Below are 113,662 nucleotides of genomic sequence, written 5' to 3'. Positions count from 1 at the left end.
ACAAGGCCGCGAAGCACTCAAGTTGGCGTGGGACCTGGATGGGCATGACAAACCGGATTCTGCGGCACTATTGAAACAATATCAGGCCCTGGCACAGCAGCCAGGTGTGCAGGCAGCCCAAGCGGGCGATATCGCCAGTGCCAGCAAACAGGCCAAGCAGACCATCAGTGCCGAGTATGTGTTGCCGTATTTGTCACATGCGCCGATGGAGCCACTCAATTGCGCGGTCAAAATTTCGGATCAAGGCTGCGACATCTGGACCGGTACGCAAATGCAAACCACCGACCAGGCTGCTGCTGCCAAAATTCTGGGGTTGAAACCTGAACAAGTAAAAATTCATACCCAATTCCTCGGTGGTGGTTTCGGCCGCCGTGCTAATCCGCGCGCCGATTTTGTGTCTGAGGCGGTAGAAGTGGCCAAAGCGGCTGGCTTGCCAGTGAAAACTGTCTGGAGCCGTGAGGATGATGTCAAAGGTGGTTTTTACCGGCCTATGTTTGTGCACCGCGCCACCGTGGCGCTGGATCAACAAGGTAAGCCACTGGCCTGGCAACAGACGCTGGTCGGGCAGTCCATCATTAAAGGCACGCCGTTCGAAGGCGTGATGATTAAGGATGGCATTGATGCGACTTCTGTAGAAGGCGTGGCCGATTCACCTTATGTCAAAGGCACCGCCAACCATCAGGTGCATCTGCATTCGGTGCAAAGTGATGTGCCGGTGTTGTGGTGGCGCTCGGTCGGCCATAGCCATTCCGGTTTTGTCATGGAAAGCCTGATCGACGAACTGGCACATGCCAGTAAGCAGGATCCGTTGGCATATAGACGCCAATTGCTGAAAGATCATCCGCGCCATTTGGCCGCCCTGAACCTGGCGGCCGATAAAGCGGGTTGGGGCAAACCATTACCGTCTGGCGTGTTCCGTGGCATTGCCGTACACGAATCGTTTGGCAGCTATGTGGCGCAAGTAGCCGAGGTTTCTGTGAAAGAGGGTGAAGTCAAAGTGCACCGCGTAGTGGTCGCCATTGATTGCGGCCTGGCAGTAAACCCGGATGGCGTCAAAGCGCAAATGGAGTCTTCAGTGGCTTATGCGCTGGGTGCAGCATTGAGTAGCGAAATCAGTTTTAAAGACGGGCAAGTGGTGCAGTCTAACTTCCATGACTACCAGGTATTGCGCATGAAAGACATGCCCAAGGTGGACGTGCATATCGTGGCGAGCAAAGAAAAAATGGGCGGCGTTGGTGAGCCTGGCGTGCCGCCATTAGCGCCTGCTGTCGCCAATGCAGTATTTGCGGCAACCGGTAAGCGCATCCGCCGTTTACCCATAGGCGACCAACTGGCTTAAGTCTATGCAATCGTCAGATTGGGAAGTACTGCAACGCGCCAGTGACTGGTTGCAACAAGGCTATCGCGCGCACCTGTTTACTGTGATCCAGACCTGGGGCTCGGCACCGCGTTTGCCGGGTGCCATTCTGGTAGTGCGTGAAGATGGTCATCTGGTCGGTTCAGTATCGGGCGGTTGTATTGAAGATGACCTGGCAGATAAAGCGAGGCAGCAGCGGTTGCCCATACGGCCAGCCATTCTCGAATACGGCATCCACCAGGACGAGGCGCAACGCTTTGGGATTCCCTGTGGCGGGCAACTGAAGATTTTTGCCGAGCCGCTCACACAGGCCGAGCAACTGGCACCCATGCTGGAAAGTTTGTCGCAACGGCGTTTGTTAAAGCGTTCAGTCAACCTGCATAGCGGCGAGGTGCGCCATCAGCGTGTGCTGCCAGAAGGCCTGCCGTATCTGGACAAAGACTGGTTCCACAGCTACTTTGGCCCGCAATGGCGCCTGCTGGTGATAGGCGCCAACCAGTTAGGCTCGGTATTGGCGGCCATGGCACAAGCGCTGGATTTTAATGTCATGATCTGCGACCCACGTGAAGACATGCGTGCAGAATGGCATGTGGAAGGCGCAGAGTGGCTAGCGGGCATGCCGGACGATGTGGTGCTCGACATCGCACCTGATCCACACACAGCCATTGTGGCAGTGACGCATGACCCCAAACTGGATGATATGGCCTTGCTGGAGGCGCTTAAATCAGATGCGTTTTATATCGGTGCGCTGGGCTCAGTGAAAAACCAGGAAAAACGCAAACAGCGCCTGCGCAGTTTTGACCTCAGCGAACAAGAGGTCAACCGCCTGCATGGCCCGGTCGGCTTGCGCATCGGTAGCCGTACTCCGGCCGAAATTGCGGTGTCTATTTTGGCTGAGTTGATTCAGGCACGGGCACAACTGCAACAGGCTGGATTGTCGAAAACAGGCAGCAATCTTGCCGCTGCCTGAATCAGGCCAGGTCTGCCGGCGTATCAATATCTCTTAAAATGCCAGCATCCTGGCATTCAAATCGTAAAATATCGGCCTGATGCGCGCGCAAGACATCACGCGCGCCTTGATCGCCTTCAATGGCAAGCAAGTCTGGTATCAAATCGCTGCGAAAGCCCACCGGGTGCCCGGGCTGGCCGTGGTACATAGGCTGCACAATACGCGCCTGTATTAACTGTTGCGCGACCTGCTGTATTGTTTCGGCTTGAATAAACGGCATATCCGCGAGCGCAATCACCAGCCCCGTCATGGCTGGGAAAGCGTTTTTTGTCGCCATCAGGCCCAATTTCAAACTGTCCGACATCTGTTGATGCTGGTCCTCGCACTCAATGACTTTAAATCCAAGCGATGTGAGTTGGTTGCCCAGCGTGGGTTGGTTGGCGCGTATGACGGCAACACTATGTGGCAGCGCGGCAATCAATGCTTGCGCCGCCCTCAGCGCGACCAGTTGTCCGTCTGCCAGCGGTTGCAACAGCTTGTTTTGCGTGCCAAACCGGCGTGAGAAGCCGCCTGCCAGCAGGATGCCTGCGATGAGTGGTGGGCGAGGATCAGGATGCGCCATATGTCTGCTATCGATAATGTTTCAGGGTTGGTCAACAACATGTTTAATTGGCACGTTCATGTATGCTTGCGATTCTTTCTTCTGGAGTACATATGACCTTGCCTAAACGTTTATATTACAGTGTGTTGCTAGGTTTGCTGATTTTTCCTGCGCTGGTGTGGGCCGGTCTTGTGGCTGGCGACTATGAATTTTCCGTCACGGTGAATGGTGACAAGCGCCCCTATCTGGTGCATGTGCCTGCGCAACCAGCTGGCCAGGCCTTGCCCATGGTGCTGGCGCTGCATGGCGGGCTGGGCAATATGCAGGTACAGGCCAATGAGCGGTTTTACCACCAGATTTCGGCCGCAGAGAAATATGGCTATATCGTGGTGTTCCCTAATGGATACAGCCACTTGCCGGGAGGCAAGTTCGCGACCTGGAATGCAGGTAATTGCTGTGGCCCGGCAGTGAAAAAACAAAGCGATGATGTCGCCATTATTCGTGCCATGATTCAAGACATGCAGCAACGCGCCAATGTCGATGCTAAACGTATTTTCGTTGATGGCATGTCGAATGGCGGCATGATGAGCTACCGTTTGGCTTGTGAGTTATCTGACACCGTGAGCGCCATCGCCTCGGTGGCGGGCACTGATAACACCCAGCGCTGCCAGCCTGCCAAGCCGGTGGCGGTGTTGCATATTCATGCCAAAGATGATGATCATGTGCCGTTTCATGGCGGCAAAGGCCAGCAATCTATGGTTGATGTGAATTTCAACTCAGTGCCTGCCACTATCCAGAAATGGGTGCAGCTTAACCAGGCCAACGCGCAGGCAGAACGCATTTTGGAGGTCCCCGGTGCTTATTGTGAGATTAACCGTGGCGGGCTGGCGCCAGTGCAATTGTGTGTGACCGAGACTGGCGGCCATTCATGGCCGGGGGGCAGCAAACCTCGCGGCGGGCAGGCCGGGTCTGATGCGATTTCTGCCAATGAGGTGATCTGGCGGTTTTTTAATGACTATGGCCGGCAGTGATGGCGCTAATTCTGTTGTAGTTGAGAAATCTGCTGACGAATCAGGTCGCCCTGGGCCTGGTCGATGGCACTAATGGCAGGTTGCAGTGATTTGAGTGTCACCAGGTCTTTTTGCGTGAAGGCCACGCGCGATAACGCCAGCATGGCGTCATAGTCGCGCTGGTTCAAGTCATAAGCATGTTTGAGATCTTGCTCAGCCTCGGCGTATTGTTGCAGGCCTTCTTCTGCCAGCCCTAGAAAATACCAGGCATCGGCCGAAGTTGGCTCTTGCTTCGCCCATTGGCTGGCAATCGACTTCAGGTTAGCCCAGTCGCCGTTCTGGTAAGGAATCACCACCTGCATAAAGTAGGGCCGTTGTTCGAGTGGCAATGCCCAGAACGGCACTTCATTGGTTTTCAGTGAAATAATTTCAGGCGCGTCCATCAGCTCTTTAATCCATTCTGCTGGCAGACTGTAGTAAAACGCCTGGTGTCCTGGGCTCTTGAAGGTGGTTAGCCCGATCAGGTTGAAATTTTGGTCAAACAGGGCGCCGCCACTGGAGCCCATCAAGAAAGAGGCATTCGTGCGCACAATCATGCTGCCATCGTAAGGATAAATGCCTTTGATATTGCCATAAGACAGTTGCGGTACAGGCGCCGCGGCCGGAAAGCTCAGGCTAAACACTTCCTCTTCGTATTGCAGCGTTTTGCTGTCGCGCATGGGGAGTGGTTTAAACGGCAAGGGATCAAATTTGAGTAAACACACATCGCGCTTCCAGTTGGCTTTGAGCGCAATAGGCCGATAGCCATCACGGAACTTGGCAATATTGGCGCCATTGCTGTTGGCGATGACATGACAGTTGGTGGCCACGTATTCCGGGCTGACTACCACGCCCGAGCCTCGGCCATTAGAGCCGCCCGGCATATCGGTGGTGACCATCACAATCGAGTGGCCTAATTCAAGTGTATCGACGATGCTAGGTTGTGCCTGCACGTGCACCTGCCCAAGCCCTGTCCACATTATCAGCAATAACAATAACCGTTTCATACAGGCTCCCATCGACAAAGGCCAATCGTTCTGATCATGCATCATGCACGAGTCTGAGCACTCTGACCAGAATATCGCGTAAATGTTTTCCGTGATAGTTATTTTGTAGGCGATTTCTGACAGGTAAATCGGCACCTGCCCACTTATTCAGCCAGCCAAGGCCCTCTACCATAGCGCATGAGATAGCCTGAGATGAAATTGAGTATTAAAAATGCAACGAACCAAGTCCTATATGTTACCCAAGCTGATTTTTTTAAACATGCTTGCCTTGATGATGATTACTTTCGAGCACGAAGCCCCGGCTGACAATAACCCTTTGCTGAGTAGCGTTCAGTCGACGCAGGTGGTGGCAAAGCCGGAGGCTGCTGAAGTCGTGGTTGCGTCGAACACCTTAGCGCCTGCGGTAAAAGTGGCGGCGGTAGATGAAAGTAAAGTCGATGAAGATAAGCAGACTGCCATGAAAAAACCGACTGTTTATAAAAAACGTGTGCAACAAAAGCATTCAGCAATCAAGCCGCATGCGATGGTGTTAAAGGCCGGTTACACTGCCAATACCCCGCTGGGGTGCTGCTTCCGCGGTAATCGCATCTAGTATCCACATGCGTTTGAACAGATAAAGCCTCCACACGGAGGCTTTTTTGTTGCAGGTCTTTTCAAGAGCCAATACACTGGCAGAAAATGACTCCTCAACACATCTAAACAAACACCGTCAAAGAAAGCGCTATGTTTAAATCCTTTTTCCCTGATTCTCGCTGGTTCTGGCCTTCTGTCATTGTGTGGGCGACTATTTGCTGTGGTGTCTGGTTTGAGTTTTCTGCCGCCATTGGCGCTGTGTTTGGATTGTCATTGGCCGAAGAGCAGCCTGTGATTGGTCTGGGTCATTTTGTGACCGATTCCTTCAAATTGTTTTATGGCTATTATGCCGTGAGTGTGGCCCTGTTTGCGCTGGCCTGGTTTAAGCTTAAACCCAGCCGTTGGCAATGGTGGTCTATCGTCGGCTCGGCATTTATCCTGTTTTCGACTTACTACTCGGTGCAAGTGTCAGTGGCGATTAATAACTGGCGCAGGCCGTTCTTTGATGGCGTGCAGGCCGCGTTGTCGCCCAACTCCAAGGTGACCACAGCCGAGCTTTATACCTTGATGCTACAGTTTGCCGAAATTGCGTTCGTGGCGATTTTTATCTATGTCATCACGCGTTTCTTTGTCAGCCATTATATTTTCCGCTGGCGTACGGCGATGAACGATTTTTATACCAGTCAGTGGTCACAGGTGCGTCGCATTGAAGGTGCTTCGCAACGGGTGCAGGAAGACACCATGCGTTTTGCCACCATTATGGAAGGCTTGGGTGTGTCCATGGTGGAGGCGATCATGACGCTATTCGCGTTCTTGCCTGTGCTGTGGAGCCTGTCTTCTTATGTCAGCGAATTGCCGGTGTTTGGTGCCGTGCCTGCGCCGTTGTTTACGTCGGCGATTGCCTGGTCGGTGTTTGGTACTTTATTACTGGCCGCCGTGGGGATTAAGTTGCCGGGGCTGGAATTCAGGAATCAACGTGTCGAAGCCGCCTACCGTAAAGAGCTGGTGTATGGTGAGGACAATATTGAGCGCGCACAACCGGCGACACTTACGTCATTGTTTATGGATGTGCGTAAAAACTACTTCCGCCTCTATTTTCACTATATGTATTTCAACGTGGCACGCAGCCTGTATTTGCAGGCAGATAATATTTTCGCCTACCTGATTCTGGTGCCGACAATTGCGGCTGGCCGCATCACCTTTGGTATTTTGCAGCAGATACTGACTGCGTTTTCACAAGTCAGCAACTCGTTCCAATATCTGGTGAATTCCTGGACCACCATTGTTGAACTTTTGTCGGTATACAAACGTTTGACCGCATTTGAAGCGGCCATCAAACACGAGGCGTTACCTGAGATTGAGGTAGAGCGCACCGCGGTCTAGCCAAAAGCACTGTGGCCAGGGTTACCTGGCCACCTGCTGAAAATGATCGAATTTTGGCTGCTGCTCGCGCATAAATTGCGCCAGCGCTTCATCCGACAACGGTCGGCTGTAATAGTAGCCTTGTCCCACATCACATCCACTATGCAGTAAAAACCGGTGCTGGTATTCGGTTTCTATACCTTCCGCCGTGACCGATTTATGCAAACTTTTGCCCAGGTTAATCAGTGCCAGCAAAATGTTGCCGTTAGTCACGCTTTGTTCCAGGTCTTGCACAAAGGCCTTGTCGATTTTGAGCTCATCAATCGGGTAGTTTTTGAGGTAGGCCATGTTCGAGTAGCCGATGCCAAAATCGTCAATGGCAATACACACGCCTAAGCGTTTCAGCTGCTCCAGTGTGCGTGTGAACATGGCTTCATCCTTGAAGCGGGCATTCTCGGTGACTTCCAGTGTAATCAGGTGCGGCGGCACGCGCTCCTGTCGTAATACGCGTTGTACGGTTTCGACCAGGTTGCCGCGCAGGAACTGGATCGGCGATACATTGACCGCAATTGGCACCATATACCCCCACTCGGTTTGCATGGACTTGATCTTCTGGCAGGCGGTCTGCAATACCCATTCACCAATGGCAAAAATATGGCCGGTTTCTTCGGCGACAGGAATAAACTGGTCGGGTGGAATCAGTCCGCGCTCCGGGTGCTGCCAGCGGATCAGCGCCTCCAGGGCGCTGATATTGCCGTGTTGCATATTGATTTGCGGCTGGTAATACAGCATGAGTTCCTGTCGCTGCATGGCGTGGCCCAGGCCGTATTCAATTTCGTTGCGTTCGCCCAGTTGTTGCGCCAGGATGCCGCTGAACATTTGTACCTTGTTCTTGCCTGCATTTTTGGCGCTGTAAAGGGCCGAGTCAGCGCAACTGAGCAGGGCGTCTATCTCTTTGGCATGGTCGGGATAAATGCTGACGCCGACGCTGCAGGTCATATTAAACACATAGTCGCCAATGGCAATCGGTTGCGAAATAGCCTCCATCACGCGTGCTAGCAATGGCTCGGCATCTTCAGCCACGCGCAGGCCGGGGTAAAGCATGACAAATTCATCACCGCCAAAGCGCACAATGGCATCTGTGGGCCGTGTGCTCTGGATCAGCCGTTGCGCGACATTTTCCAGCAGTTTGTCGCCAGCGCGGTGACCCAGGGTATCGTTAATCAGTTTGAAGTGATCGAGGTCGATAAAGGCAATGGCAATCTTGTTTTGCGTTTTATCGGCTTCAGCAATCAGGCTGGCCAGTTTGCCACTGAAGGCATGGCGATTGAGCAGGCCGGTCAGGTTGTCGGTGACGGCCAGTTGGCGGATTTGCAGCTCATGGTTTTTACGGTCGGTAATGTCTTCTACCGTGCCTTCGTAATAAAGGATCTGGCCTTGCGGGTCACACACAGCATGGGCATTCTCCGAGATCCAGATTGCTTCACCATTTAGCCGGTAAACCTCGGATTCAAAGTTATGGACCCGGCCTTGTGCGCGGATAGCTTCGGTAAATTCGCCCCGCCTGTTTTCGGCCACATAGAGCTGGGTGCTGATATTGTTGAGGTCGCTGATCAGGGCCGCCGGCGAAGCGTAGCCATACAGTCTGGCCAGTGCCGGGTTGGCATTGAGATAGGTACCAGACTCGGTGGTCTGGAACATGCCCAGCGTTGAGTTTTCAAACATGGAGCGATATTTTTGTTCGGTGCTGAACAATTCGTGCTCAATGCGTTTGCGGCAACTGATATCCTGAATAATGCCTTCCAGCGCAACGGGTTTACCCTCACTATCAAACACGGCACTGCCGCGCTCGGCCACCCAGGTGATGTCGCCATTGGCGCGTATGATGCGGTACTCCAGCTCGAAACGCTCGCCTTTTTGAATCGCCGCATCAATCGTGGTGCGTGCTTTTTCCCTGTCATCTGGATGGGTGATGATTTCGTAAGAAGTGGTTTTGTTGAGCAGCAAGTCTGGTGCCGGATAGCCGGTCAGGGTTTCGCAGCCCTTGCTCACGTAAATCATGGTCCAGTTGCTGTCGTACAGGCAGCGGTAAATCATGCCATCCAGATTATCCAGCAGCGTATCCAGCAATCGCTGTTGCTGCGCGGTGAGTAAGGATTCCATGATGTCGTTTTGCATGATTCCAAAAAGGGTCGTCTGACTATTCATCAGGCATACACCTGTTCAGCGGATTGTGAACGCACGGAAAGCACTTTGTCCCACAGGCTTTGTGCGGTGATCAGGGTCAGCATGCTGTTTTGGGCGATATTGGCAATGGCAATGCCAGGATTGTGGCTGGCACCCCGGAAAAAAGTATTCATCGGCTGAATCTGCGTTGGTGCCAGATAAGGAATTTCGCCCAGGGCGGAGACAAACAGGCCAAATCTGAGCGAGGCGGTTTTGTCTTCAATGACGATGATTTGCCGGTAATCCGTGAAATAGTGCGGATGTCCCAGCATGCGTGCCAGGTCAATCACCGGAATCACCTCTCCCCGGTAGGCGTGCATACCGGCGATAAACGGTGCAGATTCAGGCAAAGTGCGCAACTGGTCTTCATCAATCGCCTCGCGCACAAAGCGTGCTTCTATGCCCATCCATGAGTCACCCACATAGAAGGTGGCATATTCCTGGCAGTCCTGCCCGGATTGCGCAAACAGGTTGGGGTTGAACTTGTTGTGAATGACTTGCGCTTCGGCGTGGATACGCTGGTTAATTTCATCCACCTTGCCCAGTGGTGTAAAAATCAGGGCAACCACTTTATTGCGGTAGCTATCCTGTTCGCTCTTAAACTCACGGTAACCATAGGCTGCGCGCGCGCCAACCGCATAATAGGTATTCTGGTAAATCGCAATATCAAATAGCTGCTCGCCCTCTTTAAGCTTGCTAATGGCGGGCATCAGTTCAAATACTTCACCCATGGCAAAGTCTTTATGCGTGCTTGAAATGACATTGAGTTGTTCGTTCACAAACAAGGTGAAGCTGCCATTGACTGGCGTATCGGTCTTATCCCGCGGAATCACATCGCGCAGCATGGCCTGGAATTGCGGTGCGCTGTCGAATACGATGGCAATGCCGCCGACAATGCTATTACCGTCAAGGTGGCGAATGGGAGCGGCATAGATGTAAGTGTGTTTGTCGTTGTAGAGCGGCGTGGGTTCAAATGGCGAGACGACGTAATCTTGTGTCGAGGTGCAGCTACGCGTTCGGCCTACCCATTCATCTGCCAGCTGGGTGCCCAGCAGATGGTCGTACTGGCGATTAGACACCGCCATCACCTCACCTTTGCGGTCAAACACAATCAGGTTGTCATACACGGTGTATAGGCTATTGATATAGCGCAGTACCTGCGTCATGTTGTTTTTGTCTTCAGCCGGCAGGCTGGTCTTTGCCAGCAAGTCCCTGAATACATGGGTCAACGCCCACCAACGTACATCATTGGCACGTTCATACAGGTTGCGGTCCATGATTTCTACCGCCAGCTGCGCATAAAAACTGGAGTTTTCCAGCATCACCGACACCACGGTCTGATAGAGCTCAGAGACCATGTTTTCAATGATCTGCTGCGTTTTATGGCCGGTATGGCTGATCTCGGAAAGCAGGCTTTTAGAAAAGTTTTTCTGCTGGGTATTCACGTCATTGCTTTGCCGGATATTACCGTTCCAGACAGATTGATTCAGTTTGCTCTGGATATTGGCGGCTTGCTTGGGGATATTCAGCAGGCTTTCAGAAAAAATCAGCGGGCTACGCATGACTTTACGCAGGATATCCGCATCAATATTATTGACCATGTCGCGAATGCTCTGGTTGAACGCATGCTCTATCGGGATCATGGCCTGGCCCAGCCAGCCTGGCCCCAGATACCCCTGATAGCCTTCTGACTGTTTGGTCACGCACAGGTATTCGCGCCCGCTAAAGCGCGTAATAAACCAGTCAGTGTCGGTATCCACACATAGCGAAATGCCTAGCGGAATCTGGTACGGATCGCTGGAGGCAATCACGTTGCGCTCTTCATCCAGCAATACGCCTATGGTCCAGTCATTATGCGAAATCAGATTGTGAAAGATGGTGTCCAGCTCGTTGACGAATTTAAAGCACAGGCAAAGCACCCCCAACGTGCGGTGGCCGTCTTGGCTGCGTACGGCGTGTGCATAGACCAGAGACTTATGCAGCTTGCCGCCGATATCTGTCTCATAAAAACGTTCTACATACGGTGCTGTCGATTGCCGCGCCAAGGCCACAATCGGGTGGTAGTGAAACAAGGTGGTCTGTGTGTCATCCAGTTGATGCAGTAACTGGCCTTCTTCATCAAACAGCACAATATTGTCGTAGACGGTGTATTTCTTCTGGTATTCCTGAAAGCGAAACTCGATACTTGCCTGGTCGGCGTCTTCCAGAATATCCGCAGCCTGTTTCTCCAGGTAGTCACGCACCTCATTATCGGTAGCGAAGAAGCCGATGTCTGCCGTCCGTTCAAACAGGTTGCGTACCAGCAAGTTGATGATCTCGAACGCTTTTGAAGATAATTGTGCGGCGGTTTTATGCAAGGTTTCCTGTGATAAATGCCGTAACACATCGTTAGAAATGGTATTAAAGGCACTGCGGGTTTCTTCCATTTCGGAGCCGGTGCCGGACAGTTGTGCCATCAATGCCAGGCTGTCCCAGGCATGTTGTAATTGGTAAATGTTTGAGCGAAAGTCATTGACCTTCTTGAAGTGGTTAGCCAAGTCCTCGGTTAACGGTTGCGGGTGCATCTTGTTGCCTCTTTCCCTATACATATTTTATTGTTGCCAGGGCATATACAGCAAAAATGGTTCCCGTTTGGGTGGTTCAAATTGAAAAACAATGGCAAGAAAAATGCTTTTATTACAATATTAAGGCCATAAATGTCGTGAAGATGGCGTAAAAATCGCTTATCAAGTATTGAACTGGCCTTTAAAGCACCTCTTTTTCAAGAAATTAACTTCTCCATGCCTTTTTCTAGTGCGTCAATAACCAAAACAGTGCGGGTATTGGTGCCTGATTTTCTGATTTTAGTGGCATCTCTTCTATGATTAATACCATGATTGAAATTCACAGCGTCTCTGAGGCTATCCGTGATGCAGTGGCGCCAGTATTTTTATTGACCGGTATCGGCTCGATTTTAGGCGTGCTGATTGGGCGCTTGGGGCGTTCGATAGACCGTGCCCGTTATTTGACCGATACGCCGGAAGACAAACGTGAGCGCTTTAAAGATGAGTTGCGGATTATTGTGCGCCGTACCAAATGGTTGCGGCGGGCGATTGGCCTGGTCACTTTTGCTGCCTTGTGTATTTGTGTGTCGATTGCCAGTATGTTTATTTCAGTCGAGACGGGTTTGCGACTACCGCACCTGGTAATGGTGTCGTTTATTATTTCGATGGCCTCGCTGATTTTGGGCCTGTTGTGCTTTTTGCGCGAAATTGTGCTGGCATCCCGCGAAGTGATTGTGCCGTTTCAGCAACGCGAAAAACCCGCGAAGCCGCAGTCATCAAAGGCCTAGCGATAAAGGGCGCGAATCACATCGGTTTGCGTCAGGATGCCGACCAGCTTGTTAGACGCATCGACCACTGGCAGTAATTGCAAATGGTGGCTGGTCATCAGCGGGATGGTATGCATGAGGTGCATGTGTTCGGTGATGGTAATGGCCGGGGTGGTCATGATCTGGCCGACCACTTCTGGTTTGTCGCTGTGTGTGGTGGGCGACCAGCGGATCAGGCGTTTGAGCGCAGGCGCCACTTCGCGATAGCTTTCTGCCTTGGCGTGGCGCATAAAGTCGGATACGCTCAACAGGCCTATCACCAGCTGTGCTTTGTTGACCACCGGAATCGCGGGCTCAGCTTGTTTGAGTATCAATTGCCAGGCCGTTTCCAGCGCATCGCCAAACTCAAGGGTCGTCGAGACCGGGCGCATGATTTCCCGGCATTCAATGGCTTCCAGTTTGCGCTTGTAGGCGATCAGCTCGGTTTGTTCCAGCAGGCTTTGCAGTTGTTCCGGGTGAATGTCCAGCACTTCATGGAATTGTCCCAGCGCGGTCTGCAAATCTTCCTGCCTGAAGCCAAACTGGTAGTGCATATGCGTGGGTGAATTGGGCGCGTGCTCGTGATGTGCGGCGGGATAACGATAGCCCGTCAACGTATGGTAAAGCCAGGCGGTGAGTACCAGCAATATACTGTTCGCCAGTACCGGCCACCAGACAAAACTGTAGCCCAGGTTGTGAATGGCCTCACCACCTAACACGGCAGTCAGGGCGACCGCGCCACTGGGCGGGTGCAGGCAGCGCAGCGCAAACATGAGCGCGATCGCACTGAGCATTGCCAGTGCCGCGGCGAACACCAGTTGTTGCGGTAATAATTGCGTGAAAAATACCCCTGCCAACGCCGACACGGTATTGCCTGCCAGGATGGCCCATGGTTGTGCCAGCGGGCTGGATGGCAAGCAAAACAGGATGACGGCGGAGGCGCCCATGGGCGCAATTAAAAACACTGCGCTATGCCAGTCGCCTGGCAACACATTCAGGGCAATCAGCCCTGTACACAAAATCCCCAATCCGGCACCTATGGCCGCCCGCGCATAATCGCGTAGCGTGCCAGTCATGCGGCGTGGCCAGTAAGGCCTTAAGAAAGACGGTAAATCTGCCATTGCACGGTCAAAAAAGCAAAAAGTGCAGTGTATCACGATCAATACATTTTCCTGTTTCTACCCATGGTCGTCAGTGCCAGGGACTTTTGTCAGCCCGATACATGAGGATACAAAAACAGTGAAACTTCAAAGCGCTTTTAACGCTCATACTGCACAGAGGCACTTTCGGTGAAGCGCCAATATTAAAAAAGCAAGAAAGGACGTTGTGATGCAATCGTTTTTACAATCAAGACTCACGCATTGGGTGACCGTACCATTGGCGGTGGCCGCTTTGTTCGGTGCAGGCTACTTTATCAAAGGGAATACGCTGGTGAATCATGCGCAGGCCACGGCACCGGTATCGGCAAAAGCCATGACGGCGCCAAGCGCCTATATTACCTTGCCTAACTTTGCCAGCATCGCGTCTAGCCAGGGGGCGGCCGTAGTCAATATCAGCGTCACCGGTACGGTGAAAACGGCTGGTATTCCGGGTGTGGATCCTAACGACCCGATGTTTGAGCTGTTCCGTCGTTTTCAACCCAACCTGCCACAAACCGAAACACCTATGAACGGCCTGGGTTCAGGCTTTATCGTCAAGTCTGATGGTGTGATCCTGACCAATGCGCATGTGGTCGACAAGGCGGATGTGGTGACGGTAAAACTGTCTGACAAGCGTGAGTTTCAGGCCAAGGTGATTGGCGTGGATAAATTAACCGATGTTGCCGTACTGAAAATTGAGGCCAAGGACTTGCCAACCGTGCATATTGGCAGCACCAAAAACAGCAATGTCGGTGACTGGGTAGTGGCGATCGGTTCGCCATTCGGTTTTGATAACACAGTGACAGCAGGCATTATTTCAGCCAAGTCGCGCGCACTGCCAGACGAGGGCTATGTACCTTTCCTGCAAACCGATGTGGCGATTAACCCGGGCAACTCAGGTGGGCCACTGTTTAACCTCAATGGCGAAGTGATTGGGATCAACTCGCAAATTTACAGCCGCAGTGGCGGCTATCAGGGCTTGTCATTCGCGATCCCGATTGATGTCGCCATGGGGATTGAGCAGCAGCTGCTGGAGAAAGGTAAAGTCAGCCGTGGCCGCTTAGGCATTGGTGTGCAATCGATTAACCAGGATCTGGCCAGTTCGTTTGGTTTGCCGTCGCCGAGTGGCGCGCTGGTGAGCAATATTGAGAAAAATGGCCCTGCTGATAAGGCAGGCCTGGAACCTGGCGATGTGATCGTCAAATTCAATGGTCAAAGCATAGACCGCTCCAGCGATTTGCCACCTATGGTGGCGAATGTGAAGCCTGGCAGCACGGTCGGTATGGAGGTCTGGCGCAACAAGCAATTGAAGAAATTGTCTGTACGTATTGATGAAATGCAAGCGGCGCAGGCTGGGCAGGCGATAGTGCCAGATAGTCAGCAATCTAAACTGGGCGTCAGCGTGCGCCCGCTGACCTCGCAAGAGTTGGCACAAACGCAGCTCAAGCAAGGGTTGCTGGTTGAAGAGGTTGCTAAAGGCCCTGCGGCGTTGGCAGGCATACAGCCAGGCGATGTGATCCTGGCGGTGAATGGTGACCAGGTTAAAAACGTGAGCCAGTTGCATGACAAATTGTCGCAAAACGTAAAGAACGTGGCGTTGCTAGTGATGCGAGGTGACAGCAAGATTTATGTGCCGGTGAAGATTAGTTGATTTTTGCGTGTGATCCTTCGAGCCTTGCCCCGCAATTGCGGGGCTTTTTTTGCGCTGGGCAAATTCGGGCCAGGCATTGCATAATTCTGCTACGCTTTCGTTTTTGCTCGGTAAAATAATAAACTATGCAGACATTTCATATTGAGCCTACTCATAACGCACCCTTGCAAGCTGCACTGGTGAATCACATTAATCAAAAAACCAAACCACTGGGCGCATTGGGTCGTCTGGAAACCCTGGCCATGCAGTTGGGCCTAATACAGCAGACCGAACAACCGGTGTTGCAGCAGCCGACCATGCTGGTGTTTGCGGGTGATCACGGTATTGTGGAAGAAGGGGTAAGCCCTTATCCGCAGGCGGTCACTGCGCAAATGGTGCTCAATTTTCTCAATGGCGGTGCGGCGATTAATGTGTTCGCACGTCAGCACAGCTTTGATTTGCATGTGGTAGATAGTGGCGTTAATGCCGTGTTCCAGCCGCACCCGCTGCTGATCGATGCCAAATTGGGCATGGGCACAGAAAATTTCCGGCATCAGCCTGCCATGACGGCGGACCAATGTGCACAAGCGATTACGCGTGGTGCGCAAATTGCGCGTGATGCGATTGCGCAGGGCTGTAAGGTGCTGGCGTTGGGTGAGATGGGCATAGGGAATACCTCTAGTGCCAGTTGCCTGATGAGCGTGCTGTGCGGCTTGCCTATGCATCAGTGTGTCGGCCGCGGCACTGGCTTGAGCGACAAAGGTTTGCAGCACAAGCTCTCTGTCCTCACCTCTGCCTTGCAGATGCACCATGTTTCGGCCGATGAACCGTTGCAGGCATTGGCGGCGTTTGGTGGTTTTGAAATTGCCATGATGGTGGGTGCGCTGCTGGCTGCCGCAGAGGCCAGAACGACGTTGCTGATTGATGGCTTTATTGCCACCTCTGCCTTGTTGGTGGCTGCCAAGCTTTATCCGCAAGTGGTGGATTATTGCGTGTTTGCGCACTGCTCCGATGAAAGCGGGCACAGCATGATGCTGTCACATCTCAATGCACAGCCCTTGTTGCATCTGTCGCTGCGTTTAGGTGAGGGGACCGGTGCCGTACTGGCTTATCCCTTACTGCAGTCGGCAGTGGCTTTCCTCAATGAAATGGCCAGCTTTGAAAGTGCTGGTGTCAGTGGACAGATACAGTGAAGCTGCAATGGCGCTATTTTGTGCTGGCCGTCGGTTTTTTTACACGGCTGCCCGTGCCTGCCGTGGCAGATTTTCAGGCGTCTGACCTTAATCACGCCGCCAGGTATTTCCCGCTGGTTGGTGTATTGATTGGTTTGCTGGCCGCTATCACTTGGTGGCTGGCGAGCTGGGTGTTGCCGCCAGCCTTGGCGGTGTTATCTAGCATGGCGGTGACTATTTATCTGACTGGCGCTTTTCATGAGGATGGCCTGGCAGATAGTGCCGATGGCCTCGGTGGCGGTACGGATCGTGCGCGCAAGCTGGAGATCATGCAGGACTCTCGCCTCGGCAGTTATGGTGCCATTGCGCTGGTCGGCATGCTGCTGTTCAAGTTCCAGGCCTTGTCTGCGCTTACCCCGGCGATCTTACCGTTTGCCCTGATTGCTGCGCATGCGCTTAGCCGCCTGGCCGCCGTCGCCATCATGGCCACCGCCAGTTATGTGCGCTTTGCCGGTAAATCCAAACCCCTGGCGACGACGCTGACCCGACAGGATATCTGGTGTGCCAGTGTATTTGGCCTACTGTGCTGGCTGGGCTTTTGCCTGATGCTGGGCATGAATCATTCTGCGTTGAGTGCGATGCGGTTTTTGCTGATCACCGGATTACCTGTACTGACCGTCTGGTGGTGGTGGCGTCGCCTGATCCTGCGGCATTTGCAGGGCTATACTGGCGATACATTGGGTGCCATCCAACAATTGACTGAACTGGCCTTTTATTTGGGCTTGCTGGCCTGGGAGCATCTGGCATGAAACTGACTTTAGTGCGCCATACCAGTTTGCAAATCGCCGAGGGCATTTGCTATGGCCAGAGCGATATTGATGTCTCGGTTAACTTTGCCAGCGAGCTGTCTCAACTGAAACAAAAACTCATTCATGAGCAGATTGATGCCGTCTATGCCAGTCCGCTACAGCGCTGTAGCAAACTGGCGCATGCACTGGGTTTCGATGGCATCATGCACGATGAGCGCCTGAAAGAACTGCATTTCGGTGATTGGGAGATGCAGTCGTGGAACGATATTCCGCGCGAGTTGTTTGACGTGTGGGCGCAGAACTATGCCGAGCTGGCACCGCCCAATGGCGAAACCTTTGCCGGTTTGCAGCAGCGCGGCGTAGACTTTTTGCAGGAGGTGCATGCGCGCCATGCAGGTCAGCATGTGCTGGTGGTTACGCACGGCGGCATGATACGCGCCCTGATCGCGCATGTGCTCAATATGCAACTCAAAGGCCTGTTCCGCTTTCATGTGGATTATGCCAGCCTGACACGCTTGGATCTGTCGGGCGCGATTCCCAAAATTGAGTTTGTAAATCGCTAAGGCACTAGTATTTTTTCACCGGCGTTTTCTCAATAACGCTTTCTCAAGAGTTCAAACACCTTGTCATCCTCACAATGCGCCACGTTAAAACGTAACCACGACGAAGGCTCCTGGTAGGGCCTGAACAGGTTGCCGGGGGCCAGCATGATGTTCTGTTTCGATGCCTCGCTGGCAACCTCGGCGGCGTTCTTGTCGTTAGCCAGTTTGGCCCAGACAAACATGCCTCCGGCCGGTTCGGCATGAATGCTTAAGCCGCATTCTTCCAGTGCGCGTATCACTTGTGCTCTTTTTACTTCCAACTGGCTGCGTACTTTTTCCATATGTTTGCGGTACCTGCCTTCGACCAGGATCTGGTACATCACACGCTGGTTGATCTCTGAGCTGGTGAGGCCGGTCAGCAATTTGAGGTCGAGTAGCCGGTTGGCCAGGTCGGCCTGGCAGGCAATAAAGCCCACGCGCAAGCTGGCCGAAATGGTTTTGGAATAACTGCTGACATAGATGACGCGGTTGAGCTGGTCCAGCGCGGCCAGGCGCGTGGCATTTTGCGGATGGAAGTCGCCATAAATATCATCTTCCACAATATATAAACCGTATTTTTCAGACAGTTGCAGTATCTGGTGCGCAACGGCCAGGCTGGTACTGGTGCCGGTCGGGTTATGCAATACCGTATTGGTGAAAAATAACTTGGGGCGGTGTTCTTGCAATAGTTGTTGCAAGGCGCTGACATCAGGTCCATTCAGTAGCCGCGGCACGCCCATAATGCGCGCGCCCATGGATTTCAAAAAACCAAACAAGGTGTAATAGCCAGGATCGTCCACCAGTACCACATCGCCTGGTTTGATAAACAGCCGCGCAACTAAATCCAGGCCATGCGAAGCGCCGTTGGTCATGAGGATTTGCTGGGCGTCTGCATGGATACCAATATCTGCCAGGTTCTTTTTTGCCAGCTGTTGCCGCAGCGGTAAGTAGCCATTCACATCGCCATATCCGGTTAAAAAATACCCCGATTTTCGTGATAATTCATTCAGACTTTTTTGAATGACCTTTTCATCCAGCCAATCCTTAGGCAGCCAGCCGCAGCCAGGCCTGACCGCATCCGGTACGTCTCTAAACGTGTTGTGCAGCAGCCATAGCACATCGTCGGCCCTGTCCAGGTAAGAGGTGCTTGAAACGGTTTCTTCGGGTTTGTTGAGCGGAGCGACATAGAAGCCTGAACCACGCCGTGACAGCAGATAACCCAGTGCCACCAGGCGATCGTAAGCATCGACGACAGTAAAGCGACTGATGTGGTGTTGCACGGCAAAGTCGCGGATAGAAGGTAAGCGTGTACCTGTACGCAGTACGCGTTGCTCAATGAGTTGTTTCACACCGCTGACAATTTGCTCGACCAGTGGCACTGGGTCTTGCGGGTTAATCGTAATCAGTGGCTGGGTGACTGGCATGGTGTTTGGACCTATACAGTGTCTAATATTGATCGTTAAATTGTACATGTAGTGTACATGCGTGTGGCGATAAGATGTGATTAAACTTTCATCGGATAGGGTTTGGAGATGCGTTTCATTGTGATGGTGTTGCTGGCAGTGCCCGTGGTAGTACTGCCTTATATCTCTTATGGTCAAACTTCTCGTCAGGTGGATCATGACAACGCAGCGCCCAAGCCTGTCTGCGTGACCAACCTGCGCGTCGGGGCTGCGTGTGAATCAAGTACTGAGTCGCATCAGTCTATGGTCATGGTGCCTATGGTGATGATCCGGGGGCAGTTACTGCCCGTGCGCTAGAAAGAATATTATGCATATCGCTATCCTGACGTTTGACGGCTTTAATGAGTTGGACTCTATGATTGCTCTGGGGATATTAAACCGCGCGCAACAGCCAAGCTGGCGTGTTTCAATCGCCAGTCCCACAGCCAAGGTGACATCCATGAATGGTGTCACTTTGGAGTCGCATATTTCCTTGGCCGAGGCCTCTGCTGCCGATGCCGTGATTATTGGTAGTGGTATCCATACGCGGGACATTGCGGAGAGTACTGTGCTGGCGTCTTTGCATTTGGACCCTGACCGGCAATTGATAGGCGCGCAGTGTTCAGGTGCGTTGATATTGGCCAAGCTCGGTTTGCTCAATGGCCTGCCCGTGTGTACAGATCTGGTGACCAAACCCTGGGTGCAGGCATTAGGCGTCGATACGCTGGATCAACCCTTTTTTGCACAGGGCAATATTGCCACCGCAGGCGGTTGCCTGGCCTCACAATATCTGGCATTCTGGCTGATTGCCCGTCAGGCCGGGCTGGAAGCAGCACAAAAAGCTTTGCATTATGTCGCGCCCGTGGGCGAAAAGGAACACTATTTAGCACGCGCGGCCAGTCATGTCAGGCCATATTTGCCCGAAGCGCTTTTAATTTAATAAGTATGTATACCCCAAAACACTTTTCTGCCCCTGGTGAACAGGCGCTGCTAGATTTGATCCGGACGTATCCGTTTGCCACGCTGGTGACGACTGCGGCCAGTGGTTTAGAGGTGAATCATCTGCCGCTGTATTTAGAGGATAAGGGCATCTTGAGTGGTCATGTGGCCCGCGCGAACCCGCTCTGGCAAGGAACGCATGGCCTCAACGAGGTCATGGCGATTTTTCATGGTCCGCATGCCTATGTGACCCCTGCGTGGTACCCCACCAAAGCCCAAACCGGCATGGTGGTGCCGACCTGGAATTATGTGGTGGTGCATGCGCGTGGCAAGCTGCGGGTAATAGAAGATGCCAACTGCTTACGCGCCCATTTGACTGCGCTGACGGCACAACAGGAAGCGGCGTTTGAACAACCGTGGCAACTTGAGGATGCCCCGGCCGGATTTATCGACAAGCTCATGCAGGCGGTAGTTGGTATTGAGATCGAGATTACCGAACTCACTGGTAAATGGAAGCTGAGCCAGAACCAGTCGCCGGAGAATCAAGTCGGGGTGTTGCAGGGGTTAAGTGCGGGTGAGGATGTGCATGGCCGCGAGATCGCTGAATTGGTCAAGGTTGTGAATTGCTTAACTGTTGAGTGACATGGCGTAGGGCTTGTGCCAGCCGAGACCACTCGTTAGCTGGCGGCAAGCCAAAACGCAAGGCTGACGGCGATTCAAAATAACGCGTCCAGATGCCTTCTTTCGCCAATGCTTGCTGCAACTCGCGGCTGGCAGGATGCAGTACATACTGAAATAAATCGGTACCGCCTGCAGGCTTGAGTCCATGCTGGCTTAGTACTTGTGCTAATTGCCTGGACTGTGCAGGCAGATGCCCGCGCATCAGCTGTTGCCAGTCATGGTCGGCCAGCGCCTGGCTGGCAATCATTTGGCTGGGACCTGTGATGGTCCAAGGGCCGAGTAATGATTCCACTTGTGCCAGGGCTGTGGGTTCGCCCAGTAAAAAGCCCACCCTCAGGCCCGCCAGACCAAAAAACTTGCCCAGTGAACGCAATACCCACAAACCTGCCTGCCCGGTATGGCTGGCGAGGCTGTGCTGCGGTGTGCTATCCATAAATGCCTCGTCTACCACCAACCATCCGCCACGGGCTGCCAGTTGCGCATGCCAGTCTAATAATGTGTCAGGGTGATATACATGTCCGGTCGGGTTGTTAGGGTTGCACACCAGCAATACGTCGGACTGGTTTAGCGTGTCGCTATCAGGTGTTTGCTCAAAAAACTGTACCTGGTGCTCCGCGCGTTGCCAGGCATGTGCATGCTCCTGATACATGGTGCGCGGCATGGTGACGCGGCAAGGGGCGCGCAAGGTCGGCAATAGTTGCAAGGCAGCCTGTGAGCCTGCGCAGGCCAGCACATGCTGGCAACCATAATACGTGCGCGCGGCCGCATGCAGTGTGTCGGTGGCTGGCGGCAAGCGTTGAAACAGCGCGGGGGCCAATGCCGGAATCGGGTAGTGTTGCGGATTGATGCCGGTCGATACATCCAGCCAGTCTGTGAGTGGCCGGCCGTATTGCTGCACGGCTTGCTGTAAATTACCGCCGTGCTCAAGCATAGGCCAACGCTCCAATCAATACAGCCACGATCAGCCAGCTTAGCATACCGTTACTTACCAACTGCAAAGCTCTGGGAATATCTTCAGCAATCGGTGTTGTGAGCGTGCCCAGTCGTGGGCGGTTATGCCACTCGCCGTGATAGCGGGCGCGCCCGCCCAATTGCACATTAAGTGCGCCCGCGCCTGCGGACATGACGGGGCCCGCGTTCGGGCTATCCCAGAACGGCGCCTGCGCTCTCCAGGACTGCCATGCGAGTGTGGTATGGCCAAGCAAGGCGTAAGTCATTGCCGTCAGGCGGGCCGGAATATAGTTGAGCACATCATCCAGCCGTGCGGCGGCCCAGCCAAAATAGAAATAACGAGGTGTGCGGTAGCCCCACATGGCATCCAGCGTGTTCACCAGGCGGTAAGCCAGTGCGCCGGGGCCACCTGCGACAAAAAACCAGAACAGCGCGCCAAACACACTGTCGTTGCCGTTTTCCAGCACGGATTCAATGGTGGCGCTGACGGGTTCTATTGCTTCCACATCGCGGCTGACCATATATGAGGTGGCGCGCTGTGCCTGTTGAAACTGGCCGGTCTGTAAGGCTTGATAAACGGCCAGGCCATGCTGGCGCAGGCTGCGGTGGCCGATGGCGAAATACAGTAGGTAAAGGTGTAGTGATAATGCCAGCCAGAATGAAAGTTGCATGAGCAGAACGCTGCTCAGGACAATTGGCAATACGGCCAGGCAGAGGCCCAACACGCCGCTGAGATATTGGCTGCCTTGTGCTTGTCTTGCTAAAGGGTTCAATCGTTTTTCAACTTGGGTGGCGAGCCAGCCAAACCCGACTAACGGGTGCCAGCGCCGGGGTTCGCCCAGCCAGAAATCAAGCAGCACCGCGCCACAGGCAAGCAGGGCGAGTGTGAGATAATCGGGACATGGATAAACAGGCAGTGAAAACATTGATGGTTCAGGGCACCACATCGGATGCCGGTAAAAGTACGCTGGTGGCTGGATTGTGCCGTGTATTGTACCGCAGCGGGGTGGCGGTGGTGCCATTCAAACCGCAAAACATGGCGCTCAACGCCGCGGTGACTGAAGATGGCGGCGAGATCGGACGTGCGCAGGCGGTACAGGCGATGGCCTGCGGACTGCCGCCACATACCGATATGAATCCAGTGTTGCTCAAGCCTAACTCGGATACCGGTTGCCAGGTGATTATTCACGGCCAGGTGGTGGGCAATCAGGAAGCGAGCACTTACCACGACTACAAGAAAACCGCGATGCAAGCGGTATTGCAATCTTACCAGCGCTTGCAGCAGCAGTATGGCTGCATCGTGGTGGAGGGGGCGGGTAGCCCGGCCGAGATTAACCTGCGCGCCAACGATATTGCCAATATGGGCTTTGCCGAAGCGGTCGATTGCCCGGTGATCCTGGTAGCAGATATTGATAAAGGTGGTGTATTTGCACACCTGGTCGGCACACTGGCGCTATTGTCCGAGAGTGAGCAGGCCAGGGTGATTGGGTTTGTCATTAATAAATTCCGCGGTGATATCGCCTTGCTGCAACCGGGGCTGGATTGGCTGGAGGAACGCACCGGGAAGCCGGTGATAGGCGTGTTGCCTTATATGCATGACTTGCATCTGGAAGCTGAAGATGCGGTTGCAAAAAGCAATATTAAAAAAGCAGATGTTCAGTTGACGATTGTTGTGCCCATATTGCCGCATATCGCGAATCATACCGACTTTGATGCCTTGCGCCTGCACCCGCAAGTTGCCCTCAAGTTTGTGCGTTTGAATGAGTCTGTGCCCGCGGCTGATTTAATTATCCTGCCTGGTAGCAAGAATGTACGTGGTGATTTAGTGGCGTTACGTGAGCATGGCTGGGAAGCCGTCATTGCGCGGCATTTACGTTATGGCGGCAAAGTGCTGGGCATTTGCGGTGGCTTCCAGATGCTGGGCCAGCAATTACATGATCCATTGGCGATTGAAGGCGAGGCGGGCAGTAGCGCTGGCCTGGGCTGGCTGGCCATGGAAACAACGTTGGAAACCCACAAGCAACTCAAGCAAGTTTCTGGCAAATTAGCTTTTGCCGACGCGATGGTACAAGGCTATGAGATTCATATGGGGGTGAGCCGCGGCCCGGCCTTGCAGTACCCTGTACACCTGATAGACGGCATGGCGGAAGGCGCACGGTCAACAGATGGCCAGGTCGCTGGCAGTTATATTCATGGCTTGTTTGATCACCCACAAGCCTGTGCCGCCTGGTTGCAATGGGCCGGGGTGGCTGAACAAGTGGCTTACGATTACACGCAATTGCGCGAGCAGAGCCTGGAAAAACTGGCAGGCAGTGTACAGCAGCACTTCAACTGGTCAGCCCTTGCGCCTTACCTGCCCAAAGACTTTACGCCAGGTTAACCCGCAACCACCTTGATGGTTTGCTCAAACGCCTGCACCACTTGCCCGGCGCGGATTTTGGCGGTTTTTCTGCGCTCAATGGCACCATCTACCTTGATCAATCCTTCGGCGACCATAGACTTGCCCTGGCCGCCACTGTCGGCCACGCCTTCCAGTTTAAGCAAATCACATAGTGCGATATATTCGCCTTTGAGTTCAAATGTCGAGCTTGCCATACAGAATTCCTTTCTAAGTCAGCGAGTGCCTAAGGCTTGCCTTGAGTGTCTGGCGGTAAATTCACTTCCAGCGTCAAAGAGGCATTCTGGCTTTCCCATAATTGTTCATTGAGCTGGTGATGCACAGTGACAAACAGGAAATTCAGCCCCGCTTTTTGTGGGTGGAAGCTAAACTCACCTTGTTCGTTGGCGTGAATGTTAGAGGCTCTCACATTGTCGAGATCGTATAGATCTTCAATCCTGTGCTTGATAAAGTGTTCGTTATCCGTCACCACAATAATACGCGCATTAGGCACTGGCTTACCATTTTCCAGCACACGGAAATTCAACTCTCCACCAAGTAACAAACCATTGGGTGACGCCAGCGGGATGATTTCCAGGCCTGTATTAAACGGCTTGGCTACATATTTTTGCTGACCTTTGAAAATATAGGTGTCGGCATAACTGTAATAATTCATGGTGGTAGGTTTGCCCGTCACACGCTTCATATCGGCAGCAAAATAAAGCTTTTTATCGGCAGTTTCCACCGCCTTGTATATTGGGCCGACCCTTTGCCCCGTGCTGATACGATAGGTGCCTTCGTCTTTTAATTCCGGTTCCAGATACACGGCCGCCTTGGTTTTGGCGATGGGTTTGATCGCCGTCGTCACGCCTTGTGGTGAGGTGATGGTAAAGTTCGGCGAGTCCATAGCAAAGTCAGCCTGGAACGGAAACTCGGTAAACGCAGATTCAATCGTCAGGCGATGATGTGTGACGTTGAACTGGTTGGGTTTTAAAAACGGCACATGTGCCTCGGCCGCCAAAGTGGTCACTAAAACGATCAGGGCTAGGGAAAACTTTTTCATACGGGTGCTTTCTTGTTATTTAAGCTTTAACGGCAAGCCTGCGGCAATAAAACTGACTTGATCCGCGATAGCCGCCACATGCTGGTTCAGGCGGCCTTGTTCATCCTGGAACTGGCGGTTGATTTCACCCAAAGGCACAATACCCATGCCGACCTCGTTGCTCACTAAAAATACGTGGGCTTGCAATTGCGGCAAGGCGTTCAGCAAGGCCTGCTTTTCTGCCTGCCAGTCCAGCCGCTCCGGTTTATCGCAATCCGGGCAAATGCACTGTGCCAGCCATAAAGTCAGGCAATCGACAATCAGGCAAGTCTCTGGTGCATCGTTATCCAGTAGTGTCTGCCCCAGGTTGAATGGCGCTTCGACTAAACCCCAATAAGGTGGACGGCGGGTTTTATGATGTTCCACACGTTTTGCAAATTCGTCGTCATAGACTTGCGCGGTGGCAATGTAGGTCACCGGACATTCAAGTGCCGAGGCCAGGCGCTCGGCATACGCACTTTTACCGCTGCGTGCCCCGCCTAAAATCAGGTGTGTACTCATGCGTGACTCCCTTGCTGTTGCCAGCGTTGAATGATGGTTTGCAGTTGCGCCAGGCCCTCGGTAAACAGCGCAGGCCCGGGCTGCAAGATATCGACCGACTTGATTTCGTACAGATGACCATTCTGGATGGCCGGGATGGCTTGCCAGCCTGGTCGGGCTTTTATTTTTTCCGGCTGGAATTTTTTGCCGCACCAGGAGCCGATAATGATATCCGGCTGTCTGGCCAGCACTTGTTCTGCGCTGACCTGCCGGTCTTTGGCACTATGAAACTGGCTGAGTTCGGGAAAGCAATCCTCGCCGCCCGCCGCCTCAATCAGCTCAGCCGCCCAGCGGATGCTGCACATCATGGGCTCATCCCATTCTTCAAAATAGACCCTGGGTTTGCGCGGCCAACTGGACGCTTGCAGGCGTGCCGCGTCCAGTTGCGCCTGATAACGTTCTACCAGTTGCTTCGCTTTGTCACTGGCGCCGACTAAATCGCCGACGGTGAGTATCATTTGCAACGTCTCATCCAGGCTGCGCTGGTTAAACACATGCACCTGGCAACCGGCTTTAATCAGCGAAGCAGCAATGTCAGCCTGCAAGTTGGAGAAGCACAGTACCAGGTCAGGTTGCAGGGCCAGAATTTTCTCGATATTGGCGCTGGTGAAAGCGCTGATTTTTGGCTTCTCTTTGCGGGCAATGGCCGGGCGCGTGGTAAAGCCGGAAATACCGACAATACGGTCTTGTTCTCCCAGCAAATAAAGGACTTCCACCGTTTCCGTGGTCAGGCAGACAATACGTTGCGGCCAGCGCTTCATGGTTGAGTGTTGCCTTGTGGTTGCCAGCCATTTTCCATCAGCATATCGCTGAGAGGTTTTTCTGTGGCCCAGCCTTCTTCCACCAGCATGGGGGATTTGTAAAAGGCGTTCACATAACCCAGGCACAAAATCGCTACCGGTTTGGCGTCCGCAGGCATGGCCAGCAATTGTGCCAGTTTTTGCGGGTCAAACAGGCTGACCCAGCCCATGCCTATGCCTTCGGCACGCGCGGCCAGCCACAGGTTCTGAATGGCGCAACTGACTGAGGCCAGGTCCATCTCCGGCAGCGTACGGCGACCAAAAATATATTTTTCACGCTGGTCGCATAAAGTGGCTACCAGTAGTTCGCCACAGTCCAGAATGCCTTCGACTTTCAGCCGCATAAACTCGGCCATGCGCGCCGTGTTTTCAACCTCGCCGATGACTTGCGCTGTTTGCTTGCGCTCTTCATCGACCAGTGCGTGGATCGCTTTTCGTAATGTGGCATCACTGATGCGGATAAAGCGCCACGGCTGCATCAGGCCCACACTGGGCGCGTGATGGGCGGCTTGCAACAATTTTTGCAATAACTCGGGAGCGATAGGTGTCGGCAAAAAATGCCGCATATCGCGCCGCTCGGCAATCACTTTATAAATGGCCGCTTTGTCGGCATCCGGATAGGCGAAACTCATGACAGGAAAAACTGTGCCGCCAGGGACGGATTGGATGGGAAGTAAAAATGCAAAAAGCTGGCTGTGATGCTTTGGTGGCGGTAGACCGCTTCACCCGCACCGTATTTGCCTTTGCCTTGTGCAATCACCGGCAAGTCAGTCTCAAAACGGCCATAGTGGAAAGTGTGCGCGCCTATGGTTGCTTTGCCATCGTTCGTCACCGGAAACGTTGCGTGTTGTGTGCCGAGGCCTTGCAGTTTGGGTTGAATTTCGCTGTGACCCGGCAGTAAACCAAACACGGGTTGACCATTCAAGCGTTCGCCCAGTGCGAGCATGCCACCACATTCTGCCAGGATGGGTTTGTTAGCTTCGACAGCTGCGTGCAAACTTTCGCGCATGTTATGGTTGCGTTGTAGTTGCGCCAGATGCAATTCCGGGTAACCGCCAGGTAGCCAGTAGGCATCTGCCGCAGGTAATTGTGCATCATGCAACGGCGAGAAAAAAGTAATGTTTGCCCCCAGTGTTGTGAGCAAATCAAGGTTGGCCTGGTAGGTGAAACAGAAGGCCGCATCTTGGGCCACGGCAATGGTTTTGCCTTGTAGCAATGGCGTGATAGCTTGCTGTTCTGGTGCCGCAAAATGCACTGCCGGAGGCAATGGCATATCTTGTCCCAGTAGTTGCGCAGCGGCTTCTATGCGCTGGTCAATATCCGTGATTTCCTGTGCCAGGTGCAAGCCCAGATGACGCTCTGGCAAACTCAGTTGCGCGTCGTATTTCATGGCGCCCAGCCAGGGGATATCCGCTGGCAATGCTTCTTTAATCATCTTGGCATGGCCGTCGCTGCCGACCTGGTTGGCAATGACGCCCGCGCGCTGCAGCGCAGGCCGGAAGCTGTATAGTCCATAGGCGATCGCGGCAGCGGTTTGTGCCATAGCTTTGGCATTGAGCACCAGTGCGACCGGGATGCCAAAGCGCTCGGCAATATCGGCGCATGAGGGTTTACCATCATACAAGCCCATCACGCCTTCGAGCAAAATCACGTCATTGTCTTGTGCCGCCTGATGCAGCAAACGCTGCGCATCCGCTTCACCACACATGCCGAGATCGAGGTTGTACACTGGTTTGCCGGTGGCGGCTTCGAGTATCATGCCATCGATAAAATCCGGGCCACATTTAAATGCTTGCACGCGCAGGCCACGATTGCGGTAAATGCGCGCCAGTGCGGCCGTGGTCAGTGTCTTGCCTTGTCCCGACGCCGGGGCCGCCATCAACATGGCATGGCAGCTTGCTGCTGGGGATTGCATTACAGGTCTATCCCGGCCTGGGCTTTGATACCTGCGCGCCAGGCATGCTTGACATCCATGAGTTCAGATACCGTGTCGGCAGCGTTTCTCAAGGCTTCAGATGCACCGCGGCCAGTGATCACCACATGCTGCATGGGTGGGCGTTTGGCGATGGCATCCAGTACCATTTGTTCGTCCAGGTAACTGTATTTGAAGGTGTAAGTGAGTTCATCCAGCACAACGAGATTGATCGCTGGGTCTTGCAGCATCTGCGCCACAATCTGCCAGCCGCGCATCGCGGTTTCAGTGTCGCGCTGGCGGTCTTGGGTGTTCCAGGTGAATCCTTCGCCCAGTACATGCCAGGTGACAGCAGGATGCTGGCGGAAAAAGGCTTCTTCGCCCGTATCTGAGCGGCCTTTGATAAATTGGGCGACGCCGACACGCATGCCGTGGCCCAGTGACCTGGCAACCATGCCAAAGGCGGAAGAGCTTTTGCCTTTGCCGTTGCCGGTGAGGATGAGAAGCAGGCCTTTTTCCTGATCGGCCTGCTCGATTTTTTCATCAATGACCGCTTTTTTGCGGATCATGCGCGCCTTGTGGCGGCTGTCGCGGTCGCTGGTTTCCATGATGGTGCGTAAACTTAAGCGTTTTCGCGGACAGAGCGCTTGGCCAGGCCAAACACCACATGCGCGATCAGTGCCACTACCACCCAGAACGCAATCGCTTCCAGCTGTTTAGGGAAGTATTTGACCAGGCGTGGCACAAACTCAACCAGGGTTGGGTCTGGGTAACGGCCACCAAAGAAGTAGAAACCACCGCTGGAGAACAATTCAGCAAGGGCTGAAGCCACTACCACCACGCCTGTCAGCTTGAACAAGCTGCTCAGTGCCCAGGTGGTATTGCTGGCTGTCCAGCGGCCTGCCAGCCACATGGTACCGTAAGCCGGTAATAAGAAACCGTAAGCAGGCGTCACACAGAAATTGCTGACGCCGCCCCAGGTAACTGCCGCCATATCCAGGCCAGCACACAGTGCCAGCAGCGCCACAAATACGATAGTTGAACGCAGGTAATAACCAGCAATAAAAAATGCAGCGTAAGAAGCGCTAGGCAAAAAATCGATCGAAGCGAAATGATGACCGCGTGTCACGATGACCATCAGTGCAATGACAAATGCAATTGCCAGCGATTGAGTTGAAATTTTACTTGGCATGCCAACGACTCCAAAAAATAAGATTAATCACAAGGGGTGAATTTTAGCCCAATTCCTTTAGGCTTGGGCAAAATCCACCGTTCAGCTTACTGCATGTCGTAATTCAGGCTCACGAATACATTTGTGCCCATAGTGTTGTAATCCACCGTAGAGGATGCAGCGGCTAACACGTAGTTTTTATCTAGAATGTTATTGGCGCGCGCTTGTAGCTTCCATTGTGGATTGATGCGGTATGCCAAGGTGCTATTTAGTAATGCGTAACCGCTCAGATTAAGCCTGATGCTTTTATCATAATCGTCACGATTTGAGGATGCAGTTAGCTCTGTTGACCAGTCCCAAGGGCCGTCTGAATATTGTAAAACCAGATTGCCGTAACGTTGCGCACGACGCGCCAATAGTCTGTCGGTGGCGTCTACGCGAGGCGACTGTATCGTTAAGTTCCCACTTAACTGCCAGTATTCATCGATCGAAAACTTGCTCTCTAGTGTCGCCCCCTGAATTTCCACTTTGCCAGCGTTTGCTGCACAGGTAGCGGTTCCGTTCGGGCAACCGGCTCTGAAGGTTTGAATAAAGTTACGAATATGGTTATCAAATACCGTCAGTTTCGCCTGGAATGTTTGACTTTGGTAACGGGCGCTGGCCTCAATATTGTCAGCTTTTTCTGAAGGTAAGTCGGCATTACCAAAGCTAGCAGCATACAGCTGATTAAACGTTGGTGCTCTGAATGATGAGCCGTATTGTGCTGTCAATCGCCATGCTGAAGAGAGGTCATAACCGTAACCGATCCCTCCCGTTGTGAAATTGCCAAACTGGCTGTTATGGTCCTCACGCAATGAAAGCTGAGCACTATGTGCCTCATAATTGGCTGTATACCCTAATACGAACGCATCATTATTGCGGCTTCTATCTAAGGTCTGCTTGCCATTAGATTTTGTCACCACATCTTGCTCCAGCCTGTCATACGCAAAGGTCAGTGTGCCATGGGATAAGCTGTAATCATGCTGCCAAGAGAGTTGACGTTGTTCCGTATCAATATTGCTATTAGAGGTTGGGTTGCTAACGTTAAATAAGCTGTCACGGCCAACGCTGTACTCTAATTTACTGTTCCAATGTTCGGTGAGCGCATTTTTGAGTGCAATCCCATATCCTTGTTGGTGGCGCTCAGATTTGCTGAATGCACTGCCGCCATCGTATTGGTTTTGACCACTGCTTTCTAAATAGTGTATGCCCAATGAATGGCCTGGTGAAAACTCAAGGTCTGCATAAGACGAGCTACTAAAGTTGTTATAGCCATCCCTATCTTGATCGGCCAATTTTGGCGGGTGTTTGAGTGCAGAAATACCACGCGTGTCGTAGTTGCTGATCTGTGCGCCAAACTTTAGAGCTTGGTAGCTCGTGTCAAAGCCAGCATTACCACTGTATGAATCATAGCTGCCTGCACCGGCACTACCGTAAATATGGGTTTTATTGCCTTTGCCTCGCTTGGTGAAAATTTGAATAACGCCACCGATAGCATCTGAGCCATAGAGACTAGACGCAGGGCTGCGTAAAATCTCGATGCGCTCAATGAGTGCAAGCGGGATGTTTTCAAAAGCAGTGGTGCCTGTGGTGGCGGAATTAATCCGCACGCCATCCACTAAGACAATCAGCTGATTATCATTGGTGCCGCGCAGGGCGATGTTACTACTCGTGCCCATGCCGCCATTGGTCAGGGTTTGCACACCAGGTTGAAGCCTCAATAAATCTGCAAGAGAGCCGCCCTGCAGCCTCTTGATTTCTTCGCTATCGATCACGGTGATGTCGCCAGTGACTGTTTTGGTAGATTGTGGTGTTCTACTTGAGGTGACCACCACCTCATCTAATGAGGGGGTGTTATCTGCGGCAAGTACATAGCCAGGCAGGCTTAGGAGGATGCCTGCAAAATAGAGTTGTTTTTTGATTGTTCTTTTCATTTGTGATTCTCGCATGCGTATCCAATTCACACGGAGCAGACTCAGTGTGAATTGGTAGTCGTATTCATTGGTTTTAGTGATGCAGAGTGCGCATTACTGAGGTTCGTAACGGATGTTGACGAACAAGTTTGCCCCTGGGGTATTGTAGGCAAAGCCGTTTCCGTCTATTGCTAGATAATAGTGTTTATCAAAAATATTATTTGCTCGTGCTTGCACAGTCCAGTCACGATTGACTTTGTATTGAGCCGTCATGTTGAAGAGTGTGTAACCGCTCATGCGTAAGGTATTGGCCGCATCCTCGTAGCGAGCTGAAGACGCTACCATTTCAGCACCAAATCGCCAGTCCTGCAAAGAGTAGCCAAGGTGCATTTGGCCATGACGATTGGCGCGACGGCGTAGCAGTTTATCGGTTTCATCATCACGCGGAGATTGAATGTCTACACTACCGCCCACGTCCAAATTATCCCAGCGGTTGCTGGCAGCCAGCGTGATACCTTGAATGGTGGCTTTGTTGATATTCTCAGGAAGAGACCCGAGGACAATTAAATTGCGGATCTTATTTTCGTAGGCTGTCAGGGATGCATTGAATGTGTCGTCGCGGTACCGTAGGCTGGCCTCTAAATTGTCTGATTTTTCAGGTTTCAGATTGGGGTTGGAGTAGCCTGGATAGTACAAGTCATTAAACGTTGGTGCCTTGAATGCAGAACCATAGCTCCCGGTGACACGCCATTGATCGTTAATATTGTACCCATAGCCTAAGCCACCAGTGACATTGTTACCAAAACTGGAATTATGGTCTTCGCGAGCACTGGCTTGAAAGCTGTGTGCTCCGATATTCGCTACATAGCTGGCTACATAGCCTTCATTTGTGCGCCTGGTTTTGTCAAAATCCGTTGTTGAGTTGACTCTGTCGATCAATTTATCGTACATCAATGTCAATGTCCCAAGAGGAAGGGTAATGTCATTTTGCCAGTTGAATTGATCCTGTTTGGTTCTGAACAAGCTCCTGCTTTCGCTAGTAAAGGGGCCTAATGCTGCGTAGTTCACAGTCTCATCAATGCCTTGGCTGATGCGCACTGTTGAGTGCCAATTATTCAGGATTTGATTTTTACTGAATAGAGAGTAGACATCTTGTTGCAAGTTGGCGTAATCAGAAAAGGCAGGATTGAATGCTGATGATGGATCGAGGTTGTAGCTATTGTCGAAGCGGGTTCTCCCCTTGCTATGCATCAAGGTTAAGCCGACTTCATGGCCTTCTGCAATTTTATGAGACAGATTACCAGTTACGGCAAGATTGCGATAACCGTCTTTGTCATTCAGGTTCGGGTTGCTGGTGTCCAGTGAAGAAAAACCGTTGGTTTTGTTCGCCGATACATTGAGTGCATAAGCCGTATCGTTTTGTTTACCGCGCAATCCAGCTTCTGCCAGAGTGGTATCGTAAGTACCAAAACCCAGGTTTGCATAAGGTTTGAAGCCATCTACGCCTTTTTTAGTGAAAATCTGGATGACGCCGCCGATTGCATCTTGACCATATAGGCTAGTTGCTGGTCCACGGACAATTTCAATGCGGTCGATCTGTTGAATCGGTATGTTTTCAAGGGTTGTTGTGCCTGCTGTGGCAGACTGCACACGTACGCCGTCGATTAATACCAGCGTATGGCCCGTGTTGGTGCCTCGCATGAAGACGCCTGAGGTTTTGCCTGCGCCACCATTGTTGGTGATTTCAATGCCAGGTTGGCGTTGCAATAATTCAATCAGCGTACTTTGGCCGCCACGTTTGATTTCTTCTGCATTAATGACAGACACATCGGCAATGACTGATTCCTGTTGTTGAGGCGTGCGTGTCGCGGTCACGATGACTTCGTCTAGCGTTGCAGTGTCTGCGGCGCAGGCGATTTCGCTTAAAGAAAGACCAATAAGGCCTTTAAGAATGACTTTTTTCATTATCTTATCCCTGTATCACATGCGTCCCCGCATGTGGTTTGTCTATCAATACTTGGGGGTAGGGATAATGAATGAAGGCTTTGCGTGTTGAACAGCAAAGCCAATACATCATCAGACACCGTCACCCCGCGGTATTGCAAATGGTTGGTTGCGAGGCCGGTCTCCGGGCTTGCAAGTTTTGATCTATCGCCTTCCCAAGTTTGAACTCAGTGGCATATGGATAGACCCGCACTTGCTTACCGTTGCGGGGGCAGCACAGGAGTTGTGAATGTAGGTTCACGCACCTGTTTCCCAGTTTCACCTTAGCCTGTAGAAATACAGCAAAGGCACCTGACAACTGGGCGCCATTCTAGTCTAAAGCGTGCTTTTTTGCCAGTCGGCCTGTATTCGGCAGGTATGCTCAAATTGTTAATTTACTTTGAAAAAATGCGCTTAGCTATTGACCACACTCATTTTTTTAAAAGATAATGGGCTGATGGATGCCGATTTAAAAAGTCTTGAAGAGCGTGTGACGAAGCTGATTGCTTTTTGCGGACAGCTGCGTGACGAAAATGTGGAGTTGCGTCAGGAGGTCACACGGCTGCATCAGGAGTCTCAATCGTTGAAGCTGAATATGACGCAAGCCAGCGTTCAGTTAGAGCGATTATTGTCGGCATTGCCTGAGGAAGGTCGTTAATCATGGCAAGTAATCCGATTGATATCGAAATCATGGGCCGCGCGATGAGCGTGACCTGTACTGATGAAGAGCGCGACAGTTTGCTGCAGGCCGTGGGTTACCTGGATGGTAAAATGCGCGAAATTCGTGATGTTGGCAAAATGGTCAGCGTTGAGCGGATTGCTATTATGGCGGCACTCAATATTACGCATGAGTTGTTGAATACGCGTAGCGGCGGTGTGGATGTGGGAGACGTAAAAAAACGTATTTCTACCATGCAGCAGCAAATAGATGATGTATTATCCGGCCAGCATAAATTGTTGTAATCCGCTTCATTTCACAAAATTTTCATCGTCATTTTTTTGAAATGGCGTATCATAAAAAAGGTGTGCTAAGGCGTTGCCTGAGTCTAAAATTCCTTGAACTAGTCTTTGTTATAGGTTTCGGCTCATCAGGTGCTGTGAGATCGCACTAAGTTGGGTGGTTTTTTAAAACCCCCTTGGCGTGCGAACCTAATGTACCTTAGGCTGTTACCACCTGAACTTTCTTGGTTCAGGATGCACGGCTCAGGTAACCCCTTAGCACATCATTCCCCACCCCTTTCACATTGCTTATCCAACGCTCTCCCAATGGTGATGCTTGCAGATAGTTGCTGCATGAAATATTTCTATTGCAATCTTTATTTGATTGGTCAAGAATCTAGTTGTTTCATATAAATTAACAATTAGATTCAGGGAGGAAGTCATGCGCAAGCTATTTTTCTGGTTTTTTGCATTGGTATTGTTTTCCCCGCAGGTGTTTGCTTATACCGGCATCACTGCGATTGGCGATAGTCTTTTTGATGGTGGCAATGAAGATACGGCAGTGGTCAGCTATTACAAGCTGTTTGGGGCGGGCCTGACGGATGCGCCGTATAGCAATTACCGTTTTACCAATGGCCCAACGGCGGTTGAGTATCTGGCCACCGGGCTCGGATTGAATGCACCAGCCAGTTTCCAGAATTTTGCGGTTGGCGGTGCAACCACAGCGGATATGCTCACGTTTATGACGAGCTACCTGGGTAGCTTGCCATCGGTTGATGCAGGACATTTGTACGTGCTGGATGGCGGCGGTAATGGCATTGAAACCTTCTCGGCGCACGATTCTGCGCAAAATATGATTGATATGGTGGCATTGTTGCATAGCAAAGGCGCGACCGATTTTCTCGTGCTGGGCTTGCCTGCTGTGGTGGATGCACCGCGTTTTAATGGGGCCTCTGCCGGGGTGGTTCAGTTTTTGGAGGATTACACCCTGGACTATAACGATTATCTGGTTGCGGGACTTTCAGGATTAGGTCTGCCGAGCTCTGCCCGTGTGACTTATTTTGATACCAAAACTGAGTTGGAAAACGGCATGGCCTTGGCTGTGAGCAACGGGATTACCAATTTAACGGATGCTTGTTATGACGGCGCCGCTGTTTGCGCTGATCCTGATAAGTATCTTTTTTGGGATGATTTGCATATGACGACCGTCGTGCATGAGTATCTGGGGCAGCGCATGTTATCTGTGATTACGCCTGTACCAGAGCCTGCGCAAGCTGGATTGTTTTTTGCTGGCTTGATGTTGGTGTTTGCGCGTCGCAGCCAGCGCCCAGCTATTTAACCGCCTGGCGGCAAACACATGTTTGGCTGATCTGCTTATCGCAACGCGTGATACATCAGGTCGGCCAAACTGACCACTTCCAGGCAACTTTCATCGCAGGACTCCAGAATCACCGGTGGCGCATAGCCAGCTTCACTGGCGTCTAACCAGCGCCTGGCGCATAAGCACCAGCGATCACCTGCTTTCAGGCCCGGAAACCCATACTCTGGCATGGGCGTCGATAAATAATTGCCTTGTGCCTGTGAGAATGCCAGAAATTCATCGGTCATTTCTGCACATACGGTATGCCTGCCGAGGTCTTCGGGGTGGAATCCACAACAACCATCACGCACAAAGCCGGTGATTGGGCGCATGCTGCAGGGAATGAGTAGGGTGCCAAGAACGTTTTTTGCCATGATTGTCAGCTGTACTGTAACTTGGTTTATGATACTGACATTTGTTGGACTTAAGAAGGTTTTCAGGCATGGCGCGTTACTGGTTGATGAAATCCGAGCCCTCGGACGTTTCTATTGATGATTTGGCAGGGTTCCCGAACCAGACGGTGGATTGGTATGGGGTACGCAATTACCAGGCACGTAATTTTATGCGTGACCAGATGAAGTTGGGGGATGGCGTGCTGTTTTACCATTCCAATTGCGAGACGCCCGGCATTGTCGGCCTCTGTGAAGTCAGCCAGTTGGCTTACCCGGATAAGTTCCAGTTTGTTGAAGGCCATAAATACTTTGATCCAAAATCCACGCCGGAAAATCCGCGCTGGGTGAATGTGGATGTCAAACTGGTACGTAAAACGCGGTTGCTGAGTTTGAAGGAAATGCGCGAAGCGCCAGAACTGGCCAATATGCGTACTTTGCAAAAAGGGAACCGCTTGTCGATTACACCTGTCGATCCCAAAGAGTGGGCGTATATTTCGGCATTGCTGGCAAAGTAATGGCTGGCTTGATCAGGGCAACCACCTAATTCCAGGCGCATTATTCACATAGAGCAGCTTAATGAACAGACAGCGTAAAAATGCCGTGTTGTATATTCTGGTCGCCGGGTTCCTGATTGCTTTTGTCGGCGTATTGCTGTTTGTGTGGATTTATTTTTCCAGCATGCGTGAGATGCACCAAACTACACGCAAGCTCTATGAGCAGCCGTTTGCTGTGGCCAACGCGGCACTCGCCTTAGAAGCCGATCTCTACCAGATTCGCGGCAGTTTGCTGTATGCCACTTTGATTGAGGCTGATCGTAAGCAACTGGCAACCACAGTGGATTTTATTGCGGCGCGCGAGCAGCTGGCGCAGCAAAAAATTGCAATCATTGCCCGCAGTTATTCTGGCGACCAGCAGCAAGTGACACAACTCAAACAGAAACTGGCATTGCTGAATCAGGTGCGTGACCAGATTTTGCACGCACTGGAGGCCACACGCTATGCGGATGCCAATCGCCTGATAGAAACGCAGTGGACCGAACGCTTTAACGAGGTGGCAAGCCTGAATGAGGCGGTGCTTAAAAATGCCAATCAACGTGCCACCCAATATGTGAATGAAAGCCAGCAGCGGCTGGAAAAACACACGACGCATGGTTTAACGTATGCCGCACTACTGCTCAGTTTGTTTCTGGTCGTTGGTGTTTTCGTTGCCTGGCGTATCTACCAGCTGCATATTGAAGCAGACAAGTTTGCTTTTACCGACTTTTTAACTGGTATTGCCAATCGTCGGCATTTTATTCACGAGCTCGAATCCGAAGTACGGCGCAGCCAGCGTTATGGCTCGGCGTTTGCGTTTGCCATGGTTGATATTGATCACTTTAAGAAAATCAACGATCAATATGGGCATCACGCCGGTGACCTGATCTTGCAGAATTTTTGCCTGCGTTGCGTCAGTGCCTTGCGCACCAGTGATATGGTCGGGCGATTGGGTGGTGAGGAGTTCGGTATCTTAATGCCCATGACGGATCTGCACGAGGCCGCGCGCGTGATTGAGCGTTTGCGCTCCGAAATAGACCACAGCGTCATGAGTGATCATGGCGAGCAAATTCACTACACGGCGTCATTTGGATTGGTGTCTACCTCGCAACTCAGCGAGCAGCAGGGCTTGGCACATTTGATGAAAATGGCGGATGCTGCTCTGTATGCGGCCAAGCAGCAAGGCCGCAACCGCATTTTTATCGCCAACCACTAATTTTTGGCTCTATCCGTAGCCGTAGTCAGTGCCAAGTACGACTTCTCTTTAGCTGTTTTCTTCCGATTTTTATTCAAAATGCCAGTTTATTGTGCGTGCATTCTTATGGCGCACTTCTTTGGTGCAATGGCATATTGTCGTCTGCTCATCGCCGTGCTTATTGAAGCTTGTTTTTGGGGTGCGAGTAAAAGTAATTTTTATTATAAATATTTGATTGTTAATGTAATTTTTTAGTTATGTGCTTTGTCTGAGTGCAGTCTCTGTGTGCTAAAACCAGCGTGTATGTGGGTTGGAATACGTCTTGCTAAAACAAGCTTAACAGGCTTTCCAACGTATCACCGGCAACCGGGTAACACCACCCACCTGCTGTCACAGATTGGAGCACGACATGACGAAGTTACTGATCGGATTATTGTTAGGATGCATGAGCGCATCACTCATGGCAGAGCCAGCAGAAGCGCTGGTGCACGATTTAAATAGTCGCGTGTTGCGTGTGCAAGTCGGCTTGAAAAACGGTCAATATGGCTTGGGTTCTGGTGTGGTCGTGGCTGAAAACCAGGTGGTGACTAACTGCCATGTGGTCGCCAATGCCAGCAGTATCAGCGTGGTCAGCGGCGGAGCAGCCTATCACGCGGTCGGCGTGAAACCTGATTGGGAACATGATGTGTGCATGTTGCAAATGGAAGATTTGCCATTGTCACCAGTGACCATGAAATCCAGCCGTGAACTCAAATATGAACAACCGGTATTCACCATCGGTTATCCCAGTTTTGTCGCTGCGCCAGTCAGCACCAGCGGTGTGGTCAAAGGCTTGTTTACCATGGATGACTCGGTCATTGTGCGGGCCACCAGCAGCTTTAGGCAAGGTGCGAGCGGTGGCGGCCTGTTTGATGACAGCGGTGCATTGGTCGGCTTGATTACCCTGAAGAGCCCTGGTAAAGACGCTTATTACTACTACATGTCGGTGGACTGGGTGAAAGCCCTGATCAGCAAACCGGCAGGCCCGATTGTGGTGAAAAGTGAATTGCCTTTCTGGGGTAAACCCGCTGCTGAATGGCCATATTTTATGAAGGTGGTGTTTCCATACCTGCATAAAGACTGGGCAGGTTTGAAAGTGATTGCCGAACAATGGACGACAAAGGAGCCAAGCAATACCGAAGCCTGGTTTTACCTGGCTGCGGCAGAGTATGAAACCAAAGACTTGACGCTGGCGGAACAGCATCTGCATCGTGTGGTGAGCATGAACGACCAACATAGCCAGGCTTTTTATTACCTGGGCATGATTGCTGAAGCGAGTGGCAAACATGGTGAAGCGATGGCCAGTGTTGATACATTAAAACAACTGGATGCAGAAGCGGCTGAAGCATTGACGGTGGCAATGAAAAGTTTGCCGTAAGACAGGCAACATCAGACTCAAACGAGAAAGCGCCCAATCGGGCGCTTTTTTTATTTAAATCGGGTTTGCAATCGCTTATGCTACTGCCATGTCCAGCTCTTCCACATGGTAGTAATGTTCATCATCCCACAGGGTGAAATCTTGTGCGGTATAAATCGCTTCCTGAAAATGATGAAAGGTTGCGATGCAATGGTTCTCTTCGTCCATCACTTGATACATTGTCATACGAGCCACCTTTCCTAGTCTGGTTGTCTGCTTATTGCCGTGATGACATCATGGCACAGGTGTATGACAGTGATTTTGCAGAGCAGCAAGGTGTAATCGGGTCAGTTTGAGAGATGACGTTTTGATGCCTGCAGACGGTTTATTTGCGTGTGATTTAGCCCGCTGTTTCGCGCTTGGCCGCCGCCGCTTTTTTGTAAAATGCCCGGGTTGGCGTATAATTCGCAACTTCTGAGGAACGCTGCGAGAGTCATCTGACTCCCAGGCTCAGAGCATTTGCTGCAAAGCATCTCAACGGCGTTCACTTTTCACTGTGCGAGCACGGAAAAAAGGTGAACAAACGTTTCCACCGGTTCTTAGAACTTTCCCTGCTCAGTTTTCATCTTTTTAAGGATTTGAAACATGAATACTGTAGCTGACATCAAAGATTACATCGTTGCTGATATGTCGCTGGCTGCTTGGGGTCGCAAGGAAATTGCGATTGCCGAAACTGAAATGCCGGGCTTGATGGCGATTCGCGAAGAATACGCGGCTCAACAACCACTGAAGGGCGCACGTATTACCGGCTCTTTGCATATGACCATCCAGACCGCAGTGTTGATTGAAACACTGAAAGACCTGGGCGCTGATGTGCGCTGGGCGTCCTGTAATATTTTCTCTACACAAGACCACGCCGCTGCGGCGATTGCTGCGACTGGCACTGCCGTATTTGCCGTGAAAGGCGAAACACTGGAAGAGTATTGGGATTACACCCACCGTATTTTTGAGTGGGCGGATGGTGGCTACTCCAATATGATTCTGGATGATGGCGGCGATGCAACCTTATTGCTACATTTGGGTAGCCGTGCCGAGAAAGATTTGTCTGTGGTGGCCAATCCAACGTCTGAAGAAGAAATTTGCCTGTTTAATGCGATTAAAGCCAAGTTGAAAACAGACCCAAGCTGGTACTCAGTGCGTTTGGCCGCCGTCAAAGGCGTGACCGAAGAAACCACCACCGGCGTGCATAGACTGTATCAAATGCATAAAGAGGGCAAACTGGCGTTCCCGGCGATTAACGTTAACGATTCTGTGACCAAGTCCAAGTTTGACAACCTGTATGGCTGCCGTGAATCATTGGTTGACGGTATCAAGCGCGCGACTGATGTCATGATCGCCGGCAAAATTGCCGTAGTAGCTGGTTACGGTGATGTGGGTAAAGGTTCGGCACAAGCTATGCGTGCGTTGTCTGCACAAGTATGGGTGACTGAAATTGACCCGATTTGCGCGCTGCAAGCGGCGATGGAAGGCTACCGCGTAGTGACCATGGATTACGCCGCAGAACATGCGGATATTTTCGTCACTGCGACCGGTAACTACCATGTGATTACCCACGACCATATGGCCAAAATGAAAGACCAGGCCATCGTCTGTAACATTGGCCACTTCGACAACGAAATCGACGTTGCCGGTATTGAAAAATACCAGTGGGAAGAGATCAAACCGCAAGTGGATCACGTGATTTTCCCGGATGGTAAACGCATCATCCTGTTGGCCAAAGGCCGCCTGGTGAACCTGGGTTGTGGTACTGGCCATCCGAGCTATGTGATGAGTTCCAGCTTTGCTAACCAGACCATTGCGCAAATTGAGTTGTTTACGCAAACAGGGAAGTATCCGGTTGGCGTGTACACCTTGCCCAAGCACCTGGATGAAAAAGTGGCTATCTTGCAGTTGAAAAAACTCAACGCGCAATTGACCACACTGACAGACGCGCAAGCGGCCTATATCGGTGTGAGCAAAAGTGGCCCATACAAGCCAGACCATTATCGTTACTAAGTTGCACTAGAGTAGCTGCCGATCCACCCGAGTCTGCGTCAGATGTACTGGCGCGGGTTTGGGTGTACACTCTCCCCATGTTAATCAGGGGGAGTCAGCATGTTTAAACTGTTGGTCGTGTGGGTATTAAATGCGTTGGCACTGATGGCTGTCGCGTATCTGGTGCCGGGCATTCATATCGCGAATTTTATGGCTGCTTTGCTGGCGGCGGTGGTGATTGGTTTTGCCAATGTGCTGGTGAAACCGATATTGGTCATATTAACGTTGCCGATCACCTTGTTGACGCTGGGGCTGTTTTTATTCGTGATTAATGGCTTGCTGTTCTGGTTTGTCGGCCATTTATTGCAAGGCTTCTCGGTCAATAGTGTGCTGACAGGCGTGATTGGTGCGCTGGTGTATAGCGTGATTGCATGGATATTGAGCGCGATTGTGCTGAATGAAAAAGACTAAGCTGATCGTGCATCATAAATAAAAGATTAAACAAGTGAATCATAAAACCTCTTACAGTTTTGAGTTCTTTCCGCCTAAAACAGCGGAAGGTATGGCGAATCTGCGCAATGTGCGCGATGAGTTGGCCGCATTTTCACCAGAGTTTTTCTCAGTGACCTTTGGTGCAGGCGGTTCGACGCGTGACCGTACCATGGATAGCGTGCTAGAAATCCAGGCCGCAGGCCATGGTGCAGCACCGCATATTTCCTGTATTTCTTCGAGTAAAGAAGAAATCCGCGAGTTGCTGCAAGCTTATCAAGCCAAAGGCATCAAGCGTTTGGTCACCTTGCGCGGTGATATTCCTTCAGGTGAGGTGAGCGCAGGTGACTTTAAGTACGCCAACGAGTTGGTGAGCTTTATCCGCGCCGAAACCGGTGACTGGTTTCACCTCGAGGTGGCGGCGTATCCTGAATTTCACCCTGAAGCAGGGTCTGCGCAAAAAGACCTGGAAAACTTCAAACGTAAAATGGATGCGGGTGCTGACTCAGCCATCACGCAGTATTTTTATAATGTGGATGCGTATTTCCGCTTTGTCGAGGCCGCGCAAAAAATGGGTGTGACGGCGCCGATTATTCCCGGCATCATGCCTATCTATAATTACACGCAGCTGGCGCGATTCTCTAATGTGTGCGGTGCCGAGATCCCGCGCTGGTTGCGCCTGCGTTTAGAGGCTTATGGTGACGACCTGGCGTCGTTGCGGGCATTTGGCGCGGATGTGGTGACGGATATTTGTGCCAGGCTGATTGCATCTGGCGTGGATAAAATGCATTTTTATACGCTGAACCAGGCCGGTATTATTGGCCAGATTATTCGCCAACTGTAGCTGGCAGAAAACAAAAAAGCGCGGCCTGTTCGGTCGCGCTTTTTTACGTCCTCAGGTTTACTGTAGTGAAAGACCTTGTGGGTTAAACAAGGCGTCTTCTACAAACAGGTAGTCCTGCTTACGTGTTTCATCCCACAACACCATCATGGTGATCCAGCGGATATCTTCCATGCTCAGTGTTTCCTGCGGTAACACCATGGCACGGTCCACAATCAAGTCGCGTTCGTAGGCCGTGATGATGTCACTGCGTTGTAGCAGCGTCAGAAAGTTTAAGCTTTCGTCATTGATTTTGCTGCGCTCCATCTCGCAAAAAATACGAATGGCCGCCGGGTCGTGCAGATACAGTGGTTGCTGTACCGAGCGGCGCAGGTCTTTGACCCAGTCTACCGCGTGTAAAATGTCCTGATGGTTAAATCCTGCCTGGGATAACTCGTAAGCCATGATGGTTTCGTCGGTTTCTTTCAACTCGAGCGCATCATGTTTATCCCAGTAATTTTGATAAATAAATATCAATACTTCCAACATGTATATAGTCTCCTCAAACACGCTGTTGCATAGACAGCGCTGTTGGGGTGAGTCTGAGTCCGTCTTTAGGCGAGTCGCTGGAACTGACCGCTGGCGAGATGGCTGACCACACCTTCTAATTCAAGTAGTGTTAGCATGGTGGAAACTTGTTCTGGCGTCAAGCCTGAGCGGGCTGAGATCTGCTCTGCAAACAGGGGGTCGAATCCCATGCAAACCAATACTGGGCTTGCTTCGGCAGGTAAATTAGTCCACTCGGGCGATGGCCCATTCGGGCTAATCGCTAAGGCCTGGTTTGGCAGGCGGATATGTCTTAATTCGCTCAATATGTCTTCGGTCGATTCGACCAGTTTGGCGCCTTGCTTGATCAGGGCGTGGCACCCTTTGGCCACCGGTGAGTGAATTGAGCCTGGAATGGCGAATACTTCACGCCCTTGCTCGATGGCTTGTTTGGCCGTAATCAACGAACCACTGTCAATATTGGCCTCTACCACCAGGCAACCTTCAGATAAGCCGCTGATAATGCGGTTGCGCCGCGGAAAGTTGTGCGTGAGCGATGGCGTGCCCAGCGGATATTCAGAGAGGATCAGCCCATATTGCACGATCTGATGCGCCAGCGCCTTGTGCCTGGCCGGGTAAACAATGTCTAGCCCGGTGCCGACCACGGCAATGGTAGCACCATCTGCTTTCAGTGCGCCGCGATGGGCGGCACCATCAATCCCCAGCGCCAGGCCGCTGACTACGGCGAATCCGGCGCGGCATAAGCTTTCGGCAAAATTTTCGGCAGTCGCTTCACCTTGCGGTGTGGCATGGCGGCTACCAACAATGGCGAGGCCCGGTCTTTTAAGGGTTTGCAGGTTGCCTTTGGCATATAAAACCGGCGGTGGCTGGTCTGTGTCCAGCAATCGTTGCGGATAATAAGGATCGCCCAGGGTGATCAGGTGGTTATCGGTTTGATCCAGCCAGGCCAGCGTATGCGCAATGTGCGGATCCTCCATGGCTCGCTGGATGCCATCAGCGACCTCTTTGCTGACCAGGTCGCGCAACGCTGAATAAGGCGCTGCCAGAATGGCTTCAGGCGTTTTGAAACTAAGCAGTAACTGGCAGTAAGTGACGCTGCCCAGCCCGTTTACCAGGCTGAGCGCAATCCAGGGGGCGGTGTGTTCAGTTGTGATCGTCACTGTAGCGCTGGTGTATCATGGGGTGCTGACCACATCTTCGGCATGAATCGGTTGTGAGGCCTGCATCACCAAGGCATAAGACAGTTTTGGGAAGGTTTTGAACACCATGACCAGGCCGACCGGCTCATCAGGCAGCTGGATGGTCACAGGTTTTTTCGGATCTGATTCCGGGTCCACCATGCTGGCGCCTTTACGCAGCACGGATAGCACATGACCGCGCTCTACGCCTTGCTCTTCACCGCGGTTAAGCACGACGACGCGGCCATAACCGGTTTCGTTAATGCCTTCACTCACACGTGCAATCTGGCCTTGAATCGGCATGTCTGGCGCATGGGGAATATAGGCCGGATTGAGTTCATCTTCCATCGCAATCAGTTTGTCTTTGACGGCAATTTCCTCTTTGGCCTGAGTCACCGTTAACGTGGCTGGCTGGCCTGGGCGCAGTAATTTTGCTTCGCCCAGGTAGTGTGCCTCGTTGCCGAGTATCTCACCATTTTCAGGATTCTTGACCGGTTCTCCCTCGCGGTAAATCGCCCACACCGACCTGGCAGATTCCGGTAAGCCTTGCACATAAATATGGGTGCCAGGACTCAGGATTTCACGCTCTTCCTGCGCAGCAATAATTCGCGGTGCAGCTTTCAGCTCCTCTGGCGAGATCAGCATGGGTTTGGTCAGGAATGGCAGGATGGTGTTCGGCTGGATCGCTGGAATCGCATCGCCTTTAATGGGGGTGACGATGACACCGGGTTCCAGTGTCACTGATTCACGTACCAGTTTTAACACCGGTTTGCCGCTGCTGGTGTCGAGTACAATCACGTCGCCGGGGTAAATCCAGTGCGGGTTTTTGATGTGTTCACGGTTAAGTTGCCAGATTTGTGGCCATTGCCAGGGGTTCTTGAGGAACTTGGCTGAAATGTCCCACAGGGTGTCGCCTTTGGCCACGACATGGCGATCGGGATGTTGCGGGCGCAAAGGAATTTCTTCAGCACGCACCAACAAGCTGCTACAAGCCAGCGCAAGCAAGGTTATAATTTGAACAATTTTGGTCATGTGGCGTCTCTGTAATATGCAGCACAAAGGGATGGGCAGCACCAACGGTGCGCAGCATCTGCGCAATGTCGACCAATCTAGCATGGGTTTAAAGTTCTTATCAAGGTGAAAAAGCGGGCGTTTTACCCCGTTTTCCCACAAACTATTGAATGGAAAGATTTGTAGAGCATGGCACTACTTCCAATTTTGCAATATCCTGACCCGCGCTTGCACACCGTGGCCAAGCCGGTGCAAGTGTTTGATGCCGCGTTGCAGCAGCTGGTAAGCGATATGGCCGAGACGATGTATGATGCGCCCGGCATAGGTTTGGCTGCGACACAGGTTGATCAACACATTCAATTGATTGTGATTGATTTAAGCAAAGACAAAGATGATTTGCTGGTGCTGATTAATCCGAAAATCATTGCCCAGTCTGGCAGCCAGGATTATGAAGAAGGCTGCTTGTCTGTGCCCGGCGTGTATGAGAATGTCACACGCGCCGAGTTCATCACGGTAGAAGCGCAAGATGCGCAAGGCAAGACATACCGCTTGGATGCCGATGGCCTGCTCAGTGTCTGTATCCAGCATGAGATGGATCACCTCAAGGGCAAGGTATTTGTCGAGTACCTGTCAACGCTCAAACGTAACCGCATCCGCAGCAAAATGGTCAAGCACGCGCGCGAAATCGAACGTAATAGTTATTAATTAGGGATTTGCATGCGAATTATTTATGCCGGAACCCCGGAGTTTGCCGTGCCTGCTTTGCAGGGGTTAATGGATGCCGGTCATGATATCGTCATGGTGCTCACACAACCAGACCGTCCAGCCGGGCGGGGCATGCAATTGAAAGCTAGCCCGGTCAAACAGCTGGCCTTGCAACATGGCTTGCGCGTGTTTCAACCAGAAAGCCTCAAACCTGCTGACGTGCAGGCGGAGGTTGCGGCGGTCAATGCCGATGTCATGATTGTGGCTGCTTATGGTCTGATTATCCCCACTGCGGTACTGAATATCCCTCAACGTGGCTGTTACAACATCCATGGCTCACTGCTGCCACGCTGGCGCGGCGCGGCGCCTATCCATAGAGCCATTCTGGCTGGCGATGCCGAGACTGGCGTGACGATTATGGAGGTAGTGCCCAAGCTGGATGCTGGCAATATGATTAGCAAGTGGGCGGTCGCTATTACCGAGGCGGATACGACCCAAAGCCTGCATGATGCCATCAGCCGGGAAGGTGCACGTTTGATGGTTGAAGCCATGCATACACTGCAAAGCACGGGTCAATTAGCCGCTGAAGTGCAGGATGAATCCCTGGTGACCTATGCCCACAAGCTGGAGAAATCCGAATCTGCCATCGACTGGAATCAGCCTGCCCAACAGCTCTCACGACAGGTACGGGCGTTTAACCCGTTCCCGGTCGCCACGGCCAAGTTTAACGAACAAGTCTGCAAACTGTGGTTTGCTCAAGTGGCAGTCGGCAACGGCCAGCCAGGCGTAGTGCTGGAAACACAGCCATTGCGCGTGGCTTGTGGTGATGGCGCATTAGAGATCCATGAGTTGCAAATGCCGGGTGGCAAGCGGCAAACGGCACAGCAGTTTGTGCAGGGGCAGCATGTGCAGGTCGGTGACCGGTTTTTCTAAGCGGTGTTTTAACACCGGGCATTGAAAAACGCTTGCCATCCCCGCATATTAGGGGAGTGGTATTAAATGTATTCAAGGAGTAAGTATGTTAGGTAACTGGACCAAAACCTTTGTGCTAATGGCCGCCATTACGGCTCTGTTTGTAGCCGTGGGCGGGGCTTTGGGTGGTCAGGGCGGGATGTTGCTGGCCTTATTGCTGGCCGGCGGCATGAACTTTTATGCCTATTGGTTCAGTGACCAGGCCGTACTGAAAATGTACGGTGCGGTAGAGATCAATGCTGACAATAATTTTGGCAATGGCCAATTCCGCAATTATTTCAATATGGTGAAAGAACTGGCGGAACGTGCTGAGTTGCCAATGCCGCGCGTGTTTGTGATTAATGAAAGCCAGCCTAACGCCTTTGCCACCGGTCGTAATCCGGAAAATGCAGCGGTGGCAGCGACCACTGGCATTATGCAGATTTTAAGTGAGCGCGAGTTGCGCGGTGTGATGGCGCATGAGCTGGCGCACGTGAAAAACCGCGATACCTTGATTTCGACCATTTCAGCGACAGTAGCCGGGGCAATTTCATCGATTGCGCAATTTGGCCTGATGTTTGGTGGCGGCCATCGTGAGGGCGAAGACCGGCCTAATCCGCTGATCGGTATTTTGATCATGGTATTGGCACCATTGGCAGCCTCGCTGATTCAAATGGCGATTTCACGCTCACGTGAATACGAAGCGGATCGTATGGGGGCGGATATCAGCCGTGACCCGAAAGCCCTGGCAGCTGCGCTGGAAAAAATCCATAACTACGCGCACCAGATTCCGAACATGACGGCGGAGCAACATCCTGAAACCGGGCAGATGATGATTATCAACCCCTTGTCTGGTGCTGACCTGGCTGGCCTATTCAGTACCCACCCACAAACGGAAGAGCGTATCCGCCGTTTGATGGCATTGGCGAACCAGTATTAGCCGCTGATGTTTTTACTTGAAAAAGGCTTTCTGATGAAAGCCTTTTTTATTGCGCGTGTTTTTCACTGTGCAATCGAGGCGCATCAAGTAGAATAGCTTTTTTTGCCCAGAGATTATCGTTGCAAGTTGCTCAGCTCATTGCCGCATATGCGGTGGCCGAAGTGTTGGCCGGACATAACCTGACTGTTTCCATGCCCAAGGCATTGCGCAAGGTCAAATTGGCGACGCCGCAACAACAGGCCGCTGCGCAGGATTACAGTTATCTGACGTTACGTTTTTATGCCGAAGCTGCAGCGTATCTCAACGCACTGACGCCCAAACCAGTGACGGATGAGCGTGTTAACGCGTTGTTGCTGGTGGCGTTGTCGCAGCTATTACATAGTACAGATGATGACTTTACCGTGGTCAACCAGGCGGTAGAGGCGGCCGGTAAAACCGGGCAGCGTTGGGCCAAAGGTCTGGTCAACGCCGTGTTGCGCAACTTTTTGCGCCAGCGTGCGGATTTGCAAGCTCACATCGTCAAGCGTGAAGAAGTGCAATTTAACTATCCGCAATGGTGGATAGATACCCTGAAACAGCAATATCCGCAGGATTGGCAAACGATACTCGAAGTGGGTAATAGCCATCCACCCATGACTTTGCGCGTGAATGTGCGCAAGACCGACCCTGCGACTTATATGCAGTTGTTGCAAACAGCGGGGATAGCCGCTCATCATTTGGGTGGTACCGCTATTCAGCTACAGCAGCCCTTGCCGGTGAGCAAACTGCCGTTTTTTGAAGAGGGCTGGGTCAGTGTGCAGGATGCAGGTGCGCAATGGGCTGCGCCTTTGCTGGATTTGCAACCTGGCATGCGTGTGCTGGATGCCTGTAGTGCGCCCGGTGGCAAGACTTGCCACGTGCTGGAAACCAGTGACGTTGAGTTATTGTCACTGGATGTCGAAGCTGAACGTTTACGTCGCGTGCACGAGAACTTGCAGCGATTGGGCTTGCAGGCCAAAGTGGTGACAGGCGATGCTGCCCAGTCAGGCTGGTTTGATGGCCAGTTGTTTGACCGTATTCTGGCGGATGTGCCTTGTAGTGCTTCTGGCATTGTGCGCCGCCATGTGGATATGAAGTGGTTGCGCCGGCCTCAGGATCTGGCAACATTTGCCCGTACGCAACAGGAAATTTTATCGAATTTGTGGCAAATGCTGGCAAAAGGCGGTAAATTGCTCTACGTGACGTGCTCGATATTCCAACAAGAAAACGAAATGCAAATTCAGCAATTTTTAACCACACACACCGATGCGACAAGGTTGCCGGTCGCCTTTGATGTGTCGACATTACCTTGTCAGCATCAGGTTGGTGGTCAGTTATTGCCCACCGCTGAGCATGACGGATTGTTTTATGCACTCCTGCAAAAACATTAGTCGCTGGTTATGGATCGCGCTATTGCTGAGCCTGACCGCCTGGGTGGCGGTCGCTGGTGGTAATCACGCGCATATCCGTAGTGCAGAGCTGGTGTTGCGGGATGAAGTGTGGACACTGGATGCGGACATTGATATCCAGTTTGGCCGTGCGCTAGAAGAGGCGCTGAGTAAAGGCGTCGCACTGACTTTTTTATATGAGTTCCAGATTATCAAACCCCTCAAATACTGGTTTGACGACGAGGTGGTCACTGAGCGCCGCTCCGTGACGCTGAATTATCATGCGCTCACCAAACAATACCTGCTCAACTATCCGCAACAGCAAAAAGTGTTTGATAGCCTGGGTGAGGCCAGACGTGAGCTGGGCCTGATCCATGACTGGCGCCTCGTGCCGCATGCCACGCTTGAAAAGAATCAGCCCTACCAGGCCGCGCTCAAGATGCACCTGGATACCAGCAAACTGCCTAAAGCATTGCAACTGGATGCCCTGGGCGAAAGTGACTGGGAGCTGGTAACCCCCACGTTTAGCTGGTGGGTGAAGGAAACACTGCGCTAACGTTATGCGTTATGTCCTGATTTTGTCGATTGCGCTGGCAGCAGCCCTGCTTTATCTGCTGTCGCTGGCCAGTGCCAATACCGCTATCAGCGGTGATTACTACCTGGTGTTACTCTATATCAATGCTGGTCTGGCTTTGTTATTGCTGGGTGTGATTGCTTACCAGCTACGCCATCTTTACCGCACTACCAAAACCAAACAGGTCGGCAGCAAACTCAACTTCAGGTTGTTAGTGACCTTTGCGCTGATGGCGCTCATCCCCGGCATGATCGTCTACCTGGTATCGGTAAACTTTCTTTCACGTTCGATTGAGTCCTGGTTTAACGTTAAGGTGGAGTCTGCACTGGATGGCGGCCTGAATTTGGGCCAGCGGGCACTGGATATCATGTTGGGGGATGTGAAAGAAAAAGCGCAAAGCATGGCGGTGTCTCTATCGCTGCAGCCTGCGCGCTCCCATTACAGCCAGATCAATGATTTGCGGGAGAAAGCAGGCATCCAGGATGCCGCTTTACTCAGTGCACAAGGCGCCATTCTGGCCGTGAGCAGTTCTGATCCCAGCAGCTTCTTACCTGAGCTGCCTTCGGTGCCGCAGTTACGCCAGGCTCGGAGTGGCGTCTACGGAAAAATTGAGCCCATCCCAGGCAAAGGCCTGTATATGCGGGTGCTGACGCCAGTGGAGCCTTTGGGAATTACTGGCGAACTGCGTATTTTGCAATTGATGCAACCTGTACCAAAAGCACTCTCGAACACTGCAGAATCGGTACAGGACGTCTATCGCGAGTACCAAACCCTGTCTTATAGCCGTCAGTCTTTGAAAGATATTTTCATGCTGACGCTGACCATGATTCTGTTGCTATCCATGCTGGGCGCCTTGACCATCGCGTTTGCCCTCAGCCGTCGCATGGCGCAACCGCTCACCGTACTGGCGGAGGGGACGCGCCTGATTGCCAGCGGTGATTACTCACAACAACTGCCTTCGTTTGGTAAAGACGAGCTCAGTGTGCTGGTGAAGTCGTTTAATAGCATGACGCGGCAGTTGCAGGAAGCGAAAAATGCCTCCGAGCAAAGCCGCCAGCACGTAGAGTCGGCACGTGCCTATCTGGAGGCGATTCTGTCGCATTTGAGCTCAGGCGTGATGACCATTAATGAGCGTGCAGAACTACGCGTGTATAACCTGGCGGCCACCAATATCCTGGGTATTTCGCTGGTCGGGTTTAAAAACAAGATTTTTACCGAAGTGGCTGCTGAAAACAGCTATCTCAGCCCGTTCACCGAGCTGGTGATGCAGCACTACGAAGATACCTTGCAGTTTGACCATCATGAGCGGCACCTGACCAGCCAAATTGACATTGAAGGCGTGCATGGTACGCAGATACTGATGTTACGGGTGACGCGCTTGCCGGAAGGTGCAGGGCACGGTCTGGTGGTGGTGTTTGATGATGTGACCGCCATGGCGCAGGCGCAGCGTGATGCAGCCTGGGCGGAAGTGGCCAGGCGCTTGGCGCACGAGATTAAAAACCCGCTGACACCGATACAACTCTCGGCCGAGCGTTTGCAGCTGAAATTGCAAGACAAGCTGGATAGCAAAGATGCAGAAATGCTGTTTAAGTCGACCGATACCATCGTCAACCAGGTGCAGGCCATGAAGAACATGGTCAACGAGTTTAGTGAATACGCCAGAACGCCGGCAGTGCAGTTGGTTAAACTGGATTTAAATGCTTTAATTCGTGATGTCAGCCGCCTGTATAACGCTTCGGCAGTCAAGTTGGTATTGACGTTGCATGAGCAACTGCCAGAGATACATGCCGATGCGACTATGATGCGGCAAATTTTGCATAACCTGCTGCAAAATGCACAGGATGCCCTGACACAAGTGAGTGAACCGCACATTGTTATCTTGACCGATTATGATGGCGAGCGTATAAAATTAACCGTGACCGATAACGGCAGTGGTTTTCCGACCGATGTGATGGCCAGGGTGTTCGAGCCCTATGTCACCACCAAGTCCCACGGGACAGGATTAGGATTAGCCATTGTGAAAAAAATGATAGAAGAGCAGCGTGGACAGATTCGCATAGACAATCTGCCACAAGGGGGCGCCAGCGTCACCATCAGCTTGCCGGTAGATAAACAACAACAGCGTCGGCGCGTTGAGCGCATCGTGTAAGGAAGTACCATGGCTTCACGTAATATTTTGGTGGTCGATGACGAAATAGGCATCAGGGAGTTATTGAGCGACATCTTGCGAGATGAAGGGCATGTCGTGCGCTTGGCAGAGAACGCACAGATTGCGAGGGACGAACGTCTCAAGCTACGCCCGGATCTGGTCTTGCTGGACATCTGGATGCCAGATTGCGACGGTATTAGCCTGCTTAAGGAATGGGCCAATGCCGGATTGCTGACCATGCCGGTCATTATGATGTCCGGCCATGGCACCATTGATACCGCAGTTGAGGCGACGCGCCTCGGGGCATTTGATTTTCTTGAAAAACCCATCGCGTTGCAAAAGCTGCTCAAAACCGTGGGCGCAGCCATTAAACACACCGAGCATCTCGCGCACACTGAAATCAACCTGTCCAGCTTTGGCAAAAGCGCGGTGATTCAGGAGCTCAAGCAGCGTCTTGAGCAACTGGCACGGCATAAAAATACCTTGTTCCTGATTGGTAAAAAAGGCGGTAGTGTGCCTTTATGTGCCAAGTTCCTGCGCCCGCACAACACGCCGTGGGTGGCGCTCACCGAGTATGAGAAGTTAGTCACTGCGCCGATGGAAATCCTGGAGCAGGCACGCGAAGGTGTGGTGTTTGTCGATGAAGTCACCAGGCTGGGCAAAACTGAACAAAAAGGCCTGAGCTTACTGATTAATAAGTCTGAGAAATATGGCGTACGCGTGATTTGTGCCAGTGAGCATGGTTTGCCGCAACTGATTGAAAAAGCCATGCTGGAGCAGTCTTTATTGCAAACCCTGGCCGGTGCTGCGGTGAAAGTGCCATGTCTGGATGAACACAAGGAAGATATTCCTGACCTGGTGAGTGCCATGGCGACCTTGATGGTGGAAGCCAGCAAGATTGACTATAAATCGTTTGATGTCGCGGCCCTGAATGCCTTGCGCAATGCTGACTGGCCGGGTGACCTGGATGAGCTGGAGTCTGTGGTGCAGAACCTGTTGATGACCAGCCTGGCCGATACCATCACACAAACCGATGTGCAGCGTGTGCTGGCCAATTTTCAGGGTCAGGCTAGTGAGTCCGCCGAGCAGCATATGCCGCTCAATCTTGATCAGCCCTTGCGTGAAGCACGTGATGAGTTCGAGCGTTTTTACTTTCAGTACCACATGCGTCTGGTGAAAAATAATATGAGCCGTTTGTCTGAAATATCCGGCCTGGAGCGTACACATTTATATCGTAAACTCAAGCAGCTGGGGATTAAAATCAAAGGCTAGCCTGATTTGCAAGCAAACAAAAAGCCGGTGCAATTGCCCGGCTTTTTTGCTATCTATGTGGCAGATTATTTGTTACGGTTATCCAGGCTGCAAGCCGTTTCAGGGTAAATGCTCAGCAGCCACATGCCACCGGCAATGCCCATATAGGCGAAGAAGGCGTCCAGTGAAGCCTGGGCCAGAATCACGGCCATGAACGCGGCCAGCACGCCCAGTACACGCGCTGACAAACGGGTCTTAAAGCCGATGATCAATAACAGGCCAAACACAAATTGAATTAGGATCAGCAAGGGGGCGAACACCGCTGGCAACCCAAACTGGCCCAGGGTCATCTGATATTGCAGGTAGCCATCAGGTGTATTCAGAATAGCCATCAACTTTAAAATCACCACCCCAAAAAATACCAGCCCCAGCAAAATTCTGGCCGCTGCGGTTTGAAAACGACACATAGCTTTTCCTCAAATCCTGTTTTTAATAAAGGACGTATGATGCCTGCGGCTAACTACAATTGCAATACAGGTACAATTGCGATATTTGATCCGGAGTGGCGATGGCCGTGCAACGTATTCAGCTCAGTATCCATCGACTGGATATACATCATCCCTTGTGGGCGCAATGCCGACATATCCGGCAGATGGTATTCATAGATGAGCAACACGTGCCGGTGGACTTGGAATGGGATGCCGCTGATGCAACTGCGATTCATTTGCTGGCATGCCAGGGTGATCAATCCTTGGCATGTGCCCGAGTCTTGCCTGACGGGCATATTGGCCGCATGGCCGTGCTCGCAGCGTGGCGTGGAAAAGGTGTAGGGGAGGCCTTGTTGCTGCAGGCCATACAGGTTTGCCAGCAGTTGGAAGTCAGTCATGCTCGACTGTCGGCACAAATGCATGCAGTCGGTTTTTATCAGCAAGTGGGCTTTGAGGTGTGCAGTGAGCCTTACAGTGATGCCGATATATTGCATATAGATATGCAACTTGAACTGGTATAATTACGGCTTAAGTTTTTCTCCAACTTGCAGACATAAAAGGAATTCTCATGTCAAAAATCGTATTTAAAGCCGGTGAAGCGACCGTGTTTTCTGAAGGTAAAGACGTTACTGCCGCCATGCCGGAAATCTTGATCGGTTCTGTCGATGGCCCAGTGGGCGCTGCATTTGCCAACATGATGGCGCAGACCAAAGGTCACACGGCCATGTTCGCTGTGCGTGATATTAACCAGATGGTACGCCCAGCGACCATGATGGTGCCAAAAGTAACTTTGAAAGACTCACTGAACATTGAATTGTTCGGCGGCGTGGTGCAAGCAGGTGTAGCTGATGGCATTACGGATGCCGTGATCGAGGGTATTATCCCTAAAGAGCTGGTGAACGATCTGTGCATCGTGGCATTGCTGTGGGTGGATCCGGGCTGTGCCAAAGAAGCGAACCTGGACAAGGCTGATCTGTACAAAAACAACTACGAAGCGATCAAGCTGGCATTGAAGCGTGCTTTGAACGACGAGCCTAGTATTGATGAACTGATTGCTAACCGTCACAAAATCAGACACTGTATGTGGGAAGACAGCTGGGATCAAAAGTAATCCTGCTTTTTTCTGCCTAACCCCGCAATTGCGGGGTTTTTGTTATGTGGACTTAAAACAATGAAGTATTTAATTAAACGGTATCTGGCGGTGGTATATGAAGCGCTATTGCTGTTGGCGTTAGCGCTGGCACTGACAGCCGCCTATGTCATGTTGCTGGGGGACGCCAGTCATGGCTGGAAAAGGCTGGGCTTACAGGCCTTGCTGTGGTTGGTGATGGGGGCTTATTTTGTGCGTTGCTGGGTGGTAACCGGACAAACCCTGGCTAGTCAGACCTGGAAGTTGAAGGTGGTTGATCAGCACGGGCAGTTGCTCGATGTGCAGCAAGCGGTGATGCGTTATGTGTTGGCCGGCGTGTTGCTATTACCTGCCGGGTTGACCTTGTGGTGGGCATTGCTGGACCGCGAACAACAGTTTTTGCATGACCGCCTGTTAGGCTCACGTATTATTGTATTGCCGCCGGTTTAGGCCTTGGTATTATCGTCGCTCAACGTAGTAAAGCATGCCGAGCCCAGCCGCTAAAAAGAGCAGCGTGGGACTGATGGCGCTGACCAGTGGTGACCAGTCGTTGAGCACGCCAAGATGCACAAACACGCGGTTCATGATCTGATAGACCACACCCAGGAATATGCCAGCAAAGATTTTGGCACTGATGCCACCAGCCCGCTGCTGCAAAAAGCCAAATGGCAGTGCCAGCACGACCATGACCAGGCAGGCCAATGGATACACCAGTTTGGACCAGAGTGCGACCTGGTAGCGGGTGCTACGTTGCCCGTTTTGATGCAGGTATTGGATAAAGCTGTACAGGTTCCAGGCCGACATTTTCTCTGGCAGCACGAGCAGTACATTGAGTAACTCTGGCCGGATCAGCGACTCCCATTTCGTCTGCTTGAAAAACTGCGAGGTGACGGAATTGTTTTGTGCCGATTTGCTGGTGTGCATTTTGGTTTGTGTCACATTCGACAGCACCCAGTGATCATCTTCAAAGTAGCCTTTGTCGGCGTGGCTGATATTACGCAAGCGGAATTGTGCGTCAAAATCATAAATACGAATATCCACCAGGCTGGTGTCAGGCATGACAGTGGCAACATTGACAAAACTGCTGCCATCCTTGATCCATAAACCGGACTGGAAATCCTGCGCCACCACCGAGTCGGTGGCCTGGATACGGATGCGTTGCGCCATTTTTTCGCTGATTGGCGCAATGATTTCACCAATCAAAAAAGTGATGAGTGCAAATACCAGCCCAATGCTTAAGAGCATTTTGGCAATCATTTGCAAAGAAATGCCACTGGTACGCATCACGATCAGTTCTGAACTCGAGGCCATGGCACCCAGGGTATAGACTATCCCTAAGAGCACAGCCACGGGCGCGACTTCATAAATGTGCCCGGGGATGCTCAGGCCGACATAAATCAGCATGCTGTTAATGCCGTAGTGCCCACGGCCAAGGCTATCAAGCTCTTGCAGCAGGTCAAAGAAAGAGAACATGGCGAGCAAACCCAGCAACACCAGCATGATGTTGAAGCTGATTTCTTTCCAGAAGTAACGATTGAGGATAGTCAGCGTCATGTTGTTGCGCGTTTGGCCCGGCGTTTAAACCAGTCAGGAATTAATGGCTTGAGGTGCTTGCGGCGATAGTAGAGATACCAGCCAAGCAGGGCGAAGCTGAAGTGCACAGGCCACAAACCGATGAGAACGGAGATTTTCCCCTGGGTGATCCAGGCCTGGAAGATACTCAGCATATTGTTGTAGATAATGAATATCAGGATGGCAAACATGATATTCAGCGAGCGCCCGGCGCGTGGGTCGACAAAGCTGAGCGGGATAGCCAGCAATACCATGACAATGGTTGAAATGGGCATCGCCAGCCGCCAGTGCAGTTCTGCATGGTCAGCTGCAGTCGCACCGCTAATCAGCGATTGGGTGGACCTGGTTTGCGCTGTGCTGGATGACGGTGCGGTTTCCTTGGTTTCTACACGGATGTCGTAGCGCTCAAACTCGGTAGTCATTACCTCTAGCGTATTGGGCGTAATTTCGTAACGCCTGCCGTGCTCCATGCGTAAGAAATTATCACCATTGGGCGCCTTATAGCGACTGCCACTATTGGCCGTGATAATGCCGGTTTTGCCATTTTGCTTGGATTGTACAAAGATGTTTTTGACCTCGTAGCCCAGCTTATCGAAGCTCTCGATAAAATAGATGCGTTCGCCATTGTTGGACTCTTTGAAGCTGCCTGGACTGATCGAAGATAACTCGTCCCGTTTTTTTAGCTGTGCACGATAGCTGTCTGCTTTATCGTTGGCCCAGGGGACAATCACCAGGCTAAACGCGCTGATGATCAGCACCAGGGGGGCAATGAAACGCAAAATTGGCAGTACCCATTGACGCAAACTCAGCCCGGCGTTCATCCAGATCACCATTTCAGAGTCACGGTGCCAACGTGTCAGGGTCAGCAGTGCGGCCAAGAAAATGGCGAGCGACAGCATCATGGGCATAAATTGCACCAGGCTAAAGGTCAGGATAGTGCCGATGGCATCATTGGGTAAAATGCCCCTGGAAACCTGGCGCACGATGTTACCGGCGCGTTGCGCCACGACAATACCCAGGATAATCAGGAAAATGGCAGACGCTGAGGACATCAGCTCTGCGGACAATGCACGTTTGAATATTTTCAATTTAAATGCACCGCTTTGAAATCAGCATAAAACACTAGATAATACAACCATTACTCAGGCAAATTGCATGGAATCACAAAGGATAAAGATGGAATTTAGCATAAAAAGCGCTGCCCCGGAAAAATTGCGTACGGATTGTTTGCTGGTCGGCATTTATGAAGGTCGAAAACTGACGGATTTGGCTAAAGCGCTGGATACGGTGAGCGAAAAGGCCATTGCAACCGCACTGAAATCCGGCGATATGGAAGGTAAAACCGGTAGCACCCTGTTATTGCGTCAGCTTTCTGGCGTGGAGGCACCGAGAGTCATGCTGGTCGGCTTGGGTAAGGCGGACGATGCGAGTCTGAAAGGCTTGCGTAACAGCTTCCGTGCAGCAGTGAAAGCATTGCCTGCTGGCGTCGAGAGTGTGGCGACAGATTTTGCCAGCCTGAGTATCAAAAAAATAACCGTGCAGCAAAAAGCGGCTGCTTTGGCAGAAGTTGTGTTGGATGCCACTTATAAAGTAAATGCGGTGAAAGAGAAGTCTGTTGAGCCGCATCCACTTAAACACGTGATCTTACTGGCGGAAAAAGCTGATCAGGCGTCCGTCGAAGCGGGTGTCAGCCAGGGGCATAGTTTGGGACAAGGCGTGGCATTGGCCAAAGACCTGGGCAATTTGCCGCCGAATATCTGCACGCCGAGCTATCTGGGCAAGCAGGCTGAGAAACTGGCCAAAGAATATGGCTTTAAAGTAGAGGTGCTGGATCAGGCCGCGATTGAAAAGCTCAATATGGGTTCTTTCCTGGGCGTGACCCGAGGCAGTGAAGAGCCGCCACGCTTTATTGTGTTGCAGCATCTGCATGGCAAGAAATCGCAAAAACCAGTGGTGCTGGTAGGCAAGGGCATTACGTTTGATACCGGTGGCATTTCACTGAAGCCGGGTGCTGACATGGATGAAATGAAGTATGACATGTGCGGTGCTGCTTCTGTGCTGGGTGTGTTTAAGGCCTTGGGCGAGTTGAAGCTGCCACTGAATGTGGTGGGCTTGATTCCGACTTGTGAAAACATGCCGAGTGGCCGGGCGACTAAGCCAGGGGATGTATTAACCAGTATGTCTGGCCAGACCATTGAAGTGCTGAATACCGATGCAGAAGGCCGTTTGATTTTGTGTGACGCGCTGACTTACGCCGAGCGTTTTGAGCCAGCGGCAGTGATTGATATTGCCACCTTGACCGGTGCCTGCGTCATTGCGTTGGGGCACCATGTCAGTGGTTTGTTTGCCAATAATGACGCCTTAGCCAAAGCCTTGCTGGCTGCTGGCGAGCAAGCAAATGACCGCGCCTGGCAAATGCCATTATGGGACGATTACCAAGGTCAGCTGGACAGCAATTTTGCCGATATCGCCAACATTGGTGGTCGTGCTGGGGGCAGTATTACTGCCGCTTGCTTCTTGTCACGCTTTGCCAAGAAATATGACTGGGCGCACCTGGATATCGCAGGCACGGCCTGGAAATCTGGCAAAGAAAAAGGTGGCACGGGCCGTCCAGTGCCATTGCTAGTGACTTATTTGCTGGAACAAGCCGCCAAATAAGCGCGTCATGACCAAAATTCGTTTTTACACTGATGTCACTGACCCGCCAGCGTTGATACAGCATCTGGTGAGTCAGGCATTGTCACGACAACGTCGTGTGACCATTTATGTGCCAGACCGTGAACAGGCACAAAGGCTGGGTGATCAGCTGTGGCAGCAAGGAGCGGACAGCTTTTTGCCAAATGCATTGGCTGATGCCGAGAATGCCGCGCTGACGCCAGTGCAATTGGCCTGGCAGCCGGAGCAGATTCGTCAGGATGATTTGCTGTTTAATTGCCAGGCAGAGTTGCCTAAATTTTTCAGTCGCTTTCGGCATGTGTTCGAGTTGATCAGTACCGAAGAGGCTGACAAAATTGCCGGGCGGCAACGTTGGGCATTTTATCGTGACCGTGGTTACGAGATTCAGCACATGAATAAGCAAACGCAATAACAAGCCTTGCAAAGGGGATGGTGTGGATATTTCAGAAATTCCGGTATTAACCAAAGTCGTTCAGAAAACGGCGGCACCGGCTATCGAGATGGATGAATTGGTTGCGCAGCTTAAACAGGCGTTGTTGCCGGAAATCACCCAACTGGTGACGGCACAACTGGCTGACAAGAGCACGGATACTTTTGCTGCCGGGCAGCAGTCTCTTGCCGATTATGCCAACACACTGCAACAAGAGGTGCTGGCGAAGGCACAATCGCAGGTCGGTGATAGCATTCAGGCGATAGAACAAGCCTTCCGTGAGGCGATGGGCAATGTCAGCAAGCAGCAGTTGCAGGCATTTGAAGAGCAAGTGACGCAATTGACTGAAACGCAGCAAACGCAGATACAGTCGAGTGAGCAATCGTTTCAGGCCACACTGGAAAGCAATCTCCAACAACAATTGCAAGCGGTCGAGGAAAAGCTGTCGCAGTTAGGGCAAACCCAGCAGCAATTGCTGGCGGCCACCGAACAAACCGTGCGTGACACGGTGGATAAAGCCAGTCAGCAATGGTTGGGTCAGACGCTGTCCCCGCTGGTAGATGCGCAGCAGGCGCAAATGGAGAGTCGCCTGCAATCCTTGCGTGAACAACTCGAACAAGGCCTGGTCGAGCATTTGCAACAATTGCAAGAAACGAATAAACAAACCTTGTCTGATAGCCAGGCATCGGCTGCCACCACGCTGGTTGCAGACTACAAGCAGTCGCTGCAAGAGGCGTTTACCGAGTTGAATGCAGCCCAAATGGCTGAGTTTAAACAGGGTATGCAAACTGAGCTTGCTGCATCAGAGCCGGTTTTGCAGGAGAAAGTAGCTGCACTGGTCGCAACGGCGGTGGCGACACAACTGCAGGAAATGGAGGCTGAAATGAACAAACGCCTCAAGTCACGTATTCTGGAAGTATTACAGGGCATCAAGTTTGTGATGCCCACGATTTAACTTATGCGTTGGTCAGTGTCAACATGACCGGTGTATGATCGCTGGGGCGCTCCAGTTTACGCGGTGCCTTGTCTATCACACAGCTCTGGCACAGGGCTTGTAAGGCATCACTGACCAGAATATGGTCTATGCGCATGCCCATGTTGCGGCGGAAGGCGGCCATCCGGTAATCCCACCAGCTAAATTGCCCGGCTTCGTCGTTAAACAGGCGAAAGCTATCGTGTAATCCCAGCGCTAATAACTGCTGAAACGCGTCCCGTTCTGGCTGGCTCACCAGCACTTGCCCTTCCCAGGCAACCGGGTCATGGCAATCTCTATCATCCGGTGCAATATTGTAATCCCCCAACAAGGCGAGTTTTTCGTGTTGCTTTAACTCATCCGTGACCCAGTTCTGCAAGGCGGCCAGCCAGTTGAGCTTGTATTGATATTTATCTGAATCCAGCGCCTGGCCATTGACCACATACGCGCAAATCACACGCACACCTTGTATCGTGGCAGCAATAATGCGCTTTTGCTCATCGGCAAAATTTGGCAGGTCAAGGTGCACATCGTTGAGTGGATGCGGGCTGATAATCGCCACGCCATTGTAGGTTTTCTGACCATTATGGACCGCGTTAAACCCGGCTTCTTGCAAGGCGGCATAAGGAAACTTGCTGTCCTCCTGCTTGGTTTCCTGCAGGCACAATACATCCGGCTGGTTGGCGGCCAGCCAGTCCAGCACATGTGGCAAGCGTACAGTCAGTGAGTTGACGTTCCAGGTAGCCAGTTTCAACAATATTCTCCATAAATGATTTGGCGAAAGGCGCTGTATGCGCCTGAGGTTCACACGCATTTTACACGACTCTTTTAACCATGCCGTCAATCACCACACCGTGGCTGATGACCATGTTGATTGCGTGATCTGCCACATATCAGACAAATGGCGTATTTTTCAATCACGTACTCCCCGTTACAGTGACGTTTGCATGATTTGATAGCGGGAGCAAAAAATGAACAGCAGCAAAGGGAACCGCGCAGGTTTCTCCAGAAGTGAGTGGTGGCTGGTGGTGGCTATTGTGCTAGTGGCGATAAGCCTGCGGCCGGGAATTGTTTCCATGGGACCTGCCTTGCCTGCCATCATAGAGACATTTCAATTGAGCCATGCAGTGGCCTCGATGATGACGGCGATTCCTGATCTATTAATGGGGGCGTTGGCTTTACCTACACCGTGGCTGGTGCGCCGGTTTGGCGTTAATAAAGTGTTGATGGTGGCTTTGAGTGTGCTGAGTATTTCAATGTTAGTGCGCGCTTACTCTTGTGGCAGTGTCTTATTATTAGGAGCCACGGTCGGGGTGGGTGCCGGTATTGCGGTGGCAGGCGCCATGTTTGCAGGCATCGTCAAAGCCAGCTTTGCCAATCGAGCAGCGTTAATCATGGGCATTTATGCGACTGCTTTGTCATTGGGTAGCACCTTGTCGGCCGGGCTGACTGGCTGGATATTGCAGTTTGCAGGCTGGCGCCTGGCAACCGGGGTTTGGGCGGCATTCGCGGCCATTGCCATCGTTGCCTGGTGGCTCGTGATTCGAAAATCCGTCACGACGCGGCAGGTAAGTGAGCCATTAGCTATAGAGGCCGTCGCACCACGCTTGCCTTTGCGCACCCCTGTTGCCTGGATGATTGCCTTGTTTTTTGCCTGCGTTAATTTCCTGTTTTACGCCATCCTCACCTGGACTGCAGCCAGGTACCAGGAGGCTGGCATGCCTGCCGCAGAGGCAGGGGCGGTGCTGGCCAGTTTTACCTTTTGCTTCATGCTGGCTAGCCCGGTGGTTGGCATGTATAGCCGCCAACTTGACAGGCGTGGCTGGCTTGCGGGATGCTCGCTGCTATCTACCATTGGGCTGGCAGGCATGGCTACGCCTGGTGCTTGGCCGTGGCTTTGGGTGCCTTTGACCGCGTTTGGCCTCGGCGGAGCATTTACGCTGGCCATGACCTTACCGCTGGATCACACGCATAGTCCGGATGCGGCCAATCGCTGGAATGCGTTCGTATTAACGGTTGGTTATTTGATCGCTGCCTGTGGCCCTTTTATTGTTGGGTATATGCGTGATGTGAGTGGTCACTTCGATAGTGGTTTTCTGTTGCTATGCCTGGTGTCGTGTGTGATGCTATTGCTTTCATTTACTCTCAAGCCCGGTCACGCGTGAGACCACTTATCTTCATCACGCCATCATGCTTTAGCATGGGCCTTTGCTGGGGCTGAAATAACATAGTTGTCAATTCGATTGATACAGCTATAAATTGTTGTCTGTTTGCTTAATGTGATCGGCCCGTCGTACGGTATAAACATAGTTGGATAAGATTGGCTGCCTTCGGCCAATCTCATGTTTCTTTCACGTTGTTCGGATATTCATGAAGCGCGGATTTACTCTTACATTATGCAAATGTCTGCTGGCATGGTTGTGCCTGGCGCTTGCTACTGTTGCCGTTGCATCCGAGCATATCAAGCTACAACTCAAGTGGCGTCACCAGTTTCAGTTTGCAGGGTATTACGCTGCCCAGCAACAAGGCTATTACCGTGATGAAGGCCTGGATGTCGAGATTATTGAGGGCAGCAAGGATAAGCCGCCTTTAAAGCAAGTCTTGTCTGGCCAGGCAGATTACTCGATTGGTGATTCCGAAATCCTGGTTTCCCGTATTTCTGGTAAACCTCTGGTCGCGCTGGCCGCCGTTTTTCAGCATTCCCCTTATGTGCTGCTCAGCTTGAATGAAAGCGGCATATACCAACCTGAAGACTTGATCGGCAAACGTATCATGATGTCAGGCGATCAAGGTGGTTTGCAGTTTAAAGCCATGCTGCTCAAACAAAATATTGATATCAGGCAGATGACTATCTTGCCGCATAGCTGGCATTTGCAAGACCTCATTGAGGGCAAGGTTGATGTGATTTCAGCCTATGCCATGGATGAGCCAGTGCAATTGCAACAGATGGGGTACTCGCCCGCCATCATTAGCAATCAGGGCTATGGGGTGGATTTTTACGGTGATATTTTATTCACGACCGAGCGTGAACTGGCTATGCATCCCGAGCGCGTAGAAGCTTTTTTGCGAGCCACAAAAAAAGGCTGGGCATACGCATTCAATCACAAAGAGGCGATGGTCGCGCAAATTGCCAGATTGCCCGGGGTGTCAAAACGAGGCATCACCAAGCAAACGCTGATGCAGGAAGCCAGTTTAATGGTGCCGTATGTGTTATCAGAAGTGGTCCCCTGGGGGCATATGAATGAAGATCGTTGGGATGCGATTGCCAGCACGTTTGCCGAGCTGGGGCTGATTCCTGCGCAATACAATCTGAAAGGCTTTGTTTATCAGGGGGATGTGTTGGTGAAGCGTCCCTATATGCTCTGGCTCACGCGCGGTGTAGCCATTCTGTTACTGGTATTAGGCGTCACTTTTTTGTGGAACTTGCAGATCAGGCGACAGGTGGTTCTGCGTACCCAGGCACTGCAAAATGAAATTGATCGCCGTACCCAGGCCGAGTATCTGCTCAAAGTGGCTGGTAGTGTGGCGAAAATCGGTGGCTGGGTGATAGACCTTAAAACCAACCTGATTCATTGGTCAGACGAGGTGGCCATTTTGCATGAAATGCCGCCAGGTTACTCGCCGACCGTTGAGGAGGGCTTGAGCATGTTTGTGCCTGAATACCAGGCACTGATGTGTAGCGCGATTCGACAGTGTGTCGATGAAGGCGTCCCTTATGACCTGGAGATGGAAAAGATCACTGCCAATGGTCGTCGCTTTTGGGTACGTGCCATGGGGCGGCCGGTGCGCGACGGCGAAGGTAAGATTGTCAAACTGCAAGGCTCACTGCAAGACATCACCGCGCACAAACAACTCGCAGCCATCAAACAGGGGCAGGACAGAATTCAGGCCATGATGCTGGCTGATGTGGCGTTGCCAGATATTTTGCATGCGGCTGTATTGTTAATTGAACAGCAGTTTGCGGATGTCAGTTGTGCGATGCTGTTGCTGGATAAAGAAGGCCAGCATTTGCGCCACACGGCTTCTGCCAGGCTGCCGGCCGCGTATGCAAAAGCCATTGATGGGATCGAATTAGGGGCTTGCGGCATTGCTGCGCTCACAGAAGGTCGCGTAATTGCCGAAGACATCAGCACACACCCGTTATGGCAGCAATGCTGCGAACTGGCGATTACCCATGGGTTGCGCGCCTGTTGGACCATGCCTATTTTGTCGCGCAGCCGTCGTGTGCTGGGCGTGTTGGCCATGTATCGCCAGCAGCGACATAGCCCACCAGTGGCTGAGCTGGACTTTATCGACAGCTACGCCCAAATTCTCGGGCTGGCGATTGAACGTGAGCAGTCAGACGAGCAGCTACATTTATTGCGAAATGGTGTCTCCAGGCTCAATGACATTGTGATGATTACCGAATCGCCGCTGCATGCGCCCATGCAGCAAAAAATCGTTTTTTTAAATGAGGCATTTATCCGCATTACCGGCCGCTCAGTGGATTTGCTAGGCGGCATTTCCCCCTTTGAGTTGTTTCAGGAGGCGACGCCAGGGCGTGAACTTGAGCGGATCAAAGATGCCTTTCAGCACATGCGCCCGGTCAAAACCGAGGTGGTGACCGTGAATCAGGACGGTGTCGGTATTTCACTTGAAATGGATGCGCTGCCATTGCTGGATAAAGGCGGCCTGGTCACGCATTGGGTGGCGGTGCTCAGGGATGTTACCGAGCGAAAACAGGCCGATGCGCAAATCCGCCAGCTGGCTTATTACGACACCATGACCGGCTTGCCCAACCGTATGCTGTTACAGGAAAAACTGGCTTCGCATGTGCGCAAAGCCATGCGCAAGGAAACGGGCGGCGCTTTGTTGTTTATCGATATCGACAACTTTAAAACGCTCAATGATACGCACGGCCATGATGTGGGTGATGCCTTGCTGGTCGAAGTGGCCAAGCGCATCAGGCAATCGGTGCGACGCCTGGATACCGTGAGCCGCTTGGGCGGAGATGAATTTGTAGTTGTGCTGGATAGTTTGCATCATGATGCCGTGCAGGCAGAGAAGCAGGCCAGACGTGTGTGTGAAAAGATTGTGGCAGCCTTTAAAAAACCGTTTAACCTCAGGCATTACCAGCATTACACCACGCCCAGCATCGGTGTAGTGCTGTTTGACCCGGAACACATGAGCCAAACGGACGAACTGCTGCGCCGGGCAGACATGGCCATGTATAAAGCCAAAGAAGCCGGACGTAATGGCTATCAGTTTTTTGATACCCAAATGGAAACCGAACTGCGTCAACGCGCCGCGCTGGAGGCCGATTTGCACACAGCGATAGAGAAGCAGGAATTCATTCTGCATTTTCAGCCGCAATACAATCAGAAACACGATATCGTCGGCGCTGAAGCGCTGGTGCGCTGGGAACACCCTGACCACGGTGTCATTATGCCCGGGCAATTTATCAGTCTGGCAGAAAATACCGGCCAGATTGTAGAGCTAGGCCGCTGGGTGTTGCAGGAAGCCTGTGGCATGTTGCAGCGTTGGGCAGGCCATCCACAATTACGTCACCTGGTGCTTTCGGTCAATGTCAGCCCCAAGCAATATTTGCAGCCTGACTTTGTGACAGAGGTGCAGCATATGCTCGCTGAAACAGGCATAGACCCCGGCAATCTCAAACTGGAGCTGACAGAAAGCATGCTGGTGGATAATGTCGAGGACATCATTGCCAAAATGGCTGCCCTCAAGCAACTCGGTGTCTGCTTCTCGCTGGATGATTTTGGCACGGGGTATTCTTCGCTGTCTTACCTGAAGCGCTTGCCGTTTGACCAACTGAAAATTGACCAGTCCTTTGTGCGCGATATGCTCAATGGCCATGACCATGAAAGCATCGTCAATGCCATCATTTCTCTGGCGCAAAGCTTGCAGTTGGAAATCCTGGCCGAAGGCGTCGAAACTGAAGCACAACTCAATGTGCTTAAGGACCTGGATTGTGAAATTTTCCAGGGCTATTATTTCACCAGGCCTTTGGCCTTGGATGCGTTTGAAGCCTGGGTTGCCCAGCCGCCACTGTCTGCCAAGCATCAAGCTGTTTTACAGGCGAGTTAAACTTGGCGCGATCTCAGCTCGGCTGGTATAAAACAAACACCCCCTGAAACGTTGACGTGATTCTGGATTCGCACACAATGTGCGCATTGATGATCAGTTTTGCTCGCCCGCGCTGGCGATAACTCTCTAGAAATAACGGCCAGTCCTCCACCGATTGCAAGGTGGCAACACACTCGAAATCGCTATGTACTGGCAGCAAGAACTTGATTTCCTGCTGCTTGATCACCAGGCTGCCTGTTAGTCCAGCTTGCTGTATTTTATGTTGCAGCAATGACCAGGCGGTCGTAATCGAAATGGCGGCAATGCTGCCACCAAATACAATGTCCAGATGGTTTTTATTGAGTGCATACGAGCCACTTACTTGCAGTTCGCCATCCCCGATGTGTGTGATATGGATACCCAGATTCCGGGTTTGCGGGATCAGCTCAAACAATTTCTGTTCAAATGTCGCTTCAAGTATGGTCATTGAGCTTTCCTTATACATGCCTACATAGATCTGCCGATAGTAAATCTATTTCAAGGTAAGTGATATGTCTGGACGTGATGCTGAGAGGTTATACGAGGTCGCTCAATGACATAGGCAGTAAAAACAACAGGCATAACGCGACCTCAATCAAAACTGCAGTCAGAATCCCCTTGTTTGCCCTGCCTTTTGCAAACTCATAAATCCCCAATAAAGCCAGTATCATGCATGTAGCTATTAGCCCATAGACAAGGGCATCGCTGGTGGCGGATGGCGCTGCATTCCTCGCCAGAAAAAACATCAAGGCGATACCCGCATAGAGTGCCGCCGCTCTTCTGCTGACCAGTCCCGCAGTATTTGAAAAGCCGACTCCCCACGCGGCTAAAAGCCTGGTGGGGGCAAGCATCCATATGATGGCGAGTAGCAAAAATAAAGCAGCCGTGAATAGTGCAAGAGAGTGAAAAGATAAATGCATGATCAAGGCCTGTCTTTAGTCAGCTATTTTGTCGAGTATGTCCAACTTCATTTCTTGACGAATCCCTTTATCAACCAATGCTGTAGGTGCAAATCTCCGTAAAAAGCTTAATCGGCAAGCTAATTTCCCTGACGTGTATCGTATTTTAGGATGCTTGGCATTAGCTGCTTTCAATACCACTTTGGCAACCACTTTGGGATCATCCCCGTCTTCTACTGCCGATTTTAAGATCTTTGCCAGTGCTTTCCGGGCAACGTCATACGCTTCAATCTTGGTGTCGACTTCTGGGGCATTCGCTTCAAAATTGGTTTTAGTGTAAGCAGGTTCAATCACTGATACGCGGATTCCCCTGGTGCGCAGTTCATGGTCTAGCGATTCTGAGTAGCCTTCAATCGCGTGTTTGCTCGCCGCATAAGTCGCCATGTATGGTGCTGGGATTAAACCAAGAATAGAGCCTATATTGATGATGCGTCCTTGCCCTTGTTGCCGCATATAAGGGACAACGGCTCGTATTACACGCACAACGCCAAAAAAATTAGTTTCAAAAATACTTTTCGCCTGCTCTACCGAGCTCTCTTCAGCACCACCCGCTGCGACACCAAACCCGGCGTTATTCACCACCAGATCAATACGGCCTTCAGTCTGCATCACTTCCTTCAAGGCCGCGTGTATAGAGGCCTCACTATTCACGTCTAAGGCAATCATTTTGTAAGCGCGCTGGTTAGACTGCGCCCCTTTGCGACTGGTCCCGTATACTTTATAACCCGCGTTAGCCAGCATCTCCGCCGTCGCTGCGCCGATTCCCGATGAAGCGCCTGTCACAATCGCAACTTTACTTTTCATGTTATATCTCCTTGATTGATACTAAAAATTGGTCAAAACTGGCTTTAAATCAAGCTGACAACTACTTTTCCCTTGGCTCGACCGGCCTCTAAATAAGCGAGAGCCTCTGTGGTTTTGTCGAACGAAAAGACCTGATCGACCACGGGCTGAATATGCCCCGCATCAAGCAATTTGCCGATTTCAGACAGTTGCTGGCCATCTGGATGCACGAACATAAAGCTGTATTCAATGTCTCGTTTTTTTGCGAGCCTGATGATTTTGTGGCTGATTAAGCTAAAGATCAGTTTCATTAAAATCCCCATGCCCCTTTTGCTGGCAAAAGCCGCATCTGGCGGGCCAATTAACGAGATCACCCGGCTGTCGGGTTTGAGAGTTTGCAGTGACTTTTCAATGCCATCGCCTCTCACTGTCCCTAACACCACATCGTAACCACGTAGTAATTTTTCGAAGGCCTGCGTTTTGTAATCGATGACTTCATCCGCGCCCAGATGTCGCACTAATGCCACATTGTTTGTGCTTGTCGTCGTTGCCACTTTGGCACCCAAGTATTTGGCTAGCTGGATCGCGAATGTGCCGATCCCGCCGGAACCGGCCGGTATGAATACCTGCTGCCCGGGCTGAATATGCGCGCGCTCTTTAAGTGCTTGCCAGGCAGTGAGCCCTACCATGGGGATTGAGGCAGCCTGGATGAAATTTAGCTTTTCTGGTTTGATGGCTGCAGCGCTTTCAGGAACAACAGCATACTCAGCGAGGGATCCAGTGCCTAAATCAAAAATGCTGGCATAGACCGCATCCCCCGTTTTAAAGCGTGTCACACGGCTCCCAACCTCTACCACAACGCCAGCCAGGTCGCTGCCCATCACCGCAGGTAGCTTGAATTTAAGTATCGGCTTGAACGCGCCCTTGGGAATCATATAGTCAATCGGGTTTAAGCCTACCGCATGCACCTGAACCAGTATTTCGTCAGGTCGTATGTTGGGCTTTGCAATGTCAGCAAATGCCAGTTGATTAGATTTGCCGTAGCGTTTCAGGATAAGTGCTCTCATCGTGCTGTCCTTTTATGATGATTCTTTTTTAATGAATATGATGATCGTCATATTTTTAGCCAAAAAAACCTGATGTCACTATTTCAAATATGTTGCGGCGCATAGTGTTGAAGTGCCGCTTGTCGAAAGGCCTCAGCTAGTTCAGCATCATCAACCGCACGCGCCAGCATGAGCGTACCCACCATCGTGGATACCATCAGAAGCGCTTCAGCATGGGCATTGAAGTGACTAGAATTAGGTAATTGACCTTCGATTAAGTTGATCATTTCCTTCATTCGTTGAGTAGAGGCGGCCTTAACTTCAGGCACTTGTCTATGCATTTCAGAACCCAGTGCTGCGAAAGAACATCCCATGTCTATATTTGCAATGTGTTCATTAGATAAATAAGCATTCATTAATGCCCATAAGCGTTGCTCTTGTGGCGTTTTAGTGAACACTTGTTCGATAATGGCGATCGTCTCCGCCCCAGCCAAGCTTGCAGCTTCAGCCAGCATTTCATCTCTAGAGGCAAAATGCGCATAAAACCCGCCATGCGTCAGACCAGCCTCTTTCATAATATCGGCGACACCGGTGCCGCTATAGCCACTTCTACGTATTGCCTTGGCCGCCGTTTCTAAAATGCGCGCATGGCTCATTTCTTTGCGCGTGGCCTTATTTTTTTTCACAGACTGATTGCTCATGGCTCACATTTTATATGATGATCGTCATATTTTAAAGGTGTGATGGTTAAAATGTTATTGAAGGGGGAAGGAGAGTGGCCGTGGATAGGATAAGGTTACCCGGCGGTGCCAATAAGAAAGGCCTCTAAAATAGTTATTAGAGGCCTTAAGCGTAACAGGTTTGCTACGACTGAGCGGTATTAAGCTGCAAAATTCTTTGCTGCAAATTCCCAGTTCACCAGGTGGTTCAGGAATGTTTCGACAAATTTTGGACGCGCATTGCGGTGGTCGATGTAGTAAGCGTGTTCCCATACGTCGATGGTCAGCAATGCGGTGTCGCCAGTAGTCAGCGGGGTGCCAGCAGCACCCATGTTGACGATGTCAACAGAGCCGTCCGCTTTTTTCACCAGCCATGTCCAGCCAGAGCCAAAGTTACCAACGGCTGAAGTCTGGAAGGCTTTTTTGAACTCTTCGTATGAACCCCATTTGGCGTTAATGGCAGTCGCCAATGCACCGCTTGGTTCACCGCCACCGTTTGGAGACAGGCAGTTCCAGAAGAATGTGTGGTTCCAGACTTGGGCAGAGTTGTTGTAGATGCCAGCAGAAGACTTTTTGATGATGTCTTCCAAAGCAGCATTTTCAAACTCAGTGCCTTTGATCAGGTTGTTGAGGTTGGTCACGTATGCCTGGTGATGCTTGCTGTAGTGATAGTCAAAGGTTTCTTCTGACATGTGTGGGGCCAATGCATTTTTTGCAAATGGCAATGCTGGTAAGGCGTGTTCCATGGATGTTCCTTTTTTAGGTGTGTTGAAATGTAAGCCTGCTTTTGTAAGCTAAGACGATGTGACATTGGAGTCACGTGACTGGCAAAGGTTTACCAATTTAGTAGGGTTATTTTGCCATATTTTGCCATCTTGCAAAACCTTGGCTGTGTGATCGTGCATTAGATAAACGCTATTTTTTGCGCGCACGCGGGTGGGCGGCGTCATAAATTTTACTCAAATGTTGAAAGTCGAGGTGGGTGTAAACTTGTGTGGTGCTAATGTTGGCATGTCCCAGCATTTCTTGCACGGCACGCAAATCGCCACTGCTTTGCAAAACGTGACTGGCAAAACTGTGGCGCAACATGTGCGGGTGCACATGGTTATGCAGCCCTTGTTTAGTGACCCAGTGATTGATGCGAATTTGCACGGTGCGGGCGTGAATGCGGCGACCTTGCTGGCTGACGAATACGGCCATTTCTGTCGGTCGTTTGATGAGCCAAAGCGGCCGGATCGCCAGCCACGCTTTGAGCGCTGTGATCGCTTTGCTGCCCAAGGGGACTATACGGGTTTTGTTGCCTTTGCCAGTGACAGTGATCAGGCCTTCTGGCAAGTCCAGCCTGTCTAAGTTGAGGTCAACCAATTCGCTCAGGCGCAGGCCTGAGGAATAAAATAGCTCTAGCATGGCACGGTCGCGCACGGTAATCGCTTCGTCGCCTTCAATGTCGACCAGCTTGATGGTTTGCTCAATGGACAGCGCATGCGGTAAAGTTTTAGGCGCTTTGGGCGCACGCAAACCGATGACGGGGTTGGCCGGAAAGTGTTTGTGTAATACCAAATAGCGATAAAAACCACGCCAACTGGACAAGATGCGGGCGATGCTGCGGCCATGCATGCCTTGGCTATTGAGGCTGGCTATTTGGCGACGAATGTCTTGCGGGGTGAGTGACTGGAGCTTGTCTGCATGCTGTTGTAGCAAGCGCTCGATATCGCGCTGATAGTTGTTGCGCGTATGCTCGCTGAGTCCACGCTCAAAGTGCAGAAAGTCGAGGTAGTCGTCCAGCAACTCATGCATGGACACTACCTCTAGTGAGCGGGTCTACGCTGACAATTGCCGCAAGAAGATACCTCTTGGCGGAAACCTCAGCGGGGGCTTTCATATAATGTATCTGGCCAGTGAAGCGCTGACCAGCTCGCCGATCCGGTTGAGGAACAAGGTGCCCATGCCGGCATAAAAGCGGCTGCGTTGTTCGCTGGGGATTGCCATCAGGCCAAAAGTGACTTCCTGATAGCGCATGGGAATTACTGCCAGTGAGGCTGGTGATTCTGTAAACCAGCCGGCGATATCCATGGTTGGCAAGGTGCCACAATAGGGTTGGCTCAAGTCTTTGGCCCAGTTTTTCAGCGAGTCTTCTGCATCTATAAACAAATCATCTGCGGCATGGCTTTCGTTGACCCATAGTTTGAGCTGTGCATTGGGCAATTGAAAGTGTGAGGCAAGAAACGCGACCAGGTGAGTATGTAATGCGGCAACATCTTTGGCAAACAATAAGCCCAGGGACAGCTCATGCACTTTGTTTGCGGTGGCCTCATTTTCCTCGGCGGTGAGAATCAGCTCGGTAAAACGTGATTCCAGCACGCGAATTTTATCGCGCTGGGCGATTTGCTGACGCTCAGCCAGTGAGATGGTACCTTTGCCATGTGGGCTAGGCAAAAACAGCTCCGCCAGCAAGTGCGCATGACTTTCAAAAAAGTCTGGATGCGCCTTGAGGTAATGCTTGATATCGTTTTCGTTAATACTGTCTTCCATGCTGCTATTCTGGTCTCTCTAAATCTCTATTTCACCGTCAAAGACAATCTCTGCCGGTCCTGTCATCATGACCGGCGCGCCATCGCCCGCCCATTGAATGGTTAAAATGCCGCCACGGGTATGTACTTTTACCGGGCTTTGCAAGGTGCCAAGCTGAATGCCGCTAACAGCCGCCGCACAGGCGCCGGTGCCACAGGCCAGCGTTTCACCGCTGCCACGCTCATAGACGCGCAGATTGATTTCGTGGGCGTTGAGCACCTGCATAAACCCGGCATTCACGCGTTGCGGAAAGCGCGGGTGCGATTCTATTTGCGGGCCCAGGCTGGCGACTTCGGCGGTGTGCACGTTTTCGACCAGCATGACGGCGTGCGGGTTGCCCATGGAGACTGCACTGATGGTCACGGTATCGTGTGCCAGTGGCAGCTCGTAAGTACTCGCTTGTGCATCTGTCTCAAATGGAATCTGCGCCGGGATAAAGCGTGGCGCCCCCATATTGACCGTCACTTGGCCATCGTCTTGCAGCATCAGCGTAATCACGCCACTGGCGGTTTCCACCTTGATCTCGCGTTTATGGGTCAGGCCTTTTTCGACCACGAAGCGTACAAAACAACGGGCGCCATTACCACATTGCTCCACTTCGCCGCCATCGGCGTTAAAAATGCGGTAACGGAAATCTACCCCGGCTGTGTCGGTTGATTCGACCATGAGTAACTGGTCGCAACCGACGCCGAAAAAGCGGTTGGCGATGTGCTGGATTTGGCCATGCGAGAGATGCACGGGGGCTTGTGTAGCATCAATCACAACAAAATCATTGCCTGCGCCCTGCATTTTGGTAAATCGTAATTTCATAGCTCAAGATGATACTCCATCATGCCGTTGAAGACATCCTTAGGGCGAAGATTTATTCCTTGCCAGAAATAAACTCAGGTAAAATCTTCGTTCCCAATTTGGGTGCTGGCTTCAGCCTTTAGTCAGTGCCGTTTATTAACTTCATTACTTTTCAAGGCGTCAAACATGAGTGAATATCTTTTTACTTCGGAATCAGTTTCCGAAGGCCATCCCGACAAATTAGCTGATCAGGTGTCTGACAGTATTCTTGATGCCATTCTGGCCCAAGACCCGACAGCCCGCGTCGCTGCTGAAACCCTGGCGAACACTGGCCTGGTTGTATTGGCGGGGGAAATCACGACAACGGCCAATGTCGACTATATTAAAGTGGCGCGTGATGCGATTAAGCGCATTGGCTACGACAACACGGATTACGGCATCGACTACAAAGGTTGTGCCGTCTTGGTTGCTTACGATAAACAATCGCCAGACATTGCCCAGGGTGTGGATAACGCCAATGATGATCCGTTGGATCAGGGCGCTGGTGACCAGGGCCTGATGTTTGGCTATGCCGTGAATGAAACGCCACAACTGATGCCATTGCCGATCTGGCTCAGCCATCGCGTGATGGAGCGTCAATCACAATTGCGTAAAGATGGCCGTTTGCCATGGTTGCGCCCGGATGCCAAGTCGCAAGTGACCATTCAGTACGTGGATGGCAAACCGTTCAAAATTGATACCGTGCTGGTTTCCACGCAACACGCGCCAGAGATGTCTCTGGAGGCCATTCGTGAAGCGGTGATTGAAGAGATCATCAAGCCAACTTTGCCTGCCGAGTTGATTAAGGGCGAGATTAAATACCTGGTGAACCCGACCGGCCGTTTTGTCATCGGGGGCCCGCAAGGCGATTGCGGCCTGACTGGTCGCAAGATTATTGTGGATACCTACGGTGGCGCAGCGCCACACGGTGGTGGTGCGTTCTCAGGCAAGGATCCTTCCAAGGTCGACCGTTCGGCGGCATATGCGGGTCGTTACGTGGCGAAAAATATTGTTGCGGCCGGTTTGGCTGACAAGTGCCTGGTGCAGGTCAGCTATGCGATTGGCGTGGCTCAGCCAACGTCTATCATGGTTGAAACTTATGGCACAGGCAAAATTTCAGATGAACGACTGACCCAACTGGTACGCGAGCATTTTGATTTGCGTCCGAAAGGCATTGTCAAAATGCTGGATCTGCTGCGCCCGATTTACACCAAAACTGCAGCCTATGGCCACTTTGGCCGTGATGAGCCAGAGTTTAGCTGGGAAGCAACCGATAAAGCAGCCGCATTGCGCGCCGCCGCTGGTTTGTAAATTTAGCTGACTATCATGCATGTTAAAACATGCATGTAAAAGTAATTTTGAAGAGGGTTTTTAGCCCTCTTTTTTTTCATTTTTTTTCCGATAATCAATTATAAGATGTAAACATTGTGTAGGGTTATCAGGGCAATATGTTCAAAACAATAGCGATCAAAGAAGTGCGTTTGGGGATGTATATCCAGGAGCTGAAAGGCCCGTGGATGGACCATCCGTTTTGGCGTAGCAAATTTGTGCTGAATGATCCTGTTGATTTGCAAAAGTTAAGAGCAAGCCATTTGCAGCAGGTGGTGATTGATATCAGCCAGGGATTGGATGTGCTGCCCGAGCCTGATGTTGTTGAGCGTCAGCTCACGGATAAAGAAATGGCGATGCTGGAACTGGACGGGCCCGTTGTGGCCGAGAGAGCCAGTGCTGAAAAGTTAAAGCCGACCACACTGGAAGCTGAGCGTGAGCAGGCCGCCAAGATTATTGCCTCTTCACGCCGAGCGATTGAGTCCATGTTTAAAGATTTGCGCATGGGCAAGGCCATTGAAGCTGAGGCCGTGATGCCGCTGGTGGAAGAAATCTCGGCTTCGGTCACGCGCAATGTGCATGCGCTGATTAGCCTGGTGCGTTTAAAAACAGTCGATGATTACACCTATATGCATTCGGTGGCTGTCTGTGCACTGATGACTGCGCTCGGTAAAGAGCTTAAATTGTCCGAAACCGAAGTGAAGCAAGCCGGGTTGGCTGGCTTGATGCACGATATGGGCAAAGCCGGGATTCCGTTGCAGATTTTGAATAAACCGGGCTCGCTCACCGATAACGAATTTGATGTCATTCGCCAACATCCCCAGTTAGGGCATGACATGCTGGTAAAAGCCAATATATCCGATGCTGTGACGCTGGACGTGTGTTTGCATCACCATGAAAAAATGGATGGCTCTGGCTATCCTGAGCATTTAAGTGGTGATCAGATGACTATTTTTGCCAAGATGGGGGCGATCTGTGATGTTTATGATGCAGTCACTTCGACCCGCGCCTATAAACCGGCCTGGGAGCCTGGCATGGCCCTTAAACGCATGGCGAGCTGGAGTGGTCACTTTGACACCGAAGTGTTTAAAGCCTTTGTCAAGAGTCTGGGTATTTATCCGATCGGTACCGTGGTCATGTTGAAGTCTGGCCGGTTGGCCGTGGTGGTCAAGCAAACGCCCGATAGCTTGCTCAAGCCGGTCGTCAAAGCATTCTTCTCAACGAAGTCGAAAATACATATCCCGGTAATAGAGCTTGATTTGTCAAAAGGCATGGATGAGATTATCGGCAACGACTCTGCCACCACCTGGGGCGTGGGCAACATCGATCATTTATGGACCAACCATTGAGTGCGGGATTAGGCCTATGCTTGATGACGTAAAAAAAGGAGCCGATGGCTCCTTTTTTAGTCTGCGTCGTTTATTCTTCTGCCGGTTTTTTAGTCCGCTTGCTGGTGGCCGCTTTGGTGGTGCTGGCTTTCTTAGTGGCGGTTTTCTTCACTGTGGTTTTTGTAGTCGCTGTTTTTGCCGCAGCCGTTTTCGGCGCTGCGGCTTTCTTCGCTGCTGGTTTTTTAGCAGCCGGTTTTTTGCTGGTTTTGCCCCCGTCTTTGGCGGCTTTTTCCACCAGCAACTCCAGGGCCTGTTCTACTGTGAGCTCTTCTGGTGTGACGCTCTTAGGCAGCGTGGCGCGGATACCGTTGTGTTGCACATAAGGGCCAAAGCGACCAGAAAACACCTCAATACGACCTTCACCTGACGGATGTTCGCCAAGGTCTGCCAGTGGCGTCGGTCCATTCGCCGCGGCCAGCAGTTTCACTGCACCTTCGAGGTCTATGCTAAACACGCTCTCGGTTTTGGGGATCGATTTAAACTTGCTATCGTGGTTCACATACGGCCCAAAGCGGCCAATATTGGCGACAATTTTTTTGCCGGTTTCCGGGTGTTGGCCCAGGTCACGCGGCAAACTCAACAACATATGCGCGGTGTCGATATTGACCTGGCTCAGCGGAATTTCTTTGGGGATGCTGACGCGTTTAGGTTTTTTCTTGTCGCCTTCTACCGGCTGACCCACTTGTAAATAAGGGCCATACGGGCCATTCATCAGGTAAATGTCTTTTTGCGTATCGACATCCTGCCCGATCACCACTGGCTCGCTGGCCATATTGGCTTCGCCATCCAGATTGCGTTTGTAATCGCACTTGGGTGTGGCGTTATAGCCAGTACAGCCAATAAAGCTACCGTAGCGGCTGAGCTGTTTCTGTAACTGACGGCCGCATTTCGGGCACATCTCATCGATCAGTTCGTTACCTGGGCGCTCCACATCGGCTTTGACCTGAATCTGCTGGTTAAAGCCCTGCCAGAACTTGTCCATGACAGGCACCCAGTCCAGGTTGCCTTCGGCAATTTCGTCCAGCTCATTTTCCAGCTTGGCGGTAAAGTCGTAATCGACATACTGGGTGAAATGCTCGGTGAGGAACTTATTGACCACGCGGCCGACATCTGTCGGCGTAAAACGTTTTTTATCCAGCACCACATATTCGCGGTCTTGCAGCGTTGAGATAATGCTGGCGTAAGTCGAAGGGCGGCCAATGCCATACTCTTCGAGTGCTTTGACCAGGCTGGCTTCTGAATAGCGCGGTGGCGGCTCGGTAAAATGTTGTTCGCCGAAAATTCTCTCAACAGTCAACACCTCGCCAGTTTCAAGATGCGGCAACTTGGCTTCGGCGTCTTCGTCTTCTTTGTCGTCGTCCTTGCCTTCCATATAGACGGCAATAAAGCCAGGGAATACCAGGGTCTGACCGGTGGCACGGAACAGGTTGGCGTCTGTGCCGACAGCCAGGTCCACACTCACAGCATCATATTTGGCCTGTGTCATTTGGCAGGCCAGAGTACGCTTCCAGATCATTTCATACAGCTTGAACTGCTCGTCGTTCAAGTACTGACGCACGCTGGCAGGCGTCCGTGTAATATCGGTCGGGCGAATCGCCTCGTGCGCCTCTTGCGCATTCTTGGCTTTGGTTTTGTACATGATAGGCGACTTGGGCAGGTAGTCTGCGTCAAAGTGCTTTTTCACGTAATCGCGGATCTGCATCACGGCTTCGGCTGCCAGGCTGAATGAGTCAGTACGCATATAGGTAATCAAACCGACCGTGCCGCTACCAACGTCCATGCCTTCGTATAATTGCTGCGCGACGCGCATGGCCCGGCTGGTGGTAAAACCCAGCTTGCGCACGGCTTCCTGTTGCAGGGTAGACGTGGTGAATGGTGCGGCCGGGCTGCGGCTGCGTTGTTTTTTCTCCACCCGCGTGACTGTGGTTTTGCCAGCCGAGGCCAGCAATAACTTGCCCACAATATCCGCTTGCTGATCATGGTTGGTGACAGTGAATTGTTCTACTTTCTGGCCATTGAGTTGCACCAGTCTGGCATCAAAGCCATGGGCATGCTTGAGCGCGCCCATATGGATGCTCCAGTATTCCTGGCTGGTGAAGGCTTCAATTTCCAGCTCACGTTCCACAATCAGGCGCAACGCCGGGCTTTGTACACGGCCCGCTGACAAACCACGACGGATTTTCTTCCACAGCAACGGTGATAAATTAAAGCCGACCAGGTAGTCCAGCGCGCGCCGCGCTTGCTGCGCGTTGACCAGGTCCATGGAAATATCACGCGGATGGTCAATGGCGTGTTTCACCGCGGTTTGCGTAATTTCATTGAACTCTACGCGTTTCACCAGCTTGTTTTTGATCAGCTTTTTTTCTGCCAGAATTTCGGCGATATGCCACGAGATGGCTTCACCTTCGCGGTCCGGGTCGGTTGCCAGATAAATGCTGTCGGCATTTTTTACGGCTTTGGCAATGGCATCGACGTGTTTGCTGTTGCGGTCGATGATGTCATACTTCATGGCGAACTGCTGCGTCGGGTCCACGGCGCCATTTTTAGGGATCAGGTCGCGCACATGCCCGTAAGAAGCCAGGACCTCAAAATCACCGCCCAAATATTTTTTGAGGGTTTTGGCCTTGGAGGGAGATTCAACGATCAGCAGTTTTGACATTGAGCAGTCTGTGTAAGAGTTGGCTAGATAATAGCAAGCGTTTTAACTACTAGACAATATATCGGTGCGGAAAGTCATCAATTAAGGTCTTTCCGCATCAAAACGTTGTGTTATTCCTCAGTGGTGACCGTCATCGGGAATGGTTTGCGTGCAAACTCGATGCGTTTGTCATCCTGAGTGGCAATCGACAATGCCATGTCGTTGCTGGCAAATTTTTCGTGGTCAAACATTGGGTCTTCGTCTTCTTCCTTGGCCTGGCTCAGATGCTTGAAGTCATACAAGTCAAAGTCAGCCAGGTGTGAAGGCTCGACATTGCCAATCGCACGGAAGATGTTATTGATGCGCCCCGGTTGTTCGCGTTCCCAGTTATTGAGCATATCCTTGATTTTCTGGCGTTGCAGGTTTTCCTGGCTGCCACACAAATCACACGGAATAATCGGGAACTGCATGCCGCGCGCATAGCTGGCAATGTCTTTTTCGGCACAATAAGCCAATGGGCGGATCACCATAAACTCACCGCGGTTGGTGGCCAGTTTAGGCGGCATGGCCTTCATTTTGGCGCCGTAAAACATATTGAGGAACAAGGTTTGCACGATGTCGTCGCGGTGGTGGCCCAGGGCAATTTTATTGGCACCCAATTGCTGTGCGGTCGTATAAATAATGCCACGGCGCAGGCGTGAGCACAGGCTGCAGGTGGTTTTACCTTCGGGGATTTTTTCTTTCACAATCGAGTAAGTGTCCGCTTCTACAATACGGTACTCCACGCCCAGTTTTTCCAGGTAGGCGGGCAAGATGTCTGCCGGGAAGCCTGGTTGTTTCTGGTCCAGGTTCATCGCAATCAATTTGAAGTTGATCGGTGCGCGCTCCTGCAAGGCCAGCAAAATCATTAACATGGCGTGGCTATCCTTGCCGCCGCTCATGCACACCAGCACGGTGTCACCTTCTTCAATCATGTTGTAATCGCCAATAGCTTTCCCAGTCGCGCTAATCAACTGATTGCGCAGTTTGAGGAAGTTTTGGCTAACGTCGTCTGGATAATGTTTGGTCTTCATAGGCGCGCATTATAGCCGAAAGCAAGGTAAAGTCACGCTAAGTCTTTGATTATTCTGGTTGATTTTATTCGGATAAAGAAACATCTGCATCACAAGCTGTTCCTGCCGCGATCCAGCGCTTGAATAAACGGCTGGCCGATGCATTCATGTTTTCTGGCAGCCACCATAAAAAACGTGCCGGTTCACAGACCATGCCACATAAATAACGCTGGGTCTGGTCACTCCAAATCAGCGCCCGGCATGGTGCCTGATGTGGCCACAACAATGCCAGGCTGACCGGGCAAGGCTCGGCGGCACAACAGATGCCACAGCCGTTACACGCTTCACCCAAGGCGGGTTTGTGCGGCGCCTGCACGTGTATGGTGATGGTTTGTGACTGGGCTTTCTTGGCCACTATAAACTCAAATTGCGGCCGCCATCGACTGCCAGCACATGGCCGGTAATAAATGGTGCATCATAAATCAAGAATTTGACTGCTTTGGCAATGTCGGATGGTTCGCCTGTGCGTTTGAGCAAGGTTTGGTTGATGACTTGCTGGCGGTAGACCTCATCAAACTCCTGATTATCATCTGGCCACAACACCGGGCCTGGGGCAACAGCGTTTACCCTGACCTCGGGGCCGAGTTCCTGTGCCAGCGATTTGGTCAGGCTGACCAGCCCAGCCTTGGCCGCACTGTAAACAATATAGTGCTTTTTCGGGCGCTCAATATGCATGTCGGTAATATTGACGATGCAGCCCTGACTGGCGCGTAAAGCATCCGCTGCCGCCTGGCTTAAAAATAGCGGTGCTTTCAGGTTACTGCCCATCAGCTCTTCCCATTGTGCGGTATCTATCTGGCCGAGTTTGGTTGGGTAATAACTGGAAGCATTGTTGATCAGCGCATCAAGTCGGCCAAAGCGTTGCAAGGCAGAGGTGATCAGTTGCGATAATGCGGGCATATCGAGCAAATTTGCTTGTGCGATTACCACGCTGTCAGGCCGCGCCTGATTGAGCTCTGTTTGCAAGGTAAGCGCTTCGTCTGCACTGGTGTGGTAATGCAACAGAATATTGGCGCCTTGACGGTGTAGCTCGCGGGTGATGGCGGCGCCGACACGTTTGGCACCGCCGGTAATCAGCACGACTTTAGAAGCGGAAGGGGAATTCACGTTGGTCTCTTTATTCTGGACTGGTCACATTATAATGGCTGAATGACTGCTCAACCGAATTCTTCTCGATTACCGGCACTGGATGCCGCGGCGCAACAATACAGCGACACACTACTGGCATACATTCAGCAGCGGGTGCAGCAGCAAGGCGGCTGGATTTCATTTGCCGACTATATGCAGATGGCACTTTATACCTCCCACCTAGGCTATTACAGCGGCGATGCCAATAAGTTCGGGCTTGGTGGCGATTTTGTCACCGCACCGGAAATTTCGCCATTGTTTGCGCAGGCGCTTGCCAACCAGGTCGCGCCGGTGCTGCAGACGACTGCGGGCAATGTACTGGAACTAGGGGCTGGTACGGGTAAATTGGCGGCAGGCTTATTACTGCGGCTGGCAGAACTAGCGCAGCTGCCGCAGCATTATTTTATTCTTGAGGTAAGCGCTAACTTGCGACAGCGGCAGCAAGAATACCTGCAAAGTATATTGCCAGCAGCCTTATATTCTCGCCTGCAGTGGCTGGATGCGTTACCAGAGGCCTTGACCGGCGTTGTGGTTGGTAATGAGGTATTGGATGCCATTCCTGTGCATGTGGTTGAATGGCGAGCCGGGCAGTGGCGGGAGCGTGGTATTGGGTTTGATCAGCAATTAGTGTGGCAAACACAACTGCTGCAAGACCTGTCACTGGTGGCGGCAATTGATACGCGCCACTTACCTGACGGGTATATCACCGAAGTGTGCCCGGCCGCGCAAGGTTTGATTGCCAGTCTTGCCACCATGTTGGTGCGTGGCCTGGTATTGATGCCTGACTACGGGTTTGCTGCAAGTGAGTACTACCATCCGCAACGTGCGCAGGGGACATTGATGTGTCATTACCAACATTACGCGCATGATGATCCATTGATCTATCCCGGCCTGCAGGATATCACTGCCCATGTTGATTTTACTGCGATGGCGGAAGCCGCGGTGGCGCATGGACTGGATTGTGCGGGATATACCAATCAGGCGCAGTTCTTAATCAACTGCGGTATTTTGCAGTTGCTGCAACAGGTGCCACCAGAAGAAAGTGCGCGCTATTTGCCTATGGTGGCGGCAGTGCAAAAGTTGCTATCGCCGGCGGAGATGGGGGAGTTGTTTAAAGTCTTGGCGCTGAGTAAAGGACTGGCATTGCCGTTGATGGGATTTTTGCAGGGGGATAAGCGGCATCAGTTGTAAGTGATTATGTTATTGGATTGAGGTAAGAAGGTAATTCTTCAGTTTGTGCTTTTAAGTGGCGTTTTGTTTCGCCTTTTCGGCGAGTTACTTTTCTTTGCTTGCCCCAAGCGCAGACTATTCTATGGTCGATCTGTTTCGCCTCTAGGCGACCTTCTTTCTTATGCTTGTCCATAAGAAAGAAGGCAAAGAACANNCGTGATGGCTGGGTGCCCTCTTCTTTGGTTACTTTCTGAGGGGCAAGCATCAGAAAGTGACTCGCCGGGAGGCGAAAAAGGTATTTCAAATTAATACGCTATGTACAGTAAATAAAAGCACTTAAAGTATAATGCGCCCCATGACCGAAATCGACCCAACCCCAGAATCTTCCGAAGCGCCTTACCAGCGCCGCATCCGTAGTTTTGTCTTACGTCAGGGGCGTTTGACTAAAGGCCAGGAGCGGGCCTTGCAGACGGCTTGGCCGACATTCGGTATTGAATATACCGATCAAGCACTGGATGTGAGTCAGGCGTTTGGCCGCACCGAGAGCAAAAAAATTCTCGAAATCGGTTTTGGGATGGGCGATGCTACGGCAAAGATTGCACAAACCTTGCCCGACTGTGATTTCCTGGCGGTAGAGGTGCATACGCCGGGCGTTGGCAGTTTGCTTAAGCTGATGCAAGAAGGTGATATCAGTAATATCCGTATTATTCAGCATGATGCTGTTGAGGTGCTACAGAATATGCTGGCGGATGCCTCACTTGATGGTGTGCATATTTTCTTCCCGGATCCGTGGCACAAGAAGCGTCACCATAAGCGCCGCTTGATTCAAGCAGAGTTTGTGCAGTTGTTATGCTCCAAGTTGAAAGCGGGCGCTTACATCCATGTGGCGACTGATTGGCATGAGTATGCCGAGTGGGTGTTGGAAGTGTTGCAAGGTGAAGCACAGCTGCAAAATACGGCCGCAGATTATGCTGAAAAACCGTCTTACCGCCCGTTGACCAAGTTCGAGAATCGCGGCCTGAAGTTAGGCCACGGTGTGTGGGATCTGGTGTTTAAACGCGTGTAATGCCTTGCATGCAAAATAAAAAAAGCAGACTGATGTCTGCTTTTTTTATCCAATGGCAGCTGGTTTGTCCTGCGCGTCGGTATCGTTGCCGAAAAACCATTCGCCTAGTACTTTTTCTGCCTCATCGACGCCTTGCTTCTTCAGGCTGGAGAAGAGTTGTACGGTGATTTTTTCGCCCCAGCCTTCTTGCAATTCTTTGCGCACTTTGCCGATCAGGATGCTGGATTCGCTGCGTGATAATTTGTCACTCTTGGTCAGCAGGACATGCACCGGTTTGCCGGAAGGGCAAAACCAGTCCAGCATTTGCCTGTCTAGCGGTGTAAGCGGATGGCGGCTATCCATCACCAATACCAATCCGGCCAGGCTTTGGCGTTCGCTGAGGTAGCGTGACAATACATTTTGCCAATGCATGCGCATGGCCTCTGGCACTTTGGCATAACCGTAGCCTGGCAAGTCGACCAGATGTTTGTCGTCGCCCAGCGTGAAAAAGTTAATCAGTTGTGTGCGGCCTGGCTGCTTACTGACAAAGGCCAGCCGGTTATGGTTGGCCAGGGTGTTTAATGCGCTGGATTTACCCGCATTGGAGCGTCCGGCAAAAGCCACTTCGATGCCACTGGCAGGCGGAAGGTCACGCAGATGATGTGCCGACAGGTGAAAGCGGGCGTTTTGAAAAACTGGCATGATGGAGTTGAGTTGCCTCAAGGTTTTATGGACTATTCAGCTGTGCATGCTATCACGAACAAGGTTTGTTTGATAAAATGGCGCAGAATAAAAATGTTGGGGCATAGAATGATGTTAAAGAGTTTTAAAGCAGGATTGTTTGTGCTGTTAGCCATGGGCGTGCAGCCAGTATTTGCTGAGGAAGCTGCTTCAGCAGAAGCCGCGCCAGTGGTGAATGGGCCAGAAAAAATTGTGCAAAACGTGTGTGCGGCCTGTCATGGTGCCGACGGTAACAGCGTGATTACCACCAATCCGAAATTGGCGGGCCAGCATCCAGAATATTTGCTCAAGCAGTTGAGCAACTTTAAAGATGGCACGCGTGCTAACCCGGTGATGGCCGGTATGGCAGGGGCGTTGAGCCAGGAAGACATGGAAGGCCTGGCGAAATATTTCTCCAGCCAAAGCATTAAACTGGCTAAATCAAAAAGCAATGGCAAGGGTTCTTTAGGCGAGAAAATCTACCGCGGTGGTATTGCGGCGACCCAAGTGCCTGCCTGTGCGGCCTGTCATGGTGCGACGGGTGCTGGTTTGCCAAAACAGTTTCCACGCTTGGCAGGGCAACACACAGACTACACCTTGCAACAGCTGAGAACTTTCCGTACCGGTGAGCGCGCGAATGCGCCAATGATGATGACCATCGCGGCAAAAATGAGTGATGCCGAGATGCAAGCAGTGGCAGATTACATTCAAGGTCTGCGCTAGTCGTTGCTGATTGAAAAAAGGTGGCTGCGGCCACCTTTTTTACTGTAGGGCTATTTTTACTGTAGGGCTAGGCAACCTTTTACGGTGGATGTCGTCCACAACTGCGCGTCTTGCGTTGTATGGCGACCATCTCGTGCGCAACCTTAACTAGTCAATTTTAAAGAGATCGTTTTGAAAGCTCCCATTTCCTTATCGCAGCGTGTGTATGAGCTATTAAGCTCAATGCGCTTTGCTGTGAGCCTGTTGACGCTGTTGGGTGTGGCCTCGATTATTGGTACCGTGCTCAAGCAAAACGAGCCTTATACCAATTACATCGTCAAATTTGGCCAGTTCTGGTTTGAATTGTTTGAAATGCTGGGTTTGCTGGATGTCTATCATGCGGCCTGGTTTTTACTCATTCTACTATTTCTAGTGGTATCGACCACCTTGTGTGTCATCCGTAATGCACCACTGATGGTCAAAGAGTGGCAAGTATATAAAGAGCACGCCACTGAAAAATCGCTGCGTTTGTTTGGTCATCAGGCCAGTTTGGCGACAACGCAGCCAGCTGCGGCATTACAAACGCAATTAAGTGAGTTTTTAAGCATAGAGCGTTATCGCTTTAAAACACGCCAGCAAGATAATGGCGATATATTGATCGCCGCGAAGCTGGGTACACACCAGCGCCTGGGCTATATTTTTACCCATGCGGCGATTGTCGTCATTTGTTTTGGCGGTTTGCTGGATGGTAATTTGCCATTCAAGGTACAGGAGCTGCTCGGCTGGAAGAAAATCGAAACGCGTGATATCTCTTCGCGCAAAGTGCCGGCAGAAAGCCGTTTGGGCGTCAATAACCTGTCATTCCGGGCCAATATGACGCTGCCGGAAGGCGAGCATGACAATGTGGCGTTTGTGCGTGTGCGTGACGGCTATCTGGTGCAAGATCTGCCATTCACTGTGGCGCTGAAAGATTTCCGCATTGAGCATTATGCGACCGGCATGCCGAAGTCGTTTGAGAGCGATATCGTCATCACCGATCCTGAGTTGAGCAAACCTATCGAAACCACGATACGCGTCAATCACCCTTATACTTATAAAGGCATCGCCATTTATCAGTCTGACTTCCAGGATGGTGGCTCGGAACTCAAATTCAAATTATGGGATTTGGCCGCCAGCAATCAGGACGGCTTTGATGTCGATGGCGTCGTGTCGCAAAAGGGATCGTTGGGCGACGGCGCACAAAAAATGACGGTGGAGTTTAACGAGTTCCGCCAGTTTAATATTTTGAACTTGTCTGCCGATGGTAAAGGCAAGCCACATAATGTTGGCCCTAATACCACCTTGAAGCTGCGTAATGCCAGTGGCCAGGCACGCGAGTACATGAGTTATATGCAGCCATTGCAATTGGATGGCCGGGCTTATTTTGTCTCAGGTATGCGTGAGACGGTACAGGATGAATTCAAGTACCTGCGCATTCCGGCGGATGCTGAATTGGAAATCAACGGCTTTATGCACTTGCGCCAGACGCTGCGTAACGAGCAGGCGATACGTGAGATTGCTAGCCAGGTAGCTAAACAGATGCCGGGTGACAATGCCGCATTAAAGGCGCAGTTTGAGCAAAGCCTGCAACATTTGCTGGTGACGTTCAAGCAAGGCGGGTACAGTGGGTTGTCGCGTATTATTGAGAGCGCAGTGCCGAAAGACCAGCGCGAGCAGGCAGCACAAACGTATTTGAAGCTACTCAACCGGGCTGCATTGCAAGGCTATCAAATGAGTCGTGCCCAGCGCCAGTTGCCACCGGCACCTGAAACCCAGGAGACGGTGATGTTTATCCAGGATAGCTTGAATGCCATGAATGACTTGTTCTTTTATGGCACGCCCTATTATTTCCAGCTCAAGAATTACACACTTAAACAGGCCAGCGGTTTTCAGTTAACGCGCTCTCCTGGTCAAAACTGGGTGTATTTTGGTTCGGTGATGCTGGTGTTGGGTATTTTTTCCATGTTCTATATTAAGGAACGTCGTCTATGGTTATTGATCAAACCTGCACGGCAAGAGGTATTGCTGGCAATGTCGTCTAACCGTAAAAATATGGATCTGGACCAGGATTTTGCACGTGTGCAACAGCAATTGACTGCGCTGCTGCTAGCGGCTGCCTGACGGAATGAAGAGGGGAATGCGATGAGTACATCATTATTAGTAAAGCCAACATCGTTTTGGCAATCATTAAGTAAGTTCGATTGGGTTTACGCCGTGCTGCTGCTGGCGGGTGGCATTTTCTCTTACCAGCGTTATGCCGGCTTTATGGATGTGTATGAAGTCAGTTTTTTGTTTGGTGCGGTGGCCTTGTTCAGTTACCTGGGCTGGCGCTGGTCGGCAATTGCGCGGCTGGTACTGGGGATTGCGGTATTGAGTCTAGTCGGGGTCTATAGCTATCAGGGCGACCTGGCGAATGGGAGTCAGCAATTCCTGCTTAAATTCTTGCTCGCCAGCCAGTCTGCTGTCATGTGGATGAACGTGTTATTTGTGCTGGCCATGCTGACCTATTGGCTGGCATTGTTCCAGAAGTCGGCGTTTACGGCAAAAGTTGCCTCCGCACTTACCTGGGCAGCGACCTTGTTTGGCTTTGTTGGCCTGATGGTGCGCTGGTATGAGTCTTACCTGATTGCGCCGGATGTCGGCCATATCCCGATCAGTAATTTGTATGAAGTATTTATCCTGTTTTGCCTGATCACCTCTTTGCTGTATTTGCATTACGAAAAACTGTTCAATACGCGCCAGTTGGGCGGATTTGTGCTGGTGGTGATTAACGCTGCGGTGGGTTTTATCCTCTGGTATACCTTTGACCGCCATGCCAACGAGATTCAACCCTTGGTGCCTGCTTTGCAAAGTTACTGGATGAAGATACACGTGCCGGCTAACTTTATTGGTTACGGTGCATTCTCGCTAGCGGCCATGGTGGCCGGTGCTTATCTGCTGGTAAAGCATGGCGTGCTGGCCAGCCGCCTGCCGGCATTGCATGTGCTGGATGATTTGATGTACAAGGCGATTGCTGTTGGTTTCGCTTTCTTTACCATTGCCACCATTCTGGGCGCGATGTGGGCAGCTGAAGCCTGGGGTGGTTACTGGTCCTGGGATCCTAAAGAAACCTGGGCGCTGATTGTCTGGCTGAATTACGCCGCCTGGTTGCACCTGCGCTTAATGAAGGGCTTGCGTGGCACTGTGTTGGCCTGGTGGGCGCTGGTCGGTTTGCTGGTCACGACCTTTGCCTTCCTTGGTGTGAATATGTTCCTCAGCGGCCTGCATTCCTACGGCACGCTTTAACTGTTAAGTGCTGCTTTATCCGCGGGCAGATGCGTATGCATCTGCCCGTTTTCTTTTCTTTTTCCTGAATTCTCCCATTAGCCAATATTAACAATAATTAATTAATGTTAATATTGGCTGGTCGGCATCGAATGGATGCTGATGACGGCAAGGTAATACTTCTTACAATGATTCGGTATCAGGAGGATTCAAAATGAAAAAGCAATTAGGATTTAGCTTGATTGAATTGGCCATTGTGCTGGTGATTGCAGGGTTGTTACTCGCGGGCGTCATGCGAGGGCAGGAATTGATTGCCAATGCCAAGGTGAAAAGTCTGGCCAGTGATTTCAGAAACATACCCACTTACTTTTATGGATATCAGGACAGGTTCCGTACCTTGCCCGGTGATGATCATGCGGCAGATACCCATGTCACTGGTACGAATGCAAGTACCAATGGGCAGGTGCAGAACGGCTTGATTCAAGGCGGCTGGAATTCAAGCACCAACACGGATGAATCATTTTTGCTATGGCAGCACTTGAGACTGGCGGGATTGGCAACGGGTACTACTGATATTGCTAACACGACGCAATATCCGCCGCGCAATAGTGAGGGCGGCCAGTTGGGCGTTACCAGTGTTGCCGACTTGACGGCAGTCACTAGCGGCACCTTTAACACTGCGCACGCCATGTGTTCTGATGCCATTCTTGGGCGATATGCGCTACAGCTGGATACCATGATGGATGATGGCGTGGGTAATAGCGGCGTGATGCGCATCGTGGTGAATGGCACGCCAGGTACGGGCGTGGCCGCGCCGGCTGCCGGTACGGCTTATTTAGTCTGCATGAGTTTTTAGTGTAGAATACAACATAAATTTGTAACAAAAGGCCTGGATTTTCAGGCTTTTTGTTTTATGTCGGATACATTCAACGTTTGAGACACATTCTGTTTTAGAATGGTAGCCGTTTTACACCACCCACTTCCTATGGCAAACGCAATTGTAGAAATCCAAGACCTGTCTTTCGGGTATAAAGGCCGCTTGTTGCATAAAGGCATCAATATGACCTTTCCTAAAGGTAAGGTGGTTGCCATTATGGGCGGTAGCGGCAGTGGCAAGACCACTTTGCTGCGCCTGATCGGTGGTCAACTCAAGCCAACCAAAGGCCAGGTGCAGGTTGGCGGTGAGATTGTGCACCAACAAAATCGTGAAGGCATTTACCGCTTACGCCGCAAAATGGGCATGCTGTTTCAACACGGTGCCTTGTTCACGGATTTATCCGTGTTTGAAAATGTGGCTTTCCCAATGCGCGAGCATACCAATTTACCTGAAAGCATGATTCGTGATCTGGTGTTGCTCAAATTGAACGCGGTCGGTTTGCGTGGTGCACATGCCTTGATGCCAACTGAGCTTTCTGGCGGCATGGCACGGCGTGTTGCGCTGGCACGCGCGATTGCGCTTGATCCCAGTATTATTATGTATGACGAACCGTTTGCCGGTTTAGACCCGATTTCGATGGCGGTGATTTGTGATTTGATTCGCAGCCTGAATGATGCGTTGGGTGCTACTTCAATTATCGTGACGCACGATGTGGAAGAAACTTTCCAGTTTGCTGATTATGTTTATTTTGTGGCAGATGGTGTGGTCGCTGCTGAAGGCACGCCAGACGATTTGCGCAATTCCGAGTTACCGTTTGTGCACCAGTTTGTGCATGGTGAAAAAGATGGCCCGGTGCCATTCCATTATGCGGCGCCTGAATATCACGCCAGTTTGTTGAGAGGTGCGCGTTAATGGTATTGCATAAATTGAAGCGCCTGTTCAGTAAGCTGGGCGCAGGCTGTATCAATAAAATCTGGCGGCTGGGTGCTGGCGGCCGTTTGTTCTGGCTGACCCTGATTTCTTCCGGTGAAAGCTTTCGCCGTTTTAGATTGACTATCCGTGAAGTGTATTTCACCGGCGTATTGTCGCTGATTATTATCCTCGTTTCGGCCTTTTTTGTCGGCATGGTGCTGGCATTGCAGGGGTATCACACCTTGCAAAAGTATGGCTCTTCGGAAGCCATTGGTGTACTGGTCGCCTTGGCACTGGTGCGCGAGCTCGGTCCGGTAGTGACCGCGCTGTTGTTCGCTGGCCGTGCCGGCACCGCGATTACCGCAGAGATTGGTTTGATGAAGGCGACCGAGCAATTGTCTGCCATGGAAATGATGGCGGTGAGCCCGATTGCACGCGTGATTGCGCCACGCTTCTGGGCGGGTGTGATTGCCATGCCAGTGCTGGCAACTTTATTTTCCATGGTCGGTATTTTGGGTGGCTACCTGGTGGCTGTGCCATTAATCGGTGTCGATGCAGGCGCATTCTGGTCGCAAATGCAGGCCAACGTCGATTGGGAATTCGATATTTTGAATGGCGTATTCAAAAGTGTGGTGTTTGGGGTGGCATGTACCATGATTGCCTTGTTTGAAGGCTATGACGCACCGCCAACAGCGGAAGGTGTGAGCCGTGCAACGACCAGAACGGTCGTGACTTCATCACTGGCCGTGTTGGGGCTGGATTTTATCTTAACGTCGTTCATGATTGCTGTTTAGCAATTGGAACGCACGGTGACTCGCGGGGAATAAACAATGGAAAGAACAACAATTGATTTGTGGGTAGGCATTTTTGTCGCGCTCGGTTTTGCAGCGTTACTTGGCCTGGCAATGAAAGTAGGCAATCTGACGACCAGCAGTATCGGCCAGACTTATCTGGTGACGGCGAACTTTGAGAATATTGGTGGTCTCAAACCACGTGCACCCGTGAAAAGTGCTGGCGTAGTGGTTGGTCGCGTGAGTGAAATTGTGTTTGACCCTAAAACTTATGAAGCCGTCGTGAGTCTGAACATCGACACGCGCTACAACTTTCCTAAAGATACGTTTGCCAATATCTATACAGCCGGTTTGCTGGGTGAGCAATATATTGGTCTGGAAGCCGGTGGTGACGAGGTCAGTCTGAAGAACGGTGACAAAATTTCTCAAACACAGGATGCTGTGGTGTTGGAAAAACTGATTAGTCAGTTTCTTTACAGCAAGGCAACCGAAAGCGATGACAAACCGAGTACAACAGCATCTACATCAACCGAATCGACAGGTGATGCGTTAGATGCAAGTCCATTGGACAAAATTGGTAAGTAACTTAATCAATTGGTAAAGGGAACACAATGAAAAAGTGGTGGATGGCAGTTGCCATGTGGCTGGTAAGCGGTGTGGCAATGGCTGGCATAACGCCGGATCAATTGGTGAAAAAGACGGCGGATGATGTGATTGAAGTCATTAGAAATGACAAAGACATCCAGGCGGGTAACCAGCAAAAGATTTTTGCCTTGGCAGAAGAAAAAATCCTGCCTAACTTTGACTTTGAAAAAGTGTCTCGCCTGGTGCTGGGTAAAAACTGGACCAATGCCACCCCTGAGCAAAAAACCGCTTTCCAGGCAGAGTTCAAGACTTTGTTGTTGCGTACATACGCTACCGCTTTGTCCAAGTATAAAAATCAAACCATTGAGTACAAGCCTTTCCGTATGGAAGCCGGTGCTGACACTGCAACGGTGAAAACCGCGATCCAGCAATCTGGTGGCGATCCAATTAGTGTGGATTACAGCCTGGGTAAAAAAGCAGATGACTGGAAGGTATTTGATATCGTGATTGAAGGTGTGAGCCTGGTTACCAATTACCGTAGCCAGTTTGCACAGGAAATCCGCCAGAATGGTCTGGACAGTTTGACGAAAAAGCTGGCCGACAAAAACAAGGCGGCAAGCGGTAAGTAATTACCTAGATTGCATTCAGGCATCTTTGGAGAATTTTGTGGCTCAAATTACGCAACAGGAAAACACTTTGCAGTTCAGTGGTAACTTGCTGATTACGAATGTCAGCGAAACCCTGAATCATTTGCAAACGTTGCATCTTGAGTCACCATTAACCCTGGATTTTACAAAGGTGGATGAGGTCGATACGGTCGCCGTCAGCCTGATTCTGGAAATTCAGCGGCAGCTTAATCATCAGCATACCGAACCTGGGGCAATGTCAGTGATTGGGGTGCCGGAAAATCTGCGAAGTTTGATGCAACTTTACGGTGTCGACGGATTCTTGTTGAGTTAGTTGAAAATCCAGTCTAACAGCCCCAGCTCTGACGAGGTGGGGTTTCGTTTTTTGTGGGATAGCGAAAGGTCATACGTGGCTGCAGCCATAGAAATTTCAGGCATTACCAAGCGCTTTGGCGAGTTCGAAGCGCTACGAGGGGTCGATTTGCGTATTGAGCAAGGCGAGTTTTTTGCTTTGCTGGGCCCGAATGGCGCGGGCAAGTCGACCTTGATTAACCTGCTGGCGGGTTTGTTGCAGCCTACTAGTGGCAGTATCCGCATCATGGGCCATGATGTGCAAACTGACTATCAGCGTGCGCGTAGCGCCTTGGGTGTGGTGCCGCAAGAACTGGTGTTTGACCCGTTTTTTAATGTGCGCGAAATGTTGCGCTTCCAGGCCGGCTATTTTGGCCATGGCCCTGAAAATGACGCCTGGGTCGACGAAGTGATTGAAGGCCTTGGCCTGACGGATAAAGCACATACCAATATGCGTAAATTGTCTGGTGGCATGAAACGCCGGGCGTTGATCGCACAAGCTTTGGCACATAAGCCGCCAGTGATTGTGCTTGATGAGCCCACGGCCGGCGTGGATGTCGAGTTGCGGCAAATGCTGTGGGCGTTTATTCAAAAGCTCAATCAGCAAGGGCATACCATTATTTTGACCACGCATTATCTGGAAGAGGCCGAAGCCTTGTGTGAGCGCGTGGCCATGATGAAGCATGGCAAGATTGTCGCGCTGGATACCACGCGTGCATTGCTGAAGAGTCATGCCGCCAAACAGCTTTCTTTGCGCCTGACTGGCCCGTTGCCAACGCAACTGCAATCTTTGCTCAAGCAACAGAATGGGGATGAAGTGGTACTGGCATTATCCGAGTTGTCACAGGTTGAAATGGTCTTAAGCGTCTTGCGTGAAGCCAATGTGGCCATTCAGGATATGCAATTGCAGGAGGCGGATTTGGAAGACGTGTTCTTGAATCTGGTCGGGAACCAGAAAGGGGCCTTAGCATGAAATGGCTAAATCCTTTCTTCTGGCTGGATGACAAAGTCAGCCCGCGCTGGCGTGGTGTTTATACGCTGTTTAAAAAAGAGCTGTTACGCTTTTGGCGTGTGGCGTTCCAAACCGTCGCTTCGCCCATCCTGACCGCATTGTTATACCTGCTGATTTTTTCGCATGTGCTGGAGTCGCACGTCAAAGTCTACGACCAGGTGAGCTATACCGCTTTTCTGGTGCCAGGCCTGATGATGATGTCCTTGTTGCAAAATGCCTTTGCCAACAGTTCATCCAGCCTGATCCAGTCCAAGGTGATGGGTAATATTGTCTTTTTACTGCTGACGCCGATTAATACACTTGAATTCTTTGCTGCATTCCTGGCGGCGTCGATGATCCGTGGTTTGCTGGTTGGTTTGAGCATTTATCTGGTGGCCTTGTGCTTTGTCAGCGTGCCCACCGTGTATCCGGGCTGGATTATCGCGTTTGCCTTACTGGGTAGTGCCTTGCTTGGTACGTTTGGCATTATCGCCGGCATCTGGGCGGACAAGTTTGACCAGATGGCGGCTTTCCAGAACTTTGTCATTATGCCGCTGACCTTTTTGTCCGGCGTGTTTTACTCGATTCACTCCTTGCCGCCGTTCTGGCAAGCTGTGTCGCAATTGAATCCGTTTTTCTACATGATCGATGGCTTCCGTTACGGCTTCTTTGGTCATGGCGATGTCTCTCCCTGGCTCAGTCTCGCGGTTGTTGGCAGCTTCTTGCTGGCATTGGCGTGGCTATGCCTAAAGATGTTAAAATCCGGTTATAAATTACGCAGTTAGCGGATAAGTGCAGGAAACAGCTTCCTGCCTCGTCCCGCTGTATTTTGTTGAATAAGTGAGGTTTTGTGTTAACAGCAGCGCAACTTGAAGCATACATCCGCAGCGGACTGGAATGCGATTACCTGAAAGTGAATGGCGATGACGGCACCCATTTTGATGCGGTGATTGTCAGCCCGGCATTTGAAGGCAAGCGCATGGTCCAGCAGCATCAATTGGTCTACGCGGCATTGGGTGACCGCATGCGTGCCGAGATTCACGCGCTGTCTATGCAAACCTATACCCCGACGCAATGGCAGCAACAGCAAGCCTAGCGTTTTAATAAATATTTGGAGTCAGTCAACATGGATGCACAAGCACAAATTAAAGACACGGTAAGCAATAACAAAGTAGTGTTGTATATGAAAGGTAGCCCGAAATTCCCACAATGTGGCTTTTCCAGCGTGGCTGCGCAAATCTTGAGCGCCTGTGGCGCCGAGTATGTGGCGATTGACGTGTTGCAAGACATGGATATCCGCGAAGGGATCAAGCAATACGCTAACTGGCCAACGATTCCGCAGCTCTATGTTGATGGCGAATTTATTGGTGGTGCCGATATTATGCGCAGTATGTATCAAAGCGGTGAACTGCAAACCCTGTTGTCGAAAGCGTAATTTTGGACAAACTGATTATTGAAGGCGGCGTGCCGCTGCATGGCGAAGTGGTGATTTCTGGCGCCAAAAATGCCGCGTTGCCGATTTTATGTGCCGGGCTGCTGGCAGAAACCCCTTTTACCTTAACCGGTGTGCCTGAGTTGCGCGACGTCGCGTCGACACTCGAGTTGCTGGACACCATGGGTGTGAAAGTCAGCAAAGAAGGCGATCAGGTCACGCTGGATGCCAGCGACGTGGCTTCGTTTGAAGCGACCTATGAAATGGTGAAAACCATGCGCGCCTCCATTCTGGTACTGGGCCCGTTGCTGGCCCGTTTCGGCACGGCGCGTGTTTCTCTGCCAGGAGGCTGTGCGATCGGCTCGCGACCGGTAGATTTGCATATCAAGGGTTTGCAAGCCATGGGCGCAGCCATGCATATTACGCATGGTTATATCCAGGCCAGCACCTTGCACTTGCCAAACCGCCGTTTGCAAGGCGCCAAGTACTATATGGATATGGTCACTGTCACCGGCACCGAGAACCTGATGATGGCGGCTGCGCTGGCGCAAGGCACCACCGTATTGGAGAACGCAGCCAAGGAACCTGAGGTCGTTGACCTGGCAGAATGCCTGAATAAAATGGGTGCCAAGATTACTGGTGCGGGTACCGATACCATTACGATTGAGGGCGTGGAGCGCCTGACCGGTGCGCAGCACCATGTGGTGTGTGACCGTATTGAAGCAGGCACTTATATGGTGGCTGCTGCGATGACAGGTGGCGAAGTGACTTTGAGAAATGCCCGCGCTGATTTGCTGGAAGCAGTGATTGAAAAGCTGCGTGAAGCCGGGGCGAATATCAGTCATGACAGTCATAGCATCACGGTCAAAAGTACTGGCAAATTGAAAGCGGTCAATGTGCGTACGGCACCGCACCCGGCTTTCCCAACCGATATGCAGGCGCAGTTTATGGCCATGAATACAGTGGCAGAAGGCGTGTGTACGGTGATCGAAACCATTTTCGAAAACCGCTTTATGCATGTGCAGGAGTTGCAGCGCATGGGCGCCAATATTGATGTGCAGGGTAATACTGCCATGGTGCAAGGGGTTTCCGCGCTGGAAGGTGCCAATGTGATGGCGACTGATTTGCGTGCGTCTGCTGGACTGGTGTTAGCCGGTTTGGTGGCAGATGGCGAAACGGTGATTGACCGCATTTATCATCTGGACCGCGGTTACGAAAAGCTGGAAGAGAAACTGAATCAACTGGGCGCCAAAGTGCGCAGATCGAATTAATCATGATTACTATTGCACTCAGCAAAGGGCGCATTTTTGAGGAAACCACGCCGCTGTTAGCGGCCGCTGGCATACAGGCGCTGGAGGATCCCGAATCTTCGCGCAAGCTGATTTTGCCAACCAATCGTGCAGATGTGCGTCTGATTATTGTACGTGCAACCGATGTACCCACTTATGTGCAATATGGGGCAGCGGATTTGGGCATCGCTGGCAAGGATGTGCTGGATGAGCATGGCGGCGAAGGTTTGTACCAGCCGCTGGACCTCAATATCGCGCGTTGCAAAATGATGGTGGCGGTGCGTGAGGATTTCGATTACGAAGCCAGCATCCGCCAGGGCGCGCGCCTGAAAGTGGTCACCAAATATGTGAAAACGGCACGCGAGCATTTTGCCGCCAAAGGCATGCATGTCGATTTAATCAAGCTGTATGGTTCCATGGAGTTGGGCCCGTTGGTGGGTTTGGCGGATGCGATTGTCGACCTGGTCAGCACGGGCGGCACCTTGCGTGCCAACAAGCTGAAAGCGGTGGAAGAGGTCGGTGCGATCAGCTCGCGCCTGGTCGTCAATCAGGCTTCTTACAAGGTCAATCGTCCCTTGTTGCAACCGATTATTGACAGTTTTGCTGGTGCTATTCAAAAAGATTAGCCGCTATTCGAAAAGATTAACTGACAGAGATCTATGAAGATTAAACGTTTAAATACGCAGGACGCAGGTTTTGATGCTGAATTAAAAGCGCTGTTAGCTTTTGAAACCGCGCAGGATGACAATATCGACCAGGTGGTTGCCAATATCCTTAAGGATGTGAAAACACGTGGCGATGCAGCGGTACTCGAATACACCAATCGTTTTGATAAAACCAACACCACCAGTCTGGCGGCGTTGGAAATCCCGCAAGCGGAATTGCATGCAGCCTTAAATGGCTTGCCAGCAGTGCAACGTGAGGCTTTGCAGGCGGCTGCTGATCGCGTGCGCAGCTACCACGAAAAACAAGTGATGCAGTCCTGGCAGTACACTGAAGCCGACGGTACCTTGCTGGGTCAGCAAGTGACCGCGCTGGACCGCGTTGGCCTCTATGTGCCAGGCGGCAAGGCGGCTTATCCTTCGTCGGTACTCATGAATGCGATTCCTGCCAAAGTGGCTGGCGTGCAAGAGTTGGTGATGGTGGTGCCGACGCCTAATGGGGAGAAGAATCCATTGGTATTGGCCGCCGCCGCTGTGTGTGGTGTGGATCGCGTGTTTTGTATTGGTGGCGCGCAAGCAGTGGGCGCCTTGGCTTATGGCACCGAGACCGTGCCGCAAGTCGATAAAATTGTTGGACCAGGCAATGCGTATGTGGCTGCTGCCAAGCGCCGTGTATTTGGCGTGGTTGGCATTGATATGGTGGCTGGCCCGTCAGAAATCCTAGTCATCAGTGATGGCCAGAGCAATCCAGACTGGACGGCGATGGACTTGTTCAGCCAGGCTGAGCACGATGAACTGGCGCAAGCGATTTTGCTGTCACCGAGTGCTGAGTTTCTTGACCAGGTGCAGGCGAGTATTGAACGCCAGGTTGGCGAAATGCCACGTCACGACATTATCCGCACTTCATTACAAAACCGTGGTGCCTTGATTCAGGTGAAAGATTTGGCCGAAGCGGCTGAGATTTGTAACTTCATCGCGCCTGAGCACCTGGAGTTGTCGATGGATGATGCCTTGGCATTCAGCAAACACATCAAACACGCCGGTGCGATTTTTATGGGGCGTGATACCTGTGAAGCGCTGGGCGATTATTGTGCCGGGCCCAACCATGTATTGCCAACCTCACGTACCGCGCGTTTCAGTTCGCCATTGGGAGTGTATGACTTTCAGAAGCGTTCCAGCCTGATTATGGTGTCATCCGCCGGGGCGCAAACACTGGGCAAGATTGCCGCCACTCTCGCGTATGGCGAAGGCTTGCAGGCGCACGCCCGCAGTGCTGAATATCGCTTGAAATAACTGGTTGAATTTAAGAGTAATGTCATGAGTCAATATTGGAGTAAGCTGGTACACAGTCTGACCCCTTATGTGCCGGGTGAGCAGCCAAAACTGCAAAACCTGGTCAAGCTGAATACCAATGAGAACCCTTATGGGCCTAGCCCAAAAGTGATTGCCGCGTTGCAGGCGGAGGCCGCTGACAGTTTGCGTTTGTACCCGGATCCGGATTCCAGCCGCCTGAAGGCAGCGATTGCCGAATATCATGGTTTGCAAGCCAATCAGGTGTTTGTGGGGAATGGCTCGGACGAAGTGTTGGCGCATGTGTTTCAAGCCTTGCTCAAGCACGATCAGCCACTGCTTTACCCGGATATTACTTATAGTTTCTACCCGGTTTATTGCGGTCTTTACGGCATTGACTTTGAAACAGTGCCATTGAATACACGGTTTGAGATTGCGATTGACGATTACTTGCGCCCCAATGGCGGCATTATCTTCCCTAATCCCAATGCGCCGACCGGAATCCCAGTGGCGCTGAGCGAGATTGAGCGCCTATTAAAAGCCAATACGCAATCCGTAGTCGTGATTGATGAAGCCTATGTTGACTTCGGAACCGAGTCAGCCGTTTCTTTGGTCAATCAATATCCCAATGTGCTGGTCACGCATACTTATTCAAAATCGCGTTCTCTGGCGGGCTTACGGGTGGGTTATGCCGTAGGGCATGCAGCCTTGATTGAGGCCTTGATTCGTGTAAAGGATAGTTTTAACTCCTATCCGATAGACCGTTTTGCGGAAGCGGGCGCTGTTGCCGCCTTGCAAGACGAAGCCTATTTTCAGCAAACCCGTCAGCAAGTGATCGCTGCGCGTGATCAATTGGTGCTTGATTTGCAAGGCTTAGGGTTCGAAGTGTTGCCATCTGGCGCCAACTTTATTTTTGCGCGCCATCCAAAATACGCGGGAGAGCAATTGGCCGCGAGCTTACGTGAACAGGCGGTGATTGTGCGCCATTTTAAAAAACCGGCACGTATCACTGACTTTTTGCGCATTACCATAGGCAACACATCTCAAAATCAGGCCTTGATGCAGGCATTGCAATCTATCGTGCAGGCTTGATGTCGTTAAAATCAAAGTATCTGCCGTAATCTGCCTGCTAATGGGCTGCAAATGGTTGTATCGTGACTTAAAAAAAATCGTCGCAATATTGTCATTTTTTTGAAAATACGGTTATGATGCACGCTATTGTACATAATGTGCAGTGAGGGTTGCGTTTGCATAATTGCTGCGCATTGATTCATTGGATTTAAAATAGAGCAAACTCGGAGGAAGAAAAATGGCACAAACCCAGATGGCATTGGACTCATTGGATTTCGACGCAACGATCGCTTTGGCAGCTAAAGTTGCTCCACACGTTGATATTCTGGAAATTGGTACCCCTTGTATCAAACACAACGGTATCGAATTGTTGAAAGCATTGCGTTCAAAATTCCCTAACAACAAAATTCTGGTTGACCTGAAAACCATGGATGCTGGCTTTTACGAAGCTGAGCCATTCTACAAAGCTGGTGCTGATATTTGTACCGTTTTGGGTACTGCAGATATCGGTACGATCAAAGGCGTAATCGACGCTGCCAACAAGTATGGCAAAGAAGCGCAAATCGACCTGATCAACGTTAAAGATAAAAAAGCCCGTACGCTGGAAGTGGTTAAATTGGGTGCACACATTATTGGTGTTCACACTGGTTTGGACCAACAAGCGGCTGGTCAAACGCCATTTGCTGACCTGGGTCTGGTATCCGGTCTGAAAACAGGTGCTAAAGTGTCTGTTGCTGGCGGTGTTAAAGCTGCAACCACTAAACAAGTAGTTGATGCTGGTGCTGATATCGTAGTTGCCGGTGCGGCTATCTACGGTGCTGCTGACCCAGCAGCCGCTGCAACTGAAATCACCAAGATCGCTCACGGTGCTGGTACTGCCACTAAAGGCGGTAACAAGTTGCTGCCATGGATCATTGCTGCAGTTGCTGCTGTATTGGTATTCTCTTTGTTGGGCAAAAAATCTGAAGAAGCTGCTCCTGCTGCTGAAGCACCAGCTGCTGAAGAAGTTGCTCCAGCTGACGCTGCACCTGCTGCTGAAGCCCCGGCTGCCGAAGAAGCTGCTCCAGCTGACGCGGCGCCTGCTGCAGAAGCTGCACCAGCCACTGAAGAAGCTAAATAATCGACTGCTACCCTTACGGATCGCTTTCTGATTTGAAAAAGCAGCCCATCTGGGCTGCTTTTTTGTTTTTCATGACAGCTTTTTGCCAGTGTGGCAGGACTTGCTGTAAAATGAACGCAATATTTGCAAACTCTCTGTGATCACCTTTCCTCTCTTATATGTCACGTCAAGCTGAAGTCACGCGTAATACGCTAGAAACACAAATTACCGTCTCGATTAACCTCGATGGCACCGGCCAATCAGACTTGCACAGCGGTTTGGGCTTTTTAGACCACATGCTGGATCAAATTGCCCGTCACGGCATGATTGATTTAAAGATTCATGCCAACGGTGACTTGCATATCGATGCACATCACACCGTTGAAGACATTGGCATCACGCTCGGTCAGGCGTTTACCAAAGCCTTGGGTGATAAAAAAGGCTTGACCCGCTACGGTCATAGTTATGTGCCGCTGGACGAGGCCTTGAGCCGCGTGGCGCTGGATCTGTCTGGCCGCCCGGGTTTGGCGTTTGATTGCACCTTCACGCGCGCCATGATCGGCGAGTTTGATGTAGACCTGATTCATGAATTCTTCCAGGGCTTTGTCAATCATGCACTGGTGACACTGCATATTGATAACCTCAAGGGTCATAATGCCCATCATCAGGCAGAGACCATATTCAAAGCCTTTGGTCGTGCGCTGCGTATCGCCGCGACCCCAGATCCACGTATGGCAGGATTGATGCCATCTACCAAGGGTGCGTTATAACGCCTGATTGCTAACCATGAGTCGCTTGCAAGTTGCCATTGTTGATTATGGCATGGGTAATTTAAGATCGGTGGCCAACGCTTTTAAAGCGGTGGCCCCTTCCATTTCTGTCGCCGTCACCAGCGATCCTGAGCAGATTGCACAGGCTGAGCGCGTGGTGTTTCCTGGACAAGGTGCGATGCCGGATTGTATCCGTGAGCTCGATGCACGCCATTTACGCCAGGCCGTGATCGATGCGACACAACAAAAACCGTTTTTAGGTATTTGCATCGGTTTACAGATGCTGTTTGAGCATTCGGAAGAGGGTGATGTGCCTGGTTTGGGTGTCTACCGCGGTGAAGTGAAGCGCTTTCCTGCAGACAAAATGCATGATGAGCAAGGTGCTAAACTGAAAGTGCCGCATATGGGCTGGAGTCAGGTGCATCAAACACAGGCCCATGCTCTGTGGTCCGAGATCCCGGATCAGGCGCGCTTTTATTATGTGCACAGTTATTATGTCGCACCAGAAGAGACTGCGTTAACCGCTGCCACGACGGCTTATCCGTTCGATTATACGGGCGCGATTGCGCGTGATAATGTGTTTGCCGTACAGTTTCACCCGGAAAAGAGCGCCAATGCAGGCTTGCAACTTTTGCGTAATTTTGTAAACTGGAAACCCTAAACGGATTTTCAGTCGTTTTAGTCACTACTCGTTATTTATCTATTGAAAACAACATGTTAATTATTCCAGCAATTGATTTGAAAGATGGCCACTGCGTCCGTTTGAAGCAGGGCCTGATGGAAGAGTCCACAGTATTTTCCGAAGACCCGGGCGCTATGGCACGGCATTGGGTAGATAAAGGCGGTAAACGTTTGCACCTGGTAGATTTGAACGGTGCGTTTGCCGGAAAACCCGTCAACGAAGATGCGATCAAGTCTATTGTCGCCGCCGTGGGTGGGGATATCCCTATCCAGTTGGGTGGTGGCATTCGTGACCTCGACACGATTGAGCGTTACCTGGATGACGGTATCGGTTATGTCATCATCGGCACGGCTGCGGTTAAAAATCCAGGTTTCTTGCACGAAGCCTGCTACGCCTTCCCTGGCCAGATTATGGTCGGCCTGGATGCCAAGGATGGCAAAGTCGCTGTCGATGGCTGGTCCAAATTGACTGGTCACGACGTCATTGACCTGGCGAAAAAGTTTGAAGACTACGGTGTGGAAAGCATTGTCTATACAGACATTGGCCGCGATGGCATGCTGACGGGTGTCAATATTGAAGCCACAGTTGCGCTGGCGCAGGCATTAACCATTCCTGTCATCGCCAGTGGCGGTGTCACCAATCTGGATGACGTGCGCAAACTGTGTGCGGTGCAGGATGAGGGCATTATCGGTACTATCACTGGCCGAGCTATTTATGAAGGCACGCTCGACTTCGCGGCAGCACAACAGTTGGCTGATCAGCTGAGCGGTCAATAATGGGCTGTGCCAAACGCATTATTCCTTGCCTGGATGTCACTGATGGCCGTGTGGTCAAAGGGGTGAATTTCCTGGAGTTGCGCGATGCCGGTGATCCGGTCGAAATCGCGCAACGCTACAACGATCAAGGCGCTGATGAGCTGACTTTTCTGGATATTACTGCCAGCTCTGATAACCGCGACCTGATTTTGCACATTATCGAACGTGTCGCCGAACAGATATTTATCCCGCTCACTGTGGGTGGTGGCGTGCGTAAGGTGGAAGATGTGCGCCGCTTGCTTAATGCCGGTGCAGATAAGGTCAGTATCAATACAACGGCGGTGCTCAATCCACAAGTGGTTGAAGATGCGGCCAGCCGCTTTGGTTCGCAATGTATCGTGGTGGCGATTGATGCCAAAAAAGTAGATAACCAGCCGTTTGAGTGGGAAGTGTTTACGCATGGTGGGCGCAATCCCACTGGCTTGGATGCCGTAAAGTGGGCGCAAAAAATGGTCAGCCTGGGTGCGGGCGAATTGCTGGTGACCAGCATGGATCGCGATGGCACTAAAATTGGCTTCAATAACCCGCTCAACAAGGCGATTAGTGATGCCGTCGATGTCCCATTGATTGCCTCTGGCGGCGTTGGTAATTTGCAGCACCTGGTGGATGGCGTGACGATGGGTGGCGCCGATGCGGTGTTGGCAGCAAGCATTTTTCACTATGGTGAATTCACAGTACAACAGGCCAAAGACTATATGCGTGAACACGGACTGGAAGTGCGATGAGCTGGCTGGATCAAGTCGCCTGGACGGCTGAGGGCCTGGTGCCTGTGATTGCCCAGGAAAAAGACACTGGCAAAATTCTGATGTTTGCCTGGATGAATCGCGAAGCTTTAAAGCTGACGCGCGATACCGGGCATGCGGTGTATTTCTCCCGTTCGCGCAATAAATTGTGGCATAAGGGTGAAGAGTCTGGCCATACGCAAATCGTGCATGATATCCGCCTTGATTGCGACGACGACGTCGTCTTAATTACTGTCGAACAACTGGGCGGGATTGCTTGTCATACCGGTCGACACAATTGCTTTTTCCAGCAATTGCAAGACGATGCCTGGGTCACGGTAGAGCCGGTGATCAAAGATCCGAAAGCGATTTATCATGAGTGATGTATTAAACCGACTGTCCGAATTGATGGAGCAGCGTAAATCGGCTGATCCATCGTCTTCTTACGTCGCCAAACTCTATGCCAAAGGCATGGACAGCATCCTGAAAAAAATAGGCGAAGAAGCGACTGAAACCGTGATTGCGGCCAAGGGCGGTAAAGCTGAAGAAATTATTTATGAAACTGCCGATTTATGGTTTCATACCTTGGTGATGTTGAGTCATGCCGGACTCAGTGCGCAGGACGTGCTGGATGAGCTGGCGCGTCGTGAAGGCTTATCTGGCATTGCAGAGAAAGCGAGCAGAACTGAATGAGTGCGGATTGTATTTTTTGCAAAATCGCTGCTGGCAATATTCCATCTAAAACAATTTATGAGGACGAAGATGTCATTGTGTTCCACGATATTCGTCCTTTGGCAAAAACGCATTTCCTGATTGTGCCCAAAGCACACATCGAAACACTGAAAGACTGTACAGCCGAGCATCAGGCGTTGTTGGGCAAGATGATGTTGTTAGCGGCCAAACTGGCGGCCGAACAAGGCCTGGTTGGTTATAAAACCGTGATGAATGTGGGTCGTGAAGGCGGTCAGGAAGTGTTTCATATTCATCTGCACGTGTTTGGCGGCGGCGCAGTGGCTTAGTACCACCAGACAAGATAAAGGAGATTACCATGGGTTCATTTAGTTTGTGGCATTGGCTGATTGTATTGCTGATTGTGGTGTTGGTATTTGGCACCAAGAAGCTGCGTAATATTGGCGGTGATGTCGGCGGTGCGGTGAATGAATTTAAAAAAGCCGTTAATGAGGGCAAGGGTGAGTCCAAGCCTGAAGAGTTGTCTGACAAAAACAAATAAGTGCTGACGCATTGTGTTTGATATTTCATTCTCAGAATTGCTGGTCATTGCTTTGGTTGCCCTGGTAGTTATCGGGCCGGAGAAGTTGCCAAAAGTCGCCCGCACTGCGGGCGCTTTTTTTGGTCGTTTGCAGCGCTTCGTCACGCAAGTGAAGGACGAAGTGAATCGCGAAACGCGTTTTGCCGAACTGCAAACACTGCAGCAGGAAGTGCAGTCCGGCTTGCGACAGGGCTATGACGAGATTGAGCAAAGCATTCTGCCGCCTGCGATGGCGGAAGTGGCGGTGAATAAAGCGCCGGTGAGCAAAGCCGTTGAGGCGACCGTGGTCGATGTCGATGTCGATGTTGTCACGGTCAAAAAACCACGCAAGCCGCGTCAGCGTAAACCTGTTACGAATGCTGAGGAAACAATTATCGAAGTCGCTCAAGCAGCGGCAGAGCATGGCGAGCATAAATTGCTGGATGCCGATCCGCAGGCGGAGTTGTTTGCTGTCGCCGCGGAAGATCAGAAGAAGCCGCGCCGTCCGCGCAATGCCGCCAAGAAAAATGACGATACAGCGCCAGTGTCTGAACACAAACCGCTTGCTTAAGCCGTTCCGGATTTCCCTTCTATCATGACGCCGACCGAAAGTTTTATCTCCCACCTGATCGAATTGCGCCATCGTTTGTTGCGAGCGATTGTCGGATGGCTGGTGGCGTTTGCTGCCTTGTTCCCTTTTGCTGATCGACTGTATAGCTTGCTGGCAGCGCCCTTACTTGCCAAATTGCCACAAGGCGCACAAATGATCGCGACCGCAGTCACCACGCCGTTTTTTGTGCCGATGAAAGTCACCATGCTGACGGCATTCCTGATCGCCTTGCCATGGATGATTTATCAATGCTGGGCTTTTGTTGCGCCTGGTTTATATGCACATGAAAAGCGATTGATCCGCCCCTTGCTGGCATCGGCAGTGGCTTTGTTTTTTATCGGCATGGCCTTTGCCTATTTTGTGGTGTTTCCTGTCGTGTTCAGCTTTTTGGTGGGTAGCGCACCGGCTGGTGTGACGGTGATGACGGACATTGCCGAATATCTTGATTTTGTGATTGGCTTGTTTCTGGCCTTTGGATTTGCGTTTGAGGTGCCGATTGCTGTGGTATTGATGGCGCTTATGGGCTGGGTCACGCTGGCACAACTCAAAGAATCACGCTCTTATGTCATCGTGGGTGCTTTTGTACTGGGGGCGATTTTCACGCCGCCAGATATCGTTTCCCAGTGTATGTTGGCCATCCCGTTGTGGTTGCTCTATGAAATTGGTCTGCTGGTAGTGCGCTGGCTACCGCAACCAGCCGCCAGCGACTCTGCTGTCAACTAAGCTATTGCGGGATTTTACTTGGGAGTGGGCGCTTACCTACGACCAATGCAATATTCACTTTCTTGCCGGCGCGTATGATGGATAAGGTGGCTTTTTCGCGTGGCTTGAGCATGGCAATAATATTCAGCATGGACTGACTATCTGCCACAGGCTTATCATCAATACCCACCAGAATATCGCCAGGACGCAATCCGGCACGATCAGCCGGGCTATCCAGCAACACGCCTGCAATCAGTGAGCCGTTAGCCGTTTTCAGGTTAAATGACTCCGCCAGCTCAGGGGTGATGTCCTGGGCTTCAATCCCGATCCAGCCACGTGTGACCGTGCCGCTGGAACTGATTTGTTCCATGACCTGTTTCGCGATGCTGACCGGAATGGCAAAGCCGATGCCCATGCTGCCGCCGTTGCGCGAATAAATCGCACTGTTGATGCCAATCAGGCTGCCGTTGACGTCTATGAGCGCGCCGCCAGAGTTACCCGGGTTAATCGAGGCGTCCGTCTGGATAAAGTTTTCAAAGGTATTAATGCCCAAATGGTTGCGGCCCAGCGCACTGATAATGCCTTGGGTCACGGTCTGGCCGACGCCGAACGGGTTGCCAATGGCCAGCACGACATCGCCAACTTTCATTTGGTCACTATTACTAAAGGTAATCGCTGGCAGATTTTTACGGTCAATTTTTAGCACTGCCAGGTCTGTGTCCGGGTCGGTGCCAACCACGGTAGCGGACGATTTGCTGCCATCACTGAGCGCTACTTCAATCTGGTCGGCCGAGCTGATGACGTGGTTGTTGGTCAGGATCAGGCCATCAGCGCTGACAATCACGCCGCTACCCAGGCTGTTTTCTGGCTGCTCGTCCTCTTCTTCCATTTCGTCGCCGAAAAAGTGACGGAACAACGGGTCATTTTTTAAGGCATGGTGAGGATCCTGGCTAATGCGTGCGGTGGTGAATATATTGACCACTGAGGGCATGGCTTTGCTGACCGCTGTACGGTAGCCGTTTTTTGCAATGGCAGCGGTAGTGTTGGTGGCGGCTTGTTTGGTGACCACTGGTTGGCTGGGTTGTGTTAATACGCCGGGATAAAATAACTTCAAGACAAACAAAATGCCCAGACAAACGGTGACGGCTTGTGAGAAGATAGACCAGAGATGTCGCATAATTGCAAAAGTAAGTGAATGTCTTAACAAATGCCTAGTATATATGAGAGTCAGAGATGGAATTGAATCTTCTTGTCACTGAGTTAGCCAATTTTTTACAAGTTGGCAAATTTCAAGATTATTGCCCAAATGGTTTACAGGTAGAAGGTCGACCGCAAGTCAGGCGTATTGTCAGTGGCGTGACGGCTAGCCAGGCCTTGATTGAGGCGGCGATTGCGGCAGACGCCGATGCGATTCTGGTACACCATGGATACTTTTGGCGCGGTGAGGCTGCAGAGGTGACAGGCCTGAAACGTCAGCGCTTAAAACGCCTGCTGACACATGATCTGAGTCTGTTGGCCTATCATTTGCCGCTGGATGCGCATGCTGAAGTAGGTAATAACGTGCAGCTGGGTAAAGTGTTCGAGTGGTCAGTCACACGTTATCTTGATGATAAAAACATGTTGCCTGTGGCTGAGTTGCCACAAGCCATGACGCTCGCGCAGCTGGGTGAGTATGTGAGCACCTGCCTGGGGCGGCAGGCGCAGTTGCTGGGTGATCCGCAAAAACAGGTGCGAACAGTGGCCTGGTGTACGGGGGCGGCGCAATCCTATATCCAGCAGGTGGTGAATGCCGGCGTGGACGTGTTTATCAGTGGTGAGGTCTCGGAGCAAACCTGGCACACCGTGTGCGAAACTGATACGGCTTACATTAGTGCTGGCCATCACGCCACTGAGCGCTATGGCGTGCAGGCCCTGGGGCAATGGATCGCCGAAAGGTATGGCATTGAGCACATTTATGTTGAGCTGGATAACCCAGTTTAGTTGATTAATATCAATGACTTATTGAATTAAATTTGGCTTGTTTCTGCGAAAAATGTATAATCGCGACTCAAGTTTTGATCACACTGTTGCCCCAAAAGGGTAGATTAAGGAAGCCAATGTCAGAAAACAAAATTGACAACAACTGTTTGTCGTTTTGCCAGCCATCTGAGGTGGATTTGCAAAAACGCGACTTCTTGGTGAAAGCCACGGCGGCTACAGGCGCTGTGGGTGTTGCTGCTGTTGCGGTGCCGTTTGTCGGCAGCATGTTGCCGAGTGAGCGCGCCAAAGCGGCCGGTGCACCTGTGGAGGTGGATATCAGCAAGCTGAAGCCAGGTGAGAAAATGACGGCCGAGTGGCGCGGTCAGCCGGTATGGATTGTGCGCCGTACACCAGAAATGCTGGCCAAACTGGTTAAGCATGACGATCAGTTGTCTGATCCTAACCTGGAAGTACCACAACAGCCTGAATACTGTAAAAACAAAGATCGTTCAATTAAGCCTGAATACGCTGTGATGTTGGGTACATGCACGCATTTGGGTTGCTCGCCAAACGATAACTTTGTAGAGACGGCGGAGTGGCCAGGTGGTTTTGTCTGTCCATGTCACGGCTCTAAATTCGACTTGTCCGGTCGTGTGTTCAAAGGTTCACCAGCACCCAAAAATCTGTTGATCCCACCACACCAGTACCTGACAGACACCACATTGCTGATTGGTGAAGATAAAAAGGCGGAGGCTTAAATATCATGGCAAATAATAATAAAACGATTGCCGCTGGCGTGCTGGATTGGGTAGATGCCCGTTTCCCGCTGACCAGTACTATCAAGGGACATCTGACCGAGTATTACGCGCCAAAAAATTTCAACTTCTGGTATTTTTTTGGTTCTTTGGCTTTATTGGTGCTGGTACTGCAAATCGTTACCGGTATCTTTTTGACCATGAACTACAAGCCAGATGCTGAATTGGCATTTGCTTCAGTGGAATACATCATGCGCGATGTGTTCGGCGGCAACATTATTCGCTATATGCACTCTACCGGCGCTTCCATGTTCTTTGTGGTGGTTTACCTGCACATGTTCCGTGGCATTATTTACGGCTCATACAGAACGCCGCGTGAACTGATCTGGTTGTTTGGTGTGGGTATTTTCCTGGTGTTGATGGGTGAGGCGTTCTTCGGCTACCTGCTGCCATGGGGTCAAATGTCCTACTGGGGTGCGCAGGTGATTGTGAACCTGTTCTCTACCGTGCCATTCATCGGTCCTGACTTGTCCGAGTGGTTGCGTGGTGACTATCTGGTGTCTGATGCAACCTTGAACCGCTTCTTTGCTTTCCACGTGATTGCTTTGCCATTAGTGCTGTTGGGCCTGGTCGCTGTGCATATCGTTGCTTTGCACGAGGTTGGCTCTAATAACCCTGATGGCGTTGAAATCAAAAAGCATAAAGATAAGGCAACCGGTATTCCGCTGGATGGCATCCCTTTCCATCCTTACTACTCGGTAAAAGACCTGGTAGGTGTGGTCGCGTTCCTGATGGTGTTCTTTGCCATTGTGTTCTTTATGCCTGAGATGGGTGGTTACTTCCTTGAAGCTAACAACTTTGTTCCGGCTGATCCGCTGAAAACCCCTGCACACATTGCACCGGTATGGTACTTCACGCCGTATTACTCCATCTTGCGTGCCGTGCCGCCAATCGGTATTTCGCAATTCCCCGGAGTAGTGGCGATGGGCTTGTCAGTTGTTGCATTTGCCTTTCTGCCTTGGTTGGACAGAAGCCCGGTGAAGTCGATTCGCTACCGTGGCAAATTGTACAAGCGCTGGTTGACCGCCTTTGTTATCAGCTTTGTCATTCTGGGCTATCTGGGTACGGTTCCGGGTGATGTCTGGGGTCAGTTCGGGCCATGGCTGGGGGGCGCAGACCGTGCGACTGTGGTTGCCCGCATTTGTATGGCGATTTACTTTGCATATTTTGTATTAATGCCTTGGTACACCAAAAAAGATCAAACCAAGCCTGTGCCAGAAAGGGTGACATACTAATGATGAAGAAAATGTTTTTGCAGGCTTTTGCTAGCCTGACACTGCTGGTTTCTGGCGTGGCATTGGCCAATGAAGTGCACATTGATGTCAAGGCACCAATCAAGATGACGGATAAAGCGTCATTGCAGCGCGGCGCCAAGATTTTTGTCAATTACTGCTTGAATTGCCATAGTGCCAATTACATGCGCTACAACCGTTTGCAGGATATCGGCCTTACCGACAAGCAGATCAAGGAAAACTTGCTGTTTGCCGGTGAAAAGGTTGGTGAGACCATGCGCGTCAGCATGAATCCTAAAGATGCCAAGAAATGGTTCGGTGCTGCACCGCCTGACTTGAGCGTTGAAGTGCGCGCGAGGGGCGCGGACTGGGTGTATGCCTATCTGCGTAGCTTCTACAAGGACGACACACGTCCAACCGGCTGGAATAACCAGGTGTTTGACAAAGTGGCAATGCCGCACGTGTTGTATGAGTTGCAGGGTGTGCAAGTGCTGGATCATGAAACACACACGCTGAAGCTGGAAAAAGCAGGCAAGCTGAGTCCTGAGGAGTACGACCAGTTTGCGGGTGATTTGACCAACTTCCTGGCATTTATGGCTGAGCCAGCCAAACAATCCCGCTATTGGATTGGCGTACTGGTGTTGCTGTTCCTGTCTGTATTGTTCGTCTTGGTGAAGAAAATCAAAACCGAATACTGGAAAGATATTCGCTAATTGCAAACCAAGTCCGACACCAAGGCGTGAGGCCTTGGTGTCTTTTTTTATAGGGAAAATAAATTATGATGAGATTGTATTCGGGTACTGTCGATCCTTACAGTCACCGTTGCCGTATCGTATTGTTCGAAAAAGGCATGGATTTTGAAGTCATTGATGTTGACCTGACCAACAAAACCGAAGATTTGGCCATTTTGAATCCATATGGCGAAGTGCCGGTGTTGGTTGAGCGCGACCTCGTGTTGTCGGAAGCCAATATCATCAATGAATATATTGATGAGCGCTTTCCGCATCCGCAGTTAATGCCTGCGGATCCTGTGATGCGCGCACGGGCGCGACTGTTCCTGTACAACTTTGAAAAAGACTTGTTCAGCCATATCAAGGATATTGAATCCAGTAATGAAGAGACGGCAGACAAGGCACGTAAAGTGGTGCGTGATAACCTGACGCAATTGGTGCCGATTTTTGGTAAGCAAAGTTACCTGATGGGTGATGAATACTCCATGCTTGACGTTGCCATCACGCCATTGTTATGGCGCTTGGGCCATTACGGCATCGAATTGCCAAACCAGGCTTCGCCATTGCTGAAATACGCAGAGCGCCTGTTCTCCCGCCCGATGTACGCGGAAGCCATGACGCCTTCTGAAAAGGCAATGCGTAAATAACGTCAGCCAGTCCCCAAGCAGCGCGAATACCCTTCGCGCTGTTTTTTTAAGGAAATTCGCATGAGCACCCTGATTCCTACCACCGCTTACCTGATACGTGCCATACATGAGTGGTGCGTTGATAATGGATTGACGCCACATCTGCTGGTGAAAGTCGATGCGCATACGCGGGTACCTATGGCCTATGTAAAAAATGGCGAGATTGTGCTCAACATGAATTACACAGCGGTGAAAGATCTGCATATCGATAACGATGCAGTAGTGTTTTCTGCCCGTTTCAGTGGGGTTGCGCAGCATATATATGTGCCAATTAGCCGGATAGGTGGCGTGTTCGCGCGCGAAAATGGCCAGGGCATGTTTTTTGAAGTAGTGGATGGTCAGGCCCCTGAGCCGGGAACCCGGGCTGCAATGCCAGTGGATGAGGTGCCGGAAGTGCCTGCTGCTAAAAAATCTCACCTCAAGGTAGTTAAGTAGTAAACGGCCTGTTTGCCATCGTCTGTGGCGCGATTTGTCTATATGCAGAAACGGTGCTGCATTTTTTCAGCGAAAAATAAAAAATTCTTAAAAAAGCACTAGATCACTTCCTAAAAAAAGTGATATAGTTGCGCCTTCCTGAAATGCCGGGTTAGCTCAGTTGGTAGAGCAGCGCACTTGTAATGCGAAGGTCATCAGTTCGATTCCGATACCCGGCACCAAATTTATGTTGGCTGACATTGACGTCAGTGACATTAACCGCGATAATCGCGGTCGATTTTTTGGAGAGGTGGCCGAGTGGTTAAAGGCGACGGACTGTAAATCCGTTCTCTCTGAGTACGCTGGTTCGAATCCAGCCCTCTCCACCAAAAAATGATTGCCTGTAGGTATTGCTGTAAAGCGGGTCGGTGAGAACCCTCCTTGGGTGTTCTGCATAGTGCGGGTGTAGCTCAGTTGGTAGAGCACTTGCCTTCCAAGCAAGATGTCGCGAGTTCGAACCTCGTCGCCCGCTCCAACAATAACAATAGGCAAAACGCCCATGTGGCTCAGTGGTAGAGCACTCCCTTGGTAAGGGAGAGGTCGCGGGTCCGATTCCCGCCATGGGCACCAGATTTGCTCTGTAAATATACGGGGCTTGGTAAGTAGTCGCGTGCAAGGGTGCTGTCATCCGCGTCGCATAATTTGTGAAAACAATTATTGGCTTTATTTAGTACTAATAAAGGAAAAACATCATGGCAAAAGGCAAATTTGAACGTACCAAGCCACACGTGAACGTTGGTACGATTGGTCACGTTGACCACGGTAAGACGACATTGACAGCGGCGATCACCACTGTATTGACGAAGAAATTTGGCGGCGAAGCAAAAGCTTACGACCAAATTGACGCGGCACCAGAAGAAAAAGCACGTGGTATTACGATTAACACAGCGCACGTTGAGTACGAGACAGCTTCACGTCACTACGCACACGTTGACTGTCCAGGTCACGCTGACTACGTTAAAAACATGATTACCGGTGCTGCCCAGATGGACGGCGCGATCCTGGTATGTTCAGCTGCTGACGGCCCAATGCCACAAACACGTGAGCACATCCTGTTGGCCCGCCAAGTTGGTGTTCCATACATCGTTGTGTTCCTGAACAAAGCAGACATGGTTGACGACGCTGAGTTGTTGGAGCTGGTTGAGATGGAAGTGCGTGACTTGCTGAGCAAGTACGACTTCCCAGGTGATGACACCCCAATCATCCACGGTTCAGCTAAATTGGCGCTGGAAGGCGACCAATCAGACATCGGCGAACCAGCGATCTTCAAATTGGCTGAAGCGTTAGATAGCTACATCCCAACACCGGAGCGCGCAATCGACGGCGCATTCCTGATGCCAGTAGAAGACGTATTCTCTATCTCTGGTCGTGGTACTGTAGTAACCGGCCGTATCGAGCGTGGTATTGTTAAAGTCGGCGACGAAATCGAAATCGTAGGTATCAAGCCAACATTGAAAACAACATGTACTGGTGTTGAAATGTTCCGTAAACTGCTGGACCAAGGTCAAGCAGGCGACAACGTAGGCGTATTGCTGCGTGGTACTAAGCGTGAAGAAGTTGAGCGTGGTCAAGTATTGTCCAAATCAGGTTCTATCAAGCCACACACCAAGTTCACAGCAGAGATCTACGTGTTGGGTAAAGATGAAGGTGGTCGTCATACACCATTCTTCAACGGTTACCGTCCACAGTTCTACTTCCGTACAACTGACGTAACTGGTGCAGTTGAATTGCCAGCAGGTACCGAAATGGTAATGCCAGGTGACAACGTATCCATCTCAGTTGCACTGATTGCCCCAATCGCGATGGAAGAAGGCTTGCGCTTCGCTATCCGTGAAGGTGGTCGTACCGTTGGTGCTGGCGTCGTTGCCAAAATCATCGAGTAAT

General features: G+C 51.4%; 119 protein-coding genes, 4 tRNA genes and 2 riboswitches (1 of these 125 cut by a window edge). Of the genes, 81 read left to right on the top strand and 42 right to left on the bottom strand.

The features are described from left to right. Positions 1-1,339 carry the 3' portion of a xanthine dehydrogenase family protein molybdopterin-binding subunit gene (locus B3355_RS11500; RefSeq protein ID WP_292784009.1) on the top strand. It extends 824 nt beyond the left edge of the window, so 1,339 of the gene's 2,163 nt are visible here — the last part of the coding sequence; its start codon lies off the left edge, out of view; the stop codon is at positions 1,337-1,339. 4 nt (positions 1,340-1,343) lie between these two features. Continuing rightward, a complete protein-coding gene (locus tag B3355_RS11495) occupies positions 1,344-2,327 on the top strand; it encodes an XdhC family protein (RefSeq protein ID WP_292784006.1) in 984 nt (327 codons plus the stop codon). A gap of 1 nt (position 2,328) precedes the next feature. Here the strand turns inward: B3355_RS11495 and B3355_RS11490 are convergent, their stop codons facing one another. Then, positions 2,329-2,928, bottom strand: a complete 600-nt coding sequence (locus B3355_RS11490) for a nucleotidyltransferase family protein (RefSeq protein WP_292784004.1) — start codon at positions 2,926-2,928, stop codon at positions 2,329-2,331. A 92-nt stretch (positions 2,929-3,020) separates the two neighbouring features. Between B3355_RS11490 and B3355_RS11485 the strand changes: the two genes are divergently transcribed. Next, positions 3,021-3,938, top strand: coding sequence for an alpha/beta hydrolase family esterase (locus B3355_RS11485; RefSeq protein WP_292784001.1), 918 nt, complete (start codon positions 3,021-3,023; stop codon positions 3,936-3,938). A 5-nt stretch (positions 3,939-3,943) separates the two neighbouring features. Here B3355_RS11485 and B3355_RS11480 read toward each other — a convergent pair whose 3' ends face one another. After that, on the bottom strand, positions 3,944-4,963 hold the full coding sequence (locus tag B3355_RS11480) for a trypsin-like peptidase domain-containing protein (RefSeq protein ID WP_047515259.1): 1,020 nt from the start codon (positions 4,961-4,963) through the stop codon (positions 3,944-3,946). Positions 4,964-5,174: 211 nt separating this feature from the next. On the opposite strand from B3355_RS11480, the gene B3355_RS11475 reads away from it, so the two are divergent. Both B3355_RS11475 and sbmA read left to right on the top strand, forming a co-directional pair. Continuing rightward, the gene (locus tag B3355_RS11475) at positions 5,175-5,555 is read left to right on the top strand and encodes a hypothetical protein (protein WP_292783995.1); all 381 of its coding nucleotides are present in this window, start codon (positions 5,175-5,177) and stop codon (positions 5,553-5,555) included. 131 nt (positions 5,556-5,686) lie between these two features. Next, a complete protein-coding gene (gene sbmA / locus B3355_RS11470; protein ID WP_292783992.1) occupies positions 5,687-6,919 on the top strand; it encodes a peptide antibiotic transporter SbmA in 1,233 nt (410 codons plus the stop codon). A gap of 21 nt (positions 6,920-6,940) precedes the next feature. Here sbmA and B3355_RS11465 read toward each other — a convergent pair whose 3' ends face one another. Next, positions 6,941-9,076 (bottom strand): putative bifunctional diguanylate cyclase/phosphodiesterase, encoded by a 2,136-nt coding sequence (locus B3355_RS11465; protein WP_292783989.1) that lies wholly within the window; start codon positions 9,074-9,076, stop codon positions 6,941-6,943. A gap of 29 nt (positions 9,077-9,105) precedes the next feature. Beyond that, positions 9,106-11,688 carry a chemotaxis protein CheW gene (locus B3355_RS11460; protein ID WP_292783985.1) on the bottom strand — a complete coding sequence of 861 codons (2,583 nt, stop codon included), beginning with the start codon at positions 11,686-11,688 and terminating at the stop codon, positions 9,106-9,108. A 308-nt stretch (positions 11,689-11,996) separates the two neighbouring features. Here B3355_RS11460 and B3355_RS11455 point away from each other — a divergent pair, with 308 nt between their 5' ends. After that, complete coding sequence (locus B3355_RS11455; RefSeq protein WP_047518501.1) at positions 11,997-12,455, top strand: DUF2721 domain-containing protein; 459 nt, start codon at positions 11,997-11,999, stop codon at positions 12,453-12,455. On the opposite strand, the gene B3355_RS11450 is transcribed toward B3355_RS11455, so the two are convergent. Further along, complete coding sequence (locus B3355_RS11450) at positions 12,452-13,594, bottom strand: HPP family protein (RefSeq protein ID WP_292783980.1); 1,143 nt, start codon at positions 13,592-13,594, stop codon at positions 12,452-12,454. The two genes, B3355_RS11455 and B3355_RS11450, sit on opposite strands and share 4 nt — an antisense overlap. 208 nt (positions 13,595-13,802) lie before the next feature. Here B3355_RS11450 and B3355_RS11445 point away from each other — a divergent pair, with 208 nt between their 5' ends. The 4 genes from B3355_RS11445 (at position 13,803) to cobC (ending at position 17,786) form a co-directional block, all read left to right on the top strand. Continuing rightward, positions 13,803-15,263, top strand: a complete 1,461-nt coding sequence (locus B3355_RS11445; protein WP_292783977.1) for a DegQ family serine endoprotease — start codon at positions 13,803-13,805, stop codon at positions 15,261-15,263. 125 nt (positions 15,264-15,388) lie between these two features. Further along, on the top strand, positions 15,389-16,435 hold the full coding sequence (gene cobT, locus B3355_RS11440; RefSeq protein ID WP_292783975.1) for a nicotinate-nucleotide--dimethylbenzimidazole phosphoribosyltransferase: 1,047 nt from the start codon (positions 15,389-15,391) through the stop codon (positions 16,433-16,435). After that, positions 16,432-17,223 (top strand): adenosylcobinamide-GDP ribazoletransferase, encoded by a 792-nt coding sequence (locus B3355_RS11435; protein WP_292783972.1) that lies wholly within the window; start codon positions 16,432-16,434, stop codon positions 17,221-17,223. The genes cobT and B3355_RS11435 overlap by 4 nt, the downstream gene beginning before the upstream one ends. Further along, positions 17,220-17,786, top strand: a complete 567-nt coding sequence (gene cobC, locus B3355_RS11430; RefSeq protein WP_019881085.1) for an alpha-ribazole phosphatase — start codon at positions 17,220-17,222, stop codon at positions 17,784-17,786. Before B3355_RS11435 ends, cobC begins: the two co-directional genes overlap by 4 nt. A 29-nt stretch (positions 17,787-17,815) precedes the next feature. On the opposite strand, the gene B3355_RS11425 is transcribed toward cobC, so the two are convergent. Then, complete coding sequence (locus B3355_RS11425; protein ID WP_292783969.1) at positions 17,816-19,228, bottom strand: PLP-dependent aminotransferase family protein; 1,413 nt, start codon at positions 19,226-19,228, stop codon at positions 17,816-17,818. Between the two features lie 108 nt (positions 19,229-19,336). Between B3355_RS11425 and B3355_RS11420 the strand changes: the two genes are divergently transcribed. Genes B3355_RS11420 through B3355_RS11410 form a run of 3 tightly spaced genes read left to right on the top strand, consistent with a single transcriptional unit; the run spans position 19,337 to position 20,827 of the window. After that, positions 19,337-19,564 carry a hypothetical protein gene (locus B3355_RS11420; protein WP_292783967.1) on the top strand — a complete coding sequence of 76 codons (228 nt, stop codon included), beginning with the start codon at positions 19,337-19,339 and terminating at the stop codon, positions 19,562-19,564. A 10-nt stretch (positions 19,565-19,574) separates the two neighbouring features. Further along, positions 19,575-20,186, top strand: coding sequence for a DJ-1/PfpI family protein (locus B3355_RS11415; protein ID WP_292783964.1), 612 nt, complete (start codon positions 19,575-19,577; stop codon positions 20,184-20,186). Between the two features lie 5 nt (positions 20,187-20,191). Then, a complete protein-coding gene (locus B3355_RS11410) occupies positions 20,192-20,827 on the top strand; it encodes an FMN-binding negative transcriptional regulator (protein ID WP_292783961.1) in 636 nt (211 codons plus the stop codon). Here the strand turns inward: B3355_RS11410 and cobD are convergent. Further along, complete coding sequence (gene cobD, locus B3355_RS11405; protein WP_292783958.1) at positions 20,796-21,797, bottom strand: threonine-phosphate decarboxylase CobD; 1,002 nt, start codon at positions 21,795-21,797, stop codon at positions 20,796-20,798. The two genes, B3355_RS11410 and cobD, sit on opposite strands and share 32 nt — an antisense overlap. Continuing rightward, positions 21,790-22,743 (bottom strand): adenosylcobinamide-phosphate synthase CbiB, encoded by a 954-nt coding sequence (gene cbiB, locus B3355_RS11400; RefSeq protein WP_292783955.1) that lies wholly within the window; start codon positions 22,741-22,743, stop codon positions 21,790-21,792. The genes cobD and cbiB overlap by 8 nt, the downstream gene beginning before the upstream one ends. A 2-nt stretch (positions 22,744-22,745) precedes the next feature. Between cbiB and B3355_RS11395 the strand changes: the two genes are divergently transcribed. Beyond that, positions 22,746-24,197 (top strand): cobyric acid synthase, encoded by a 1,452-nt coding sequence (locus B3355_RS11395; RefSeq protein ID WP_292784090.1) that lies wholly within the window; start codon positions 22,746-22,748, stop codon positions 24,195-24,197. Here B3355_RS11395 and B3355_RS11390 read toward each other — a convergent pair. The 10 genes from B3355_RS11390 to B3355_RS11345 form a co-directional block, all read right to left on the bottom strand. Next, entirely contained in the window at positions 24,194-24,412 is a 219-nt protein-coding gene (locus B3355_RS11390; RefSeq protein WP_019881093.1) for an RNA-binding S4 domain-containing protein, read from the bottom strand. The genes B3355_RS11395 and B3355_RS11390 overlap by 4 nt on opposite strands. Positions 24,413-24,441: 29 nt before the next feature. Then, on the bottom strand, positions 24,442-25,257 hold the full coding sequence (locus B3355_RS11385) for a DUF4198 domain-containing protein (protein WP_292783950.1): 816 nt from the start codon (positions 25,255-25,257) through the stop codon (positions 24,442-24,444). A 15-nt stretch (positions 25,258-25,272) separates the two neighbouring features. Continuing rightward, the gene (cobU, locus tag B3355_RS11380) at positions 25,273-25,797 is read right to left on the bottom strand and encodes a bifunctional adenosylcobinamide kinase/adenosylcobinamide-phosphate guanylyltransferase (protein WP_292783947.1); all 525 of its coding nucleotides are present in this window, start codon (positions 25,795-25,797) and stop codon (positions 25,273-25,275) included. Further along, complete coding sequence (locus B3355_RS11375) at positions 25,794-26,597, bottom strand: cobalamin-binding protein (RefSeq protein ID WP_292783944.1); 804 nt, start codon at positions 26,595-26,597, stop codon at positions 25,794-25,796. Before B3355_RS11375 ends, cobU begins: the two co-directional genes overlap by 4 nt. After that, on the bottom strand, positions 26,594-27,268 hold the full coding sequence (gene bluB / locus B3355_RS11370; RefSeq protein WP_292783941.1) for a 5,6-dimethylbenzimidazole synthase: 675 nt from the start codon (positions 27,266-27,268) through the stop codon (positions 26,594-26,596). The genes B3355_RS11375 and bluB overlap by 4 nt, the downstream gene beginning before the upstream one ends. After that, complete coding sequence (locus tag B3355_RS11365; protein ID WP_292783938.1) at positions 27,265-28,551, bottom strand: cobyrinate a,c-diamide synthase; 1,287 nt, start codon at positions 28,549-28,551, stop codon at positions 27,265-27,267. Before B3355_RS11365 ends, bluB begins: the two co-directional genes overlap by 4 nt. Further along, entirely contained in the window at positions 28,551-29,156 is a 606-nt protein-coding gene (gene cobO, locus B3355_RS11360; protein WP_292783935.1) for a cob(I)yrinic acid a,c-diamide adenosyltransferase, read from the bottom strand. The genes B3355_RS11365 and cobO overlap by 1 nt, the downstream gene beginning before the upstream one ends. Before the next feature lie 14 nt (positions 29,157-29,170). Further along, positions 29,171-29,740 carry a hypothetical protein gene (locus B3355_RS11355; RefSeq protein ID WP_292783932.1) on the bottom strand — a complete coding sequence of 190 codons (570 nt, stop codon included), beginning with the start codon at positions 29,738-29,740 and terminating at the stop codon, positions 29,171-29,173. Between the two features lie 86 nt (positions 29,741-29,826). After that, positions 29,827-31,692, bottom strand: a complete 1,866-nt coding sequence (locus B3355_RS11350; RefSeq protein WP_088178007.1) for a TonB-dependent receptor domain-containing protein — start codon at positions 31,690-31,692, stop codon at positions 29,827-29,829. 93 nt (positions 31,693-31,785) lie between these two features. Next, entirely contained in the window at positions 31,786-33,636 is a 1,851-nt protein-coding gene (locus B3355_RS11345; protein ID WP_047515202.1) for a TonB-dependent receptor domain-containing protein, read from the bottom strand. A 137-nt stretch (positions 33,637-33,773) separates the two neighbouring features. Next, positions 33,774-33,985, bottom strand: a riboswitch (cobalamin riboswitch). Positions 33,986-34,075: 90 nt separating this feature from the next. Between B3355_RS11345 and B3355_RS11340 the strand changes: the two genes are divergently transcribed. From B3355_RS11340 to B3355_RS11330, 3 genes are all read left to right on the top strand, one after another. Continuing rightward, the gene (locus B3355_RS11340; RefSeq protein ID WP_292783923.1) at positions 34,076-34,312 is read left to right on the top strand and encodes a hypothetical protein; all 237 of its coding nucleotides are present in this window, start codon (positions 34,076-34,078) and stop codon (positions 34,310-34,312) included. A gap of 2 nt (positions 34,313-34,314) precedes the next feature. Next, complete coding sequence (locus B3355_RS11335; RefSeq protein WP_019881109.1) at positions 34,315-34,617, top strand: cell division protein ZapA; 303 nt, start codon at positions 34,315-34,317, stop codon at positions 34,615-34,617. A 418-nt stretch (positions 34,618-35,035) separates the two neighbouring features. Further along, positions 35,036-35,932: an SGNH/GDSL hydrolase family protein gene (locus B3355_RS11330; protein ID WP_292783920.1), complete on the top strand. Its 897-nt coding sequence runs from the start codon at positions 35,036-35,038 to the stop codon at positions 35,930-35,932. A 35-nt stretch (positions 35,933-35,967) separates the two neighbouring features. Here B3355_RS11330 and B3355_RS11325 read toward each other — a convergent pair whose 3' ends face one another. Continuing rightward, complete coding sequence (locus tag B3355_RS11325; protein ID WP_292783918.1) at positions 35,968-36,327, bottom strand: DUF2237 family protein; 360 nt, start codon at positions 36,325-36,327, stop codon at positions 35,968-35,970. A gap of 68 nt (positions 36,328-36,395) precedes the next feature. Here B3355_RS11325 and B3355_RS11320 point away from each other — a divergent pair, with 68 nt between their 5' ends. The 3 genes from B3355_RS11320 to B3355_RS11310 all read left to right on the top strand — a co-directional run bounded on the left by B3355_RS11320 (position 36,396) and on the right by B3355_RS11310 (position 39,490). Next, positions 36,396-36,860 carry an EVE domain-containing protein gene (locus B3355_RS11320; RefSeq protein ID WP_019881112.1) on the top strand — a complete coding sequence of 155 codons (465 nt, stop codon included), beginning with the start codon at positions 36,396-36,398 and terminating at the stop codon, positions 36,858-36,860. A 61-nt stretch (positions 36,861-36,921) separates the two neighbouring features. Further along, positions 36,922-38,094: a GGDEF domain-containing protein gene (locus B3355_RS11315; protein WP_292783914.1), complete on the top strand. Its 1,173-nt coding sequence runs from the start codon at positions 36,922-36,924 to the stop codon at positions 38,092-38,094. A gap of 388 nt (positions 38,095-38,482) precedes the next feature. Further along, entirely contained in the window at positions 38,483-39,490 is a 1,008-nt protein-coding gene (locus B3355_RS11310; RefSeq protein WP_292783911.1) for a serine protease, read from the top strand. Positions 39,491-39,565: 75 nt separating this feature from the next. Here the strand turns inward: B3355_RS11310 and B3355_RS11305 are convergent, their stop codons facing one another. Beyond that, entirely contained in the window at positions 39,566-39,715 is a 150-nt protein-coding gene (locus tag B3355_RS11305) for a hypothetical protein (protein WP_154650038.1), read from the bottom strand. A gap of 224 nt (positions 39,716-39,939) precedes the next feature. Further along, a riboswitch (S-adenosyl-L-homocysteine riboswitch) is annotated at positions 39,940-40,022 on the top strand. Positions 40,023-40,114: 92 nt separating this feature from the next. Here B3355_RS11305 and ahcY point away from each other — a divergent pair. The 3 genes from ahcY (at position 40,115) to metF (ending at position 42,836) form a co-directional block, all read left to right on the top strand. Beyond that, complete coding sequence (gene ahcY, locus B3355_RS11300; protein WP_292783905.1) at positions 40,115-41,524, top strand: adenosylhomocysteinase; 1,410 nt, start codon at positions 40,115-40,117, stop codon at positions 41,522-41,524. Positions 41,525-41,623: 99 nt separating this feature from the next. Next, positions 41,624-41,974, top strand: a complete 351-nt coding sequence (locus B3355_RS11295; RefSeq protein WP_292783902.1) for a phage holin family protein — start codon at positions 41,624-41,626, stop codon at positions 41,972-41,974. 34 nt (positions 41,975-42,008) lie between these two features. Further along, the gene (gene metF, locus B3355_RS11290; protein WP_292783899.1) at positions 42,009-42,836 is read left to right on the top strand and encodes a methylenetetrahydrofolate reductase [NAD(P)H]; all 828 of its coding nucleotides are present in this window, start codon (positions 42,009-42,011) and stop codon (positions 42,834-42,836) included. A gap of 57 nt (positions 42,837-42,893) precedes the next feature. Here the strand turns inward: metF and B3355_RS11285 are convergent, their stop codons facing one another. The 3 genes from B3355_RS11285 to B3355_RS11275 form a co-directional block, all read right to left on the bottom strand. Continuing rightward, a complete protein-coding gene (locus B3355_RS11285; RefSeq protein WP_019881124.1) occupies positions 42,894-43,361 on the bottom strand; it encodes a DUF494 family protein in 468 nt (155 codons plus the stop codon). 65 nt (positions 43,362-43,426) lie between these two features. Then, positions 43,427-44,539, bottom strand: coding sequence for a DNA-processing protein DprA (gene dprA / locus B3355_RS11280; protein ID WP_292783895.1), 1,113 nt, complete (start codon positions 44,537-44,539; stop codon positions 43,427-43,429). A 15-nt stretch (positions 44,540-44,554) separates the two neighbouring features. After that, on the bottom strand, positions 44,555-45,589 hold the full coding sequence (locus B3355_RS11275; protein WP_047515174.1) for a LysM peptidoglycan-binding domain-containing protein: 1,035 nt from the start codon (positions 45,587-45,589) through the stop codon (positions 44,555-44,557). A 168-nt stretch (positions 45,590-45,757) separates the two neighbouring features. Here B3355_RS11275 and def point away from each other — a divergent pair, with 168 nt between their 5' ends. The 7 genes from def to B3355_RS11240 all read left to right on the top strand — a co-directional run bounded on the left by def (position 45,758) and on the right by B3355_RS11240 (position 53,565). Further along, the gene (gene def / locus B3355_RS11270) at positions 45,758-46,273 is read left to right on the top strand and encodes a peptide deformylase (protein WP_292783890.1); all 516 of its coding nucleotides are present in this window, start codon (positions 45,758-45,760) and stop codon (positions 46,271-46,273) included. Between the two features lie 12 nt (positions 46,274-46,285). Then, on the top strand, positions 46,286-47,206 hold the full coding sequence (fmt, locus tag B3355_RS11265; RefSeq protein ID WP_292783887.1) for a methionyl-tRNA formyltransferase: 921 nt from the start codon (positions 46,286-46,288) through the stop codon (positions 47,204-47,206). 85 nt (positions 47,207-47,291) lie between these two features. Continuing rightward, positions 47,292-48,164 carry a zinc metalloprotease HtpX gene (htpX, locus tag B3355_RS11260; RefSeq protein WP_292783884.1) on the top strand — a complete coding sequence of 291 codons (873 nt, stop codon included), beginning with the start codon at positions 47,292-47,294 and terminating at the stop codon, positions 48,162-48,164. Positions 48,165-48,283: 119 nt separating this feature from the next. Next, entirely contained in the window at positions 48,284-49,573 is a 1,290-nt protein-coding gene (gene rsmB / locus B3355_RS11255) for a 16S rRNA (cytosine(967)-C(5))-methyltransferase RsmB (protein ID WP_292783881.1), read from the top strand. Beyond that, positions 49,551-50,126 carry a DUF4390 domain-containing protein gene (locus tag B3355_RS11250; RefSeq protein ID WP_019881132.1) on the top strand — a complete coding sequence of 192 codons (576 nt, stop codon included), beginning with the start codon at positions 49,551-49,553 and terminating at the stop codon, positions 50,124-50,126. The genes rsmB and B3355_RS11250 overlap by 23 nt, the downstream gene beginning before the upstream one ends. A 4-nt stretch (positions 50,127-50,130) precedes the next feature. Next, the gene (locus tag B3355_RS11245; RefSeq protein WP_019881134.1) at positions 50,131-52,293 is read left to right on the top strand and encodes a sensor histidine kinase; all 2,163 of its coding nucleotides are present in this window, start codon (positions 50,131-50,133) and stop codon (positions 52,291-52,293) included. A 9-nt stretch (positions 52,294-52,302) separates the two neighbouring features. Beyond that, the gene (locus B3355_RS11240) at positions 52,303-53,565 is read left to right on the top strand and encodes a sigma-54-dependent transcriptional regulator (RefSeq protein ID WP_292783876.1); all 1,263 of its coding nucleotides are present in this window, start codon (positions 52,303-52,305) and stop codon (positions 53,563-53,565) included. 65 nt (positions 53,566-53,630) lie between these two features. Here the strand turns inward: B3355_RS11240 and B3355_RS11235 are convergent, their stop codons facing one another. Further along, positions 53,631-54,011: a DoxX family protein gene (locus tag B3355_RS11235; RefSeq protein ID WP_292783874.1), complete on the bottom strand. Its 381-nt coding sequence runs from the start codon at positions 54,009-54,011 to the stop codon at positions 53,631-53,633. Positions 54,012-54,112: 101 nt separating this feature from the next. Between B3355_RS11235 and B3355_RS11230 the strand changes: the two genes are divergently transcribed. Genes B3355_RS11230 through B3355_RS11220 form a run of 3 tightly spaced genes read left to right on the top strand, consistent with a single transcriptional unit; the run spans position 54,113 to position 55,611 of the window. Next, a complete protein-coding gene (locus B3355_RS11230) occupies positions 54,113-54,553 on the top strand; it encodes a GNAT family N-acetyltransferase (protein ID WP_292783871.1) in 441 nt (146 codons plus the stop codon). A 47-nt stretch (positions 54,554-54,600) separates the two neighbouring features. Further along, positions 54,601-55,143, top strand: a complete 543-nt coding sequence (gene fae / locus B3355_RS11225; protein ID WP_194740303.1) for a formaldehyde-activating enzyme — start codon at positions 54,601-54,603, stop codon at positions 55,141-55,143. A 60-nt stretch (positions 55,144-55,203) separates the two neighbouring features. Continuing rightward, positions 55,204-55,611 carry an RDD family protein gene (locus tag B3355_RS11220; RefSeq protein WP_292783865.1) on the top strand — a complete coding sequence of 136 codons (408 nt, stop codon included), beginning with the start codon at positions 55,204-55,206 and terminating at the stop codon, positions 55,609-55,611. A gap of 9 nt (positions 55,612-55,620) precedes the next feature. Here B3355_RS11220 and lptG read toward each other — a convergent pair whose 3' ends face one another. Further along, positions 55,621-56,715: an LPS export ABC transporter permease LptG gene (gene lptG, locus B3355_RS11215; RefSeq protein ID WP_019881140.1), complete on the bottom strand. Its 1,095-nt coding sequence runs from the start codon at positions 56,713-56,715 to the stop codon at positions 55,621-55,623. Beyond that, on the bottom strand, positions 56,712-57,821 hold the full coding sequence (lptF, locus tag B3355_RS11210; RefSeq protein ID WP_047515147.1) for an LPS export ABC transporter permease LptF: 1,110 nt from the start codon (positions 57,819-57,821) through the stop codon (positions 56,712-56,714). Before lptF ends, lptG begins: the two co-directional genes overlap by 4 nt. Before the next feature lie 88 nt (positions 57,822-57,909). On the opposite strand from lptF, the gene B3355_RS11205 reads away from it, so the two are divergent. Genes B3355_RS11205 through B3355_RS11195 form a run of 3 tightly spaced genes read left to right on the top strand, consistent with a single transcriptional unit; the run spans position 57,910 to position 60,794 of the window. Next, on the top strand, positions 57,910-59,391 hold the full coding sequence (locus B3355_RS11205) for a leucyl aminopeptidase (RefSeq protein WP_292783856.1): 1,482 nt from the start codon (positions 57,910-57,912) through the stop codon (positions 59,389-59,391). Positions 59,392-59,398: 7 nt separating this feature from the next. Then, the gene (locus tag B3355_RS11200; protein ID WP_292783853.1) at positions 59,399-59,821 is read left to right on the top strand and encodes a DNA polymerase III subunit chi; all 423 of its coding nucleotides are present in this window, start codon (positions 59,399-59,401) and stop codon (positions 59,819-59,821) included. A 22-nt stretch (positions 59,822-59,843) separates the two neighbouring features. After that, the gene (locus B3355_RS11195) at positions 59,844-60,794 is read left to right on the top strand and encodes a hypothetical protein (protein ID WP_292783850.1); all 951 of its coding nucleotides are present in this window, start codon (positions 59,844-59,846) and stop codon (positions 60,792-60,794) included. Position 60,795: 1 nt separating this feature from the next. Here the strand turns inward: B3355_RS11195 and xth are convergent, their stop codons facing one another. Continuing rightward, positions 60,796-61,566, bottom strand: a complete 771-nt coding sequence (gene xth / locus B3355_RS11190; RefSeq protein WP_029512298.1) for an exodeoxyribonuclease III — start codon at positions 61,564-61,566, stop codon at positions 60,796-60,798. 217 nt (positions 61,567-61,783) lie between these two features. On the opposite strand from xth, the gene B3355_RS11185 reads away from it, so the two are divergent. Together B3355_RS11185 and B3355_RS11180 are read left to right on the top strand one after the other, a co-directional pair. Next, complete coding sequence (locus tag B3355_RS11185; RefSeq protein ID WP_292783847.1) at positions 61,784-62,977, top strand: CynX/NimT family MFS transporter; 1,194 nt, start codon at positions 61,784-61,786, stop codon at positions 62,975-62,977. Between the two features lie 205 nt (positions 62,978-63,182). Beyond that, positions 63,183-66,896, top strand: coding sequence for an EAL domain-containing protein (locus tag B3355_RS11180; protein ID WP_292783845.1), 3,714 nt, complete (start codon positions 63,183-63,185; stop codon positions 66,894-66,896). A 13-nt stretch (positions 66,897-66,909) separates the two neighbouring features. Here B3355_RS11180 and B3355_RS11175 read toward each other — a convergent pair whose 3' ends face one another. The 9 genes from B3355_RS11175 to dapF form a co-directional block, all read right to left on the bottom strand. Next, entirely contained in the window at positions 66,910-67,362 is a 453-nt protein-coding gene (locus B3355_RS11175) for a YiiD C-terminal domain-containing protein (RefSeq protein WP_292783842.1), read from the bottom strand. 88 nt (positions 67,363-67,450) lie between these two features. Then, a complete protein-coding gene (locus B3355_RS11170) occupies positions 67,451-67,834 on the bottom strand; it encodes a hypothetical protein (protein ID WP_292783839.1) in 384 nt (127 codons plus the stop codon). A 15-nt stretch (positions 67,835-67,849) separates the two neighbouring features. Continuing rightward, positions 67,850-68,677, bottom strand: coding sequence for an oxidoreductase (locus B3355_RS11165; protein WP_292783836.1), 828 nt, complete (start codon positions 68,675-68,677; stop codon positions 67,850-67,852). A 44-nt stretch (positions 68,678-68,721) separates the two neighbouring features. After that, entirely contained in the window at positions 68,722-69,723 is a 1,002-nt protein-coding gene (locus tag B3355_RS11160) for an NADP-dependent oxidoreductase (protein ID WP_292783833.1), read from the bottom strand. Between the two features lie 83 nt (positions 69,724-69,806). Next, complete coding sequence (locus B3355_RS11155; protein ID WP_292783830.1) at positions 69,807-70,403, bottom strand: TetR/AcrR family transcriptional regulator; 597 nt, start codon at positions 70,401-70,403, stop codon at positions 69,807-69,809. A gap of 179 nt (positions 70,404-70,582) precedes the next feature. Then, on the bottom strand, positions 70,583-71,167 hold the full coding sequence (locus tag B3355_RS11150; RefSeq protein WP_019881150.1) for a superoxide dismutase: 585 nt from the start codon (positions 71,165-71,167) through the stop codon (positions 70,583-70,585). A 169-nt stretch (positions 71,168-71,336) separates the two neighbouring features. Next, the gene (xerC, locus tag B3355_RS11145; RefSeq protein ID WP_292783827.1) at positions 71,337-72,218 is read right to left on the bottom strand and encodes a tyrosine recombinase XerC; all 882 of its coding nucleotides are present in this window, start codon (positions 72,216-72,218) and stop codon (positions 71,337-71,339) included. Positions 72,219-72,299: 81 nt separating this feature from the next. Next, positions 72,300-72,953, bottom strand: a complete 654-nt coding sequence (locus tag B3355_RS11140) for a DUF484 family protein (protein WP_019881152.1) — start codon at positions 72,951-72,953, stop codon at positions 72,300-72,302. 18 nt (positions 72,954-72,971) lie between these two features. Next, complete coding sequence (gene dapF, locus B3355_RS11135) at positions 72,972-73,802, bottom strand: diaminopimelate epimerase (RefSeq protein WP_292783822.1); 831 nt, start codon at positions 73,800-73,802, stop codon at positions 72,972-72,974. A gap of 165 nt (positions 73,803-73,967) precedes the next feature. On the opposite strand from dapF, the gene metK reads away from it, so the two are divergent. Together metK and B3355_RS11125 are read left to right on the top strand one after the other, a co-directional pair. After that, entirely contained in the window at positions 73,968-75,131 is a 1,164-nt protein-coding gene (gene metK / locus B3355_RS11130; RefSeq protein WP_019881156.1) for a methionine adenosyltransferase, read from the top strand. A gap of 137 nt (positions 75,132-75,268) precedes the next feature. Then, complete coding sequence (locus B3355_RS11125) at positions 75,269-76,498, top strand: HD-GYP domain-containing protein (protein WP_292783817.1); 1,230 nt, start codon at positions 75,269-75,271, stop codon at positions 76,496-76,498. Positions 76,499-76,568: 70 nt separating this feature from the next. Here the strand turns inward: B3355_RS11125 and topA are convergent, their stop codons facing one another. From topA to B3355_RS11105, 4 genes are all read right to left on the bottom strand, one after another. Continuing rightward, on the bottom strand, positions 76,569-79,196 hold the full coding sequence (gene topA / locus B3355_RS11120; protein ID WP_292783814.1) for a type I DNA topoisomerase: 2,628 nt from the start codon (positions 79,194-79,196) through the stop codon (positions 76,569-76,571). A gap of 110 nt (positions 79,197-79,306) precedes the next feature. After that, positions 79,307-80,248: a tRNA 2-thiocytidine(32) synthetase TtcA gene (gene ttcA / locus B3355_RS11115; RefSeq protein ID WP_019881159.1), complete on the bottom strand. Its 942-nt coding sequence runs from the start codon at positions 80,246-80,248 to the stop codon at positions 79,307-79,309. 64 nt (positions 80,249-80,312) lie between these two features. Continuing rightward, positions 80,313-80,642, bottom strand: a complete 330-nt coding sequence (locus B3355_RS11110) for a hypothetical protein (protein WP_292783809.1) — start codon at positions 80,640-80,642, stop codon at positions 80,313-80,315. Continuing rightward, positions 80,642-81,394: a pteridine reductase gene (locus B3355_RS11105; RefSeq protein WP_292783806.1), complete on the bottom strand. Its 753-nt coding sequence runs from the start codon at positions 81,392-81,394 to the stop codon at positions 80,642-80,644. The genes B3355_RS11110 and B3355_RS11105 overlap by 1 nt, the downstream gene beginning before the upstream one ends. Positions 81,395-81,436: 42 nt before the next feature. Between B3355_RS11105 and B3355_RS11100 the strand changes: the two genes are divergently transcribed. Beyond that, a complete protein-coding gene (locus tag B3355_RS11100; RefSeq protein WP_292783803.1) occupies positions 81,437-82,606 on the top strand; it encodes a class I SAM-dependent methyltransferase in 1,170 nt (389 codons plus the stop codon). 334 nt (positions 82,607-82,940) lie between these two features. Next, on the top strand, positions 82,941-83,651 hold the full coding sequence (gene trmB, locus B3355_RS11095) for a tRNA (guanosine(46)-N7)-methyltransferase TrmB (RefSeq protein WP_292783800.1): 711 nt from the start codon (positions 82,941-82,943) through the stop codon (positions 83,649-83,651). 45 nt (positions 83,652-83,696) lie between these two features. Here trmB and yihA read toward each other — a convergent pair whose 3' ends face one another. Continuing rightward, a complete protein-coding gene (yihA, locus tag B3355_RS11090) occupies positions 83,697-84,332 on the bottom strand; it encodes a ribosome biogenesis GTP-binding protein YihA/YsxC (RefSeq protein ID WP_292783797.1) in 636 nt (211 codons plus the stop codon). Between the two features lie 108 nt (positions 84,333-84,440). Between yihA and B3355_RS11085 the strand changes: the two genes are divergently transcribed. The 28 genes from B3355_RS11085 to tatC all read left to right on the top strand — a co-directional run bounded on the left by B3355_RS11085 (position 84,441) and on the right by tatC (position 105,902). After that, positions 84,441-85,073: a c-type cytochrome gene (locus B3355_RS11085; RefSeq protein WP_019881165.1), complete on the top strand. Its 633-nt coding sequence runs from the start codon at positions 84,441-84,443 to the stop codon at positions 85,071-85,073. 222 nt (positions 85,074-85,295) lie between these two features. Further along, positions 85,296-87,212 carry a cytochrome c biogenesis protein ResB gene (locus B3355_RS11080; protein WP_292784087.1) on the top strand — a complete coding sequence of 639 codons (1,917 nt, stop codon included), beginning with the start codon at positions 85,296-85,298 and terminating at the stop codon, positions 87,210-87,212. Positions 87,213-87,233: 21 nt separating this feature from the next. Next, positions 87,234-88,376: a c-type cytochrome biogenesis protein CcsB gene (gene ccsB, locus B3355_RS11075; protein ID WP_292783794.1), complete on the top strand. Its 1,143-nt coding sequence runs from the start codon at positions 87,234-87,236 to the stop codon at positions 88,374-88,376. 193 nt (positions 88,377-88,569) lie between these two features. After that, entirely contained in the window at positions 88,570-89,211 is a 642-nt protein-coding gene (locus B3355_RS11070) for a type II secretion system protein (RefSeq protein ID WP_292783791.1), read from the top strand. A 129-nt stretch (positions 89,212-89,340) separates the two neighbouring features. Beyond that, positions 89,341-90,144: an ABC transporter ATP-binding protein gene (locus B3355_RS11065; RefSeq protein WP_019881169.1), complete on the top strand. Its 804-nt coding sequence runs from the start codon at positions 89,341-89,343 to the stop codon at positions 90,142-90,144. Then, positions 90,144-90,938, top strand: coding sequence for a lipid asymmetry maintenance ABC transporter permease subunit MlaE (mlaE, locus tag B3355_RS11060; protein WP_019881170.1), 795 nt, complete (start codon positions 90,144-90,146; stop codon positions 90,936-90,938). Before B3355_RS11065 ends, mlaE begins: the two co-directional genes overlap by 1 nt. Before the next feature lie 36 nt (positions 90,939-90,974). Beyond that, the gene (gene mlaD / locus B3355_RS11055; protein ID WP_019881171.1) at positions 90,975-91,520 is read left to right on the top strand and encodes an outer membrane lipid asymmetry maintenance protein MlaD; all 546 of its coding nucleotides are present in this window, start codon (positions 90,975-90,977) and stop codon (positions 91,518-91,520) included. Positions 91,521-91,546: 26 nt separating this feature from the next. Next, complete coding sequence (locus B3355_RS11050) at positions 91,547-92,149, top strand: MlaC/ttg2D family ABC transporter substrate-binding protein (RefSeq protein ID WP_019881172.1); 603 nt, start codon at positions 91,547-91,549, stop codon at positions 92,147-92,149. A 37-nt stretch (positions 92,150-92,186) separates the two neighbouring features. After that, positions 92,187-92,480 carry an STAS domain-containing protein gene (locus B3355_RS11045; protein WP_232411244.1) on the top strand — a complete coding sequence of 98 codons (294 nt, stop codon included), beginning with the start codon at positions 92,187-92,189 and terminating at the stop codon, positions 92,478-92,480. 75 nt (positions 92,481-92,555) lie between these two features. Beyond that, positions 92,556-93,470, top strand: coding sequence for an ABC transporter ATP-binding protein (locus tag B3355_RS11040; RefSeq protein WP_200884040.1), 915 nt, complete (start codon positions 92,556-92,558; stop codon positions 93,468-93,470). Continuing rightward, on the top strand, positions 93,467-94,273 hold the full coding sequence (locus B3355_RS11035) for an ABC transporter permease (protein WP_019881175.1): 807 nt from the start codon (positions 93,467-93,469) through the stop codon (positions 94,271-94,273). The genes B3355_RS11040 and B3355_RS11035 overlap by 4 nt, the downstream gene beginning before the upstream one ends. Before the next feature lie 65 nt (positions 94,274-94,338). After that, the gene (locus B3355_RS11030) at positions 94,339-94,584 is read left to right on the top strand and encodes a BolA family protein (protein WP_024930457.1); all 246 of its coding nucleotides are present in this window, start codon (positions 94,339-94,341) and stop codon (positions 94,582-94,584) included. 30 nt (positions 94,585-94,614) lie between these two features. Beyond that, positions 94,615-94,923, top strand: coding sequence for a Grx4 family monothiol glutaredoxin (gene grxD / locus B3355_RS11025; RefSeq protein WP_019881180.1), 309 nt, complete (start codon positions 94,615-94,617; stop codon positions 94,921-94,923). Positions 94,924-94,925: 2 nt separating this feature from the next. After that, positions 94,926-96,191, top strand: a complete 1,266-nt coding sequence (murA, locus tag B3355_RS11020; protein WP_292783775.1) for a UDP-N-acetylglucosamine 1-carboxyvinyltransferase — start codon at positions 94,926-94,928, stop codon at positions 96,189-96,191. Positions 96,192-96,193: 2 nt separating this feature from the next. Further along, positions 96,194-96,835, top strand: a complete 642-nt coding sequence (gene hisG, locus B3355_RS11015; protein WP_292783772.1) for an ATP phosphoribosyltransferase — start codon at positions 96,194-96,196, stop codon at positions 96,833-96,835. Positions 96,836-96,868: 33 nt separating this feature from the next. Further along, positions 96,869-98,164 (top strand): histidinol dehydrogenase, encoded by a 1,296-nt coding sequence (gene hisD / locus B3355_RS11010; protein WP_292783769.1) that lies wholly within the window; start codon positions 96,869-96,871, stop codon positions 98,162-98,164. Between the two features lie 24 nt (positions 98,165-98,188). After that, entirely contained in the window at positions 98,189-99,253 is a 1,065-nt protein-coding gene (hisC, locus tag B3355_RS11005; RefSeq protein WP_292783766.1) for a histidinol-phosphate transaminase, read from the top strand. Positions 99,254-99,470: 217 nt separating this feature from the next. Further along, a complete protein-coding gene (hxlA, locus tag B3355_RS11000) occupies positions 99,471-100,352 on the top strand; it encodes a 3-hexulose-6-phosphate synthase (protein ID WP_019881185.1) in 882 nt (293 codons plus the stop codon). Positions 100,353-100,510: 158 nt separating this feature from the next. Beyond that, positions 100,511-101,101, top strand: coding sequence for an imidazoleglycerol-phosphate dehydratase HisB (gene hisB / locus B3355_RS10995; RefSeq protein ID WP_019881186.1), 591 nt, complete (start codon positions 100,511-100,513; stop codon positions 101,099-101,101). Positions 101,102-101,117: 16 nt separating this feature from the next. Next, a complete protein-coding gene (gene hisH / locus B3355_RS10990) occupies positions 101,118-101,762 on the top strand; it encodes an imidazole glycerol phosphate synthase subunit HisH (protein WP_024930461.1) in 645 nt (214 codons plus the stop codon). Positions 101,763-101,815: 53 nt separating this feature from the next. Next, positions 101,816-102,559, top strand: a complete 744-nt coding sequence (gene hisA, locus B3355_RS10985) for a 1-(5-phosphoribosyl)-5-[(5-phosphoribosylamino)methylideneamino]imidazole-4-carboxamide isomerase (protein ID WP_019881188.1) — start codon at positions 101,816-101,818, stop codon at positions 102,557-102,559. Further along, the gene (gene hisF / locus B3355_RS10980) at positions 102,559-103,323 is read left to right on the top strand and encodes an imidazole glycerol phosphate synthase subunit HisF (protein WP_019881189.1); all 765 of its coding nucleotides are present in this window, start codon (positions 102,559-102,561) and stop codon (positions 103,321-103,323) included. The genes hisA and hisF overlap by 1 nt, the downstream gene beginning before the upstream one ends. Continuing rightward, complete coding sequence (hisI, locus tag B3355_RS10975) at positions 103,320-103,703, top strand: phosphoribosyl-AMP cyclohydrolase (RefSeq protein ID WP_292783758.1); 384 nt, start codon at positions 103,320-103,322, stop codon at positions 103,701-103,703. Before hisF ends, hisI begins: the two co-directional genes overlap by 4 nt. Continuing rightward, positions 103,696-104,013, top strand: a complete 318-nt coding sequence (locus B3355_RS10970) for a phosphoribosyl-ATP diphosphatase (RefSeq protein ID WP_292783755.1) — start codon at positions 103,696-103,698, stop codon at positions 104,011-104,013. Before hisI ends, B3355_RS10970 begins: the two co-directional genes overlap by 8 nt. Then, positions 104,010-104,339, top strand: coding sequence for a histidine triad nucleotide-binding protein (locus tag B3355_RS10965; RefSeq protein WP_024930465.1), 330 nt, complete (start codon positions 104,010-104,012; stop codon positions 104,337-104,339). The genes B3355_RS10970 and B3355_RS10965 overlap by 4 nt, the downstream gene beginning before the upstream one ends. A 29-nt stretch (positions 104,340-104,368) precedes the next feature. Beyond that, on the top strand, positions 104,369-104,551 hold the full coding sequence (gene tatA, locus B3355_RS10960) for a Sec-independent protein translocase subunit TatA (protein ID WP_292783751.1): 183 nt from the start codon (positions 104,369-104,371) through the stop codon (positions 104,549-104,551). A gap of 13 nt (positions 104,552-104,564) precedes the next feature. Next, entirely contained in the window at positions 104,565-105,140 is a 576-nt protein-coding gene (tatB, locus tag B3355_RS10955; protein WP_292783748.1) for a Sec-independent protein translocase protein TatB, read from the top strand. Positions 105,141-105,164: 24 nt separating this feature from the next. Next, complete coding sequence (tatC, locus tag B3355_RS10950; RefSeq protein ID WP_024930467.1) at positions 105,165-105,902, top strand: twin-arginine translocase subunit TatC; 738 nt, start codon at positions 105,165-105,167, stop codon at positions 105,900-105,902. A 1-nt stretch (position 105,903) separates the two neighbouring features. Here tatC and B3355_RS10945 read toward each other — a convergent pair whose 3' ends face one another. Further along, the gene (locus B3355_RS10945; protein WP_047515049.1) at positions 105,904-107,058 is read right to left on the bottom strand and encodes a S1C family serine protease; all 1,155 of its coding nucleotides are present in this window, start codon (positions 107,056-107,058) and stop codon (positions 105,904-105,906) included. A 56-nt stretch (positions 107,059-107,114) separates the two neighbouring features. On the opposite strand from B3355_RS10945, the gene B3355_RS10940 reads away from it, so the two are divergent. From B3355_RS10940 to tuf, 11 genes are all read left to right on the top strand, one after another. Then, positions 107,115-107,861 (top strand): Nif3-like dinuclear metal center hexameric protein, encoded by a 747-nt coding sequence (locus tag B3355_RS10940; RefSeq protein WP_292783741.1) that lies wholly within the window; start codon positions 107,115-107,117, stop codon positions 107,859-107,861. A gap of 116 nt (positions 107,862-107,977) precedes the next feature. Next, positions 107,978-108,598, top strand: coding sequence for a ubiquinol-cytochrome c reductase iron-sulfur subunit (gene petA / locus B3355_RS10935; protein ID WP_019881200.1), 621 nt, complete (start codon positions 107,978-107,980; stop codon positions 108,596-108,598). A 5-nt stretch (positions 108,599-108,603) separates the two neighbouring features. Next, positions 108,604-109,890 carry a cytochrome b gene (locus B3355_RS10930; protein ID WP_019881201.1) on the top strand — a complete coding sequence of 429 codons (1,287 nt, stop codon included), beginning with the start codon at positions 108,604-108,606 and terminating at the stop codon, positions 109,888-109,890. Further along, entirely contained in the window at positions 109,890-110,600 is a 711-nt protein-coding gene (locus B3355_RS10925; protein ID WP_232411247.1) for a cytochrome c1, read from the top strand. Before B3355_RS10930 ends, B3355_RS10925 begins: the two co-directional genes overlap by 1 nt. 65 nt (positions 110,601-110,665) lie before the next feature. Beyond that, complete coding sequence (locus B3355_RS10920) at positions 110,666-111,265, top strand: glutathione S-transferase N-terminal domain-containing protein (protein WP_019881204.1); 600 nt, start codon at positions 110,666-110,668, stop codon at positions 111,263-111,265. A gap of 60 nt (positions 111,266-111,325) precedes the next feature. After that, the gene (locus B3355_RS10915) at positions 111,326-111,739 is read left to right on the top strand and encodes a ClpXP protease specificity-enhancing factor (protein ID WP_292783736.1); all 414 of its coding nucleotides are present in this window, start codon (positions 111,326-111,328) and stop codon (positions 111,737-111,739) included. A gap of 145 nt (positions 111,740-111,884) precedes the next feature. Next, positions 111,885-111,960, top strand: a tRNA-Thr gene (locus B3355_RS10910). 62 nt (positions 111,961-112,022) lie between these two features. Beyond that, a tRNA-Tyr gene (locus B3355_RS10905) sits at positions 112,023-112,107 on the top strand. Positions 112,108-112,177: 70 nt separating this feature from the next. Continuing rightward, positions 112,178-112,253, top strand: a tRNA-Gly gene (locus B3355_RS10900). A gap of 20 nt (positions 112,254-112,273) precedes the next feature. After that, positions 112,274-112,348, top strand: a tRNA-Thr gene (locus B3355_RS10895). A 122-nt stretch (positions 112,349-112,470) separates the two neighbouring features. Further along, on the top strand, positions 112,471-113,661 hold the full coding sequence (tuf, locus tag B3355_RS10890) for an elongation factor Tu (RefSeq protein WP_019881207.1): 1,191 nt from the start codon (positions 112,471-112,473) through the stop codon (positions 113,659-113,661). The last annotated feature ends 1 nt before the right edge of the window (position 113,662 follow it).

This window comes from Methylophilus sp. UBA6697 (genome assembly GCF_002454655.1).
Lineage (GTDB): Bacteria > Pseudomonadota > Gammaproteobacteria > Burkholderiales > Methylophilaceae > Methylophilus.
This window is presented reverse-complemented; position numbering and strand designations above follow the sequence as displayed.

Coding starts and splice junctions, on each gene's coding strand:
- B3355_RS11495 (WP_292784006.1), top strand. CDS start 1,344: ATGCAATCGTCAGATTGGGAAGTACTGCAACGCGCCAGTGACTGGTTG.
- B3355_RS11490 (WP_292784004.1), bottom strand. CDS start 2,928: ATGGCGCATCCTGATCCTCGCCCACCACTCATCGCAGGCATCCTGCTG.
- B3355_RS11485 (WP_292784001.1), top strand. CDS start 3,021: ATGACCTTGCCTAAACGTTTATATTACAGTGTGTTGCTAGGTTTGCTG.
- B3355_RS11480 (WP_047515259.1), bottom strand. CDS start 4,963: ATGAAACGGTTATTGTTATTGCTGATAATGTGGACAGGGCTTGGGCAG.
- B3355_RS11475 (WP_292783995.1), top strand. CDS start 5,175: ATGCAACGAACCAAGTCCTATATGTTACCCAAGCTGATTTTTTTAAAC.
- sbmA (WP_292783992.1), top strand. CDS start 5,687: ATGTTTAAATCCTTTTTCCCTGATTCTCGCTGGTTCTGGCCTTCTGTC.
- B3355_RS11465 (WP_292783989.1), bottom strand. CDS start 9,076: ATGCAAAACGACATCATGGAATCCTTACTCACCGCGCAGCAACAGCGA.
- B3355_RS11460 (WP_292783985.1), bottom strand. CDS start 11,688: ATGCACCCGCAACCGTTAACCGAGGACTTGGCTAACCACTTCAAGAAG.
- B3355_RS11455 (WP_047518501.1), top strand. CDS start 11,997: ATGATTGAAATTCACAGCGTCTCTGAGGCTATCCGTGATGCAGTGGCG.
- B3355_RS11450 (WP_292783980.1), bottom strand. CDS start 13,594: ATGGCAGATTTACCGTCTTTCTTAAGGCCTTACTGGCCACGCCGCATG.
- B3355_RS11445 (WP_292783977.1), top strand. CDS start 13,803: ATGCAATCGTTTTTACAATCAAGACTCACGCATTGGGTGACCGTACCA.
- cobT (WP_292783975.1), top strand. CDS start 15,389: ATGCAGACATTTCATATTGAGCCTACTCATAACGCACCCTTGCAAGCT.
- cobC (WP_019881085.1), top strand. CDS start 17,220: ATGAAACTGACTTTAGTGCGCCATACCAGTTTGCAAATCGCCGAGGGC.
- B3355_RS11425 (WP_292783969.1), bottom strand. CDS start 19,228: ATGCCAGTCACCCAGCCACTGATTACGATTAACCCGCAAGACCCAGTG.
- B3355_RS11420 (WP_292783967.1), top strand. CDS start 19,337: ATGCGTTTCATTGTGATGGTGTTGCTGGCAGTGCCCGTGGTAGTACTG.
- B3355_RS11415 (WP_292783964.1), top strand. CDS start 19,575: ATGCATATCGCTATCCTGACGTTTGACGGCTTTAATGAGTTGGACTCT.
- B3355_RS11410 (WP_292783961.1), top strand. CDS start 20,192: ATGTATACCCCAAAACACTTTTCTGCCCCTGGTGAACAGGCGCTGCTA.
- cobD (WP_292783958.1), bottom strand. CDS start 21,797: ATGCTTGAGCACGGCGGTAATTTACAGCAAGCCGTGCAGCAATACGGC.
- cbiB (WP_292783955.1), bottom strand. CDS start 22,743: ATGTTTTCACTGCCTGTTTATCCATGTCCCGATTATCTCACACTCGCC.
- B3355_RS11395 (WP_292784090.1), top strand. CDS start 22,746: ATGGTTCAGGGCACCACATCGGATGCCGGTAAAAGTACGCTGGTGGCT.
- B3355_RS11390 (WP_019881093.1), bottom strand. CDS start 24,412: ATGGCAAGCTCGACATTTGAACTCAAAGGCGAATATATCGCACTATGT.
- B3355_RS11385 (WP_292783950.1), bottom strand. CDS start 25,257: ATGAAAAAGTTTTCCCTAGCCCTGATCGTTTTAGTGACCACTTTGGCG.
- cobU (WP_292783947.1), bottom strand. CDS start 25,797: ATGAGTACACACCTGATTTTAGGCGGGGCACGCAGCGGTAAAAGTGCG.
- B3355_RS11375 (WP_292783944.1), bottom strand. CDS start 26,597: ATGAAGCGCTGGCCGCAACGTATTGTCTGCCTGACCACGGAAACGGTG.
- bluB (WP_292783941.1), bottom strand. CDS start 27,268: ATGAGTTTCGCCTATCCGGATGCCGACAAAGCGGCCATTTATAAAGTG.
- B3355_RS11365 (WP_292783938.1), bottom strand. CDS start 28,551: ATGCAATCCCCAGCAGCAAGCTGCCATGCCATGTTGATGGCGGCCCCG.
- cobO (WP_292783935.1), bottom strand. CDS start 29,156: ATGGAAACCAGCGACCGCGACAGCCGCCACAAGGCGCGCATGATCCGC.
- B3355_RS11355 (WP_292783932.1), bottom strand. CDS start 29,740: ATGCCAAGTAAAATTTCAACTCAATCGCTGGCAATTGCATTTGTCATT.
- B3355_RS11350 (WP_088178007.1), bottom strand. CDS start 31,692: ATGAAAAGAACAATCAAAAAACAACTCTATTTTGCAGGCATCCTCCTA.
- B3355_RS11345 (WP_047515202.1), bottom strand. CDS start 33,636: ATGAAAAAAGTCATTCTTAAAGGCCTTATTGGTCTTTCTTTAAGCGAA.
- B3355_RS11335 (WP_019881109.1), top strand. CDS start 34,315: ATGGCAAGTAATCCGATTGATATCGAAATCATGGGCCGCGCGATGAGC.
- B3355_RS11330 (WP_292783920.1), top strand. CDS start 35,036: ATGCGCAAGCTATTTTTCTGGTTTTTTGCATTGGTATTGTTTTCCCCG.
- B3355_RS11325 (WP_292783918.1), bottom strand. CDS start 36,327: ATGGCAAAAAACGTTCTTGGCACCCTACTCATTCCCTGCAGCATGCGC.
- B3355_RS11320 (WP_019881112.1), top strand. CDS start 36,396: ATGGCGCGTTACTGGTTGATGAAATCCGAGCCCTCGGACGTTTCTATT.
- B3355_RS11315 (WP_292783914.1), top strand. CDS start 36,922: ATGAACAGACAGCGTAAAAATGCCGTGTTGTATATTCTGGTCGCCGGG.
- B3355_RS11310 (WP_292783911.1), top strand. CDS start 38,483: ATGACGAAGTTACTGATCGGATTATTGTTAGGATGCATGAGCGCATCA.
- B3355_RS11305 (WP_154650038.1), bottom strand. CDS start 39,715: ATGACAATGTATCAAGTGATGGACGAAGAGAACCATTGCATCGCAACC.
- ahcY (WP_292783905.1), top strand. CDS start 40,115: ATGAATACTGTAGCTGACATCAAAGATTACATCGTTGCTGATATGTCG.
- B3355_RS11295 (WP_292783902.1), top strand. CDS start 41,624: ATGTTTAAACTGTTGGTCGTGTGGGTATTAAATGCGTTGGCACTGATG.
- B3355_RS11285 (WP_019881124.1), bottom strand. CDS start 43,361: ATGTTGGAAGTATTGATATTTATTTATCAAAATTACTGGGATAAACAT.
- B3355_RS11275 (WP_047515174.1), bottom strand. CDS start 45,589: ATGACCAAAATTGTTCAAATTATAACCTTGCTTGCGCTGGCTTGTAGC.
- def (WP_292783890.1), top strand. CDS start 45,758: ATGGCACTACTTCCAATTTTGCAATATCCTGACCCGCGCTTGCACACC.
- fmt (WP_292783887.1), top strand. CDS start 46,286: ATGCGAATTATTTATGCCGGAACCCCGGAGTTTGCCGTGCCTGCTTTG.
- htpX (WP_292783884.1), top strand. CDS start 47,292: ATGTTAGGTAACTGGACCAAAACCTTTGTGCTAATGGCCGCCATTACG.
- B3355_RS11250 (WP_019881132.1), top strand. CDS start 49,551: ATGCACTCCTGCAAAAACATTAGTCGCTGGTTATGGATCGCGCTATTG.
- B3355_RS11245 (WP_019881134.1), top strand. CDS start 50,131: ATGCGTTATGTCCTGATTTTGTCGATTGCGCTGGCAGCAGCCCTGCTT.
- B3355_RS11240 (WP_292783876.1), top strand. CDS start 52,303: ATGGCTTCACGTAATATTTTGGTGGTCGATGACGAAATAGGCATCAGG.
- B3355_RS11235 (WP_292783874.1), bottom strand. CDS start 54,011: ATGTGTCGTTTTCAAACCGCAGCGGCCAGAATTTTGCTGGGGCTGGTA.
- B3355_RS11230 (WP_292783871.1), top strand. CDS start 54,113: ATGGCCGTGCAACGTATTCAGCTCAGTATCCATCGACTGGATATACAT.
- fae (WP_194740303.1), top strand. CDS start 54,601: ATGTCAAAAATCGTATTTAAAGCCGGTGAAGCGACCGTGTTTTCTGAA.
- B3355_RS11220 (WP_292783865.1), top strand. CDS start 55,204: ATGAAGTATTTAATTAAACGGTATCTGGCGGTGGTATATGAAGCGCTA.
- lptG (WP_019881140.1), bottom strand. CDS start 56,715: ATGACGCTGACTATCCTCAATCGTTACTTCTGGAAAGAAATCAGCTTC.
- B3355_RS11205 (WP_292783856.1), top strand. CDS start 57,910: ATGGAATTTAGCATAAAAAGCGCTGCCCCGGAAAAATTGCGTACGGAT.
- B3355_RS11200 (WP_292783853.1), top strand. CDS start 59,399: ATGACCAAAATTCGTTTTTACACTGATGTCACTGACCCGCCAGCGTTG.
- B3355_RS11185 (WP_292783847.1), top strand. CDS start 61,784: ATGAACAGCAGCAAAGGGAACCGCGCAGGTTTCTCCAGAAGTGAGTGG.
- B3355_RS11180 (WP_292783845.1), top strand. CDS start 63,183: ATGAAGCGCGGATTTACTCTTACATTATGCAAATGTCTGCTGGCATGG.
- B3355_RS11175 (WP_292783842.1), bottom strand. CDS start 67,362: ATGACCATACTTGAAGCGACATTTGAACAGAAATTGTTTGAGCTGATC.
- B3355_RS11170 (WP_292783839.1), bottom strand. CDS start 67,834: ATGCATTTATCTTTTCACTCTCTTGCACTATTCACGGCTGCTTTATTT.
- B3355_RS11165 (WP_292783836.1), bottom strand. CDS start 68,677: ATGAAAAGTAAAGTTGCGATTGTGACAGGCGCTTCATCGGGAATCGGC.
- B3355_RS11160 (WP_292783833.1), bottom strand. CDS start 69,723: ATGAGAGCACTTATCCTGAAACGCTACGGCAAATCTAATCAACTGGCA.
- B3355_RS11155 (WP_292783830.1), bottom strand. CDS start 70,403: ATGAGCAATCAGTCTGTGAAAAAAAATAAGGCCACGCGCAAAGAAATG.
- B3355_RS11150 (WP_019881150.1), bottom strand. CDS start 71,167: ATGGAACACGCCTTACCAGCATTGCCATTTGCAAAAAATGCATTGGCC.
- xerC (WP_292783827.1), bottom strand. CDS start 72,218: ATGCATGAGTTGCTGGACGACTACCTCGACTTTCTGCACTTTGAGCGT.
- B3355_RS11140 (WP_019881152.1), bottom strand. CDS start 72,953: ATGGAAGACAGTATTAACGAAAACGATATCAAGCATTACCTCAAGGCG.
- dapF (WP_292783822.1), bottom strand. CDS start 73,802: ATGAAATTACGATTTACCAAAATGCAGGGCGCAGGCAATGATTTTGTT.
- metK (WP_019881156.1), top strand. CDS start 73,968: ATGAGTGAATATCTTTTTACTTCGGAATCAGTTTCCGAAGGCCATCCC.
- B3355_RS11125 (WP_292783817.1), top strand. CDS start 75,269: ATGTTCAAAACAATAGCGATCAAAGAAGTGCGTTTGGGGATGTATATC.
- topA (WP_292783814.1), bottom strand. CDS start 79,196: ATGTCAAAACTGCTGATCGTTGAATCTCCCTCCAAGGCCAAAACCCTC.
- ttcA (WP_019881159.1), bottom strand. CDS start 80,248: ATGAAGACCAAACATTATCCAGACGACGTTAGCCAAAACTTCCTCAAA.
- B3355_RS11100 (WP_292783803.1), top strand. CDS start 81,437: ATGACTGCTCAACCGAATTCTTCTCGATTACCGGCACTGGATGCCGCG.
- trmB (WP_292783800.1), top strand. CDS start 82,941: ATGACCGAAATCGACCCAACCCCAGAATCTTCCGAAGCGCCTTACCAG.
- yihA (WP_292783797.1), bottom strand. CDS start 84,332: ATGCCAGTTTTTCAAAACGCCCGCTTTCACCTGTCGGCACATCATCTG.
- B3355_RS11085 (WP_019881165.1), top strand. CDS start 84,441: ATGATGTTAAAGAGTTTTAAAGCAGGATTGTTTGTGCTGTTAGCCATG.
- B3355_RS11080 (WP_292784087.1), top strand. CDS start 85,296: ATGCGCTTTGCTGTGAGCCTGTTGACGCTGTTGGGTGTGGCCTCGATT.
- ccsB (WP_292783794.1), top strand. CDS start 87,234: ATGAGTACATCATTATTAGTAAAGCCAACATCGTTTTGGCAATCATTA.
- B3355_RS11070 (WP_292783791.1), top strand. CDS start 88,570: ATGAAAAAGCAATTAGGATTTAGCTTGATTGAATTGGCCATTGTGCTG.
- B3355_RS11065 (WP_019881169.1), top strand. CDS start 89,341: ATGGCAAACGCAATTGTAGAAATCCAAGACCTGTCTTTCGGGTATAAA.
- mlaE (WP_019881170.1), top strand. CDS start 90,144: ATGGTATTGCATAAATTGAAGCGCCTGTTCAGTAAGCTGGGCGCAGGC.
- mlaD (WP_019881171.1), top strand. CDS start 90,975: ATGGAAAGAACAACAATTGATTTGTGGGTAGGCATTTTTGTCGCGCTC.
- B3355_RS11050 (WP_019881172.1), top strand. CDS start 91,547: ATGAAAAAGTGGTGGATGGCAGTTGCCATGTGGCTGGTAAGCGGTGTG.
- B3355_RS11035 (WP_019881175.1), top strand. CDS start 93,467: ATGAAATGGCTAAATCCTTTCTTCTGGCTGGATGACAAAGTCAGCCCG.
- grxD (WP_019881180.1), top strand. CDS start 94,615: ATGGATGCACAAGCACAAATTAAAGACACGGTAAGCAATAACAAAGTA.
- hisG (WP_292783772.1), top strand. CDS start 96,194: ATGATTACTATTGCACTCAGCAAAGGGCGCATTTTTGAGGAAACCACG.
- hisD (WP_292783769.1), top strand. CDS start 96,869: ATGAAGATTAAACGTTTAAATACGCAGGACGCAGGTTTTGATGCTGAA.
- hisC (WP_292783766.1), top strand. CDS start 98,189: ATGAGTCAATATTGGAGTAAGCTGGTACACAGTCTGACCCCTTATGTG.
- hxlA (WP_019881185.1), top strand. CDS start 99,471: ATGGCACAAACCCAGATGGCATTGGACTCATTGGATTTCGACGCAACG.
- hisB (WP_019881186.1), top strand. CDS start 100,511: ATGTCACGTCAAGCTGAAGTCACGCGTAATACGCTAGAAACACAAATT.
- hisH (WP_024930461.1), top strand. CDS start 101,118: ATGAGTCGCTTGCAAGTTGCCATTGTTGATTATGGCATGGGTAATTTA.
- hisA (WP_019881188.1), top strand. CDS start 101,816: ATGTTAATTATTCCAGCAATTGATTTGAAAGATGGCCACTGCGTCCGT.
- hisF (WP_019881189.1), top strand. CDS start 102,559: ATGGGCTGTGCCAAACGCATTATTCCTTGCCTGGATGTCACTGATGGC.
- hisI (WP_292783758.1), top strand. CDS start 103,320: ATGAGCTGGCTGGATCAAGTCGCCTGGACGGCTGAGGGCCTGGTGCCT.
- B3355_RS10970 (WP_292783755.1), top strand. CDS start 103,696: ATGAGTGATGTATTAAACCGACTGTCCGAATTGATGGAGCAGCGTAAA.
- B3355_RS10965 (WP_024930465.1), top strand. CDS start 104,010: ATGAGTGCGGATTGTATTTTTTGCAAAATCGCTGCTGGCAATATTCCA.
- tatA (WP_292783751.1), top strand. CDS start 104,369: ATGGGTTCATTTAGTTTGTGGCATTGGCTGATTGTATTGCTGATTGTG.
- tatC (WP_024930467.1), top strand. CDS start 105,165: ATGACGCCGACCGAAAGTTTTATCTCCCACCTGATCGAATTGCGCCAT.
- B3355_RS10945 (WP_047515049.1), bottom strand. CDS start 107,058: ATGCGACATCTCTGGTCTATCTTCTCACAAGCCGTCACCGTTTGTCTG.
- B3355_RS10940 (WP_292783741.1), top strand. CDS start 107,115: ATGGAATTGAATCTTCTTGTCACTGAGTTAGCCAATTTTTTACAAGTT.
- petA (WP_019881200.1), top strand. CDS start 107,978: ATGTCAGAAAACAAAATTGACAACAACTGTTTGTCGTTTTGCCAGCCA.
- B3355_RS10930 (WP_019881201.1), top strand. CDS start 108,604: ATGGCAAATAATAATAAAACGATTGCCGCTGGCGTGCTGGATTGGGTA.
- B3355_RS10925 (WP_232411247.1), top strand. CDS start 109,890: ATGATGAAGAAAATGTTTTTGCAGGCTTTTGCTAGCCTGACACTGCTG.
- B3355_RS10920 (WP_019881204.1), top strand. CDS start 110,666: ATGATGAGATTGTATTCGGGTACTGTCGATCCTTACAGTCACCGTTGC.
- B3355_RS10915 (WP_292783736.1), top strand. CDS start 111,326: ATGAGCACCCTGATTCCTACCACCGCTTACCTGATACGTGCCATACAT.
- tuf (WP_019881207.1), top strand. CDS start 112,471: ATGGCAAAAGGCAAATTTGAACGTACCAAGCCACACGTGAACGTTGGT.